This is a genomic window from Vreelandella sp. DA03-1M (assembly GCF_055725665.1).
The window spans coordinates 3,550,321-3,665,663 of the sequence record NZ_CM146798.1; the positions used below are offsets into that span (position 1 = coordinate 3,550,321).

The 115,343-nt window shown below is 55.7% G+C and carries 103 protein-coding genes and 2 tRNA genes (2 of these 105 only partly in view); 50 read left to right on the top strand and 55 right to left on the bottom strand.

All coding sequences use genetic code 11. The features are described from left to right. From ccoS to fnr, 4 genes are all read left to right on the top strand, one after another. On the top strand, nt 1-213 hold the 3' portion of the coding sequence (gene ccoS, locus ACXUPB_RS16600) for a cbb3-type cytochrome oxidase assembly protein CcoS (protein WP_101147529.1). It extends 33 nt beyond the left edge of the window; only the last 213 of its 246 coding nucleotides appear in the window; its start codon lies beyond the left edge, outside the window; its stop codon occupies nt 211-213. Next, nucleotides 210-905 carry a sulfite exporter TauE/SafE family protein gene (locus tag ACXUPB_RS16605; RefSeq protein WP_472953509.1) on the top strand — a complete coding sequence of 232 codons (696 nt, stop codon included), beginning with the start codon at nt 210-212 and terminating at the stop codon, nt 903-905. Before ccoS ends, ACXUPB_RS16605 begins: the two co-directional genes overlap by 4 nt. 88 nt (nt 906-993) lie before the next feature. Then, nucleotides 994-2,433, top strand: coding sequence for an oxygen-independent coproporphyrinogen III oxidase (hemN, locus tag ACXUPB_RS16610; protein WP_101147531.1), 1,440 nt, complete (start codon nt 994-996; stop codon nt 2,431-2,433). A gap of 103 nt (nt 2,434-2,536) precedes the next feature. After that, on the top strand, nt 2,537-3,280 hold the full coding sequence (gene fnr, locus ACXUPB_RS16615) for a fumarate/nitrate reduction transcriptional regulator Fnr (protein ID WP_281662210.1): 744 nt from the start codon (nt 2,537-2,539) through the stop codon (nt 3,278-3,280). Here fnr and ttcA read toward each other — a convergent pair. From ttcA to ACXUPB_RS16630, 3 genes are all read right to left on the bottom strand, one after another. Next, nucleotides 3,273-4,184 (bottom strand): tRNA 2-thiocytidine(32) synthetase TtcA, encoded by a 912-nt coding sequence (gene ttcA / locus ACXUPB_RS16620; protein WP_472953511.1) that lies wholly within the window; start codon nt 4,182-4,184, stop codon nt 3,273-3,275. The two genes, fnr and ttcA, sit on opposite strands and share 8 nt — an antisense overlap. 101 nt (nt 4,185-4,285) lie before the next feature. Continuing rightward, nucleotides 4,286-4,939 carry a 3'-5' exonuclease family protein gene (locus ACXUPB_RS16625; RefSeq protein WP_281662222.1) on the bottom strand — a complete coding sequence of 218 codons (654 nt, stop codon included), beginning with the start codon at nt 4,937-4,939 and terminating at the stop codon, nt 4,286-4,288. A 5-nt stretch (nt 4,940-4,944) separates the two neighbouring features. Next, nucleotides 4,945-6,774: a DUF294 nucleotidyltransferase-like domain-containing protein gene (locus ACXUPB_RS16630; RefSeq protein WP_472953513.1), complete on the bottom strand. Its 1,830-nt coding sequence runs from the start codon at nt 6,772-6,774 to the stop codon at nt 4,945-4,947. 675 nt (nt 6,775-7,449) lie between these two features. On the opposite strand from ACXUPB_RS16630, the gene ACXUPB_RS16635 reads away from it, so the two are divergent. The 4 genes from ACXUPB_RS16635 (at nt 7,450) to ACXUPB_RS16650 (ending at nt 14,231) form a co-directional block, all read left to right on the top strand. Next, nucleotides 7,450-7,710, top strand: a complete 261-nt coding sequence (locus ACXUPB_RS16635) for a DUF4212 domain-containing protein (RefSeq protein WP_007113808.1) — start codon at nt 7,450-7,452, stop codon at nt 7,708-7,710. Nucleotides 7,711-7,716: 6 nt separating this feature from the next. Further along, nucleotides 7,717-9,498, top strand: a complete 1,782-nt coding sequence (locus ACXUPB_RS16640; protein ID WP_472953515.1) for a sodium:solute symporter family protein — start codon at nt 7,717-7,719, stop codon at nt 9,496-9,498. Between the two features lie 135 nt (nt 9,499-9,633). Beyond that, the gene (locus ACXUPB_RS16645; RefSeq protein WP_472953516.1) at nt 9,634-10,143 is read left to right on the top strand and encodes a hypothetical protein; all 510 of its coding nucleotides are present in this window, start codon (nt 9,634-9,636) and stop codon (nt 10,141-10,143) included. Nucleotides 10,144-10,289: 146 nt separating this feature from the next. Next, on the top strand, nt 10,290-14,231 hold the full coding sequence (locus tag ACXUPB_RS16650) for a hybrid sensor histidine kinase/response regulator (RefSeq protein WP_339884055.1): 3,942 nt from the start codon (nt 10,290-10,292) through the stop codon (nt 14,229-14,231). A gap of 55 nt (nt 14,232-14,286) precedes the next feature. Here ACXUPB_RS16650 and ACXUPB_RS16655 read toward each other — a convergent pair whose 3' ends face one another. Continuing rightward, on the bottom strand, nt 14,287-14,949 hold the full coding sequence (locus tag ACXUPB_RS16655) for a response regulator (RefSeq protein WP_007113812.1): 663 nt from the start codon (nt 14,947-14,949) through the stop codon (nt 14,287-14,289). Between ACXUPB_RS16655 and ACXUPB_RS16660 the strand changes: the two genes are divergently transcribed. Next, nucleotides 14,948-15,073 (top strand): hypothetical protein, encoded by a 126-nt coding sequence (locus tag ACXUPB_RS16660; RefSeq protein WP_472953520.1) that lies wholly within the window; start codon nt 14,948-14,950, stop codon nt 15,071-15,073. The genes ACXUPB_RS16655 and ACXUPB_RS16660 overlap by 2 nt on opposite strands. A gap of 107 nt (nt 15,074-15,180) precedes the next feature. Here ACXUPB_RS16660 and acs read toward each other — a convergent pair whose 3' ends face one another. Continuing rightward, a complete protein-coding gene (gene acs / locus ACXUPB_RS16665; RefSeq protein WP_472953521.1) occupies nt 15,181-17,130 on the bottom strand; it encodes an acetate--CoA ligase in 1,950 nt (649 codons plus the stop codon). Nucleotides 17,131-17,375: 245 nt separating this feature from the next. Continuing rightward, the gene (locus ACXUPB_RS16670) at nt 17,376-17,924 is read right to left on the bottom strand and encodes a SprT family zinc-dependent metalloprotease (RefSeq protein ID WP_472953524.1); all 549 of its coding nucleotides are present in this window, start codon (nt 17,922-17,924) and stop codon (nt 17,376-17,378) included. Between the two features lie 71 nt (nt 17,925-17,995). Between ACXUPB_RS16670 and ACXUPB_RS16675 the strand changes: the two genes are divergently transcribed. After that, on the top strand, nt 17,996-18,655 hold the full coding sequence (locus ACXUPB_RS16675) for a YecA/YgfB family protein (RefSeq protein WP_472953525.1): 660 nt from the start codon (nt 17,996-17,998) through the stop codon (nt 18,653-18,655). Between the two features lie 15 nt (nt 18,656-18,670). Here ACXUPB_RS16675 and ACXUPB_RS16680 read toward each other — a convergent pair whose 3' ends face one another. From ACXUPB_RS16680 to ampD, 7 genes are all read right to left on the bottom strand, one after another. Next, nucleotides 18,671-19,792, bottom strand: coding sequence for a phospholipase D-like domain-containing protein (locus ACXUPB_RS16680; RefSeq protein ID WP_472953527.1), 1,122 nt, complete (start codon nt 19,790-19,792; stop codon nt 18,671-18,673). A gap of 36 nt (nt 19,793-19,828) precedes the next feature. Further along, a complete protein-coding gene (locus ACXUPB_RS16685) occupies nt 19,829-20,572 on the bottom strand; it encodes a class I SAM-dependent methyltransferase (protein ID WP_472953528.1) in 744 nt (247 codons plus the stop codon). Further along, nucleotides 20,569-21,267 (bottom strand): tRNA (adenosine(37)-N6)-threonylcarbamoyltransferase complex dimerization subunit type 1 TsaB, encoded by a 699-nt coding sequence (tsaB, locus tag ACXUPB_RS16690; RefSeq protein WP_101147548.1) that lies wholly within the window; start codon nt 21,265-21,267, stop codon nt 20,569-20,571. The genes ACXUPB_RS16685 and tsaB overlap by 4 nt, the downstream gene beginning before the upstream one ends. Nucleotides 21,268-21,390: 123 nt before the next feature. Beyond that, on the bottom strand, nt 21,391-22,044 hold the full coding sequence (adk, locus tag ACXUPB_RS16695; RefSeq protein ID WP_035562174.1) for an adenylate kinase: 654 nt from the start codon (nt 22,042-22,044) through the stop codon (nt 21,391-21,393). 254 nt (nt 22,045-22,298) lie between these two features. Continuing rightward, on the bottom strand, nt 22,299-24,335 hold the full coding sequence (gene aceF / locus ACXUPB_RS16700) for a pyruvate dehydrogenase complex dihydrolipoyllysine-residue acetyltransferase (protein WP_101147549.1): 2,037 nt from the start codon (nt 24,333-24,335) through the stop codon (nt 22,299-22,301). Between the two features lie 57 nt (nt 24,336-24,392). Next, nucleotides 24,393-27,065, bottom strand: coding sequence for a pyruvate dehydrogenase (acetyl-transferring), homodimeric type (gene aceE, locus ACXUPB_RS16705; RefSeq protein WP_472953530.1), 2,673 nt, complete (start codon nt 27,063-27,065; stop codon nt 24,393-24,395). Nucleotides 27,066-27,469: 404 nt separating this feature from the next. Then, complete coding sequence (gene ampD / locus ACXUPB_RS16710; RefSeq protein ID WP_179916830.1) at nt 27,470-28,051, bottom strand: 1,6-anhydro-N-acetylmuramyl-L-alanine amidase AmpD; 582 nt, start codon at nt 28,049-28,051, stop codon at nt 27,470-27,472. Between the two features lie 105 nt (nt 28,052-28,156). Here ampD and nadC point away from each other — a divergent pair, with 105 nt between their 5' ends. Then, entirely contained in the window at nt 28,157-29,011 is an 855-nt protein-coding gene (nadC, locus tag ACXUPB_RS16715; protein WP_179916829.1) for a carboxylating nicotinate-nucleotide diphosphorylase, read from the top strand. 6 nt (nt 29,012-29,017) lie between these two features. Here the strand turns inward: nadC and ACXUPB_RS16720 are convergent, their stop codons facing one another. Then, nucleotides 29,018-29,542, bottom strand: a complete 525-nt coding sequence (locus tag ACXUPB_RS16720; protein ID WP_179916828.1) for a GNAT family N-acetyltransferase — start codon at nt 29,540-29,542, stop codon at nt 29,018-29,020. A 164-nt stretch (nt 29,543-29,706) separates the two neighbouring features. Here ACXUPB_RS16720 and tsaA point away from each other — a divergent pair, with 164 nt between their 5' ends. Continuing rightward, complete coding sequence (gene tsaA / locus ACXUPB_RS16725; protein WP_472953532.1) at nt 29,707-30,444, top strand: tRNA (N6-threonylcarbamoyladenosine(37)-N6)-methyltransferase TrmO; 738 nt, start codon at nt 29,707-29,709, stop codon at nt 30,442-30,444. A 15-nt stretch (nt 30,445-30,459) separates the two neighbouring features. Here tsaA and purC read toward each other — a convergent pair whose 3' ends face one another. From purC to dapA, 3 genes are all read right to left on the bottom strand, one after another. Then, a complete protein-coding gene (purC, locus tag ACXUPB_RS16730) occupies nt 30,460-31,176 on the bottom strand; it encodes a phosphoribosylaminoimidazolesuccinocarboxamide synthase (protein ID WP_472953533.1) in 717 nt (238 codons plus the stop codon). A 32-nt stretch (nt 31,177-31,208) separates the two neighbouring features. Beyond that, nucleotides 31,209-32,192: an outer membrane protein assembly factor BamC gene (locus tag ACXUPB_RS16735; RefSeq protein ID WP_179916825.1), complete on the bottom strand. Its 984-nt coding sequence runs from the start codon at nt 32,190-32,192 to the stop codon at nt 31,209-31,211. 78 nt (nt 32,193-32,270) lie between these two features. Further along, nucleotides 32,271-33,155 carry a 4-hydroxy-tetrahydrodipicolinate synthase gene (gene dapA, locus ACXUPB_RS16740; RefSeq protein ID WP_179916824.1) on the bottom strand — a complete coding sequence of 295 codons (885 nt, stop codon included), beginning with the start codon at nt 33,153-33,155 and terminating at the stop codon, nt 32,271-32,273. A gap of 284 nt (nt 33,156-33,439) precedes the next feature. Here dapA and ACXUPB_RS16745 point away from each other — a divergent pair, with 284 nt between their 5' ends. Continuing rightward, entirely contained in the window at nt 33,440-33,916 is a 477-nt protein-coding gene (locus tag ACXUPB_RS16745) for a peroxiredoxin (RefSeq protein ID WP_179916823.1), read from the top strand. Nucleotides 33,917-33,968: 52 nt separating this feature from the next. Here ACXUPB_RS16745 and ACXUPB_RS16750 read toward each other — a convergent pair whose 3' ends face one another. After that, entirely contained in the window at nt 33,969-35,069 is a 1,101-nt protein-coding gene (locus ACXUPB_RS16750) for an AI-2E family transporter (protein WP_179916822.1), read from the bottom strand. Then, on the bottom strand, nt 35,066-35,329 hold the full coding sequence (locus tag ACXUPB_RS16755; RefSeq protein WP_179916821.1) for a sulfurtransferase TusA family protein: 264 nt from the start codon (nt 35,327-35,329) through the stop codon (nt 35,066-35,068). Before ACXUPB_RS16755 ends, ACXUPB_RS16750 begins: the two co-directional genes overlap by 4 nt. 218 nt (nt 35,330-35,547) lie before the next feature. Here ACXUPB_RS16755 and ACXUPB_RS16760 point away from each other — a divergent pair, with 218 nt between their 5' ends. Both ACXUPB_RS16760 and ACXUPB_RS16765 read left to right on the top strand, forming a co-directional pair. After that, nucleotides 35,548-37,011 carry a M48 family metalloprotease gene (locus ACXUPB_RS16760; RefSeq protein WP_472953535.1) on the top strand — a complete coding sequence of 488 codons (1,464 nt, stop codon included), beginning with the start codon at nt 35,548-35,550 and terminating at the stop codon, nt 37,009-37,011. A 228-nt stretch (nt 37,012-37,239) separates the two neighbouring features. Next, a complete protein-coding gene (locus tag ACXUPB_RS16765) occupies nt 37,240-38,289 on the top strand; it encodes an IS110 family RNA-guided transposase (protein WP_472952743.1) in 1,050 nt (349 codons plus the stop codon). Nucleotides 38,290-38,578: 289 nt separating this feature from the next. Here ACXUPB_RS16765 and nadA read toward each other — a convergent pair whose 3' ends face one another. The 8 genes from nadA to purL all read right to left on the bottom strand — a co-directional run bounded on the left by nadA (nt 38,579) and on the right by purL (nt 48,910). Then, complete coding sequence (gene nadA, locus ACXUPB_RS16770) at nt 38,579-39,607, bottom strand: quinolinate synthase NadA (protein ID WP_179916575.1); 1,029 nt, start codon at nt 39,605-39,607, stop codon at nt 38,579-38,581. 270 nt (nt 39,608-39,877) lie between these two features. Further along, nucleotides 39,878-39,953: transfer RNA gene (locus ACXUPB_RS16775), tRNA-Lys, on the bottom strand. Between the two features lie 146 nt (nt 39,954-40,099). Continuing rightward, nucleotides 40,100-40,175 (bottom strand) — tRNA-Lys (locus ACXUPB_RS16780). A gap of 146 nt (nt 40,176-40,321) precedes the next feature. Continuing rightward, a complete protein-coding gene (gene rluB / locus ACXUPB_RS16785) occupies nt 40,322-41,197 on the bottom strand; it encodes a 23S rRNA pseudouridine(2605) synthase RluB (protein WP_035562125.1) in 876 nt (291 codons plus the stop codon). Then, nucleotides 41,184-42,023 carry an SMC-Scp complex subunit ScpB gene (gene scpB / locus ACXUPB_RS16790; protein WP_035562123.1) on the bottom strand — a complete coding sequence of 280 codons (840 nt, stop codon included), beginning with the start codon at nt 42,021-42,023 and terminating at the stop codon, nt 41,184-41,186. The genes rluB and scpB overlap by 14 nt, the downstream gene beginning before the upstream one ends. Further along, on the bottom strand, nt 42,020-42,970 hold the full coding sequence (locus ACXUPB_RS16795; protein WP_472953538.1) for a segregation and condensation protein A: 951 nt from the start codon (nt 42,968-42,970) through the stop codon (nt 42,020-42,022). The genes scpB and ACXUPB_RS16795 overlap by 4 nt, the downstream gene beginning before the upstream one ends. A gap of 99 nt (nt 42,971-43,069) precedes the next feature. Further along, nucleotides 43,070-44,926, bottom strand: a complete 1,857-nt coding sequence (radD, locus tag ACXUPB_RS16800) for a DNA repair helicase RadD (RefSeq protein WP_472953540.1) — start codon at nt 44,924-44,926, stop codon at nt 43,070-43,072. Between the two features lie 21 nt (nt 44,927-44,947). Further along, entirely contained in the window at nt 44,948-48,910 is a 3,963-nt protein-coding gene (purL, locus tag ACXUPB_RS16805) for a phosphoribosylformylglycinamidine synthase (protein ID WP_472953542.1), read from the bottom strand. A 184-nt stretch (nt 48,911-49,094) separates the two neighbouring features. Here purL and mltF point away from each other — a divergent pair, with 184 nt between their 5' ends. Further along, entirely contained in the window at nt 49,095-50,558 is a 1,464-nt protein-coding gene (mltF, locus tag ACXUPB_RS16810) for a membrane-bound lytic murein transglycosylase MltF (protein WP_472953544.1), read from the top strand. Nucleotides 50,559-50,585: 27 nt separating this feature from the next. Here the strand turns inward: mltF and tadA are convergent, their stop codons facing one another. Then, complete coding sequence (tadA, locus tag ACXUPB_RS16815) at nt 50,586-51,044, bottom strand: tRNA adenosine(34) deaminase TadA (protein ID WP_472953545.1); 459 nt, start codon at nt 51,042-51,044, stop codon at nt 50,586-50,588. A gap of 133 nt (nt 51,045-51,177) precedes the next feature. Between tadA and ACXUPB_RS16820 the strand changes: the two genes are divergently transcribed. Further along, the gene (locus ACXUPB_RS16820) at nt 51,178-51,996 is read left to right on the top strand and encodes an acyl-CoA thioesterase (protein ID WP_472953547.1); all 819 of its coding nucleotides are present in this window, start codon (nt 51,178-51,180) and stop codon (nt 51,994-51,996) included. A gap of 71 nt (nt 51,997-52,067) precedes the next feature. Here ACXUPB_RS16820 and ACXUPB_RS16825 read toward each other — a convergent pair whose 3' ends face one another. Together ACXUPB_RS16825 and rpmE are read right to left on the bottom strand one after the other, a co-directional pair. Continuing rightward, a complete protein-coding gene (locus tag ACXUPB_RS16825) occupies nt 52,068-53,339 on the bottom strand; it encodes a malic enzyme-like NAD(P)-binding protein (RefSeq protein WP_472953548.1) in 1,272 nt (423 codons plus the stop codon). A 339-nt stretch (nt 53,340-53,678) separates the two neighbouring features. Continuing rightward, the gene (gene rpmE / locus ACXUPB_RS16830; RefSeq protein WP_035562478.1) at nt 53,679-53,894 is read right to left on the bottom strand and encodes a 50S ribosomal protein L31; all 216 of its coding nucleotides are present in this window, start codon (nt 53,892-53,894) and stop codon (nt 53,679-53,681) included. Nucleotides 53,895-54,052: 158 nt separating this feature from the next. Between rpmE and ACXUPB_RS16835 the strand changes: the two genes are divergently transcribed. The 13 genes from ACXUPB_RS16835 to tatC all read left to right on the top strand — a co-directional run bounded on the left by ACXUPB_RS16835 (nt 54,053) and on the right by tatC (nt 66,703). Continuing rightward, nucleotides 54,053-56,299, top strand: a complete 2,247-nt coding sequence (locus tag ACXUPB_RS16835) for a primosomal protein N' (protein ID WP_472953552.1) — start codon at nt 54,053-54,055, stop codon at nt 56,297-56,299. Between the two features lie 134 nt (nt 56,300-56,433). Next, on the top strand, nt 56,434-58,119 hold the full coding sequence (gene argS / locus ACXUPB_RS16840; protein WP_472953554.1) for an arginine--tRNA ligase: 1,686 nt from the start codon (nt 56,434-56,436) through the stop codon (nt 58,117-58,119). Between the two features lie 3 nt (nt 58,120-58,122). Next, nucleotides 58,123-58,857, top strand: a complete 735-nt coding sequence (locus ACXUPB_RS16845) for an SPOR domain-containing protein (RefSeq protein WP_472953556.1) — start codon at nt 58,123-58,125, stop codon at nt 58,855-58,857. 159 nt (nt 58,858-59,016) lie between these two features. Beyond that, a complete protein-coding gene (gene hslV / locus ACXUPB_RS16850) occupies nt 59,017-59,550 on the top strand; it encodes an ATP-dependent protease subunit HslV (RefSeq protein WP_008957546.1) in 534 nt (177 codons plus the stop codon). 51 nt (nt 59,551-59,601) lie between these two features. Continuing rightward, nucleotides 59,602-60,924, top strand: coding sequence for an ATP-dependent protease ATPase subunit HslU (gene hslU / locus ACXUPB_RS16855; protein WP_179916566.1), 1,323 nt, complete (start codon nt 59,602-59,604; stop codon nt 60,922-60,924). 112 nt (nt 60,925-61,036) lie between these two features. After that, a complete protein-coding gene (locus ACXUPB_RS16860) occupies nt 61,037-61,420 on the top strand; it encodes a gamma-butyrobetaine hydroxylase family protein (protein ID WP_179916565.1) in 384 nt (127 codons plus the stop codon). Nucleotides 61,421-61,581: 161 nt separating this feature from the next. Then, entirely contained in the window at nt 61,582-62,337 is a 756-nt protein-coding gene (gene ubiE, locus ACXUPB_RS16865) for a bifunctional demethylmenaquinone methyltransferase/2-methoxy-6-polyprenyl-1,4-benzoquinol methylase UbiE (protein ID WP_472953557.1), read from the top strand. Nucleotides 62,338-62,368: 31 nt separating this feature from the next. Next, complete coding sequence (locus tag ACXUPB_RS16870; RefSeq protein WP_472953558.1) at nt 62,369-63,028, top strand: ubiquinone biosynthesis accessory factor UbiJ; 660 nt, start codon at nt 62,369-62,371, stop codon at nt 63,026-63,028. Then, nucleotides 63,025-64,647: a ubiquinone biosynthesis regulatory protein kinase UbiB gene (ubiB, locus tag ACXUPB_RS16875; RefSeq protein WP_472953561.1), complete on the top strand. Its 1,623-nt coding sequence runs from the start codon at nt 63,025-63,027 to the stop codon at nt 64,645-64,647. Before ACXUPB_RS16870 ends, ubiB begins: the two co-directional genes overlap by 4 nt. A 31-nt stretch (nt 64,648-64,678) precedes the next feature. Continuing rightward, nucleotides 64,679-65,071 carry a phosphoribosyl-ATP diphosphatase gene (locus tag ACXUPB_RS16880; protein ID WP_472953563.1) on the top strand — a complete coding sequence of 131 codons (393 nt, stop codon included), beginning with the start codon at nt 64,679-64,681 and terminating at the stop codon, nt 65,069-65,071. 76 nt (nt 65,072-65,147) lie between these two features. Then, nucleotides 65,148-65,426: a Sec-independent protein translocase subunit TatA gene (tatA, locus tag ACXUPB_RS16885; RefSeq protein ID WP_035562075.1), complete on the top strand. Its 279-nt coding sequence runs from the start codon at nt 65,148-65,150 to the stop codon at nt 65,424-65,426. Nucleotides 65,427-65,429: 3 nt separating this feature from the next. Then, nucleotides 65,430-65,915 (top strand): Sec-independent protein translocase protein TatB, encoded by a 486-nt coding sequence (gene tatB / locus ACXUPB_RS16890; RefSeq protein WP_176302320.1) that lies wholly within the window; start codon nt 65,430-65,432, stop codon nt 65,913-65,915. After that, nucleotides 65,912-66,703: a twin-arginine translocase subunit TatC gene (gene tatC, locus ACXUPB_RS16895; RefSeq protein WP_472953565.1), complete on the top strand. Its 792-nt coding sequence runs from the start codon at nt 65,912-65,914 to the stop codon at nt 66,701-66,703. Before tatB ends, tatC begins: the two co-directional genes overlap by 4 nt. Nucleotides 66,704-66,804: 101 nt before the next feature. On the opposite strand, the gene elbB is transcribed toward tatC, so the two are convergent. Beyond that, nucleotides 66,805-67,464, bottom strand: a complete 660-nt coding sequence (gene elbB / locus ACXUPB_RS16900) for an isoprenoid biosynthesis glyoxalase ElbB (protein ID WP_035562066.1) — start codon at nt 67,462-67,464, stop codon at nt 66,805-66,807. Between the two features lie 168 nt (nt 67,465-67,632). Between elbB and hemB the strand changes: the two genes are divergently transcribed. Beyond that, complete coding sequence (hemB, locus tag ACXUPB_RS16905; RefSeq protein ID WP_472953567.1) at nt 67,633-68,643, top strand: porphobilinogen synthase; 1,011 nt, start codon at nt 67,633-67,635, stop codon at nt 68,641-68,643. 121 nt (nt 68,644-68,764) lie between these two features. Beyond that, the gene (ppk1, locus tag ACXUPB_RS16910) at nt 68,765-70,954 is read left to right on the top strand and encodes a polyphosphate kinase 1 (protein ID WP_472953568.1); all 2,190 of its coding nucleotides are present in this window, start codon (nt 68,765-68,767) and stop codon (nt 70,952-70,954) included. Nucleotides 70,955-71,044: 90 nt separating this feature from the next. Here the strand turns inward: ppk1 and metE are convergent, their stop codons facing one another. Beyond that, nucleotides 71,045-73,342: a 5-methyltetrahydropteroyltriglutamate--homocysteine S-methyltransferase gene (gene metE, locus ACXUPB_RS16915; RefSeq protein ID WP_472953569.1), complete on the bottom strand. Its 2,298-nt coding sequence runs from the start codon at nt 73,340-73,342 to the stop codon at nt 71,045-71,047. A gap of 99 nt (nt 73,343-73,441) precedes the next feature. On the opposite strand from metE, the gene ACXUPB_RS16920 reads away from it, so the two are divergent. After that, nucleotides 73,442-74,380 (top strand): LysR family transcriptional regulator, encoded by a 939-nt coding sequence (locus ACXUPB_RS16920; RefSeq protein WP_472953571.1) that lies wholly within the window; start codon nt 73,442-73,444, stop codon nt 74,378-74,380. Here ACXUPB_RS16920 and ACXUPB_RS16925 read toward each other — a convergent pair. From ACXUPB_RS16925 to ACXUPB_RS16955, 7 genes are all read right to left on the bottom strand, one after another. Beyond that, nucleotides 74,343-75,938, bottom strand: coding sequence for an ATP-binding protein (locus tag ACXUPB_RS16925; protein ID WP_472953572.1), 1,596 nt, complete (start codon nt 75,936-75,938; stop codon nt 74,343-74,345). The genes ACXUPB_RS16920 and ACXUPB_RS16925 overlap by 38 nt on opposite strands. Nucleotides 75,939-75,958: 20 nt before the next feature. After that, nucleotides 75,959-76,717 (bottom strand): winged helix-turn-helix domain-containing protein, encoded by a 759-nt coding sequence (locus ACXUPB_RS16930; RefSeq protein ID WP_281372600.1) that lies wholly within the window; start codon nt 76,715-76,717, stop codon nt 75,959-75,961. A gap of 474 nt (nt 76,718-77,191) precedes the next feature. Next, nucleotides 77,192-77,371, bottom strand: a complete 180-nt coding sequence (locus tag ACXUPB_RS16935) for a PLDc N-terminal domain-containing protein (protein ID WP_101147575.1) — start codon at nt 77,369-77,371, stop codon at nt 77,192-77,194. A gap of 72 nt (nt 77,372-77,443) precedes the next feature. Then, on the bottom strand, nt 77,444-77,971 hold the full coding sequence (locus ACXUPB_RS16940) for a retropepsin-like aspartic protease family protein (protein WP_472953575.1): 528 nt from the start codon (nt 77,969-77,971) through the stop codon (nt 77,444-77,446). A 36-nt stretch (nt 77,972-78,007) separates the two neighbouring features. Continuing rightward, the gene (locus ACXUPB_RS16945; RefSeq protein ID WP_472953577.1) at nt 78,008-79,357 is read right to left on the bottom strand and encodes an MFS transporter; all 1,350 of its coding nucleotides are present in this window, start codon (nt 79,355-79,357) and stop codon (nt 78,008-78,010) included. A 218-nt stretch (nt 79,358-79,575) separates the two neighbouring features. Continuing rightward, nucleotides 79,576-79,722 carry a hypothetical protein gene (locus ACXUPB_RS16950; protein WP_472953578.1) on the bottom strand — a complete coding sequence of 49 codons (147 nt, stop codon included), beginning with the start codon at nt 79,720-79,722 and terminating at the stop codon, nt 79,576-79,578. Between the two features lie 78 nt (nt 79,723-79,800). Then, entirely contained in the window at nt 79,801-81,426 is a 1,626-nt protein-coding gene (locus tag ACXUPB_RS16955; RefSeq protein WP_008957567.1) for a BCCT family transporter, read from the bottom strand. A 225-nt stretch (nt 81,427-81,651) separates the two neighbouring features. On the opposite strand from ACXUPB_RS16955, the gene ACXUPB_RS16960 reads away from it, so the two are divergent. Then, nucleotides 81,652-82,026 (top strand): hypothetical protein, encoded by a 375-nt coding sequence (locus tag ACXUPB_RS16960; protein ID WP_472953579.1) that lies wholly within the window; start codon nt 81,652-81,654, stop codon nt 82,024-82,026. Between the two features lie 27 nt (nt 82,027-82,053). On the opposite strand, the gene ACXUPB_RS16965 is transcribed toward ACXUPB_RS16960, so the two are convergent. The 6 genes from ACXUPB_RS16965 to trmB form a co-directional block, all read right to left on the bottom strand. After that, the gene (locus ACXUPB_RS16965) at nt 82,054-82,947 is read right to left on the bottom strand and encodes an AEC family transporter (RefSeq protein WP_179916549.1); all 894 of its coding nucleotides are present in this window, start codon (nt 82,945-82,947) and stop codon (nt 82,054-82,056) included. Between the two features lie 67 nt (nt 82,948-83,014). Next, nucleotides 83,015-85,987 carry a bifunctional [glutamate--ammonia ligase]-adenylyl-L-tyrosine phosphorylase/[glutamate--ammonia-ligase] adenylyltransferase gene (gene glnE / locus ACXUPB_RS16970; protein ID WP_472953582.1) on the bottom strand — a complete coding sequence of 991 codons (2,973 nt, stop codon included), beginning with the start codon at nt 85,985-85,987 and terminating at the stop codon, nt 83,015-83,017. A 49-nt stretch (nt 85,988-86,036) separates the two neighbouring features. Further along, nucleotides 86,037-86,408, bottom strand: coding sequence for a diacylglycerol kinase (locus ACXUPB_RS16975; RefSeq protein ID WP_008957571.1), 372 nt, complete (start codon nt 86,406-86,408; stop codon nt 86,037-86,039). A gap of 34 nt (nt 86,409-86,442) precedes the next feature. Further along, a complete protein-coding gene (gene dacB / locus ACXUPB_RS16980; RefSeq protein ID WP_035562035.1) occupies nt 86,443-87,930 on the bottom strand; it encodes a D-alanyl-D-alanine carboxypeptidase/D-alanyl-D-alanine endopeptidase in 1,488 nt (495 codons plus the stop codon). Between the two features lie 9 nt (nt 87,931-87,939). Further along, nucleotides 87,940-88,269: a DMT family transporter gene (locus tag ACXUPB_RS16985; protein ID WP_008957573.1), complete on the bottom strand. Its 330-nt coding sequence runs from the start codon at nt 88,267-88,269 to the stop codon at nt 87,940-87,942. Next, on the bottom strand, nt 88,266-88,931 hold the full coding sequence (trmB, locus tag ACXUPB_RS16990) for a tRNA (guanine(46)-N(7))-methyltransferase TrmB (protein WP_179916547.1): 666 nt from the start codon (nt 88,929-88,931) through the stop codon (nt 88,266-88,268). Before trmB ends, ACXUPB_RS16985 begins: the two co-directional genes overlap by 4 nt. Nucleotides 88,932-89,184: 253 nt before the next feature. On the opposite strand from trmB, the gene ACXUPB_RS16995 reads away from it, so the two are divergent. The 7 genes from ACXUPB_RS16995 (at nt 89,185) to ACXUPB_RS17025 (ending at nt 96,294) form a co-directional block, all read left to right on the top strand. After that, nucleotides 89,185-91,065, top strand: a complete 1,881-nt coding sequence (locus tag ACXUPB_RS16995; RefSeq protein ID WP_179916576.1) for a beta-ketoacyl synthase — start codon at nt 89,185-89,187, stop codon at nt 91,063-91,065. Next, nucleotides 91,065-91,559, top strand: a complete 495-nt coding sequence (gene coaD, locus ACXUPB_RS17000; protein ID WP_035562027.1) for a pantetheine-phosphate adenylyltransferase — start codon at nt 91,065-91,067, stop codon at nt 91,557-91,559. The genes ACXUPB_RS16995 and coaD overlap by 1 nt, the downstream gene beginning before the upstream one ends. A gap of 78 nt (nt 91,560-91,637) precedes the next feature. Next, a complete protein-coding gene (locus ACXUPB_RS17005) occupies nt 91,638-91,886 on the top strand; it encodes a YfhL family 4Fe-4S dicluster ferredoxin (protein WP_008957577.1) in 249 nt (82 codons plus the stop codon). Nucleotides 91,887-91,891: 5 nt separating this feature from the next. Next, nucleotides 91,892-93,181: an MATE family efflux transporter gene (locus ACXUPB_RS17010; RefSeq protein ID WP_179916546.1), complete on the top strand. Its 1,290-nt coding sequence runs from the start codon at nt 91,892-91,894 to the stop codon at nt 93,179-93,181. Nucleotides 93,182-93,327: 146 nt separating this feature from the next. Next, nucleotides 93,328-94,638: a short-chain fatty acid transporter gene (locus ACXUPB_RS17015; RefSeq protein WP_179916545.1), complete on the top strand. Its 1,311-nt coding sequence runs from the start codon at nt 93,328-93,330 to the stop codon at nt 94,636-94,638. A gap of 77 nt (nt 94,639-94,715) precedes the next feature. Continuing rightward, nucleotides 94,716-95,255 carry an acyl-CoA thioesterase gene (locus ACXUPB_RS17020; RefSeq protein ID WP_035562020.1) on the top strand — a complete coding sequence of 180 codons (540 nt, stop codon included), beginning with the start codon at nt 94,716-94,718 and terminating at the stop codon, nt 95,253-95,255. A 34-nt stretch (nt 95,256-95,289) separates the two neighbouring features. Next, nucleotides 95,290-96,294: an ion transporter gene (locus ACXUPB_RS17025; RefSeq protein ID WP_179916544.1), complete on the top strand. Its 1,005-nt coding sequence runs from the start codon at nt 95,290-95,292 to the stop codon at nt 96,292-96,294. Nucleotide 96,295: 1 nt separating this feature from the next. Here ACXUPB_RS17025 and ACXUPB_RS17030 read toward each other — a convergent pair whose 3' ends face one another. Continuing rightward, nucleotides 96,296-97,690 (bottom strand): aminotransferase-like domain-containing protein, encoded by a 1,395-nt coding sequence (locus ACXUPB_RS17030; protein WP_179916543.1) that lies wholly within the window; start codon nt 97,688-97,690, stop codon nt 96,296-96,298. A gap of 98 nt (nt 97,691-97,788) precedes the next feature. On the opposite strand from ACXUPB_RS17030, the gene ACXUPB_RS17035 reads away from it, so the two are divergent. Beyond that, complete coding sequence (locus ACXUPB_RS17035) at nt 97,789-98,394, top strand: LysE family translocator (protein ID WP_179916542.1); 606 nt, start codon at nt 97,789-97,791, stop codon at nt 98,392-98,394. Here ACXUPB_RS17035 and ACXUPB_RS17040 read toward each other — a convergent pair. Beyond that, complete coding sequence (locus ACXUPB_RS17040) at nt 98,391-98,762, bottom strand: I78 family peptidase inhibitor (protein WP_035562007.1); 372 nt, start codon at nt 98,760-98,762, stop codon at nt 98,391-98,393. The two genes, ACXUPB_RS17035 and ACXUPB_RS17040, sit on opposite strands and share 4 nt — an antisense overlap. 103 nt (nt 98,763-98,865) lie before the next feature. Beyond that, entirely contained in the window at nt 98,866-98,997 is a 132-nt protein-coding gene (locus ACXUPB_RS17045) for an entericidin A/B family lipoprotein (protein ID WP_027958626.1), read from the bottom strand. A 174-nt stretch (nt 98,998-99,171) separates the two neighbouring features. On the opposite strand from ACXUPB_RS17045, the gene ACXUPB_RS17050 reads away from it, so the two are divergent. Then, on the top strand, nt 99,172-99,591 hold the full coding sequence (locus ACXUPB_RS17050) for an HIT domain-containing protein (RefSeq protein WP_035562004.1): 420 nt from the start codon (nt 99,172-99,174) through the stop codon (nt 99,589-99,591). 8 nt (nt 99,592-99,599) lie between these two features. On the opposite strand, the gene ACXUPB_RS17055 is transcribed toward ACXUPB_RS17050, so the two are convergent. The 4 genes from ACXUPB_RS17055 to ACXUPB_RS17070 form a co-directional block, all read right to left on the bottom strand. Beyond that, nucleotides 99,600-100,649 (bottom strand): nickel/cobalt transporter, encoded by a 1,050-nt coding sequence (locus ACXUPB_RS17055; RefSeq protein WP_179916541.1) that lies wholly within the window; start codon nt 100,647-100,649, stop codon nt 99,600-99,602. Between the two features lie 79 nt (nt 100,650-100,728). Next, entirely contained in the window at nt 100,729-101,388 is a 660-nt protein-coding gene (locus ACXUPB_RS17060; protein ID WP_179916540.1) for a DUF1007 family protein, read from the bottom strand. After that, the gene (locus ACXUPB_RS17065; RefSeq protein WP_179916539.1) at nt 101,385-101,744 is read right to left on the bottom strand and encodes a hypothetical protein; all 360 of its coding nucleotides are present in this window, start codon (nt 101,742-101,744) and stop codon (nt 101,385-101,387) included. The genes ACXUPB_RS17060 and ACXUPB_RS17065 overlap by 4 nt, the downstream gene beginning before the upstream one ends. Next, a complete protein-coding gene (locus tag ACXUPB_RS17070) occupies nt 101,741-102,295 on the bottom strand; it encodes a hypothetical protein (RefSeq protein WP_179916538.1) in 555 nt (184 codons plus the stop codon). The genes ACXUPB_RS17065 and ACXUPB_RS17070 overlap by 4 nt, the downstream gene beginning before the upstream one ends. A gap of 106 nt (nt 102,296-102,401) precedes the next feature. Between ACXUPB_RS17070 and ACXUPB_RS17075 the strand changes: the two genes are divergently transcribed. Then, nucleotides 102,402-103,535: a glycerate kinase gene (locus tag ACXUPB_RS17075; protein ID WP_179916537.1), complete on the top strand. Its 1,134-nt coding sequence runs from the start codon at nt 102,402-102,404 to the stop codon at nt 103,533-103,535. A 231-nt stretch (nt 103,536-103,766) separates the two neighbouring features. Then, nucleotides 103,767-104,243 carry a Dps family protein gene (locus tag ACXUPB_RS17080; protein WP_035561994.1) on the top strand — a complete coding sequence of 159 codons (477 nt, stop codon included), beginning with the start codon at nt 103,767-103,769 and terminating at the stop codon, nt 104,241-104,243. A 91-nt stretch (nt 104,244-104,334) separates the two neighbouring features. Here the strand turns inward: ACXUPB_RS17080 and ACXUPB_RS17085 are convergent, their stop codons facing one another. Both ACXUPB_RS17085 and ACXUPB_RS17090 read right to left on the bottom strand, forming a co-directional pair. After that, nucleotides 104,335-105,801: an aminoacyl-histidine dipeptidase gene (locus ACXUPB_RS17085; RefSeq protein ID WP_179916536.1), complete on the bottom strand. Its 1,467-nt coding sequence runs from the start codon at nt 105,799-105,801 to the stop codon at nt 104,335-104,337. Between the two features lie 28 nt (nt 105,802-105,829). Beyond that, on the bottom strand, nt 105,830-108,028 hold the full coding sequence (locus tag ACXUPB_RS17090) for a tRNA(Met) cytidine acetyltransferase TmcA (protein ID WP_472953592.1): 2,199 nt from the start codon (nt 108,026-108,028) through the stop codon (nt 105,830-105,832). A gap of 352 nt (nt 108,029-108,380) precedes the next feature. Between ACXUPB_RS17090 and dctP the strand changes: the two genes are divergently transcribed. The 4 genes from dctP (at nt 108,381) to ACXUPB_RS17110 (ending at nt 113,265) form a co-directional block, all read left to right on the top strand. Further along, on the top strand, nt 108,381-109,484 hold the full coding sequence (dctP, locus tag ACXUPB_RS17095) for a TRAP transporter substrate-binding protein DctP (protein ID WP_179916534.1): 1,104 nt from the start codon (nt 108,381-108,383) through the stop codon (nt 109,482-109,484). A 64-nt stretch (nt 109,485-109,548) separates the two neighbouring features. Further along, nucleotides 109,549-110,052 carry a TRAP transporter small permease subunit gene (locus ACXUPB_RS17100; RefSeq protein ID WP_008957595.1) on the top strand — a complete coding sequence of 168 codons (504 nt, stop codon included), beginning with the start codon at nt 109,549-109,551 and terminating at the stop codon, nt 110,050-110,052. Beyond that, nucleotides 110,049-111,383, top strand: a complete 1,335-nt coding sequence (locus tag ACXUPB_RS17105) for a TRAP transporter large permease (RefSeq protein WP_035561976.1) — start codon at nt 110,049-110,051, stop codon at nt 111,381-111,383. The genes ACXUPB_RS17100 and ACXUPB_RS17105 overlap by 4 nt, the downstream gene beginning before the upstream one ends. Before the next feature lie 196 nt (nt 111,384-111,579). Continuing rightward, a complete protein-coding gene (locus ACXUPB_RS17110) occupies nt 111,580-113,265 on the top strand; it encodes an ABC transporter permease (protein WP_035561973.1) in 1,686 nt (561 codons plus the stop codon). Nucleotides 113,266-113,272: 7 nt separating this feature from the next. Here the strand turns inward: ACXUPB_RS17110 and ACXUPB_RS17115 are convergent, their stop codons facing one another. Continuing rightward, nucleotides 113,273-114,376: an ABC transporter ATP-binding protein gene (locus ACXUPB_RS17115; RefSeq protein WP_339934212.1), complete on the bottom strand. Its 1,104-nt coding sequence runs from the start codon at nt 114,374-114,376 to the stop codon at nt 113,273-113,275. Between the two features lie 229 nt (nt 114,377-114,605). On the opposite strand from ACXUPB_RS17115, the gene ACXUPB_RS17120 reads away from it, so the two are divergent. Beyond that, a protein-coding gene (locus ACXUPB_RS17120; RefSeq protein WP_179916531.1) for a Fe(3+) ABC transporter substrate-binding protein crosses the window boundary here: on the top strand, nt 114,606-115,343 show its 5' portion. The gene runs 288 nt beyond the window's last position; only the first 738 of its 1,026 coding nucleotides appear in the window; it begins with the start codon at nt 114,606-114,608; the stop codon falls past the right edge of the window.

Consider the following 115,343-nt stretch of genomic DNA (forward strand, 5'->3'; position numbering starts at 1 on the left):
CTGATTCTGCTGGGCCTCGCCGTCTGGGCATTTTTCTGGGCGGTGAAAAATGATCAGTTCGACGACTTGGAAGGCCCGGCGCACCGCATTTTGTTTGATGAAGATGAGAATGACCTCAACCCCGAACAGCGACGCCAGCGGCAGCAGACCAAGCACCGCCCTGCTGCCCCCTCCGACACACACTCACCCGACGACCAAGAGCCCCGGCCATGAATCCAACCGGCCTTGACCTGCCGCCACTGCTGGCGGCGTTCGTGTTTGGTTTGATGGGCGGCGCCCATTGCATTGGCATGTGTGGTGGCATTATGAGCGCGCTCACTTTTGCAGTGCCCCCCAGCATGCGTCATCCGGCGCGTATGGGTGGCTTGCTGCTCAGCTATAACGCAGGTCGCATCATTAGCTACATGAGCGCAGGCGCGCTGGTAGCCCTACTAGGCACGCTATTTTCCCTCTCTGCCACGGCGCGAATGCTGCTACAAGTGTTTGCGGCGCTGATGCTGATCCTGATGGCGCTGTATATCGCCAATTGGTGGAAAGGGCTGCTTAAAGTTGAAGCGATAGGCCGCCGCCTATGGCGCTTTATCGAGCCGGTAGGGCGACGTTTAATGCCCGTAGTTCATTTACCCCAAGCCTTTGCGCTGGGGGCGATATGGGGTTGGCTGCCCTGTGGGCTGGTCTACTCCATGCTGGCCTGGAGCTTAGCGATTGCCGACCCGCTCCAGGGCGCACTATTGATGGGCGCCTTTGGACTGGGCACGCTGCCTGCGCTGCTGGCCACCGGGCTTGCCGCGCGCCAGTTAAGCCACCTGATTCGTCACCCGGCAACGCGCAGCGTGGCCGCGCTGACGATCATTGCTTTTGCGCTGTGGCAGCTGTGGACACTCACAGCACACAATCTTCATTAACATGACATGGCTCAATATTTATATCGGCGCCGCGCGTTAGGCTGGCATCAAAGCTTTAACGCCACTTTTAACGCCGGAGCGTCACTTCATGCCCGTTCATGCCCTCGCGGCTTCTTCTACGATGACTTCAACCATGGCCGGGGCAGCACCGGAGCAGAAAAAATGGGATGAAGCCTTACTGCGCCGTTACGACACCAGCGGCCCGCGCTATACGTCCTACCCCACGGCGTTGTCGTTTCACGACCAATTTACCCCGAGCGATTTGACTCAGGCGTTAGAGCGCAGCAATGCCAGCCAACGTCCTCTTTCGCTGTATGTGCATATCCCCTTCTGCCGCAAAATTTGCTTTTACTGCGCGTGTAATAAAATCGCCACCAAGAACACCGCCCTGGCCGAGCCGTACCTATCCCGGCTTGACCGTGAAATGGTGCTGACCGCTCGCCACCTGGATACCACACGACCGGTGAAGCAGTTGCACTGGGGTGGCGGAACACCGACGTTTCTTAACTTGAACCAGATGGGCGACTTGATTGATCGCCTGGACGCGCGCTTTGGTCTCTCGTCCGCGTCTGATCGCGATTACGCGATTGAAATCGACCCACGCGAAGCGGACGTATTTACGCTGCGCCACCTGCAGTCGCTCGGTTTCAATCGCATCAGTTTAGGCGTGCAGGACTTAAGCCCGCTGGTGCAGAAAGCCATTAACCGTATTCAGCCACGGGTACTCACCGAGACGCTGATGGATGAAGCACACCGGCTGGGCTTTCGTTCGCTCAATCTCGATTTAATATACGGCTTGCCCTTTCAGACTGAAAAAAGCTTTGCAGACACCCTGCGCCAAGTGATCGAGTTAAATCCCGCACGGCTTTCTGTGTTTAACTACGCCCACATGCCCGAGCGCTTTGCCCCCCAGCGGCGGATTAACATCGATGACCTGCCGGGCAGCGAAGAGAAGCTGGCGATTCTGCGCACCACGATTGAGATGCTCACCGCGGCCGGTTATGTGCACATCGGCATGGATCACTTTGCTCGTCCTGATGACAGCTTGGCGATCGCCCAGCGCGAAGGCTCGCTCCAGCGCAACTTTCAAGGCTACTCCAGTCACGCCCAGTGCGACTTAATCGGGCTTGGCGTGTCGGCGATTTCTCGCGTCGATGACGTCTATGCACAGAACCCTAGCGATCTGGCCCGCTATGAAGCAGCGCTGGATCAAGGCCAATTGGCAACCGTACGTGGGCTGCGCTTAAGTGACGATGACCTGATCCGCCGGGACGTTATTGAGCGACTAATGTGTGATATGCGCATTGATCTGGCCGCCATCGGTCAACGCTGGAACATTGATGCCCCGCGTTACTTTGCGCAAGCGCTTGAGCACTTACAGGGCGCCGAGCGAGATGGCCTGCTGACGCGCAGCGGCGACCAGCTTAGCGCGACGCCCATGGGACGGCTGCTGATTCGTCACTTAGCCATGGCGTTTGATGCTCACCTGCCGCAGCAATCAGGCAAGCACTACTCAAAGATTGTGTAAACAAGCTATCGCTAACGAAATGAAGCTTCCATACTAAGAGAAGCCTACCTCAGCACGGCGTAATGATTACCTGCCACTCACGACGCTACTCAAGGAGTTATGCATGTTGGAACCCATGAGCCGCCGACGCTCGCTACTCCATGAAGCTCGCTGCCAAACCTGCAGCTTGAGCTCACTATGCTTGCCACTTGCCCTTGAGATAGACGATATGGGCCAGTTCGATGCCATTATTCGTCGTCGCGCACCGCTGAAAAAAGGCGAGCCACTATTTCGCCAAGGCGATACTTTTACCAGCGTTTATGCGGTACGTTCGGGCAGTTTGAAACAAGTCACATCAGAGGGAAACGGCAGCGAACAACTGACCAATTTCTACCTCCCCAGCGAACTAGTGGGGTTGGACGGGATCGATGAAGAGCACTACCCAGGGAGTGTAATTGCCTTGGAAACGACCACCGTTTGCGAGATTCCCTTTGATCGCTTGGACTCACTCTCTGAGGAGTTGCCCGAACTGCGTGGCCAGCTGTATCGCAGCATGAGCAAAGAGTTGCGCGACGACCGGCGCATGATGCGCCTGCTGTCACGTAAAACCGCCGACCAGCGGCTGGCGAGCTTTTTAATCACGCTTTCAGATCGTTTTCGTCGCCGTGGCTACTCGCCCTACAGTTTCCGCCTTTCCATGCCCAGGGCCGATATCGGCAACTATTTGGGTTTAGCGGTGGAAACCGTCAGCCGGATTTTAAGCCGCTTCCAGCAGCAGAGCGTAGTGGCGGTATCCGGGCGAGAGGTCAATATTCTTGATATGCAGCGCTTAATCACCCTCGCCGAAGAGGAGCAAAACGCTAGCTGACGTTAAATGCCTGGATACGCCCGGCCAGTAGTTCTGCCTGTTTGGCTTCTAGCCCTTCAAAATCAAAGAGATTGCGATCCGCTAGCTGGGAAGGCGCAATATTGGTAACGGCTTTAAACATGCTTTCCAGGCGACCGGGGAATTTTTTGTCCCACTCGGCGAGCATCTCTTTGACGACCTGACGCTGCATATTGGGCTGCGAACCGCATAGATTGCAGGGAATAATCGGGAATTCCATCAGCCGTGAAAACTCGGCAATATCTGCCTCTTTACAGTAAGCCAACGGCCGAATGACGATATTTTTACCATCATCAGAAAGTAGCTTAGGCGGCATCGCTTTTAAGTTGCCGCCAAAGAACATATTGAGAAACAGGGTTTCAAGGATGTCTTCACGGTGGTGGCCCAGGGCAATTTTATTGGCGCCAATCTCTTCGGCAAAGCCATACAGCGAACCGCGGCGCAGGCGTGAACAGAGCGCGCAAGTCGTTTTACCTTCTGGCGTTTTTTCTTTCACCACCGAATAAGTATCACGCTCGACAATGTGATATTCCACGCCCTGCTTATCCAGATACGCAGGCAGCACATGCTCGGGAAAACCGGGCTGTTTTTGATCCAGATTGACCGCTACCAGTGAGAAATTGACCGGCGCGTTGCGCTGCAAGTTGCGCAAAATCTCCAGCATTGTATAGCTGTCTTTGCCGCCGGAAAGGCAGACCATCACACGGTCGCCTTCATTGATCATCTGGTAATCAATAATCGCATTGCCCACTTCTCGGCGCAGGCGCTTTTGCAGCTTGTTAAATTCACGTTTCTGCTTAGCATCAGCCAGCTCTGACTGGCCATGATCAACATCAGTGAGGTCGGCTCCAAGGGAAGCAGGGTCAAAATGATCAAGAGGTTGCATGGTATAAGCACTGCCGAGGGTGGAAGGCATTCAAGAAAAAGTGGCTACTATTCTAACAACACTCACCGCCCTGACCCAACTACTCGTATACAGACCTATTACTAAGCAGCCTCTGCCATAATGCGCTGCAGGCGCATATAGAGCAGCGCGCTGGAAGTGGCCTCACCTAACACACCCTGCATTCCCATCGCGGGTACTTGCCAGCACGCCAGCGCTTGGGCAAAGCTACTGGGTGCCTCTATCTCCGGATGCAAGCGCCGCAGCTGGCGCTGATGCAGCTTTTCTACGTCGACCTGGGCATTGGGCAGTGCGAAATCCAACCGCTTTCTCAGCAACGCATTTAACGCCCCAATCCGCTGGTCTAACTGCCAGCCGACAATAGGGCGATTGCCAATAAACTCTACTAACGCATTTAAATTGTCGCGGTTTGGCGCTGCCACCTCCCCTGCCTGACACAGCAGGTGATGGCGACGCAGCGATGCATGGTCAGCCTGCCCCGGTGCGCCTAACGTCAGCACAAAAGCACGGCTGGTACGCACCTGCTGTTGGCTAAGCACCACGGCGGCCAAACTGATCACAGGTGACGTCGGCATAGGCGTTGATGTGCAGGCAAGCGCTACCAGTTCTTCGCCCATATAGGGCTGAAAAAGCCAGGCATAGGGAGAATCAGCACAACGTCGCCGGTCGCTTTCGCGACGCAGCAAGGTACGTAAGGAACCGCTAAAGAGTGCCACGTGTCGATCTAACAGCCGCATTCCGCTCACGAATACTCCAGATGATAACGATGGGAAAGCCGCTGCTTAAAGTCTTTCACAATATGCAGTGCTTCACGCAATAGGTCGCGTTCTAGCGAAGAGAGGCTTTGCACCACGACACGATTAGTGCGGTTCGCCTCTTGCGATGTGCTACTTGCCTCTAGGGCAGTGAGCTGCTGTTTGAGACGCAACTCGGAAAACAGCGCCAGTGCTTCGCCCAGATCGTCGGCGAACCGGCGATCCAAGCGGCCATCGGCGGCCAGCGCGTCTAAACGATCCAGTGTTGAGGTCGCTTTGATTCGTCGCTCCAGCGCCATGGTGCGCACGCCGTGAACAATGGGGAAAATGCCGCCTTTCTTGATATCGATACCGTGCTGAGGCTTTTTCAGCGAGCCAAACAGCGTCAGCGGTGTGGAAAAGCGTAGCGCCGTGCGAGCAAAGTACGAAAGCAGCAGCTCGTCACGAGAACAGCATTCAAATAGCTCTTCTCGTACGCTCTCAAGCAGACTGGGGTTACCGGCCACGGCATGAGCATCAAGCATAATCGCCAGTTTCATCAGGCTGTCGCCATCCCGCTCGCTGGCCCATTTGGCAATATTGCTCTTCCACTGCGACACTGTGGCCACCCACTCAGGGTTTGAAACCATAATATTGCCGGGGCACGGCGGGTAGCCAAGCTGGATTAAGGTATCAGTGAGCGTTTGCATGTGGCTCATAAGATCTGGCCACTGCGCATCGTCGGCTAAAATCAAGCCATTATCTTGATCGGTTTTTAGTATTTGTTCGCCGCGCCCTTCGCTACCCATCACCATCATGCAGCTCTGTTCGCGGTACTTCTCAGCAATAGTGAATTCCCACGCCTTGCTCATGATACGGCCATTCAGCGCGGCGAGTAGATCCATCGCAAAGCGTAGCTTTACGCCTTGAGCCATCAGCGCCTTCACCAGCTCCGGTGTGCGCTGGCTAGCCGCCGACAGTGCTTCCAAACTGCCCGCCTGTTCGACTTGTAGACTCACCACGTAGCTGCGACTGGAGAAATAGCTAAGTACGTCGGTGAGTTCGACGACGCCTTTGAGAACGTTTTGCTCCAGCACCACTACCCGCGTCACTTTATGCCGCGTCATCAGTACCAGCACTTCAAACAAGTATTGATCCGGCGCGACGGTGACCAGATTAAAATGGGCGATCTCATCAAGCGGCGATGACACTTCGCTACCACCCAATACCAACCCATTGAGCAGGTCGGTTTTCGTCACCATGCCTAGCTTGCCTTGAGTCTCTACTAGCAGGCTGTCGGCGTGGCTGTCGTTGAGCTGCTTCACCGCGCTGGCAATATCAGTAGCCGCCGCCATTAACAGCGGCGCACGCATACATTCGCTTACCTTGGCCAACATAAAACCCGCCATGGTGACGCCACCTTCGGCACGCTTTTCAGTCAGTAAGCGTGCTTTATGCGTCAGCGATTGGCGAAAGAAATTACTGAAATCCGGGTAATGACGGCACAGCTGCTGAAACAACGCTTTGGGCAGTAGGTAACACAAGCACTCCTGCTCGGCCTTAAAACGATAGCGGCTTTTACCATTGAGAATGCTGATCGCGCCAAATAGGTCCCCGGCCGTGTAATGGCCAATACGCGAGGTAGACGAGGGCAGCGTGGGGTCGATTTCTGCCACTTCACCTTTATGTATCAGGTAAACAAACTCGCCCGCCTGCCCGGTCTCTAGAATTATTTCGTCGCGGTCAAAATACGCAAGGTCAATGCCGCGACGAATATGGTCACGACCTTCATCGTCAAGAAGCGTGAACGGCAGCTGGGATAGATCCACATCGACCATTGTGCATGACCTCATTCAACTAAAGGCGAACTAGAAAATAAAGTAAATAAGCACTCCGCCCGACATTGATCCACATCAAAGGAGTCTTTCCAACGCTTCAAAAGCTGTAATCGATTATTATGTGAAGGTGGAGGTACGGGTATAAAGGATTCACTTCCCAACTAGCAAGTATAACGTCGTTATACCTTTAGCTATCACGCTAAGGTCGAAGCGACTTTTGATCCGCGACCAAAGTCTCAATACCTACTAATCACGATTAGCCTTAAAATGCTCTCCATGTATTTAAAGTAGCCAATAACCACTTATATTTGCTCACTAGACTATCGTCCTATAGCTCTGCAAACGCCTGCAAACTTCGCTTAAAAAGCAGCTAAAAACTCGTATTTTCAATCACATGCAAAACCAAAAGAGCACTTTAGCTGTTTATTGATACCAAAGTCTGGGATTTATTTTTTTGTGTTTATTGCCCAGTATTAACAATGAGTCATGCAGGGTAATCGCACGTCACTTACTAACTCGAAAGTCTATATCGAATAATAAGGTGACGTGCTGACGAAAGCTGGCTCACCACTCCTTACGATTGAGTGGCTTTCGACGTGCGATTGCCCTGATGGGTCACACGCTATTCCTCGTGAACTTTCCCAACCTTAAAAATCACAAGTGGAGAGCAACACAATGGCAGACGACAAAACTAATGCTGCTGAATACTGGAAAGCTAACGTCCGCTTAATTTTCGGATGCCTAGCTGTTTGGGCATTTGTTTCTTACGGATGCGCTATCCTGTTTCGCCCACTGCTCGCCGGTATTCCGGTCGGCGGCACCGATCTTGGCTTCTGGTTTGCACAACAGGGCTCCATTTTAACGTTTATCGTGCTGATCTTCTTCTATGCCTGGAAGATGAATAAGCTCGATCAAAAATTTGGACTTGGGGAGTAAGCCGGTATGAGCCAGTTTGCAATTAACCTACTGTTCGTAGGCTCCTCCTTTGCCCTCTATATCGGCATTGCGATTTGGGCACGAGCAGGCTCGACGAAAGACTTCTACGTCGCGGGCGGCGGCGTTCACCCAATCACCAACGGGATGGCAACCGCGGCTGACTGGATGTCAGCGGCGTCGTTTATCTCAATGGCGGGCCTGCTGGCCTCCGGTGGCTACGCTAACTCCACCTTCCTAATGGGCTGGACCGGTGGCTACGTTATCCTTGCGATGCTGTTAGCTCCTTACCTGCGTAAGTTTGGTAAGTTCACCGTGCCTGACTTCATTGGTGACCGCTTCTACAGCAACACCGCTCGCCTCGTGGCGATTGTGTGTTTGATTGTAGCGTCAGTCACTTACGTTATCGGTCAGATGACCGGTGCGGGCGTGGCGTTCTCACGCTTCCTCGAAGTCAGCAACACTTGGGGTATCTGGCTAGCTGCGTTGATTGTATTCCTCTATGCCGTATTCGGCGGCATGAAAGGCATCACTTATACCCAGGTAGCGCAGTACATTGTTCTGATCATCGCTTACACCATTCCTGCGGTGTTTATTGCCTTCCAACTGACCGGCAACCCGATCCCGATGTTCGGCATGTTCAGCACGCACACTGAATCCGGTATACCGCTGCTGGAAAAACTGGATGATGTGGTCAGTGCGCTTGGTTTCCAGGACTACACCGCCGATGTAGACAACAAACTCAACATGGTGCTGTTCACGCTGTCGTTGATGGTCGGTACCGCCGGTCTGCCACACGTTATCATTCGCTTTTTCACCGTACCGAAAGTGGCTGACGCACGCTGGTCTGCCGGTTGGGCGCTGGTGTTCATCGCACTGCTTTACCTCACCGCACCAGCGGTAGGCTCCATGGCACGCTTGAACCTGATGACCACGGTCTACCCAGAAATGGCTGGCCAAACCGAAAACTACGAAGAAGCAGCAAGCAATCCGATCCTGTACGAAGAGCGTCCTGACTGGTTCCGCACCTGGGAAGAGACAGGCCTGATCAACTTTACAGATACCAACGAAGACGGCCGTATTCAGTTCTACAATGATGCAACTGACTACACCGACCGTGGCTGGGAAGGCAACGAGCTAACCGTTAATAACGACATCCTGGTACTCGCCAACCCGGAAATTGCCAACTTGCCCGGCTGGGTCATTGGCCTGATCGCAGCAGGCGGTATCGCGGCAGCACTCTCTACCGCAGCAGGTTTGCTCCTAGCGATCTCGTCGGCGATCAGTCACGATTTGATCAAGACCATGATCAATCCGAAGATTTCCGAGAAAGGCGAAATGTTAGCGGCTCGAATCTCCATGGGCGGCGCGATTCTACTGGCTACCTATTTGGGGCTTAACCCCCCCGGATTTGCGGCACAAACGGTAGCGTTGGCCTTTGGTATCGCCGGTGCATCGCTATTCCCTGCGCTGATGATGGGTATCTTCTCCAAGCGGATGAACAGCCCAGGCGCCGTTGCTGGCATGCTGGCGGGCTTGATTTGCACCCTGCTGTACATCTTCACCTATCTAGGCTGGTTCTTTGTGCCGGGCACCAACATGCTGGCCAACACGCCGGATAACTGGATCTTGGGCATCTCGCCGCTCTCCTTCGGTGCGGTGGGCGCGATGATCAACTTCGCAGTTGCCTTTGCAGTTTCCAGAGTGACCGCGGCACCGCCGCAGGAAATTCAGGATCTGGTGGAAAGCGTTCGCTATCCGAAAGGTGCTGGTATGGCGGTAGATCACTAAGTCATACTCCTTCCTAACGCGTTATCGCAATACAGCGATAACGCTTTGGAATCGACCTCACCATCGGGCTTCCTAACGGAGGCCCGATGGCTTTTATAGATAGCTCTTATAGACGGCTTTTTGAAAGGATATTTTATGATATGGCATTTGATCGCCGCCGTTTTTGCAGGCCTTGCGGCCGCCGGTATTGGCCTGATACTACGCAAGCTGAGCGGCAAACGTCTGCCCAAGTGGATCGTACCGGTGTTTGGCGCGCTGGGTATGCTGGGCTACCAAGTTCAGGTGGAGTACAGCTGGTTTGAACACAAGCAGGCGCAGCTTCCCGAGACTGCGACGGTTATTTCAACCGAAAGCACCACCGCCGTATGGCGTCCCTGGACCTTTGCCTTCCCGATGACCACCAAGTTCAGCATGGTGGATAGTGAAAGTATTCGTTTCAGTGAGCAGGATGGCACCCGCTTAGCAGAATTTATTCTTTATCAGTTTGAGCGTCACCACACCGACATATTGATTACCCAGCCTTATCTACTCAATTGTGAGAGCCGTGAGCTAGTGCCCTTAGATCAAGACTCCCGCGACCCTATCCTTGAAGAGATACGCACGCTACGCGAAACATCCCCGCTACTCAGCAACGTATGTGCATAGGTAAAGGAAGCCGAAGCAGCCACATGCCTAAAGATAACAACGAGCCTAAGTAGTGGTCGTACATGGGACCCCATTTCGCCTAGAATGAAGCCTTTTTTTATTAGCGCACATATAAGTGGGTCGCACACTCTGGTGGGGAGAAAGGCATGTTTCACGGCGGGCTACTGGTCGCGGTATCGCTACTCTATATTGCCGTTCTATTCGGCATTGCTTGGTACGGTGACCGCCGTGCGCGTACCCACGGAGCCACCCGACGGCGTCCGATCATCTATAGTCTGGCGCTGGCCATTTACTGCACCTCGTGGACGTTTTACGGCGCGGTTGGCCAAGCGGCGACGGCGGGCTGGTCGTTTGCAAGTATCTTCGTCGGCCCGATACTGACGTTTTTACTGTTCTGGCCGGTGTTGGCCAAAATGATCCGTGTCGCTAAACACCAAAACGTTACTTCGATTGCCGATTTTATTGCCTCCCGTTACGGCAAAACCCAGTCGCTGGCCGCCTTTGCCAGCCTGGTCGCCCTTGTCGGCACCCTGCCTTACATCGCGCTACAGCTAAAAGCAGTTTCTACAACCTTCAGTGTGCTCACCGACGCCTCCGATGTGACCCATACGCCGCTGTTTGGCGATACGGCCTTCTACGTAGCCATTGTAATGGCCATCTTCGCGATTCTATTCGGCACCCGGCATACCGATGCCACCGAACACCACGAAGGCTTGATCCACGCCGTGGCGTTTGAATCGCTGGTCAAACTGTTGGCCTTTGTGGTGCTTGGTGTCTTTGTTACCTGGGGAATGTTCGATGGCCTGGGTGAGCTGATGGGCCACGCCGAAAGCCAGCTTGAACTCCAGCGCCAGCTCGCCAATCAGGATTTTGGCCAGAGCTTCTGGGCGCAAACCTTGCTCGCCATGCTGGCGATCCTGTGCCTTCCGCGCCAGTTTCATGTGGCGGTGGTCGAGAACATTCACCCTGATGACGCCAGCAAAGCCCGCTGGCTGTTCCCGCTCTACCTGTTGGCGATTGCGTTCTTTGTGGTGCCCCTGGCCGCCGCCGGGCTGCTGCTGTTTTCCGAAAGCGGCGTGGAACCCGATACCTACGTGCTGGCGCTATCCATGGCCTCGGGCCAACAGTGGCTGACGCTGCTTACCTTTATCGGCGGTTTCTCGGCAGCCACCGGCATGGTTATTGTGGCCGCCGTGGCGGTGTCGATCATGATCTCCAACGAGATTGTTATTCCAGCACTGTTCCGGCTGCGCTGGTTTGATACCAAAGCGCGGGATTATGGCCGCCTGGTACTGCGTGCGCGGCGATTGACCATTGTGGCCGTACTGGCCATGGCCTACGGCTTCTACCAACTGATTGCTGAATTTACCTCGCTGGCCTCGATCGGCATGCTGTCGTTTGCCGCCGCTGCGCAGTTTGCCCCCGCGGTGATTGGTGGGCTTTACTGGAAGCGCGGCAATCGCCTCGGGGTTATTGTCGGCATGAACGCTGGCTTTGCCATCTGGGTATATAGCCTGTTAATGCCCGCCATGATCAATGCCGGTGTGCTTCCGACAATATGGCTAGAGGGCGGCCCGCTGGGGCTTAACTGGTTATCACCCACGGCGCTGTTTGGGCTCAACTTGGGCGACAGCTTTACCCACGGCGTCATGCTCTCACTCGGGGTCAACCTGTTCTGCTATATCTTTGTTTCCCAGGTCACTTCGCAGCGGGTGGTTGAGCGTATTCAGGCCTCGCTGTTCGTGGATAGCGTGGAAACACGCCAGACATCGGTCAACCGCCCCTGGACGGGCGCGACGACCGTGGGCGATTTAAAAGTGCTTTGCGAGCGCTTCCTCGGTGCCGGCCAAGTGGATCGCGCCTTTGAAGATTACGCCCGTCGTGCGGGCAAGCCCCTGGACAACGGCACCCGCGCCTCAATCGATATTATCCAGTTTACTGAACGCTTTCTGGCCTCGGTGCTGGGCGCTTCATCGGCACGTATCGTAGTTAACTCGGCGCTGCAGGGGCGCGGCATCGGCATCTCGGATGTGATATCGATTGTCGATGAAGCTTCCCAAGTGCTGGAGTTCAACCGGGCGCTGCTCCAAGCCACCATCGAGAACATCAACCAGGGCATCAGCGTGGTCGACCAGAACCTGCGCTTGGTGGTGTGGAACCAGCGTTACCTGGAGCTCTTCCGCTTCCCTGACCACTTGATTCGTGTTGGCGCGCCCATCGACCGCATCTTCCGCTACAACGCCCACAACGGCGAATATGGCCCGGGCGACCCGGAAGAGCACGTGCAACTACTGCTCGATAATATCCGCGAGGGCCAGCCCCACCGCTACGTGCGCTACCGCCAGGATGGTAGCGTGCTGGAAGTACAGGGCAACCCCATGCCCGGCGGCGGGTTTGTTTATACTTATCAGGATATTACCCAGCAAAAGCGGATCGAAGAGGCACTGATCCGCTCGGAAAACAATATCCGTATCTATACCGATAATGTGCCAGCGCTGATTGCCTACTTCGACAAAGAGTGCCGCTATTTATTTACCAACCGCGCCTATGAGCAAGCGTTCAACATTGACCGCAACGCCGTCATCGGCCGTCGTTTTGAAGACGTGCTGCCGGTCAAGCAAGCGGAAGAGCGCACACCATGGGTCGCCCGTGCGCTGAATGGCGAGCGGGTCAGCTTTGAAGTCTCGCTGCGGGTGAATGAGGCCATGCGCTATATGCTGGTCACGTATACGCCGCACTTTGGCGATAGCCAGGCGATTCTGGGATTTTTCGCGCTCTATCAGGATATTACCGAGCGCCGCCAGGCTGAAATTGCCCTGAAAGAGACCAACGAAACCCTTGAGGAGCGCGTGCGTGAACGTACTCAGGCGCTTTCTGAAGCCAACTCGGCGCTACGCCAGGAGAACCGGGTCCGCGCCGAGGCCGAGTTGGCGCTGCGTCAGGCCAAGCAGTTGGCGGAAGACGCCAACGCCTCCAAGACACGCTTTTTGGCCGCGGCCAGCCACGACTTGCTGCAGCCGCTTAACGCGGCACGGCTGTTTACCTCCGCACTGATGCAAAACGTTACCACCACCGATACCCAACGTATCGTCGGCCACATCGATAACTCGCTGCAAGCCGCTGAGGAGTTGCTCAGCACCCTGCTAGACATCTCCAAGCTGGACGCAGGCGCCCTGACGCCACGCCGCAGTCACTTTGCCCTGGCGGATATCGTTCGCCCGTTACGCGCCGAGTTTGAGGTGATGGCGGATGATCGCGGATTGGACTTAGAAGTGGTTCCGACCCAGCTGTGGGTCGACTCAGACCCGCAGATGCTGCGCCGAATCGTACAAAACTTCTTATCCAATGCGATTCGCTACACCCAAGAGGGACGCGTACTGCTGGGCTGCCGCCGTCATAATGGCTGGCTCTCGATTGAAGTGTGGGACAGCGGCCCCGGCATTCCCGAATCTAAGCTCACCGAAATTTTTCAGGAGTTTCGCCGTCTGGATCAGGTGTCACGCCATAAAGAGAGCGAGAAAGGCCTGGGGTTGGGGCTGTCGATTGCCGACCGCATGAGCCGTGTGCTGGATCACCCCATCAAAGTACGCTCGACAGTGGGCAAAGGCGCCGTTTTCTCGGTCAGCGTGCCGATCGTTACCGCTCGCGAGCCAAGCAATAGCGAGCTTGAACCTCAGGCACGGCGCGGCAGCCACAAGCTGAGCGGCACACGGATTGTGTGTATCGATAATGAAACGCTGATTTTGGAAGGCATGACCGCCATGCTAAGCGGCTGGGGCTGCGAAGTGTTTACGGCTACCAGTATCGGTGGGGCTAAATCGATTCTACGCAATATGGATGGCGACCCGGACGCTATTTTGGCGGACTATCACCTGGATAACGAAGTCACCGGTCTAATGGCGCTAGAAGCGCTCAGCGAGCGTTTTGAGGGGGCGGTACCGGGCATTGTCATCACCGCTGATCGTACCGAAGCGGTGGCTGAAGAGATCAAGCGGGCGGGCTATCAACTACTGCTGAAGCCCGTTAAACCCGCGGCGCTGCGGGCGCTATTGACGCGCACATTGCAGGCCAATCGCGCGGCGCGTTAAGCGCCGCGGTTCAGATGCTAATTACTTAGATGCTAAGTATTAAGAAGACAGGTAGTTAGGAAACGACTTTCGGCGGTTCGACTTCCAGTTTCTGAGCCGCAATAACGGCCTGGGTACGTGAGTGCACGCCCAGTTTACGTAGAATCGCGGTCACATGGGCTTTGATCGTCGCTTCAGAAACGCTCAGTTCATAAGCGATCTGCTTATTCAGCAGGCCTTCGGTCAACATGTTCAACACGCGAAATTGCTGGGGCGTCAGCGACGCAATTGCCTCAGCAAAGCGCGATTCTTCTTCGCTGGTCTCTTCCAGCACGTTGGCCAATGCCTCTGGCAACCACACTTCGCCCTGCAGAATTTCACCGACGGCTTCAGCAATGAGTTGTAGAGACGATGATTTAGGGATAAAACCCGACGCGCCGTAGTCAATAGCACGACGCACCACGTAGGGCTCATCACTACCTGATACCACCGCCACGGGGATATCGGGCATCTGGCCACGCAATTGAATCAAGCCGGAAAAGCCGTGGGCTCCCGGCATGTGCAGATCCAGCAGAATCAAATCGGCGTCTGGGTGGCGATTAACCACGTCAGTGGTGGCTTCCATGGTATCCGCTTCGACAATTTCCGCCTGGGGGGCCAACTGGCGTAACGCTTGGGTCAGCGCTGCACGAAACAGCGGGTGATCGTCAGCGACGATAAACTTATGAGCTACTGCCATGGATATTCCTCCGGTTCCTCGAGCAGCGGGGTTGCCTGCCGCCGCGACGCTAGGCTCTTACGGTTGTGAAGCATGGTACCCCATGGGCTTCATCATGCCCAAGCATCACATGCACAATTTGTAATAGATAGATCATACCAACAAAAACAACAGTGCCGACCTACACGGGTCGGCACTGTTTTCTAGGTAAACAGCCCTTATTAGGCTAACCAGCCTACTACGGTGTCGCCGTTATTGATTGGCGCGATGCTCAATCAGCTCATCGACCACCGACGGGTCCGCCAGCGTGCTGGTATCACCCAAACCATCGCACTCGTTAGCGGCAATCTTGCGCAGGATACGGCGCATGATTTTACCCGAGCGGGTTTTCGGCAAGCCGGGCGCCCATTGAATAACATCTGGCGAGGCAATCGGGCCAATATCCTTGCGTACCCACTGGGTCAGCTCTTTTTTGAGCTCGTCAGACTCCTCAATACCGTCATTCAGGGTGACATAAATATAGATGCCTTGTCCCTTAATATCGTGCGGGAAGCCGACAACGGCTGCTTCAGCAACGGCGCTGTGCGCGACGAGAGACGATTCGATCTCGGCGGTACCCATCCGGTGGCCCGAAACGTTCAGAACGTCATCCACACGACCAGTGATCCAGTAGTAACCATCTTCATCGCGGCGGCAGCCGTCACCGGTAAAGTACATACCGTCATAGGTTGAGAAGTAGGTCTGGATATAGCGCTCGTGGTCACCCCAAATAGAGCGCGCCTGCCCCGGCCAGGAATCGAGAATCACCAGATTGCCTTCAGTAGCGCCTTCCAGTTTGTTCCCTTCGTTATCCACCAGCGCGGGCTTGACGCCAAAGAACGGTACAGTCGCAGAACCGGGCTTGAGCGGCGTAGCGCCCGGTAAAGGAGCAATCATGATGCCGCCAGTTTCAGTCTGCCACCAGGTATCTACAATCGGACACTTTTCGTTGCCGATCACACGATAGAACCACTCCCACGCTTCCGGGTTGATCGGCTCACCCACAGAGCCCAACAGACGCAGGCTATCGCGTTTGCTGGAGTCCATGACGTTGTCGCCATGGGCCATCAGGGCACGCACTGCGGTGGGCGCAGTATAGAGAATATTGACGTTGTGCTTATCAACGATATCGCCCAGACGGCCATGAGTGGGATAGCTGGGAACACCTTCAAACATGACGGTAGTCGCACCGTTCGCCAAAGGTCCGTAAACGATATAACTATGACCTGTCACCCAGCCCACATCGGCAGTACACCAGTAAACCTCACCCTCTTGGTAGTCGAACACGTACTGATGCGTCATCGCAGCGTAGGTGAGGTAACCGCCGGTGGTGTGTTTCAGACCCTTAGGAGCACCGGTAGAGCCGGAGGTATACAGAATAAACAGCGGGTCTTCGGCACCCATGGCTTCGGCTTCGCACTCTTTCGACTGCTTGTCCACCAGCTCGTCAAACCACACATCGCGGCCATCTTTCCACTCAATTTCACCGCCGGTACGCTTCACTACCAAGACGTTTTTGCACACGTCGGTGCCTTCGCGGGTTAGCGCGGCGTCCACGTTCTCTTTTAAGGGTACGTGCTTACCACCACGCACCGATTCATCGGCGGTAATCACCAATTTGGAGTCGGCGCCAATCACACGCTGGGCAACAGCGTCTGGTGAGAAGCCACCAAAGACGACTGAATGCACGGCGCCGATGCGCGCACAGGCCAGCATCGCCATGGCCGCTTCGGGAATCATCGGCATATACAGCGTAACGGTATCGCCTTTACCGATACCCAGCTCTTTCAGCGCGTTGGCTAGCTGATTGGTACGTGCGTAGAGCTCACGATAGGTAATGTGCTTGGAGTCATCGGGGTTATCGCCTTCCCAGATAATCGCCGTTTGGTCACCACGCTTTTCTAGGTGGCGGTCCAGACAGTTGGCGCTGACGTTAAGCAGCCCATCCTCAAACCAGCGAATATCGACATTATCACGCGCAAAAGAGGTGTTTTTGATTTTAGTGGGCGCTTTAATCCAGTCAAGGCGCTTGGCCTGCTCGGCCCAGAAGCCTTCCGGATCGTCCATCGACTGCTGATACATGGCCTCGTACTTAGCTTTATCGGCCCAGGCATTGGCGGCGAAATCGTCGCGCACCGGATAGACGTTGTGTTGATCGCTCATAAAATTGCCTCTGTCCGTGAAAATGCACTCTTCTATAAAGTGCCATCTAAAGAAACTGTAGTCGATACACTAATTGAAGGCATTGCTCGAAGACGCTGCTTAAAGACATTGCTGGGTGTTATTGACCATTATCAGGGGTATCGACTGCCATGAATGTCCCCCTAGCATAAACCTCCTCGCCCAGGCTTCCCTTTAGACATTGGTATTATCATTTTTTATTTAAAAAACAAACATTTATAACTAAATCAAAGCTTATCTTCTGGCCTGTAGACCAAGGTCTTAGCGCAGTGACGGCAACGGTAATGACGGCCGTTTGCCACTAAAGCATGACGCCTAGGGGTAAATTGATGAATCCGGCAATCGCACTGGTAGCGATAAGGGGCTGGTTGCGCCTGCTTAATATCAAACCGATGGGTCACGCTGGGCACTAAGCCGAAAAGATCGCGCATCACCGTTTTCCACTCGCGCCCGTGGGGTTTTAAGCGCGGGCCGTTGTCCAAATGAAACACCAGCCAATGAGCCATTTCGTGGGGTATCACCTCATCAAAATACGCCGTGCGGTTCTCACTCAGCAGCACTGGGTTAAAGCGTAACCCGCCGTGGCCAAGATGCGCCTGCCCCGCCGACGCACCGCGCAGGTTAAACCACACTTTTGGTGCTGGCAGCTCAGGGCACACTTCACAGCAGCGCTGCCACGCCTGTTCCACGCGAACCCGCGCGGCGTAATGTAACTCTGTTTTCGTCATGGCGGCCAGTTCAGCAGCTGGCCAAGGGGGCAGTGGAGACGTCTTCATTAGTGATAAACTAGCCGTTATGGTTTCCTAGTGACCGATAATTACCGATTCGCATTGATGAGGCTTTACTCATGGCAGAGCGCAGCGACACGCCCGACACGAACACGCCCCCGCAGCCACTGCTCGAGGATGAGCAACTGGACAGACTGGATGACTTCCTCGACTCTGATCAAGTGGATGAGGACGCCCTCGACCTGATCTCCGCCCATGGCTTTTTAGTGGCGCTAGCCGTGGCCCCCAGCGAAGTGCCGCCTGCCCAGTGGTTGGCAGAGCTTTTTCAGGGCGAGCCACGCTATGCCGACGATGCCGAGCGTGATGAGATTATCTCACTGCTCACACTGCTGCGTGACAACGCGGTGGCAGTGCTTGAACAAGGCGGCTTACCGGAACTTCCCTTTGAGCTAACGCTCGGCGGCGAACCCGCTGAAGAAACACCGATTGGCGACTGGTGCGCGGGCTTTATGGAAGGCGTCTTCAGCGATGAAAGCGCTTGGTTTCAAGACGATGAAGAGGCCGCCGCCACGCTGCTGCTGCCGTTTATGCTGCTATCCGGCTTGTTCGATGATGAGCCCGACATGGCCGAGCTCGCTAAGGATCAAGCGCGCCAGGAGTCGCTGGTGGTGCAGCTGCCGGAACTCGTTTTGGACCTTTACCTGCACTACCGCGTACCCCCGGAAACTGCCAAACCCAAACCGCGCAAGAAAACGCCTGCCAAGGGTAAAAAGCGCTGACGCTACCCGCGGCTCTTATTTAAGCCGCATGATGATCCCATCCAACACTCCATAGATCCACTCACGAGCGCGCTGCCCCCAGGGGCGCGCCGCCCAGGCAGCGGCGTCAACTTCCTGACTTGCGGCAAAGTTACGTACAAAAAGTTCACGCACATCCTCCGCCAATTGAGGGTCTAGCGCCTCTTGGTTGGCCTCCAGGTTCCAGTGCAGATTCCAGTGGTCAAAGTTACAAGAGCCAATGCTTACCCACTCATCGGCAAGCACAAATTTGGCATGGATAAAGGTCGGCTGAAACTCAAAGATGCGCACCCCCGCTTTCAGTAGCGAATGATAAAAGCGCTGGCCAGCAAAACGCACGCTGGGATGGTCATGCTTTGCCCCAGGCAGCAACAGGCGCACATCAATCCCCCGCCGTGCGGCCCGCACCAAGCGACGCCGCAACGCAAAGGTTGGCACGAAATAGGGCGTACATAGCCATAGCCGGGTTTCTGCATGATTCACGCGCTCATGCAGGGAATGGCGTATTGCTTGGTATCGATAGCCGCGTGCCGACATCGCCCTCCCCGGCTGGCCATCGGCATGCACCTGTGGCTCACGCCGTTCAGGCAGTGCACCCGCGCTATTATCGCCCTTCTCAGCGCGAGTTAGCCGCGAGTTCCACAGTCGTCTAAATAGCTGCTCCCAGTCCGCCACCACCGGTCCATCGATACGTAGCGCAATTTCATACCAAGCATTCAGGAACTCATCTACCGCGCCAAAGCCACCGGTAAACGCCAGTTCGCCGTCAATAACGACAATTTTGCGATGGTCGCGGCTTAAGTTAAGCGCTAAGGAGTGAAAGCCGATGGGATTAAAAAAGCGCAGCTTTACGCCGCCTTGCTTCAATCGCTGGCGGTCTTCGCTAGACAACCCCATCGAGCCATATCCATCCAGTAGTAAACATACACGCACCCCACGCTGGGCAGCGTCAATCAGCGCAGTGCTCACTTGATCGGCAAGCTCTCCTGACTCCATCAAATAGAGCTCGACCAACACATAGTGACGAGCGCTATGTACTGCTTCAAACATGGCTGGCAGAAAGCGCGAGGCCTCTGGCAGCAGCGTAAATCGATTACCTTCTCGCCACGCATTCTGCATGGGTGCTCCTTGCGGTACTGTCGATAAGCGAGCCGATTAGCGCACTAATGAGCGATGGACATATAAATCATAGCGGCTGGTTTTGCCTTCAAGCGTGTGCTGCGGTGCCGGGCCCTCAATAGGGGGTGCCTTGCGGGGCCGCTTGACTACCACTCGGTGGGTGGCTACCTCCAGCGCCGCTTCAAGCAAGCGCGGGGCATCGTCATCATCCCCGGCCAACTCACGAAACAGACGCATCTCTTTTTTCACCAGCGCTGATTTTTCGCGGTGGGGAAACATCGGATCCAGGTGTATCACCTGCGGCGCAAAATGAGCACTGGCAACAAGCGCCGCCAGAGATTGAGCCGCATCGCCATGACGCAGTGTCATTCGGGCGGCTATATCTGCCGTATCGCTATGTCTGGACGCACGTTTTAAACCGTCTTCCAGCAGGGCTGCTATCGCGGCCACACGTTCAATCAACAGCACCTGGGCGCCGAGACTGGCCAACACAAACGCATCGCGGCCTAGCCCTGCCGTTGCATCAACAATGCTGGGCGACACGCCCTTGGCTAGCCCACAAGCCTTTGCAACCAGCTGCCCCCGCCCACCGCCAAAACGTCGTCGATGGGCCGCTTTGCCCGCCACAAAATCGACACTGAGCGGCTTTCCGTAGCGTTTTTCATCACCAACCAGCGCCAACCCGTCTTCCCCCTGAACCAAGCACAGGCCGTCAGGTAGAGCAATGTTCTCAACGTCGCTCTCGACATTGGTCTCAACTGGGCTCTTCACAAAGCTCATGCGGGCTTTTTCCAAGCGACGTCGTTACGCAGATACACCGGTTGAACCAAGTGGGCCGCCTGCCCCAACCCAGCGGCAAAATCACGTGCCGCCAGCCACGCCATCTCTTCAGCGCGGGGCTCTAAATCATCCAAATGCTGGGGCATGCTTAGCTGTAAATCGACAGTGAAGCGCTCCCACAACGTAAAGCCGCTGCCTACGCCGACCCAGTCGGTTTCGTCGCCGGGCAAGCGCAGTGCCTCTGGGGCCAGCACGGCCTCGGCGCTCATCGGCGTAATCGTGTCTTTCAGGCAGTGCCAGGTCGCGGCGTACACCTCGCCCATGCGGGCATCTAAAGCCGTCACCACGTGGCGAAGGTGATAGCGGCGGTGAGCCTGAAGCGCCAGTGCTTCCAACGTTGAGATACCCAATAGCGGGCAATCGAGGCCAAACGCCAACCCTTGAGCAGCGCCTGCGGCGATACGCAGCCCAGTAAACGAACCCGGGCCACGACCAAACGCGACGGCATCAAGCTGGGAAGGCGTCACCTGCGCTTCGGCAAGCACTTCATCCACCATTGGCAGCAACCGGCGAGTATGGGCGCGGGGCGTCATCTCAAAGCGCGCCAGACAAGTAGCCCCCGTCTCGTCTTGGCGCAATAGGGCTGCAGAACACGCGCTAGAGGAGGCGTCCAGGGCAAGCAGATGTAACGGCATAGCAAGTGGCCACTCGAAAGAAAGATGGCGGCATTATACCTTTGTCACGCCATTACGACGATGGCCCGCCGAAGCGGGCCATCATTGGCAGGTAATACCGATGCGATTAATCAATAGCGTTTATTAACTTAGCGCTTCTTTCACCTGACGGGTGATATCGGTCACGCTGCCTACGCCTTCAATGCGGTGATATTGAGGAGCGCTCTGCGGATCCTGCGCGGCCCACTGCTGATAATAATTAACCAGCGGGGCGGTTTGATCGTGATAAACCGATAGACGATTGCGCACCGTGGACTCCTGGTCATCCTCACGCTGAATCAGCGTTTCGCCAGTGACATCATCTTTGCCCGGCTCTTTGGGCGGGTTGTGATCAACGTGATAAACCCGGCCCGAGGCTTGGTGAACACGGCGGCCCGCCAAGCGGCTCACGATCTCTTCATCGGGAACGGCAATTTCCACCACGTGATCCAGTTTAACGCCGCCCTCTTTCATGGCGTCAGCCTGGGGGATCGTGCGTGGGAAACCGTCGAACAAAAAGCCATTTTCACAGTCTGGCTGGCTAATACGCTCTTTGACCAGATCGATGATGATGTCGTCAGACACCAAACCACCGCTGTTCATGATCTCTTTTACTTTCAAGCCCAGCTCAGTGCCATCTTTAATGGCCGTGCGCAGCATATCCCCGGTGGAAATCTGCGGAATCTTAAATTGCTCGCAAATAAACTGAGCTTGAGTCCCCTTGCCCGCGCCGGGGGCACCCAACAGGATTAAACGCATGGCTCTGCTCCTTGAAATTCTTAGTATGAAGAATGAGTACGAAAATGAGTATGGAAAATCTGTTAACTGACAATAACCGCGCCTCTCAGGCGACACAACTCCCCAAAAGCCTGAGAGACCCGCTTTTATTTCAATTTTTTTAAATTAAAACAGCCAAGTGCCGTAAAACTACCACTTTGGTAGCGCTGCTAGCCATTTAGCAAACACAAGCGGCGCCCCGAGGGGCGCCGCTTTTAAGACTCTATCGCTACCAATTACAGCAGTAAACGACGGATATCGGTCAACACATCTGCCAGGAAGGCGGTGAAGCGGGCTGCGTCAGCGCCATTGATGGCACGGTGATCATAAGAGAGTGACAGCGGCATCATTAAGCGCGGTTGGAAGGCACTGCCGTCCCATACCGGCTTCATCTGCGCTTTAGACACACCCAAAATAGCCACTTCCGGCGCGTTAACGATTGGCGTGAACGCCGTGCCACCGATCGAGCCGAGGCTCGAAATAGTGAAGCAGCCACCGGTCATCTCGTCACGCTTGAGCTTTTTGGTTTGTGCTTTCTTACCCAGATCCGCCATCTCCTTGGCAATCTCCACCAAGGACTTTTTATCTGCGTCGCGCACCACCGGCACCATCAGGCCATCGGGGGTATCAACCGCGATACCGATATGGACGTAGTTCTTCCATACCAGCGTTTCGCCATCGCCCTTCAGGCTGACGTTGAACTGCGGGAACTTACGCAGCGCAAACGCACAGGCTTTGACCATAAACGGCAGCGGCGTCAGCTTGGCGCCTTGGGCTTCCACTTCGGCCTTCATCGCCTTGCGGAACGCTTCCAGCTCGGTAATGTCCGCTTCGTCGAATTGCGTGACGTGGGGAACATTGAGCCAGCTACGATGCAGGTTAGTCGCGCCCATTTTGAGCAGGCGACCCATCGGCTTCTCTTCCACTTCACCAAACTGGCTGAAGTCGACTTCCGGAATAGGCGGAATACCCGCACCACCGGAGGCCGCAGCTGTGCCGGGCTGCGCTTTGCCTTGATTGGCAATGGCTTGCTTCACGTAGGACTGTACGTCCTCTTTAAGCACACGATCTTTCGGGCCGCTCGGCTTTACCAGTTCCAGGTCGACGCCCAGCTCACGGGCCAGCATACGTACGGCGGGGCCAGCGTGAACCAATTTGCCGTCACGCGGCTTGTGGGCCGCCATCTGCGCTTCTGGGCTGGGGGTGCCCGCTGGCGACTCAGAAGGCTTGGCGCTAGCCTTGCTCTGCTGGGCCTTTTCGGGCGCTGCTTTCTCAGGGGCAGCTTTTTTCGGCGCAGCTTTCTTACCACCGCCGCTGCCAGCCACTTCGATATAGCCAATGACATCGCCTTCCGAGACGGTGTCGCCCTCTTTGACGGTTAGCTCAAGGAGCTTACCTTTGTAGGGGCTGGGCACATCCATAGAGGCCTTGTCGGACTCTAAGGTAATCAGCGGGTCTTCTTCGTTGATCTCGTCACCGACCGCTACGCCGATTTCGATAATCGGTACGTCAGAGGCGCCAGAAATATCCGGTACGCGAATTTCTTTACGCTCCGGTTCGCCACTAGCGGCTTCTTCCTGATCATCTTCTTCAGCGGGCTCTTCCGGTTCGCTGCGGGCTTGGCTAGCGGCTTGATCATCAGAAGCTTCTTCTGCGTCATCGCCGCCTTCGCCCGCAATCTCCATCTGGCCGATCACATCGCCTTCAGAAACCGTGTCGCCTTCTTTTACAGTGAAGCTGACGATTTTGCCGCTATGAGGGCTGGGCACGTCCATGGAGGCTTTATCAGACTCCAGGGTAATCAGCGTGTCTTCGGCTTCAACCTCATCGCCTTCACTCACCGCGACTTCGATGATTTCAACGTTATCCGAGCCACCCAAGTCGGGCACCTTGATATCAACGGTTTGCTTACCACCGGCTGATTTCTTGGCAGCAGGCTTCTCGGCCTGCGGCTTTTCTTCTTGGGGCTTTTGCTTTTCTTCTTTCGCTGGGGCTGCTTCTGGCTCAGCGTCTTCGCTACTGCTGTCGCCGCCGCCTTCAACTTCCAGCTCAACGATATCGTCACCTTCGGAGACGCTATCGCCTTCCTTGACCAGCACTTTAAGTACCTTGCCGCCTTTCGGGGCCGGTACATCCATGCTGGCTTTGTCAGATTCCAGAGTGATCAGGGTGTCTTCCGCTTCAATGACGTCGCCTTCTGACACCGCAATCTCGATGATTTCGACATCGGTATCGCCACCGATATCGGGAACTTTGATGATTTCGCTACTCAAGGTCGCGCTCCTTTAAAATCGGATCGAGCCGGTGGGCATCCGCCCACCGGGCAGCGTTTAGCTAGTCAGCGGGTTAGGCTTATTGGCATCAATGCCATACTTCTTAAGCGCTTCACCAACGTGCTTACGATCAATCTCACCGCGATCAGCTAGCGCACGCAGCGCGGCTACAGTGACGAAGTAGCGATCCACTTCGAAGAAGTAGCGCAACTTCTCGCGGGTATCTGAACGACCAAAGCCATCGGTACCCAATACAGTGTAGTCACCCGGCACCCAGGCGCGCACTTGATCCGCATACAGTTTCATGTAATCGGTTGACGCGATCACCGGGCCATCGCGCCCTTCCAAGCACTTAGTGACGTGGGGCTTATTAGCCTCCGCATCGGGGCTTAGGAAGGCTTCACGATCAAGCAGTAGCGCTTCACGACGCAGCTCGTTAAAGCTGGTCACGCTCCAGATGTCGGCGCCGATGCCCCAATCATTCTCAAGCAGGGTGGCAGCCTCTTCGACTTCGCGCAGAATCGTGCCAGAACCCAGCAGCTGAACGCGGCCTTTGTCTCCCTTGGTTTCGCGCAGCAGGTACATACCCTTGACGATATCGTCGGCCGGTACGTTCTCCAGTGCAGGATGCTCGTAGTTCTCGTTCATCACCGTCAGGTAGTAGAAGCAGTTCTCCTTATCGGTGAACATGCGCTTCAAGCCATCCTGCAGAATCACTGCCACTTCATGAGCGTAGGTGGGGTCATAGCTGCGGCAGTTGGGAATGGTGGAAGCCTGAATCAGGCTGTGACCATCCTGGTGCTGTAAACCTTCGCCGTTGAGCGTGGTGCGCCCCGCCGTGCCGCCGACCATAAAGCCGCGCGCCTGCAGATCACCTGCCGCCCAAGCCAAGTCACCGATGCGCTGGAAGCCGAACATCGAGTAGTAGATGTAGAACGGCAGCAGCGTGACGTTGTTGTTGCTGTAGGAAGTCGCGGCAGCGATCCAGGCAGACATTGCCCCGGCTTCCGTAATGCCCTCTTCGAGAATCTGACCTTTCTGATCCTCGCGGTAGAACATGATCTGGCCTTTATCGACCGGCTCGTACTTCTGGCCTTCCGAGGTGTAGATACCCAGCTGACGGAACATGCCTTCCATACCGAAGGTGCGTGCCTCGTCAGGGATAATCGGCACCACTTTTTTGCCAAGCGTCTTATCTTTCACCAGACCATTCAGTACGCGCACGAACGCCATGGTGGTGGAGACTTCACGACCTTTCGAACCACCCATTTGCGAGGCAAAGGTTTTATCTTCGAGGCTGGGAATCTCCAGCGCCTCAAAGTCGCTCTGACGGCTGGGCAAGTAACCACCCAGGCGCTCGCGCTGCAGGTGCATGTACTTAAGCTCAGGAGAATCATCTTCCGGCTTGTAGTAGGGAACGTCTTTGAGCTGCTCATCGGTGATCGGAATACCAAAGCGATCGCGGAAGGTCTTGAGCGCTTCGTACTCCATGCTCTTAACCTGGTGCGCTTCGTTGGCCGCTTCACCATCGCCGCTACCCATGCCGTAACCTTTAACGGTATGGGCCAGAATAACCGTTGGCTTGCCGTTAGAGGTGTTAACCGCCTCGTGGTAGGCCGCATAAACCTTGAACGGATCGTGGCCGCCGCGATTGAGCTTCCAGATATCTTCGTCAGAGAGGTCTTTGACCATCGCTTCGGTTTCTGGATATTTGCCAAAGAAGTGCTCGCGAGTGTACGCGCCACCATTGGCTTTGTAGTTCTGGTATTCGCCGTCGACCGCTTCGTCCATGCGCTTCTGAAGGATGCCTTTCTTGTCCTTCTCGAACAGCGGATCCCAGTGACGGCCCCATACGACCTTGATCACGTTCCAGCCAGCGCCACGGAAGACGCCTTCGAACTCATCCATCACCCGCGAGTTGCCGCGTACAGGGCCGTCAAGGCGCTGCAGATTACAGTTGATGACGAAGATCAGGTTGTCGAGGTTTTCGCGACCGGCCAGTGAAATGGCACCCAGGGATTCCGGCTCGTCACACTCGCCATCGCCCATGAAGCACCAGATCTTGCGGTCATACATATCCTTCAGCTCACGGTGATGCAGGTACTTCATCACGTGCGCTTGGTAGATCGCTTGAATTGGGCCAAGCCCCATGGAGACCGTGGGGAACTGCCAGTAGTCCGGCATCAGCCAAGGGTGCGGGTAGGAAGAGAGACCATCACCATCGACTTCCTGACGGAACTTGTCCATCTGCGCTTCGCTCAGGCGACCTTCCAAATAGGAACGGGCGTAAATGCCTGGTGCCACATGTCCTTGGATATACACCAAGTCACCAGCAAAATCCCCTTGGGGCGCGCGGAAGAAGTGGTTAAAGCCTACGTCGTACAACGTGGCAGATGACATGAAGCTGGCGATGTGCCCGCCCAGGCCCGGCTTGGCACGGTTATTACGAATCACCTGAGCAATGGCGTTGTAACGGATCAAGGAGCGGATACGACGCTCCATGAACAGGTCGCCAGGCATCGGGGCTTCGCGGTGAACCGGGATCGTATTACGGTGCGGGGTTGTCACCGAGAAGGGCACCTTCATGCCGTCCCGGCGCAGGCGATCCGCCAGGCGGGTCATCAGGTAGCGGGCACGATCTTCGCCCTCACGATCCAATACCGACTCTAGGGAATCAATCCATTCCGTAGTTTCGATCGGATCGAGATCTTCTCTTGTCTCCAGACTCATAGAGGTCTCTCCGAATGACGATAAATGACAATTAACCCCGCTACCCTCAAGGGCCTGGGGCGGCGGTGTGGAACTCCACCACGCGCCAACATTTCGCCGGCGATTAACCGCCGGATAGGGGTTTTAGCTCTACATTCAACAAGCTACATGCTTGTTGAATGTAGTAAAGCTACACAATTCTGTTAAAGGTTAGCCTTTTGTATAGGCGAAGATACCTCAAAGTCGCCACGCTGCCAATTCTGTCGCAGCGGAAAAGCCTATCGAAAACAAACTATTGCACTGCAACATAAGTAATTCATAGAGCATTTGCCATTGCGACCAAATAGTCATTCGATGTAATTAAACTACCGTTTTATTGTGTTATTAGTGAAATACTTAGCACAGAAAAAAGCGTAATCGAACCGCTAACGCTTAACGCGAGATGTCAGCAGTTGCTGGAAATACGCCCAATCAAACGCCGGGCCAGGATCCGTTTTACGCAGCGGCGCCACATGGGCATGACTGGTAATACGGCTGCTATCTAGTTGAGAGTTACGCGCCATTAGCCACACCACTGCTTCCACCAGAGCGTCATACTGTGCTTTGCGATAGGGGGTAACGCCATCCCCTTCCAGCTCAATCCCCACCGAGAAATCGTTGAGTGCCCTTCGCCAGCTTAGCTCACGGGCATCCCACCAGTTGGAACGTCCGGCATGCCAAGCACGCTGATCTGTATCAACAAACTGCACGCACTCACCATCGCGACGGATAAGCAGGTGTGCGGAGACTCTTAAGTGGGCAATTGCAGCGAAAAATGGATGCTCATCTTCCGCCAACTGATTGGTAAATAGCGCCTCAATAGCATTACCACTAAACTGACCAGGCGGAAGACTGATCGCATGAATCACTAGCAACGACACCTCACCAGTGGGCCGAGGGTCACAGTTCGGTGAAACGACTTTACGCGCGCTTTCCCACCACCCGTCGAAGGGTTGTTTGTTTTCCACTGGCAAGGGCTCCTTTACGTTAGCGCTCTCTTTCTCTTTCACCTTCACCGCTGTTTTTCACTACAATGCCCGTCATCGAAGACGACGTTCAGGGAATCCACGATCATGCATTATCAATCCGCTCTTGCTGAAGAAATCCGCGCCAGCGCCGCTCGCTTGCTGGCAGAAGACGTTGGCCCAGGTGATATTACCGCGCAATTGATCCCTGAACACCAGTGGGCCAGCGCCGATGTGATTACCCGTGAAGCCGCAGTGCTGTGTGGCGCCCCCTGGGTAGATGAGCTGTTTCGCCGCCTGGATAACCGAGTAAGCCTGAACTGGCACGCCGCTGATGGCGATAAACTTGAGGCTGGCCAGTGTTTTTTAACCCTGGAAGGCCCTGCCCGCATCCTGCTCACCGGCGAGCGTGCAGCGCTTAACGTGCTGCAAACGCTGTCTGCCACTGCGACTGCCACCCGCGCTTATGTCGACCTGATTGAAGGCACTGGCGTACGCCTCCTCGATACCCGCAAAACGCTACCCGGCATGCGCTTGGCGCAAAAATATGCCGTCACCTGCGGTGGCGGCCATAACCATCGCATTGGTCTATGGGACGCGTTTTTGATCAAAGAGAACCACATTGCCGCCTGTGGGGGCATTCAAGCAGCCATTGCACAAGCGCGCAAGCTAGCCAGCGACCTGCCGGTGGAAGTGGAAGTAGAAACCTTTGAAGAGCTGGATCAGGCGTTGGCAGCAGGTGCCGACATTATTATGCTCGACAATTTCGCCATTGAAGACCTGCACGTTGCGGTAGAAATTAACGGCGGCAGAGCCACCCTGGAAGCATCAGGCAATGTGGACGACGTTACGTTACGGGCAATCGCCGATACCGGCGTTGATTGTATCTCTAGCGGTGCGCTAACCAAGGATATCGCCTCAATCGACCTATCGATGCGCATTACCCGCAGCTATAGCGTGTAGGTAGACTTACGTTTCCACTGCGTTAAGTGCCTTGGAAAGCCGATATCGCTTGAGCGATTCACCACTGCGTTCAACCCACTGCTCGCCAAGGTTTTCCCAGCCGCGGCGCATTAGACGCTCGTAAAGCATCGAACTGGCCTCAATCTCCACCTTGCCTTTGCCCTGTTCGAGCAGCATACGCTCAGCGTGAACCAGTAACGTGGTGCCAATGCCGCGCCCAGCAAGAGAAGGCCAGACATAGAGCGTTTCAATCCGCCCGGCATCTAAATCTACCTCCAAAAACCCCACGCAACGTCCATCACAGGTGGCAATTAACGTGGTATACAGCGCTTGCCGCACTGCCCAGGCGCTGCCTTCACGGGGTAACGCTTGCGCCCACGCCCGCCGCTCATCCAGCGTATAGTGGGTAGCAGCCCCTTGCATGACGGCGTGGTAAAACACTTCTGCCTGATCGGCGGCATCGCGTGCCAGTGCCGCGCGATATATAACCCGCGCGCTCGTTGGCGCTTGCTGCTCATCGCTATTACTCATGCGTCACCTCTGCACTGTTCAGCTAACATTTGATCAATGCCTATTCAAGCAAGACCTCTTCGATCACGCCGCTTTAGATCACACCCTATTGGGTCACGCTGAAGCCATCGGCTGCTTTATACTGTTTTATACTACGCCAATGAATCCTAACAAAAGGCAGTGTGATGGACGATGTCCCTAACAGCGAGCACTTTACGCTATCGCCCATTGGCCACATGGTCAGCGACTACCCTGACAAATTCGGCATTCCGCGCCAGCCAGGGCTCGCACCCGCGGCTAATGCCAAGCTTGTGCTCACCGCCCCCTACAATGACCCTCTCGCCGTGCGTGGTCTAGAAGACTTCAGCCACCTGTGGCTAAGCTTTATATTTCATCAAAGCCCGCAACGCTGGTCGCCGCTGGTGAGGCCACCACGCTTGGGCGGTAATAAAAAAGTGGGCGTTTTTGCCAGCCGTAGCACCCACCGCCCTAATCGCCTGGGGCTATCGCTGGTAAGGCTAGTCGGCATCGACACTCAGCAAGGCGTCGTTTTGGCATTACAGGGCTGCGACTTGGTGAGCGGCACGCCGGTGGTTGATATCAAACCCTACCTGCCCTGGGCTGAATCTCAGCCTGATGCACAGGCTGGTTTTGCGCTGCAGACACCGTCACTTTTGGCGGTTACGTTTCACCCAGCAGCGCTGGATACCCTCACCCAACGCTCAGACAGCGCCACGCTGCATGCATTAATTGAGCAAGTACTAAGCCAGGACCCACGGCCCGCCTATAAGCAAAAAGAGTTAGCGTCTGATCGACTTTACGGGGTACGCCTGCGCGATGTAGACGTTAAGTTTCGCCAGCGCCAACACGGCGAAGCCACCACCTTAGAGGTGGTGGCTATCGAACCTTACATCGAGCGGTAAAACAATGATGACGTTTTAAGCGGGAAAGGTAATACCCAGGCGGCGACCAACTTCTTCATACGCCTCAATCACGCCGCCCAGCCCCTGGCGAAAGCGATCCTTATCCAGTTTTTCACGGGTGTTAGCGTCCCAAAGGCGGCAACCATCGGGCGAGAACTCATCCCCCAACACCACCTCACCCTTGAAGACGCCAAACTCAAGCTTGTAATCCACCAGCAGCATATCGCCCTCGGCAAACAGCGCTTTGAGGATATGGTTAACCTTGAAGGTCAGCATTTTCATTTTGGCGAGCTGCTCGGGCGTTGCCCAACCGAAGGTCTCCGCCAATGACTCATTGATCATCGGGTCGCCCTTCTCGTCGTTCTTCAAGAACAGCTCGAAGGTAGGCGGTGTCAGTGCAATACCCTCTTCCACACCTAACCGTTTTACCAAACCACCGGCGGCGATATTGCGTACTACGCACTCCACCGGGATCATCTGCATCTTTCTGACCAGACTCTCCGTATTGGAGAGCTGCTTTTCAAAGTGGGTGGGAATGCCCGCTTCCTGCAGCCGCTCCATAATGAAGGCGTTAAAGATGTTATTGACCATTCCCTTACGGGCCAGCGACTCGACTTTTTTGCCATCGAAGGCGCTGGTGTCATCACGAAAGTTAAGCACCAACAAATCCGGATCGTCGGTGGTATACACAGATTTCGCCTTACCGGCGTAGAGTTCTTGGCGCTTTTCCATGGGGGCTCCGTAAGGGATCAAGGATCAATAAATTAACGTAAATAACCGGAGACACGCTCAAGCAGCTCGCGCTGATCATCGGCGCTGAATGCCCGCTCGCTGGCATTGATGGCGCGCAGAATCGTCTGGTCGCCGTCAGGCTGTAGAGCAAGACGGATCTCTTGAGACATCTTGCGCACGTCAGCGCTGAACACGATTTGCAGCGGGTTACGGTTGCGCTCGGTTTCGGTCATATATTCAACCAGAAACTCATGGCTACTGGGCTCAGAGGCAAGCAAGTCGCGCTGTCCTTCCTGAGCAAAATCCAGTTCAAGGTAGTGGTTCAGTTCAGCCCATACGCGGTCTACTGGCTGCGGGATAACCACTTCCCACTCTTCACCCTGCTGGCGAACTTGTAACGTTTGCTCATCGGTAAGGCGCTGAGCGGTCCAAGAAGATGATACGCTGACGGAGGCGCTGCGTGCACTTAGATGGCTTTCCAGTGCGTCCAGACAGCTAGCCATGGTTTGCCCACCGCTTTCACAGCGAACTTCGCTACTGCCTGCGCGCAGCGCACTTTGCAGGCGTATTTCCCCCTGGGACGTCACGATAACGCCCTGGGAAGCACTGCTCTGCAGCACGTTCAACTGTCGGCTGCGTACAAACTCTTCCAACTGCGGCCACACCGTACCGGTGTCGGCGGCCACCACTAGCCAGGTTTGATCACCGACTTCGCGGCGCTCAACGTATTCAGGCTCTAAGCCACTGCCAATAGCCAGTGATTGGGGCGGACGAATTTCTGCCGCTTCGTCAAGCCGTGTCCCTTGGGTGGCGGCTTGAGGAACCGGCAGCGCATCGCGGTAACGTTGGGTATTACGGGTCTCTGGTAACACCAGCGGAGGCGCCGGAGCAGCCTCGGTGTAGTCCAGGTTACGGTCGTGGTAAAAACCATCCCGCGCGCAACCAGAGAGCGCGACAGCCGCTGCGAGTGCCAGCGGGACCCATTTAAGCGCACGTATTTCAAGCACAGAGCTCATCAAGCCACCTTAAGTCAACAAATCAGGTACCCAGCTCAACTTATCGCTGAGCTGGGTAGCAAAGGGTATTGCGCCAGGTTACTCCTCTACGACGCCTGCCATCTGCAGCGCTTCGCTCACCGTGGCGTGGTACTTTTCAGACAGCCAAGTTAGCGGTAAACGAAGACCTGCGTCCGCATAACCCATGCGATTAAGCGCCCACTTCACGGGAATAGGATTCGACTCTATGCCCAAATTGGTGTGTAGCGGCATCAGACGGGTATTAATTTGGTGGGCTTTATCAGCATCACCGGCCACGGCAGCGGCGCACAGATCATGCATCGCCCGTGGGGCAACATTCGCCGTTACGGAGATATCGCCATGGCCACCCATCAACATAAAGTCACAGGCGGTCGCATCGTCGCCGGAGTAGAGCATAAAACCACTGCCCTTTAGGCGTGAGATTAGATCTTCCGCACGCTCCAGGTTCCCTGTCGCGTCTTTCAAACCAATAATATTATCGACATCGGCCAAGCGTAAAACGGTCTCGTTGTAGAGATCAGAGCAGGTACGGCCCGGCACGTTATACAGAATCACCGGCAGTTTGCTGCCTTCCGCGACCGCTTTAAAGTGCTGATACAGGCCTTCCTGGGTGGGCTTATTGTAGTAAGGGCACACTGATAAGCAGTAATCGGCCCCGACTTCACCGGCGTAACGCGCCAGCTCAACCGCCTCAGAAGTGGCGTTAGCCCCAGTCCCTGCGATAACCGGAATACGACCATTGACCTCTTCGACAACGCTGCGAATCACATCAAAGTGCTCCGCGAAGGACATGGTAGTCGGTTCGCCCGTCGTGCCAGCAGCCACAATGCCATCGGTGCCATTTTCGAGATGGAAGTTCACCAGACGACGAAGCGCCTCCCAGTCGATGTCACCATTGACCTTCATAGGCGTCGCCAGGGCGACAATGCTGCCTGTGATCATCCGTTTATTCCTCACCAGCCAAAGTGTGATATCAACTATCTGTGTTTTAAGTACTATGTATTTTACGTGCTATGTGTTTAACAAAACTAGCCGCCATCGCGATACTTTGTATCAGGCGCTGGCGTTCCACAGTGAGCAAATGGTACTCAGGCGATTCGAGCCTGTACAGCGTAAAGCGGTGCGAGTTTATCACTGACCTGATTTGAGCTTTGACAACTGCCCCCGGCTTACGTGTAATCGCGCATAACTACTAATCTTAACACCCACCCTCAAAAGGACGCCTTATGTCTGTTGAAATTGATCAACCCGTTGCTGACTTTTCCGCCACCGCAACTGGTGATTCCACCGTGACGCTATCGGAACTGCGCGGCAAACAAGTGGTTATTTACTTCTACCCCAAAGCCAGCACCCCAGGCTGCACCACCGAAGGGGGAGACTTCCGTGACCGTAAACCCGCCTTCGATGCCGCTAATACAGTCATTCTCGGCGTCTCTCGCGATGGCCTACGTGCTCAGGAGAACTTTAAAGCCAAACAGGATTTTAATTTTGAGCTGATCTCTGACAAGGACGAAAACGTCTGCACGCTGTTTGACGTTATCAAGCTCAAGAAAATGTACGGCAAGGAGCATCTTGGCATAGAGCGCAGCACCTTCTTGATCGATAAAGAGGGCAAGCTCGCCAACGAGTGGCGTGGTGTTAAGGTGCCTGGTCATGTTGATGAGGTACTCGCCGCGGCTGAACAACTTAACGCTGCCAGCTAACCCCTATGCCCGCGCTGAGGATACCCAGCGCGGGCCTGTTTCAGCGCTACGCTTACTCTTTTGCTGGGGCTTGCAAGCTACGACGCTCCTCTCGCTCATGCATACTACGCGGCCAAGCGTAGATCAGCGCTTTCAGCAGTGTTGCTAACGGAATAGCAAAGAAAATACCCCAAAAGCCCCAAATTCCGCCGAAGAACAACACCGCCACAATGATAGAAACCGGATGGATATTGTTGGTTTCAGAAAATAATACCGGGGCCAGTACGTTGCCATCCAGCGCCTGGATCACCCCATAGGCGACGAGCACATACACAAACTCCTCGCTGAGCCCGAAGTGAAACCCAGCGACCGCAGCCACCGGTAGCGTTGCCACCGCCGCCCCGATATACGGCACCAGTACAGAAAACCCCACCAGAACGGCCAACAGCGCCGTATAGGGCAATCCAAAGAAAGCAAAGGTAAAGAAGGTCACCGTGCCCACGATAATAATTTCAATAAACTTACCGCGAATATAATTGGCAATTTGATCATCCATCTCACGCCAAATACGCGACAACAGGGTGCGTTTTTGGGGCAGCAGCGAAAGCATGAAGCCAACCAATACGTCGCGATCCTTGAGCATGAAGAAGACCAGAATCGGCACCAGCACCAGATAAATAATCAGCGACATAATATTGCCTAGCGATGCCAGCGAAAGCGTTAAGGCGCGCTGCCCTAGCTGACTGATTTCGCGGCTCGCCACGCCTATCCAGCTCTGCATCTGATCCGGCGTAATAATGTTGGGATAGCGCGCTTGCAGCTCGTCCAGCCAGCCTTGACCACTGGCGAACATCCTCGGTGTTTCTTGCACCAACCCCACTAACTGGTTCCAAATCAGCGGCATTAAAATAAACGCCAGGGTTAGCAAGACACTAATAAACGCCAGGAATACCATAATCACCGCCAGCAAATGCGGCAGCCCACGGCGGGTAAGTGCGCTCACCACGCCTTGCAGTAGAAACGCAATTACCAGTGCAGTGAAAAACGGCGCCAGCATACGGCCAAACCAGATGATCGCCGCAAAACCCGCCACCAATACTACCAGCAGAATCAGCGCTTCTTCGTCGGAGAAGTAGCGCTCAACCCAGCTTTTTAAAATCGTACGCAGGGTCATGAGTGACCATCCCCGACTTTACGAATCCAGTACACATAAACATCGTCACGCTGTTCACGGCCTTCCAGGGTATGCGCGCTTTGATCGGTAAACGACGCCATATCTCGCCACGAACCGGCGTCCGTTGAACGCACCTCCAGCAACTGACCTGCTGCCAAGGCAGCTAAGGCTTGCTTAGTTTTCAGCAGTGGCAATGGGCAATGCAGCCCACAAGCGTCAAGCACCGTATCGGGTTGAAAGCCCCCGGTTTGCTCAGACATACACTCTCCCTCAAAATGACCTGCCTATTCACGGCATAGATTTGTAAATGTTGCTGCATATACATTGTGTAATAGACGCTGCCGCATAAACTGTCTTGTTAGCGATTGATTTCACTAGGTCGTCGATTTAACGGCACTTCCCCGTCTTTATCAATGTCATAGTATTAATCAATGTCATACCCTGACGGTAGCGTTTAACCATCACCCATGAGGATGCCATGCCGACCTTTCGTAGCGCTTACCCAGGCTGGATATGTGCGTTCGCTTGCGCCTGCGGCAGTTTACTTTTTAGTCCCCAAAGCGTTGCTATCAACGATTACGGCCTGCCAAGCCTGGGGGCGGCGTCTACCTCGGTCAGCAATGAGGAGTATCGCCTGGGCCGTGCGTGGTTACGACAGTTTCGTGCCCAAGCCCCCCAGTGGCAAGATCCTATTACCAACGACTATCTGGAAAGCCTGATTGCCCGGCTCGCCCCCCATAGCCAGATTAACGGTCTTCGCACTATTACCGTGATGGTGGATAACGAATCGCTTAACGCCTTTGCCGTGCCTGGCGGGGTGATAGGCATCAACTCAGGACTGTTCGCATTTGCTGAAGATGAAGGCGCCTTCGTTTCGGTGCTGGCCCATGAGCTGGGCCACCTCTCTCAACGCCACTATGCGAGGGGAAACGCACGGGCAGCACAAACCCAACTGCCCGCCATGGCGGCCATGCTAGCAGGCATGCTAATTGCTGCGAGTGGCGGCGGTGATGCGGGCATGGCCGCCGCCATGGGCTCCCAGGCAGCGCTAATACAGGATCAGCTCAGCTATTCACGTTTATTTGAACAGGAAGCCGACAACCTAGGCCTCCAGGCGATGGCCGACGCGGGCTACGACCCAGAGGCAATGGTGCGCATGTTCGCCGCTATGCAGCGCATGGCCCGCCTACAGGGCGAGACACCGCCGGAGTTCCTGCTTAGCCACCCGGTCACCGATAGCCGCTTAACCGCTGCACAGGATCGCGCTGCCCAACTCAATGTCGCCGATGCCTATACCAGCGACACCCTTTACGACATGATGCGCGCCCGCGCCCTGTTGAGCATTTATGCCAACACACCTCAGCAAGCGGCTGCGCGCCTTGCCCAAGAAGGCGCCGACGAGACTGCCCAGGGCTACCTGGACGCCTTGATCGCTGCCCGTAACGGCCAGACTGATAATGCCTTACAACGCCTTGATCAACTTGCCAGTCAGCAGCCTGACTTTGCCATGCTCCCCGCCTCTGCCGCGAGCGTCGCTTTAGAGGCCGGTCAGTACGATGAGGCCATCCAGCGCGGCCAGCGATTGCTGCGCTTTATGCCTAACTACCTGCCTGCTCAACTGATATTGGCCGAAGCACAGCTACAGCGTGACCCTCAATCAGCTTATAACGTGTTACGGGACATGGCCGATCAGCATCCAGAAAACCCTCAGGTCTTCAATCTATTAGCTGAAGCCGCCGGACGCAGTGGCCATGATGGCTGGGGGCATTTAGCTCGCGCTGAGCACCTGCAATTGACGGGCCGGGTAGACCGCGGCATTCGCCAGCTCTCCATCGCTCGGGATGCAGCGGAACGTGAAAATGATCAACAGGTAGTAGCCAGGATTGAACAGCGCCGGGAAGCTTTCATTGAGTATCGCGAAGCGCTGGAAGATTTCAACTAAACCTATGTCAACTAAACCTAGGTCAATTAAATCTAGGTCAACTAAACCTATGTCATTGCGATGAGCGCAGCAACGCGGCAATCTTCACCAGAGGTGGCAGTAACACCGAGGTTGCTTCACTTCTTTCGCAATGAAGCTTCTACGCTCAATGAAAGGGACTCCTCCCCTCTCGAAGCTTCAGCGAGCTACATTGATAGTTGAACCACATCAATGCGGAGGGGAAGAGCCATGAACAAGCATAAGACAATAGGTATTGATCTGGCAAAGCGTGTTTTCCAAGTGTGTGTTGTCGACACTCGCCGCCCGCGTGTTCAGGTCAACAAAGAGCTTAAACGGCATCAGGTCTTGGATTTTATGCGCCGCCAACCGGCCTGTCGGGTGTTCATGGAGGCGTGCGGTGGATCGCATTATTGGGCGCGACAGCTGCAGGCCCTCGGCCATACCGTTGCCCTCATATCGCCCCAGTTTGTAACGCCCTTTCGCAAGGGGCATAAGACAGATGCCAATGACGCGCTCGCCATTGTAGAGGCCGGGTTGCGCCCTGATATGCGCTTTGTACCGCTCAAAAGCGTCGAGCAACAGGATATTCAGAGCCTGCACCGCATTCGGGAAAGGTATATTCATCAACGCACCCAGTTGATCAATCAGGTTCATGGGTTATTGCAGGAATATGGAGTGATCAGCGGTCGGGGACAGAAAGCGTTAAAGCAACGTGTCTGGCTCGCCCTGGAAGATGCCGATAACGAGCTTTCGATGCTGATGCGTGACTTGATTGCCGAGCAAATGGCGGAGCTGGATCGACTCAACGAGCGCATTCAGTCACTGGATAAGCGCGTGGAGCAGATGAGCCGTGCGGTGATGCCTTGTCGCCAACTGTTGGCGATTGAGGGAGTGGGGCCGGTGGTCGCCACCCAGCTCTATAGCGCCCTCGGTAACGGCGACGCGTTCAAGAAAGGTCGCCAAGCGTCAGCCTATCTGGGGTTAACGCCGACACAACACAGCAGTGGTGGCATCGCGAAGATCAAGGGCATTGGCCGAACGGGGCAAATCTCGCTGAAAGCCGCCCTGATACGTGGCGCACACTCGGTCATCAACACCGTGGGTGACAAACAGGATGCTAAAAGTCGTTGGCTACGATCCCTGGTCGCTCGCGTTGGCAAGAACAAAGCGGCTGTCGCGTTAGCGAACAAGACAGTGCGAACCGCCTGGGCGGTTCTGCACAGCGGACAGTCCTATTGTAGAGAGTTTAACGACGGTTCCGCGCTGATGGTGAGCTAAGCGGTAACATCATCAGCGGCTAAGCGCCGACAGGCGGCTACCTTGTTGCCGGGCAACGATCGATGAAAAACAGGTCAGACCGACCTTCTCAAAACCTGCTCATTGCGATGGCTGAAAAAGCCTACGCCTCGTTGAGGAGAGAAGGTGCGCGACGTTCATCAGGGTCAGGGGATAGCGTCCCCATTAAGAGACCGACTATACGCACGCATCGGCTTATGTTGTTCATCATCGGAGCTTGCAACCGGGGAGGAGTCCCTATACGCAATGACATTCGGTTAATCTTTTCTCGCTATGCGTTGAAATTAAGCATGCGCTCAAGAGGTTTTAAGGCCTGCAGGCGCAATGCTTCATCGACCTGGATCTCTCCACTTCCCTCGCGCAACGCACCCGCCAGGTTATCCAGCGCGTTCATGGCCATCCAGGGGCAATGCGCGCAGCTGCGACAGGTAGCACCGTTACCGGCGGTGGGCGCTTCAAACAAGGTTTTATGGGGCACCGCCTGCTGCATCTTGAAGAAGATACCTCGGTCCGTCGCCACAATCAGCTTATCGTTAGGTAGCTCTTTAGCGGCCTTGATCAACTGCGAAGTGGAACCAGCGACGTCGGCCAGCTTCACCACCGGCTCAGGCGACTCGGGGTGCACCAAAACGGCGGCATCAGGGTAAATGCGCTTAAGGTCTTCAACGCCTTTAGCTTTGAACTCTTCATGGACGATACAGGCGCCGTCCCACATCAACATATCGGCGCCGGTTTTCTTCTGAATATAGCCGCCCAAATGCTTATCAGGCGCCCAGAGAATTTTCTCGCCTTTGGCCTGCAGGTGCTCAATCACCTCTACCGCAATCGATGAAGTCACCACCCAATCCGCACGCGCCTTAACCGCCGCGGAGGTATTGGCATACACCACCACAGTGCGATCAGGGTGCGCATCGCAAAAAGCGCTGAATTCATCAGCAGGACAGCCAATATCCAGGGAACAGGTTGCTTCAAGGGTAGGCATGAGCACGCGCTTTTCCGGCGACAGTATCTTGGCGGTTTCGCCCATAAAGCGAACCCCGGCAACCACCAGCGTGGTCGCGTCGTGGCGAGCACCAAAGCGTGCCATTTCTAGCGAATCGGCGACGCAGCCGCCGGTCTCTTCGGCGAGCTGCTGAATAGCATCATCGGTGTAGTAATGCGCGACCAAAACAGCGTTATGCGTTTTCAATAGCTGCTTGATTTCTTCGACCCTTGCCAAATCTTCCGCCGGAATCCGGGTCGGACAGTATGCAACGGGCAACGGAGCACTCAGCTCTGCTTGAGTAGTCATAATAGTCATCGTGTCTACCACTGTGACGAACAGGGAATCCCCCTGCTAAACACTGGGTCACGGCACAGGCGCGTTTCGCTCTATTCCCGCACCGCTCGCGTGCGATCGGCCGCTACGTCTCTCGTGGTGGCCTATCGTCTGAATATCTATTCTAGCCCATTCTGATCGGAAATAGCTGCCCGCTGCAAACAGATTGTCACGTAGAGGCATTACCCAAAAGTACCTCTCACCCGCATAGCAAAACGCCCCTGGCAGCTATGCTGCCAGGGGCGTTGAATTTGGTGGGTCGTGCAGGATTCGAACCTGCGACCAATTGATTAAAAGTCAACTGCTCTACCAACTGAGCTAACGACCCAAATTTGCCTTGCTATTGAACTTCAATTTTTCAAGCTTCAGTTTTTTTGAAACTTTAATGTTCACACTTACCGTGTCCAGTTTCCGTCTCGAAAGAATGACTGCCAAGCTGGTGGATAAAAACTTCCTGCCAAAACAGCGGCTAAATGGTGGGTCGTGCAGGATTCGAACCTGCGACCAATTGATTAAAAGTCAACTGCTCTACCAACTGAGCTAACGACCCGCCTGAACGGATGCATATCCTACGCTTACACCCTTTTGATAGCAAGTGTTTTTAGCGTGAGATAACAGAAATGGACCATAAAACGCGCCTGACTGGTCAATACAAACCGGTTCAGGCACGTTCGCTCACCTACTTAACGGGCTTTGTTAACGGGCTTTGCTTTTCGGCTTACGCATCACTTGAACCGGCTTACGCTTGTGCTTATCGCGGTTCCAGCGGTTCTTTTCATCGGGCGTCAGCGCAGGCACTTTACGGGTTTCTAAGTTAGCCAATGTCGCTAAGTCATCCACCTCATCCTGGTTAAGTTCAACCCATTCACCGGCTTTAGCGCGCTTATCGAGGAAGATGTTGCCGTAACGCACTCGTTTTAGGCGACTCACCGTTAGGGCTTGCGACTCCCAAAGGCGCCGCACTTCGCGGTTACGACCTTCCAAAATCACCACATGGAACCAGGTATTAATGCCTTCGCCGCCAAACTCCTGTACATCCGTGAAGCGCGCCGGGCCATCTTCCAGCATCACGCCATCGACCATCGCCAGGATATGTTCGCGCTTCACTTCACCCATGACCCGAACGGCGTATTCACGCTCCACCTGGGTAGAGGGATGCATCAAACGGTTGGCCAGCTCGCCATCCGTGGTAAACAGCAGCAAACCGCTGGTGTTGATATCCAGGCGACCAATCGCAATCCAGCGCTCGCCTTTCAAGCGCGGCAAGCGTTCAAATACGGTGCGCCGACCTTCCGGGTCTTTGCGTGTGCACAGCTCGCCTTCCGGCTTGTTGTACATGATCACCCGGCGCGGCACTTCTTCTTCCGGACGCAGCAATACCGGGCGGTCGTCAAAGCTGACTTTATCCCGCGCTTCAACACGGTCACCCAGCTTGGCCACCTGGCTATTCACCTTTACACGGCCATCGGAAATTGCCGTTTCCATCTCACGCCGTGAGCCAAGGCCTGCGCGGGCCAGGACTTTTTGCAGCTTTTCACTGATAGGGGGCGTGGTGCTATTACTCTGACTCATGGTCGTCTGACCTCACATCGGTAGTCTGCGTGCGCTCGCGCTCTTCTTCGTTCGCGCGCTGCGCACGTGCCGCCAGCCGTGCCTGTAAATCGGCAAAGCTCAGCGGCTGGGTTAACGCCGTCTCGGCGTGCGTATCGGCTGTTTCAGCCGACGTTATGTCTTCTTTCTGGGGTGGCGCATCCTGCACCGTTTTGATCGTTTCGTCTAGTGCTTCGTGGTCTGAACCGGTGTCTTGTTCTTCCTGAATGGCAGCATCATTGGTCATCCCTGTGTCTTCAGGTAGTTCGCTCTCGTCCCAGTTCGCCAGGGTGTGCATCGGCGGCAGCGCATCAAGCGTTTTTAATCCAAAGTCATCTAAAAAACTCCGCGTGGTGGCATATACTGCCGGGCGCCCCGGCACATCCCGGTGGCCCACTACGCGAATCCAACCGCGCTCCGCCAGGGTGCGCATGATTGAACTGCTTACACTGACCCCACGCACCTCTTCGATATCGCCACGAGTAACCGGCTGGCGGTAGGCGATCAGCGCCAGCGTTTCCAGCAAGGCCCGTGAGTAGCGCTGGGGGCGCTCGTCCCATAACCGCGACACCCATTGCGACAGACGCGGGCGAATGCGTAGCTGATAGCCTGAGACCGTTTCCAACAACTCTAGCGCCCCAGCTGAATGGCGCAGCTGCAAGCGCTCAAGGACATCGCGAAACTCCTTGCGAGTCGGGCATTCGCCTTCAAGAAAAAGCGTTTCTAGGCGTTCAAGGGGTAACGGTTCACCAGCGGCCAGGAGCGCTGCTTCAATAATGTCATCTAACGCGTTGGCGGCGTTACTCATGGCGTCTCTTCTCCAGTTTCAAAGGCGGACTCACCATAGGCATCGTCTTCTATCTCGTTCTCCTCAAAAGCGCCCTCTTCGTCGTCGGCCAGGGCGGCACGCCGAGCACGTACGTGAATCGGGGAAAGCGGTGCATTCTGAACAATTTCAATCATGGCTTCTTTGGCCAGCTCTAGAATTGCCATAAAGGTCACGACCACGCCAGCCCGCCCTTCCTCTAAGATGAACAGCGCTTCAAAGGGGGTATAACGTTGATGCGCATCATCGTGGCTGAGTAACTCCATAATCTTGAGCATGCGCTCGCGGGTAGATAGCACCTCGCGACTGATCTGGTGGGCCTGCACCAGCTCGGCGCGTTTGAGAATATCGGAGAGCGCGCTGAGCAATTCATCCAATTCCACCTCAGGGTGAATCACACGAGATTCCAGCGGAGGTAAGCCCGCCTGCACGCTGAACCAGTCACGCCCCATGCGCGGTAGCGTATCCAGTGTCTCGGCTGCCTCCTTGAGGCGTTCGTACTCCTGGAGGCGTCGGATAAGCTCTGCGCGAGGATCCTCCTCATCGTCGCCCTCGGCCTTCGGCGGGCGGGGTAACAAGGTCCGCGACTTGATCTCAGCGAGCATAGCAGCCATCAGCAGGTATTCACCCGCCAACTCAATCTCCATGGCCTTCATCAGTTCCACGTACTCGATGTACTGGTGGGTGATAGTGGCCACATTGATGGTCAGGATATCCAGGTTCTGACGCCGAATCAGGTAGAGCAGTAAATCCAGCGGGCCTTCAAAGGTCTCCAGAAAGACGCGTAGTGCCTCGGGAGGAATATACAAATCCTCCGGCATTTCCGTAATCTGCTCATTGAACAGACGCCCAAACGAAACCGCCACTGGGTCAGTGGTCGCAGCGTCAGGATTTTCTAACTCTGTCGTATCGCTTGGCGTCTCGCTCACGCGGGTCGGCTCTCCTGGTAAAAGGGGATCAATACAATCGCACAGTTTAGCAAAGTCGGCACCCTTGGCGACGCCCAAGTCGCGGGTAATGAAAGCGCATCATCCGGCCTCCACCGCTTTACGATAGCGTCCTTCGTAATCAAACAGCTTGTCGCGGATTTGGAAATGCCGGCCCACTTTACGGCCTACGACAAAATCAGGATGGCGCAGGCGGCGCTGCTCGGCGACTACCTCATCAGCGCTCAACGGCTGCCATTTGCCGCCAGGTGCGCGCAGGTGATAACGCAGAAACGCGGCATAGAAGGCGCGCCGTTGAGCAGGCGTCTCTAGCGCGAACCACTCGGATAGATGCGTGCCATCTTCATCGTGATAAGTGACTTTTAAGCGCGGTAGGCCACGACCATTGGTCGTCGCTTCCAGTTGCATACCACTTACTCGCAATACCTTGGCATCTTTAAGCTTTAGGGCATCTTTTAGCTTGTCATCCGCGTCCACCAATAGCTTGTCGCAGCCGTGGCAGCGCCGGGCAGCGATATCATTTTCGGCACCGCACTCATCGCAAACTTTAAAGCGAAACCGGAAGTCGCATTGCTTTTTACAGGCGCCCGAAACCGCGCCACGCTGGCCGCTTGCTACTTTAGAATTTCTATCAGGGTCATCGACTAACCCCTGGCAGCGGCGGCCAAAGTGTTCAATGACGATGTCACCATCTCGCTTGCCCCAGTATAGATTGGCATGGCCACAGGCGGGACACTCGACTTGAACCGGCTCGCTGTCGCTATCTGGTTTCGGCTCGCCCACTTCCGGCGCGAAGATATCCCAGGGGTTACCGGCATAGTCCAAAATCAGGCAGTCGCTTTTGCCCGGCGACAAACGCAGTCCTCTACCCACCATCTGTTGATAAAGGCTAATCGACTCTGTGGGGCGTAAAATAGCGATCAAATCCACGTGAGGCGCATCGAAACCGGTGGTCAGCACCGCGACGTTAACCAGGTACTTCAGTTCGCGCGCTTTGAAGGCATCAATTAGCGCCGTACGCTCTCGGGAGGGGGTCACACCGGTGATGAGCGCCGCTTCGGCTCGCGGCAAATAGCCGATAATTTCTTCAGCGTGGGCCACGGTGGCGGCAAAGATCATTATCCCTTGGCGATCAGCCGCGCGTTCGACGATTTGTCCGATAATACCCGGCGTTGCCCGGTTACCCGCCACTACGCGATTGAGCTCCTCCTCCTGAAAAAAACCGCTTGAAGAGGGCTTGAGGGCAGAAAAATCATAGCCCTCAATGGCCATATCCAGGCGTTTGGGTGCCGCCAGATAGCCCTGTTTCACCATCAACCTCAGCGGCTGTTCAAAGACACAGTCGCGAAAAAAGCTCTCCTCGCTGCCCCTGACCATGCCGTGGTGATGGCGATAATAGATAAACCCCTGCCCCAAACGGTAAGGCGTAGCGGTGAGTCCGAGTATTTTAAGCTGAGCATTATGCTGTCGCAGGTGTTCAATCACCTGGCGGTAGCTGGCGTCCTCGTTAAGCGATACGCGGTGACTCTCATCGATGACCAGCAAGGTAAAGTTTGCGTCATTAAAGCGATCTAAATTGCGCACCACCGACTGCACCGAGCCAAACACCACTTGTCGGTTCGCCTCTTTACGCTTTAGTCCCGCGCTAAAAATATCGGCCTCAAGCCCATAAGCCTGATACTTGGCATGGTTCTGCTCCACTAGCTCGCGTACGTGGGCCAGCACTAACACTCGCCCCCGCGCCAGGCGCGCTAACTCAGCAATGACCAAGGATTTACCGCTGCCGGTAGGCAGCACCACCAACGCCGGCTCACTGGAAGCACGAAAATGCACGACCACCCGTTTTACCGCCTCCTGTTGATAGGGGCGCAATTGGGGCGTCTGGGCTATGGATGAGAAAGGCGGCCCAGAGGCCGCCTTGTCATGTTGCGTCATCATTCACCTATGAGGGTGTCTCCGTTAACCCAACCAAACGCGAGCATTGCGGAATAAGCGCAGCCAAGCACCGTCTTCAGTCCACTCCGCCGGACGCCAAGAGTTGGTGACCGCCCGAGCGACACGTTCAGGGTGCGGCATCATGATAGTCACACGGCCATCAGGCGTGGTTAGCCCCGTAATACCCGACGGTGAGCCGTTAGGGTTCGCCGGGTAACGGGTGGTCGCTTGGCCGTAGTTGTCGATGTAGCGAAGCGCAATCTGGCTGCTCGACTGCATGCTACGCAGATGAGCGCTGTCACGGAACGCCGCCTGCCCTTCGCCATGGGCAACCGCAATGGGCAGTTTAGAGCCTTCCATGCCAGCGAGCAGAATCGAAGGGCTCTTTTCGACCCGCACCATAGAGACCCGCGCTTCAAACTGCTCGGACTCATTGCGCACAAACGTCGGCCAATTTTCCGCGCCGGGAATCAGCGACTTCAGCTGCGAGAGCATCTGACAGCCATTGCAGACGCCCAACGAGAAGCTATCGTCACGGGCAAAGAATGCCGCGAACTGTTCACGGGCGCGTTCGTTGAACAACACCGATTTAGCCCAACCGCCGCCAGCGCCAAGCACGTCGCCATAAGAGAAGCCGCCACAGGCGACAAGGCCCTTGAACTCATCCAGCGAAACACGCCCTTCGAGGATGTCGCTCATATGAACATCCACCGCCTCAAAGCCAGCCTTATCGAAGGCCCAGGCCATTTCTACCTGACCATTAACCCCTTGTTCGCGCAACACGGCCATGGCCGGTTTAGCGGTATTAACAAATGGCGCGCTGATGTCGTCATTGATATCAAAGGTCGGCGTGGCGGAAAGTCCTGGATCACGGCTATCGAGCAGGTTGTCGAATTCGTTCTTGGCGCACTCAGGGTTATCGCGCAGCGCCTGCATACGGTAGCTGGTTTCCGCCCAGGTACGCTGGGTCAGCTGACGCGTGGTTTCCAGCAAGGGCTCTTCAAATAGCGTGACGCGCACTTGGTCATCGTAACGGGGACGAGCAATCACGCCACAGGTTTCAATACCGGCCACGGCAAACTGCGCCAGCACTTCTTCAGTGTGTTGGCGATTGACTTGAATGACCGCGCCAAGCTCTTCGGAGAACAGTGCATTCAGCGCCTCTACCGGTTCATCGATCATCCAATCGAGCTTGATCTCAAGCCCCGCATGGGCAGCAAAGGCCATTTCTAACAGAGTGACCAACAGGCCGCCATCGCTGCGATCGTGGTAGGCCAATAGCTTACCGTCGCGGTTAAGGCCCTGAATGACCTCGAAGAAGGCTTTAATATCCTCCGGATCGTCTACATCAGGGCAGTCGTTACCCACCTGGCCGTATACCTGCGCCAAGGCAGAACCACCCAAGCGGTTCTGACCGCTGCCCAGGTCGATCAAAATCAGATCAGACTCATCTTGATCCAGATTGATCTGCGGCGTAAGCGTTGCCATTGCATTGGTGACCGGCGCGAAGCCCGTGACGACCAGCGAAAGCGGCGACGTTACGCTCTTGTCTTCACTTTCACCTTGGTCATCCTCATCGACCCAGGCGGTGCGCATTGACATCGAATCCTTGCCCACCGGAATCGCAATGCCCAATGCCGGGCACATTTCCATGCCCACGGCGTAAACAGCATCATAAAGCGCCTGATTTTCACCGGGGTGATCAGCCGCGCTCATCCAGTTAGCGGAGAGCTTTATATCGCTCAACTTAGCAATCGGTGCCGCCGCCAGGTTGGTAATCGCTTCAGCAACGGCCAAGCGGGCGCTAGCGGCGGGGTTGATCAACGCCACCGGCGGACGCTCGCCCAGCGCCATGGCTTCACCGGCGTGGGTGTCATAGCTTGCCGTGGTAACCGCCACATCGGCCACCGGCACCTGCCAGGGGCCGACCATTTGATCACGGGCCACTTGGCCGGTAATCGAGCGATCACCAATGGTGATCAGGAAGCTTTTGGAGGCGACTGTCGGCAAACGCAGTACCCGATCCAGCGCTTCGCGAAGGTCAAGATTATCCAGCATCATGCCGGAAAGCTCGGGATCGTGGCGCTCAAACTCACGCTGCATTTTAGGTGCTTTGCCGAACAGCACACTCATCGGCAAATCGACCGGCTTGCTGCTGAAATGACCATCGCGCACTTCCAAATGGTGCGCTTCCAGCGCTTCACCGACCACTGCATAAGGGCAACGTTCGCGTTTACACAGTGCGTCAAAGGTATCCAAGTCTCCTGGCGCTACGGCGAGCACGTAGCGCTCTTGCGCTTCATTGCACCAAATTTCCAGCGGGCTCATGCCAGGCTCGGCATTCGGCACCGCGCGCAAGTCAAAACGGCCGCCACGGTTGCCGTCTTTGACCAGCTCCGGCAACGCGTTGGAAAGCCCGCCTGCGCCTACATCGTGAATAAAGCGAATGGGGTTGTGATCGCCCAGGGCCCAGCAACGGTCAATAACTTCCTGGGCACGACGCTCTATTTCCGGGTTTTCACGCTGCACCGAGGCAAAATCCAAATCGGCGCTGGAGGTGCCGGACGCCATACTGGATGCAGCGCCACCGCCCAAGCCAATCAGCATCGCCGGGCCGCCCATTACGATCAGTTTGCCGCCGACAGGGATATCGCCCTTTTGGACGTGGTGAGCACGAATATTGCCGTAACCACCGGCAAGCATGATCGGCTTGTGGAAACCACGCCGCTCTATACCACCTTCGTTCAGGGACTCCTGCTCGTAAGTGCGGAAATAGCCGGTTAGATTGGGGCGACCAAACTCATTGTTAAATGCCGCGCCGCCAATCGGGCCTTCGAGCATAATGTTGAGCGCCGACTCCATGCGCCCCGGCTTGCCGTAATCAAAGGCTTCCCAGGGCTGTACGAACTCAGGAATACGCAGATTAGAGACGGTATAGCCAGAAAGACCCGCTTTGGGTTTGCCACCGATACCCGTCGCACCCTCATCGCGAATTTCGCCCCCGGAACCTGTGGCTGCACCTGGGAAAGGGGCAATCGCGGTGGGATGATTGTGGGTCTCCACCTTCATCAGAATATGAATGGGCTCCTGATGGGTGCCATAAAGCGCCCGCTCGTCTTCCGCCCCGGTAAGTGGTGTCGCAAAGAAGCGGCCGCCCTGGCTGCCCTTGATGACAGCGGCATTATCACTGTAAGCGGACAGCACGTTGTCCGGCGACGACGCAAAGGTGTTCTTGATCATCTTAAACAGCGAGTGGCTTTGCGGCTCGCCGTCGATCACCCAGTCGGCATTAAATATCTTGTGACGGCAGTGCTCGGAGTTGGCCTGGGCAAACATCATCAATTCAACATCGCTGGGGTTACGCCCCAGTTCGTTGAAGGCGTCTACCAAGTAATCAATTTCATCTTCTGCCAGCGCCAGCCCCAGCGCTTGGTTGGCTGTCGCTAAGGCTTCCCGGCCCCCTTCTAGAATATCCACACTACCCAACGGCGCCGGGTCGTGCTGGGCAAACAGCTTGGCAGCGTCTGAAGCATCGGATAGCACGGTTTCAGTCATACGGTCATGCAGCAGTGCCGCTAGTGCGTTCAGGCTCTCTTCATCCGGCATGTCGGTAAAGCTGACCCGATAATCGATGCCGCGCTCAATACGGCTAATCTGGTTCAATCCGCAATTATGGGCGATATCCGTCGCTTTAGACGACCAGGGCGACTGGGTACCCAAACGCGGCACCACTAAAAACCGCTGGGCGCTTTTCGGAACCTCTACGCTCGAGTGAGTGCCATCGCCCGGCACATAGTCAAGTAACTGCACCAAACGCTCGTGGGCGGTATCGTCCAGCGTCTTGCTGTGGTTATGAGCGTTAAGGTCGATGAAATGAACATAGTGGGCAGACAGCGCTTCCACCTCGGGAACACGTTCACGCAGCACCGTTAACAGCCGAGCATAACGGAAGGCAGAAAGGGCGGGCGCGCCTCGCAGTTCGAGCATATCCTGAAGCCTCTAGAGCAGGGAAATTCGAGCAGGGAAATCACCGGGCCGCTAAGCGGCCGTGCTTTTATGATAGCGAAAAACGCCTATGATACTGGAAACCAGCCACCACACGAAATCAACAAGGTGACAGCGTAACCCGGGCTGGGTATCGTGGCAGCTTGTTTCATGCCAACAAGACGCCATGCTGACGTTGATTTGCCGACATTTTATAGCCCGTGCCAGCGCTTATTATGCGTTAATCACTATTACGCTTTTGACCATGGTACCCACTCTCTCTCTTGCTCCCCCAGGCGAGCATTTAACGCATATCAGCACAAAAGACTTTATTACCGTTCATACCCGCAACACCCCCACGACCTATTACGAAGGCCGCCAAGGCCCTACCGGCTTTGAATACGAACTGATGCACCGTTTTGCCGATTACTTGGGAGTGAGTCTTAACCTTGACGCCAGCCACCACCCAGAAAGCGTCCTGCCGGCGGTGCGTGAAAAAGGCGACCTGGGCGCGGCAGCGCTGCCATTACTGCCTGACAGCCCTGGCGTCCACTACACTCGGCCGATTATTCAAATGCAGCCGCTGGTGGTTTACCGCCGCGGCCTGAATGGCATTAAAGAGCCGAGTGACCTTGTCGGCTTAGAACTTGGCACGCTAAGCGAAGCCGGTACTGATGAAGCGCTGCGCGACCTTCAGCGGCGTCATCCTACCTTGAGCTGGAAAGAGTCTCACGAGCTTGAAGTCGCCGAACTGCTGGCACGCGTTGAAGACGGCACCCTGGACGCCGCGGTCATTTTCGAGCATCAGTTTCGTTTAAATCGGCTGTTTTTCCCCAATGTGGAACGTGGCTTTATACTCGGCGACCCGCTCTCCATGGCATGGGCGGTGCCTAGCGGTCGCGGCTTAGGGTTGCTTGAAGCCGCCAATCGGTTCCTACAAGACCTTCAAGAAAGCGGCACGCTTGATCGGCTGGTAAGCCGCTACTTCGGCCACGACGACTATTTAGAGTATGTCGGCACGCGCACCTTTCTTGATCACCTTGATGCACGCTTGCCCCGTTACACGGCACTGTTCCAGCAGGCTGCCCGCGAAACAGAGTTTGACTGGAAGTTATTGGCGGCAGTGGGGTATCAGGAATCCCACTGGGATCCAGACGCCGTCTCGCCAACGGGCGTGCGCGGCTTGATGATGCTGACCAACCCCACGGCGGGTGAAATGGGCGTGACGGATCGCACAAACCCCGCCCAGAGCATTGACGGCGGTGCCCGCTATTTACGCAGTATCAAAGACCGCTTGCCGGAAGGCATAACCGGCGATGATCGCCTGTTTATGGCCATGGCGGCCTACAACGTGGGCCTTGGCCACCTCTATGACGCACGTAAAATTGCGGAAATGCGCGGCGGCGACCCCGACAGCTGGCAAGATGTGCGCGCGGCGCTACCGCTATTACAGCAGCGTGAATGGCATAGCCAAACGCGTCACGGCTACGCCCGTGGCGGCGAGCCGGTAATATACGTACGCAATATCCGTCGTTATTACGAAATGATTCAATATGTAGAGCGTAGTCGTCAGCAATTTTTTCAACTAGAACAAATGCCTGTCAATGATGATCCACTGCTATTGTTCGAGCTTGTGCCACCGCTTAACTAACAGCGCCGTAGCATTTCCAATTCAGTATTACTGCTCGCGCCGAGCGGCGAAAAACCCCTTCAGCAGTTTTTGCGAGGCTGCGGCTAACACGCCACCGGTTACCGCGATCTGATGGTTGAACCACGGCTGTGACAGCAGGTTCGCTTTTGACTCCACCATGCCCGCACGAGGCTCAGCAGCGCCATACACCAGGCGGGCCACGCGTGCATGAATCATCGTGCCCGCACACATCATGCAGGGTTCCAGGGTGACAAACAGCGTACAGCCTTCAAGGCGGTAGTTGCCCAGGTGCTTACCCGCCTCACGTAGGGCACGCACTTCCGCGTGGCCGCTGGGGTCGCAGCTGGCCATTGGCGCGTTGCACCCGACGCCAATAATGTTCCCCTGCACATCAACTACCACCGCTCCTACGGGCACCTCGCCCGCCGCCGCGGCCAGGTGGGCTTGGTCGAGCGCCCGGTGCATGTAAAATTCATCGCTGCGCATAAACGTAAACTCCGCTAAGGTAGCTAAACGACCGTATGAAAGAGGTGCCCGGCACCGTGGCAGCTTATTACTTTTAGCGATAGCATTCTTTCACCGACCGCATTCGATAGAGACAGCCGCAAGGATACCGAGAATGACAGACGCGCTGAACAAACTGGTAGCATTACTAGAGCTGGAAACACTGGAAGAGACGCTATTTCGTGGCCAGAGCCAGGATCTAGGTTTTCCTCAGCTCTACGGTGGTCAGGTTCTTGGCCAAGCGCTGGCGGCCGCCGCGCGCACCGTGCCAGACGAGCGTCGCCCGCACTCTCAACATGGCTACTTCCTGCGCCCCGGCGACCCCCATCGCCCCGTTGTCTATCAAGTGGATACCATTCGCGACGGCGGCAGCTTTACCACCCGCCGCGTCACCGCCATTCAAAAAGGCCGGCCGATCTTTTTCTGCAGCGCCTCTTTTCAGAGCGAGGAAGCGAGCTTTAGCCATCAGCGCGCCATGCCGAATGTCGCCACCCCCGAAGCGCTGCTAGAGAACGGCGATGCCAAACATGACCGCTTTCCCGGCCACCCCATTGAGTTTTTGCATCTCATGGGCAACCCCGACAACGGCACGCCTACAGGCCAGTGTTTGTGGTTTCGACTTTCAGGCACTCTGCCTGACGACCCGGCCCTGCACCGCCACCTGCTCTCGTACGCCTCTGACTTCAACCTGCTGACCACCAGCCTGATTCCCCACGCCATCGAGTACCGCGACCCCAAGCTGCGCATCGCCAGCCTAGACCACGCCTTATGGCTACACCAGGACACACGCCTGGACGATTGGCTGCTGTATGTTATCGATTCACCCTGGGCAGGCGGCGCTCGCGGGCTGGCGCGGGGGCATATTTACAGCCGTGATGGCCGCTTAGTGGCCTCTACCGCTCAAGAAGGGCTAACGCGTTATTCACAAGACTAAATAGACACTCTCTCAAACATTTACGCCCGCTTATTAGCGGGCGTAAATGTTTGAGAGAGTGCTGCGGTTTATTAGCCGCCGTAAACGTCGTTGATAGACGTAAGCGGATAGTGCGCAGGAAACGGTTTGCGCGCTACACCAGAATCAACCGCGGCTTGAGCAACCGCCGAGGTAACTCTCGCCAACAGGCGAATATCGACAGGCGTGGGAATGATGTACTCGCGGCCAAAACTCATCTCGGCACGCTCATAGGCATCCAGCACTTCCTGAGGAACCGGCTCTCGGGCCAGATCTTTCAGCGCATGTACGGCGGCCAGCTTCATCTCTTCGTTAATGCGTGTAGCACGAACATCCAGCGCACCACGGAAGATAAACGGGAAGCCCAGCACGTTGTTAACCTGGTTCGGGAAATCCGAACGGCCAGTGGCCATGATCACATCCGGGCGCGCTTCGCGAGCAACGTCAGGATGAATTTCCGGATCCGGATTAGTGCAGGCAAAAATCACTGGATCTGGCGCCATTTTCTTCACCTGTTCAGCGGAGAGCAGGCCCGGGCCCGAAAGGCCGATAAATACGTCAGCGTTGTCGATGGCATCATCCAAGGTGCGCATCTCGGTATCGCGGGCGAATTCAGCCTTGTATTCGTTGATGCCTTCGCGGTCCGTGTGAATGACACCACGGCGGTCAAGCATCACAAGATTGTCTTTACTTGCGCCACAGGAGACCAGCAGGCGCATGCAGGCAATCGCCGCCGCACCAGCGCCCATGCAAACAATTTTAACGTCTTCGATTTTTTTGCCAGCAATATCCAAAGCGTTCAGCATGCCTGCCGCCGTGACAATCGCGGTGCCATGCTGGTCATCGTGGAAGACCGGAATACTGCAGCGCTCAATCAGGGTTTTTTCAATTTCAAAGCACTCCGGCGCCTTGATATCTTCTAAATTGATGCCACCCCAGGTATCGGCAATGCGCGCGACGGTATCGATAAATGCCTGAGGGCTTTCTGCATCGACTTCGATATCCACCGAGTTGATGCCAGCAAAGCACTTAAACAGCACGCCTTTGCCTTCCATGACTGGCTTACTCGCCAGTGGGCCCAGATTACCTAAGCCAAGAATAGCGCTGCCGTCGGTGATAACGGCAACCAGATTACCCTTGCCGGTATAGCGGTAGGCATTTTCCGCATCCCTGGCGATTTCAAGCACTGGCTCAGCCACGCCTGGGCTATACGCCAGCGCCAAATCCCGTGCCGTCGCGGTGGGTTTGGTCAACTCCACCGACAGCTTACCGGGAATCGGTTTTGCGTGATAATCCAAAGCAGCCTGCTTATTTGCATCCGTCATGGTCAGAGTCCAGTTAACATAAAGTAGATAAGTCGTTTCAGAATATAGAAAAAACCTATGCGCCTCAAGCGCGCCGTCAACTCATATCAAAACGCCCGTTTAACTGAATTTTACCTTCATATTCGCCACATTTCGCAGATATTTGCTGAAACTTATGTAAAACAGCGTTAGTCATAACGCTTTGCTTATTGCTGTACCGCAACATTAGCGCAGCATTTGTGAAAATTTTTTCCACAAAAAATATAGCTGGTTTTTTAGCGAGACAACAAAAAACCCACGCCGCGGCGTGGGTTTTGCGCAAGTACGACCTGTACTTGCGATATGGCTATCCGAGTTGGATTAGCCGCGCTTAACAGCAGCGCCGAAACGCTTGTTGAAGCGCTCTACGCGGCCACCAGTGGTCGCTTGCTTCTGCTTACCAGTATAGAACGGGTGGCAGTTGGAGCACACATCCAGAGAGAAGTCCTGACCTGAAGTAGAACCTACCTGGAAATTAGCACCGCAAGAACAGTTGGCGGTGACCGTGTTGTAATTCGGGTGGATACCTTGTCTCATCTCGAACCTCACGAAGCTATATGCCGCCACCTGATCTCGTGCCAGGCACCGCATACGGGTTTGGAAAAACTACTAACCGGTTGGCCGCTCTTTCGTTACGATAAGATCGCTAAGAGTGAGCGGTCGCATATTCTAGCAAAACTAACGCCGGAGGCCAATTGCCTGATTCTGTTTCTTCGCGGGTACCGTCTCAAGTGCTTAACCAAATACTTAAAATAGCGCTGCCCTCACCGCTGCGACGCCTGTTCGACTACTTACCGTCTAACGTGACGCCCGCCTGCGGTTGGCAGCCGGGGCTGAGGGTGCGGGTGCCTTTCGGGCGCCGCGAAGTCGTCGGTGTGGTCGTGGAACTTGCCGACCACAGCGACCTACCGCGCAGCCAATTGCGCGCAGTCAGCGAGACGCTGGACGACGCGCCGCTGCCAGCAGATTGGCTCTGGTTATGCCGTTTTGCCGCCCGCTACTATCAGCACAGCCTGGGCGACACCCTTCACCACGCCATGCCCGCGCGGCTACGCCAGGGGCACGCGATGGCCGGTCGCACACAAACACTCTGGATGGCCCAAGGTGACGGCGCGCAGGAAACCCTCAGCCGAGCGCCTAAGCAAGCAGAGCTGCATGCGCTTTTACGCCAGCATCCCCATGGCCTACCCGGTCGTGCGGTTAGCGCCCATGGCTTTGCTCGCGACCAGCTATTAGCGTTAGAGAAGAAAGGCTTGGCCACTAGCCAGGAACATATTCTCACCGCGCCTACTCCCCCCAGCGGAAACTTACTCGCGACTCCCGCGTTACCCCTAAACCGTGAACAGGCCACGGCGCTGGCCGCGCTGCATGAAAAGCTAGAGGGCTATCACCCCTGTTTGCTCGAAGGCGTCACCGGCAGTGGGAAAACGGAAGTCTATCTTCAGCTGATTGAAGCAGTGGCCGCCAAAGGTAAGCAGTCGCTGGTGCTGGTGCCGGAAATTGGCTTAACGCCGCAAACGCTCGCCCGCTTTAGAAGCCGTTTTCGCGTGCCCGTGGTGGCGCTGCATTCGGGCCTTACCGACCCTGAGCGCTTAGACGTGTGGGAAGCCGCCGCCAGCGGCCGGGCGCTGATTATTATCGGCACCCGCTCGGCCATTTTCACGCCATTGGCTAACCCCGGTGCGATTATTGTCGATGAGGAGCATGATGGCTCCTACAAGCAGCACGACGGCTTACGCTATCACGCTCGCGATCTTGCGGTTGCACGCGCGCACTACCATAAAATTCCGCTGCTAATGGGCAGCGCCACGCCGTCCTTAGAGAGCCTGCACCAAGCGCTTAGCGGCACCTACCGCCACCTACGCCTGACCCAGCGCCCCAGCCAGCACCCCCCAGCCAAGCTGGAGCTGATTGACCTGCGCCACCAGCGCCGCCAGGGCGGCCTGCTACCCGGTGCCATCAAAGCGATTAAAAGCACCTTGAGCGCTGGCAAGCAGGTGCTAATTTTTATCAACCGGCGCGGCTTTGCACCGACCCTTGCCTGCCACGCCTGCGGCTGGATGGCCGAGTGTGGCCAGTGTGATGCACGCATGACGCTACACCGTCAGCCCGCCATGCTGGCCTGTCACCACTGCGATAGCCGCCGCGCCCTGCCGGATGCCTGCCCCGAATGTGGTAGCGGCGACCTGCGCGCATTGGGTAGCGGCACTGAACGCACGGAAGAGACATTACAGACCCTGTTTCCCAAGACCACCATCCACCGCATTGACCGCGATAGCACACGGCGCAAGGATAGCTTCGAGCAAGTGCTAAAAGAGATCCATCGCGGTGAGCCGTGCGTATTAGTCGGCACTCAAATGCTCGCCAAAGGGCACCACCTGCCCCACGTTACCTTGGTGGTAGTCGTTAATGCCGACGGCGGACTGTACGCCGCTGATTTTCGCGCGCTGGAACATAGCGCCCAGCTGCTTGAGCAGGTGGCGGGCCGAGCGGGGCGGGCCGCCCACCCAGGCCGAGTACTGGTGCAAACACTGCACCCCGACGACCCTCACTTGGGCCAGTTGGCTGAACACGGCTACGGGGCGCTCGCGCGCAATATGCTGGAAGAACGACGCATCTCGCAGCTGCCGCCGTTCTGTTTTATGGCGCTGCTACGCATCGAAAGCCCCAAGGAGGAGGCTGCTTTGGCGCTGGCGCAACAGGCAGCCCAAGCCCTACGCCAGTGGCTAAAAGAGTCCGGCGTAGCTACCCGCTGCCTGGGGCCGGTGCCTGCACCGATGGAAAGACGCCAGAACCGCTACCATTTACACGTTATGCTGGCAGCCGATAAACGCAGCCAACTACACCCGGCCGTTAGCTGGCTGGTGCAGTGGCTGGAAGCCAATCGCGAGGCCCGCAAGGTGCGCTGGTCGATTGATATCGACCCACAAACTCTCGCGTAGCGCTTATCTCTTGGCACTTGTTTAGCAACACGCCTTTGAAACTGCGGCTCAATTGCCGATAATAGCCGCTTTGCCGACGCACCTTTACTGCTGCGCGTTAGCACACGCCGCCACAGACGTAACCGGATACCTACATGAAAGATACGATAGTTTCTCTGCTCGAAGGCGCGGTCACCGCGCTCAAGCACCAAGGCGTGCTGCCAAACGACCTTCAGCCCACTATCAAAGTGGATCCTACCAAAGACAAGGCCCACGGCGATTACGCCACCAACTTGGCGCTGATGTTGGCCAAACCGGCAGGCAAAAATCCGCGTGAACTAGCCAACGCGCTAGTAGCAGCGCTACCCGAAAGCGACGCTATTCAAAAAACCGAAATTGCCGGCCCCGGCTTTATCAACTTTTTCGCCGCCGCCGATGCCGCAGCGCAAATCGTTGCCCAGGTGCTCGACTGCGGCGACACCTTTGGCCGCAGCATGGTAGGCAAAGGCGAGAAGGTTCAGGTCGAATTCGTTTCCGCCAACCCCACCGGCCCGCTACACGTAGGTCACGGTCGAGGCGCGGCCATAGGCGACTGCCTATGCCGCCTGCTCGAAGCCACCGGTTACGACGTGACCCGCGAGTTCTACTACAACGACGCAGGCGCCCAGATAGCCAACCTCGCCCGCTCGGTACAAGCGCGGGTAAAAGGCCTGGGCCCTGACGATGCCAGCTGGCCCGAAGACGGCTATCGCGGTGAGTACATTGTCGATGTTGCCAACGACTACCTGGCGGGTAAAACGGTTAGCGCCGATGACCGCGAAGTCACCGCCAAAAAGGATCCTGACGATTTAGACGCCATTCAAGAATTTGCCGTCGCGTGGCTGCGGCGCGAACAGGATCTTGACCTAAAAGCCTTTGGCGTAGAGTTCGATGTCTATTTTCTGGAGTCGTCGCTCTACGAAGATGGCAAGGTAGATGCCACCGTTGAGAAGCTGGTAAACGCTGGCCACACCTATGAAGAAGATGGCGCGATGTGGCTGCGCACCACTGATTTTGGTGATGACAAAGATCGCGTAATGCGCAAACAGGACGGCGGTTACACCTACTTTCTGCCCGATGTGGCCTACCACCTGGACAAGTGGCAGCGCGGCTTCAAAACCGTGATTAACGAGCAGGGCGCCGACCACCACTCCACCGTCACCCGCGTGCGCGCTGGTTTACAGGCGCTGGAAGTGGGCATTCCCAAGGGCTGGCCCGACTACGTGCTCCACCAGATGGTCATGGTCACCCGCTCAGGCGTCGAGGTAAAACTCTCCAAGCGCGCCGGTAGCTATGTCACTGTGCGCGACCTGATCGACGAAGTGGGCCGCGATGCCACTCGCTTCTTCCTCGCCGCCCGCCGCGCCGACTCCCAGCTCACCTTTGATATCGACCTGGCGCGCTCGCAGTCGAACGACAACCCGGTGTATTACATCCAATACGCGCATGCTCGGGTCTGTAGCATGCTGCGCAAAGCACAGGATGCCGACCAGCCGTTTGATCATGCATTAGCCATAGCCAATCTAGCCCTGCTGGACAGCGACCAGGAAAAAGCCGTTCTTAACCGCTTGGCACGCTTCCCTGAAGTGGTGGAGACCGCTGCTAGAAACCGCGAACCACAGCAGGTTGCCCAGTATTTGCTCGATCTTTCCGGCGATTTCCACACCTGCTATAACGCCGTCAAGGTAATGGTTGAGGACGACACCCTACGCAACACGCGCTTGGCGCTCGGCCTCGCCACCCGTCAAGTGCTACGCAATGGGCTTGATTTAATGGGGGTTAGCGCCCCAGAGGAGATGTAAGCAATGGCTAGCCCGCGCAAAAAGCCCGCCCCCCGCCGCGGTGCCACCTCGCAGCGCAAGTCCAACCGTAATTCAGGCGGCGGCTTTCGCCTACCCGGTTGGGTGTGGGGCCTGGCTGGCATGGCGGCAGGTTTTTTCTTGGCTCAGCACCAGCACGGCACCGCGCCTTGGCAAGAGCAGAGCGAAGCGCCTCAGGCCACGGTACTGCCCAAGCCCGCTGGAAGTGAGGAGCGCGCCGCTGCTCGGGAAACCAAAGAGGCCGCTGAGCCGTCAATGCCGACGTTTGAGTTTTATACGCTGCTGCCGGAAACCGAGGTCATTGCCCCTGGCGTCACGCTGCCGTCAAGCGTTGTGCGTCCGGAGGTTCCCGAGCAAGCGGCCGAGAGCGATACTTCCTCTGGCGCGGCCAGCGACGACCCCATCGCCCAGGTCATTGCCGCTAACACCCGGCCTGAAGATCAGGTCTCGGCGGCCCGCGAGAATGAAGCAGCCACCAATACCCCAGGGCGCTATATGCTTCAGGCGGCTTCATTTCGAGAGGCAAGTGATGCCGAACAGCTGCGCGGCCGACTGCGCAACTTAAGCCTGTTGGCGGAAGTTAGCGAAGTCCAGGCGGATGGCAATACCTGGCACCGTGTTCAAGTAGGGCCTTACGAGGATACCCGGGAGCTAAACCGCGCTCAGGATTTAATGAACACCCAGGGTATCGAACCACTACTTATCCAGCTACAGAACTAATAATCCCATCTTGAATAACCTGCGGGCGGTTGATTTTTTATCAGCCGCCCGCATTTTGTTGTGAACGCTTACACAATGGTCGCTTCCATGAGCAATTGCTAAAGAGCATGTGACCATGCCAGTCATCGGGAGCGCGCCTCCCACCAAGGAGTTATCTCCATGACCACTATTGTCTCCGTTCGTCGTGGTAACCAGGTCGCCCTCGCCGGCGACGGCCAAGTGTCGCTGGGCAATACCGTAATGAAGGGTAACGCCAGCAAAGTACGCCGCCTCTACCGCGGCAAAGTACTGGCCGGATTTGCCGGTGGCACCGCGGATGCGTTCACTCTGTTTGAACGCTTTGAAGCACAGTTGGAAAAATACCAAGGCCATCTCACCAAAGCAGCGGTTGAGCTCGCCAAAGATTGGCGCACCGACCGGGCGCTACGCCGTTTAGAAGCACTGCTGGCCGTGGCTGACCATAGCGCCTCATTAATCATTACCGGTAATGGTGATGTAGTCGAGCCTGAGCGCGGCATTATTGCGATTGGCTCTGGTGGCAACTTCGCCCAAGCCAGCGCCCGAGCGCTGTTAGAAAATACCGAGCTTTCGGCGCGTGAAATTACTGAGAAATCGCTGGCGATCGCTGGTGATATCTGTGTGTTTACCAATCATCACGTGACGCTCGAAGAGCTGTCGATTGACGGTCGCTAATCACTTTACGCGACTCGCAAACGCCGCTCATTGCCCACAAAGGTTACTTATATGACTCAGATGACACCCCGCGAAATTGTTCACGCTCTAGACCAGTACATTATTGGCCAGCAAGATGCTAAACGCGCCGTTGCAATCGCCCTGCGTAACCGCTGGCGCCGCATGCAGCTCGATGACGACTTGCGCCCAGAAGTCACGCCTAAGAACATTCTGATGATTGGCCCCACCGGTGTGGGTAAAACCGAGATTGCCCGCCGTTTGGCCAAGCTGGCCAAAGCACCGTTTATTAAAGTTGAAGCGACCAAGTTCACCGAAGTCGGCTATGTTGGCCGTGACGTTGAGTCGATTATTCGCGACTTGATGGAAGCCGCGATTAAGATGGTTCGCGAACAGGCCAAAGAAGAAGTTGGCAACCGTGCCGCGGATGCCGCCGAAGATCGAGTGCTGGATGCCCTTCTTCCGCCACCCCGTGGCCAGGAAGACAAACCACGTGAAGAAGGCAGCACTCGCCAGTCCTTCCGTAAGAAGCTACGTGAAGGCCAACTGGACGATAAAGAGATCGATATTGAAATATCCTCTCACGGCCAAGGCATCGATATCATGACCCCACCGGGCATGGAAGAGATGACCAACCAGCTGCAGAGCATGTTCTCCAACATGGGTCAGCAGAAGCGTGAGAATCGCCGCGTAACGGTCAAAGAAGCGCTAGTTCTGCTGCGTGATGAAGAAGCTGGCAAGCTGGTCAACGAGGAGGAGATCAAGGCGCGCGCGGTCTACTCGGTAGAGCAACACGGTATCGTCTTCCTGGATGAGATCGACAAGGTAGCCAAGGGCAGTGGCCAGTCCAGCGGTGGCGAAGTCTCCCGTGAGGGCGTCCAGCGTGACCTGCTGCCACTGATTGAGGGTTCCACCGTCTCGACCAAGTACGGCATGGTTAAAACCGATCACATCCTGTTTATCGCCTCCGGTGCCTTCCACCTGTCGCGCCCATCAGACCTGATTCCAGAGCTACAGGGCCGCCTGCCGATCCGCGTGGAGCTTGATGCGCTCACGCCCAACGACTTTAAGCGCATTCTCACCGAGCCCTCTGCCTCGCTGACCAAGCAGTATCAGGCGCTCCTGGCGACAGAAGGTCTTGATGTGGAGTTTACTCCCGACGGTATCGAGCGCATCGCGCAGATCTCCTGGCAGGTCAACGAAGGCACTGAAAACATCGGTGCCCGCCGTCTGCACACGGTCATGGAGCGGTTGTTGGAAGAAGCCTCTTTCAAAGGCGGCGATATGGAGAGCCCGCTGATCATCGACGGAGATTACGTCAATGCCCAGCTTGGCGAACTCGCGGTCGACGAAGACCTGTCACGGTATATTTTGTAAGCTGCGCCTGTCGTTATTATCAGCGTTGGTATCGTCAGCAACAGCAAGCCCGCTCTTCGCGGGCTTGCTGCTATGGCATTTAGCCATGGACACTTAGCCATGAGGTCTCATCATGAACGCCCCTACCCCTACCCGGGTTCACTACCATAAGCAGGCCCGCGAGCTGGAACTTGGTTACGCCACGGGCGAACATTTTCGCCTGCCGGTGGAGTTGTTACGCGTCTACTCACCTTCCGCCGAAGTACGCGGCCACGGTGGTGACACGGCAGTACTGCAAGTGGGGAAAAAAGATGTCGGCCTGCAAAATATTACTCAGGCAGGCAACTACGCACTGAAACTGCACTTTGACGATGGTCATGACAGTGGCCTGTTTAGCTGGAACTACTTATACGATCTTGCCACGCATCAAGAAGCCTATTGGAACAATTACTTGCAGCGCTTAAAGGATGCAGGCGCCTCGCGCGAGCCGGCCAGCATTCAATTCAAGCAACTGTGATGGCATGACTCACGCCCCTGCAACAAACTAGGTAGAGACGCTAGGCAGACAAGCCAGGGCGGACAAGGCTACAATGACGCTAATTTTTTAATCGCGTCGGCCCTCAGTCAAAAGACCAAAGGTCGATCTGCCATCGCCTAAAATTCGGGAGCTACCGCCCCATGAGCCCCACAGAAAAACGCACGACTCATTTTGGTTACCAGGAAGTACCGGTTGATGAGAAAGCGTCACGAGTAGCTGACGTATTCCACTCGGTTGCCGCCCGCTACGACGTAATGAACGACTTGATGTCGATGGGTATCCACCGGGTTTGGAAACGCATGACTATTGAGCGCGCCGGTGTGCGCCCTGGTCACCACGTGCTTGATATCGCTGGCGGCACGGGCGACTTAACCCTCAAGTTTTCCCGCCTGGTTGGCCCGCGTGGCAAGGTGGTGCTGGCGGATATCAACGCCTTGATGCTCAAAGTCGGCCGCGACAAGCTGATGGATAATGGCGTCGGCGGCAACGTAGAGTATGTTCAAGCCAATGCCGAAAGCCTGCCGTTTCCCGATAACAGCTTCGACTGCATTACGATCGCTTTTGGGCTGCGCAATGTCACCGACAAAGACGCTGCGCTGCGCTCCATGGCGCGTGTTCTTAAACCCGGTGGGCGCCTGTTGGTTTTAGAGTTCTCCAAACCCAACAACCCCTTGCTGTCGAAGGCTTACGACGAGTACTCCTTCCGCCTGCTGCCCAAAATGGGCGAACTGGTGGCGGGGGACGGCGAAAGTTACCGCTATTTGGCGGAGTCAATTCGGATGCACCCCGACCAGGAAACGCTCAAAGCCATGATGGAAGCTGCCGGGCTAGAGCGGGTCGAGTACACCAATCTGACGGGCGGTATCGTTGCACTACACCGCGGCATTAAGCTATGAGATTTCAGACGCTACAGACCCAGAGGCCAGCATGCTGGTAACCCCGACCCTGCTGTTGGCCGGATGTGAACGCACACTCAATGTCCTACTCGCCCGCGACCCGGCAGCCCCCGCACGGCTGGCAGCGCTGGTGGGCAGCCGTTTGCTTATACGCCTGGAGCAGCCACATCTTGAGCTTGTGATCCACTACCACCACGCAGGCTTAGACCTGATGCGTGGCGAAGGTGTTGATGAAACCGAGGTAGATGCGGTCGTCGAGCTGAATCCGGAAACATTTTCAGAGTGGATCAGCGGCGCCTCGATTGAGCGGCTAATGTTCGATGGCAAACTGGCCGTACGTGGGCGCATCCATCTGCTTGAAGCGACCCGCGAGCTGCTTTTCGATTTAGACATTGATTGGGAAAGCGAGCTGGCCCACTGGCTTGGCGATATGCCCGCTCACTCGCTGGCCGAAGGGTTGCGTCGCGCCGCTCGTTGGGGGCTGCGTGCCAAAGATGAGCTGATGCAGGATGTTTCTGAATATGTCTTTGAAGAAGCCCGCCTGCTACCCGGACAGCAACAGCGCAACGTGCTACGCGATCACTTAACCGAACTGGAAATCGCCACCGATCGTCTGGAAGCGCGCTTTAACCGCTTGCAGCGCAAGCTGACGCAACCGCCGCAGAGCGCCTCTCAGGAGCCACGCCCATGAGCCTGCGCCTGCTACGGATTAGCTGGGTAATCACGCGCCACCGGCTAGACACATTACTGCCGCTGGAACGCTTGCCCTGGTGGCTGCGGACGCTACTGTGGTTTTCACCGTTACGCCTGGTGCCGATCGGCAAGCGATCGCGGGGTGAACGCCTGCGCTTGGCGCTAGAAGCGCTAGGGCCAATTTTCATTAAATTCGGACAGATGCTCTCGACCCGCCGCGACTTGCTACCGGCAGATATCGCCGATGAGCTAAAGCGCCTTCAGGATCAGGTGCCGCCTTTTCCCGGTTATCTTGCCGCTGCCCGCGTCGAGAAAGAGCTGGAAATGTCGCTGGCGGATGCCTTTGCTGAATTTGACCACGTACCGCTCGCCTCTGCATCGATTGCCCAGGTACACGCAGCAAGGCTGCACGGCGGTGAAGACGTAGTGGTAAAAATCATTCGTCCCGGCATTGATCGCGTCATGCGTCAGGACATGGCGCTGATGTACCAAGTCGCCAAGCTATTTTCCAAAATCCCCGAAGCGCGACGTTTGCGCCCGGTGGAAGTCATCCGCGACTACGAAGCCACGTTGTTTGATGAGCTGGATCTCTATAAAGAAGCCGCCAACACCTCGCAGCTTAAACGTAACTTTAAAGACTCACCGCTGCTATTTGTACCTACCATCTATTGGCCCTTCACCCGCCGCCACGTGATGGTTCAAGAGCGCATTCGCGGCATACCGGTCGCCGATTTAGACACGCTAATTGCTCGTGGCACGAACCTTAAAAAGCTCGCAGAGCGCGGCGTTGAGCTTTTCTTTACCCAGGTATTTCGTGACAACTTCTTCCACGCGGATATGCACCCCGGCAATATCTTTGTTAACTGTGACAACCCCGAAGACCCGCAGTACATCGCCATCGACTGCGGCATCGTGGGCAGCCTGACCCGAGAGGATCAGGACTATTTGGCGCGCAACTTATTGGCATTTTTTCACCAAGACTATTACGAAGTCGCCGCACTGCATATTGAGTCCGGCTGGGTGGGTGAAAATACTCGCGCCAATGAGTTCGCGGCAGCCATCCGCACCGTCTGCGAGCCTATTTTAGAGAAGCCGCTGAAAGACATCTCCTTTGGCCAAGTGCTCCTGGGTCTGTTTCAAACCGCGCGACGTTTTAATATGGAAGTGCAGCCGCAATTGGTTTTATTGCAGAAAACGCTGCTCAATATTGAAGGCTTAGGGCGTCAGCTCTATCCTGACTTGGACCTTTGGAGCACCGCCAAGCCGTATTTAGAGCAGTGGATGAAAGAGCGTGCGGGTGTCAGCGGTTTATGGGAATCACTCAAGCGACAGGCACCGGAGCTTTCACACCAGCTACCTGAATTGCCTGTACTGGCGCACCAAGCGCTCAGCCGCATGGAGCATGAGCATCGTCAACGTCATCAGCAGGTGGACTCCATCAACGCCATGCGCGTACAGATGGTGCGGCAGGGCAAGCGGCTTTACCGCCTGCGCCTGGGTTTGATTCTGCTGGCACTGGCACTGGCTTGGCAGCCATTAAGCGGTTGGATTGAGCTCCAGGAGTGGCCAATACTGGCTGCCGCTGCGATTGGCCTCTTACTGCTGGTATGGCAATAGCGCAGTGCATTAAACGTTTATAAGGATTCCCATGGACAGCAACTCATTATCGCCTGACAATTTACCAACCAACACTTTTTCGACAAATACTGCGTCTGTGCTGGATACTCTCAATGAGGTACTAAAGCAGCGGCGACACGCCGCAGCAGAAGATTCTTATGTTGCCTCCTTGCATCATAAGGGTTTGAACAAGATACTCGAAAAAATTGGCGAAGAAGCGACTGAAACAGTGCTTGCGGCAAAAGATGCGGAGCACGGTGGTGAGGCTGAGCGCCAAGCGTTGATTTCTGAAACTGCCGACCTGTGGTTTCATAGTATGGTGATGCTGTCGCACCTGGGGATGGATCATCAGGCTGTTTTAGACGAACTGGCGCGACGCGTTGGCATTTCCGGGCACGAAGAAAAAGCGTCTCGTCAGCCATAGCGGTCACAGAAACTGTCGTATAGTGATAACCAAGCTGGAAAAAAGATAGTCAACCTGCTCCCATGAGGAAACGCATATGTTAGGTGGTATTAGTATTTGGCAGTTGCTGATTGTCCTGGGCATCATCATCCTGGTTTTCGGCACCAAAAAACTGCGTAATGTGGGCACCGACCTAGGCGGGGCGGTCAAGGGCTTCAAGAAAGCCATGCACGATGAAGAGAAAAATAAAGAGACGGATAAAGAAGACGCTGACCAACCGCATGCCAAAGTGAGCCATGAAGAACCTGGCAACACTTATGACGTTCAAGCCGAAGAGAAACAGGCCGCCAACGAACGTAACGAAGAGCGCAAATAAACCATGCTGGATATCGGCTTTCTTGAACTAATGCTCATTGGCATCGTCGGGCTGTTGGTGCTTGGCCCGGAGCGGCTGCCTAGGGCCGCCCGCACGACGGGTATGTGGATTGGCAAAATCAAGCGCACGGTATCCGGCATGCAGCGTGAAATTAGCGCTCAGCTTGAAGCAGAAGAGTTACGCCAAAAGCTTAACGAACAGCAGAAGAAGCTCGACGATAGCTTGAAAAAAGCCAAGCTGGATGTAGAGAGTATTGCCGATACCCCTTCTACTCCTCGGTCAGCGCCAGCAACCAAAGCGACGCAGAGCGAGACAGAGCAGCGCGTCGCCAAGGCGAGCTCCCGATTGGATGATGCCCTGCAAACGGTACGTGAAGAAACGCCTCCTTCATCCTCATCGCCTTCCTCGGCAGTGCCCGAAGACGCGGCAGAACCTGAGCCGACTGAATCTCAAAAGGCTGCATCAAATAAGGACCGTAACCACCAATGAGTATGTCTGGCGATTCAAAGGAGCCGCGTGAAGACCAAAGCCAAGCCCCTCTTATTGAGCACCTGATTGAACTACGTTCACGGTTGATGCGCGCCGTGATCGTGATTCTGGTGGTCTTTTTGGGCCTTTATTCGTTTGCCAATGATATTTATACCTTCGTCGCCGAGCCGTTAATGGATCTGCTGCCCGCAGGCTCGCAAATGATCGCCACAGAAGTGGCTTCGCCATTCTTAGCGCCATTTAAGCTTACCTTGGTCGTCGCGGTGTTTATCGCCATTCCCTTTGTGTTGCATCAGGCCTGGGCGTTTATCGCGCCGGGGCTTTACGACAATGAAAAAGCACTGGCGATCCCGATACTGGTCTCAAGCATTGCGCTGTTCTATGGCGGTGCGGCGTTTGCCTATTACGTGGTTTTTCCGCTGCTGTTTGAGTTTTTCACCCAAACCGGGCCGGACAACATCGCGATAATGACCGACATTAACCAGTATTTGAACTTCGTTCTTAAGCTGTTTTTTGCTTTCGGGGTGGCGTTTGAAATTCCTATTGCGACCTTCTTGCTTATCCTCTCTGGCGCTACGACGGTGGAAAGCCTTTCTAAAAAACGCCCCTATATCCTTTTAGGCTGCTTTGTCGTCGGTATGCTGCTAACCCCGCCTGATGTGATTTCCCAAAGCCTGCTAGCAATCCCCATGTACCTGCTTTACGAAGTGGGGCTACTGTTTGGCCGTTTGGTGCGCAAACGCAAAGAAGAGAAAGAGGCTGCTGAAGAGCACGAAGCCGATCTCTAAGCGGATCAGCGCAGCACGCAGATACTGAAAAAGCCGTCGCCATTAACCATGGCGACGGCTTTCTTATCTGCAATACGATGTTCTAAAATGCAACGGCGTACTTAATCCATCATTTCAGCAATACGATCTACCAATTTAAAGATACCAGTGGCCGCTTCACTAATGCGCTTTGCCAGCATATAAGCAGGAGTGGTCACCACGCGGTGCTCAAGGTCGACGACAATATCTTCTACTGCACAGCTGCGGTGCAACCCGCCCATGGCACTAATCGCCCCGGAAACCGCCGGATCATTACCCACGGTCACTGCAATACCGTCACCCAATAGACGGGGCACCAGTACGGGGGAAATACACATCAAGCCAATGGGTTTGGCCTCTTGACGAAAACCAAACAGCGACTCTTTTAGTGCTTCCAGCACCTGCATATTGTCGCTGGCACTGGCGAAATCCGACAGATTTTTGGCGACACCGAAACCACCGGGCACAATCACTGCATCGAAGTTATCAGCGTCTAGCTCACTCAATGGGCGGATGTTTCCACGCGCCAAGCGGGCAGACTCCTGCAGCACATTACGCTGTTCACCTTCCGCCACCTCTTGCGTGAGGTGATTGATAACGTGATGCTGTTCTATATCCGGGGCAAAACAGTGGTAACCAATACCCAACTGATCCAAGCGCAACAGCGTTAACGTCGTCTCATATATCTCTGAACCATCATAAACGCCGCAGCCAGCTAAAATCACCGCCACCTGTTTGGTCATGCCTATCTCCTTATCCCAGGGTCTGCCGATTGCAATACAGCAAAGCAATTGCTCACTTTAGTCAGTCTACCTTGTTGCCACAAGACGGCTTTCGCCGCAGGGTATGGCTGATATACTCCATTCAGGCCTTCGGGCACCCTCATTTGCGATCCTAAATGGAGAGAACTTTTGAGCACACCCACTCCCCGCCACTTCCCGGCCACCCGTATGCGCCGTATGCGTCGCGATGATTTTTCACGCCGTTTGATGCAGGAGAACAGCCTAAGCCCTTCAGATCTCATCCTGCCGGTGTTCGTATTGGAAGGCGACAACCAGCGTGAAGCGGTGGCCTCAATGCCCGGTGTGGAGCGGCTCTCGATCGACCTACTGATTGAGCAAGCCCGCGAAGCTTATCAACTGGGCATCCCTGCGTTGGCGCTTTTTCCAGTTGTCGGCTCTGAGCACAAAACTGAGTTAGCCGAAGAGGCCTATAGCGCCAGCGGCTTAGTACAGCGTAGCGTACGCGCCCTTAAAGCAGCCCTGCCCGAACTCGGCATTATCACCGACGTGGCGCTCGACCCGTATACCAGCCACGGCCAGGACGGCATTCTCGATGAGCACGGCTACGTGCAGAACGACCGCACGGTGGATACGCTGCTTAAACAGGCACTCTCCCATGCCGAAGCGGGCGCTGACGTGGTGGCGCCTTCCGATATGATGGATGGTCGTATCGGCGCGATCCGCCAAGTGCTGGAACAGGAACACCTCCACAACGTGCGGATTATGGCCTACAGCGCCAAGTATGCCTCCCACTACTATGGGCCCTTCCGCGATGCCGTTGGTTCAGCGACCAACTTGGGCAAAGCCGACAAGCGCACCTATCAAATGGACCCTGCCAACAGCGATGAAGCATTGCACGAAGTAGCCATGGACATCGCCGAAGGTGCCGACATGGTGATGGTCAAGCCGGGCATGCCTTACCTGGATGTCGTTCGCCGCGTCAAAGCTGAGCTCAAAGTCCCCACTTTCGCCTATCAAGTCAGCGGTGAGTACGCCATGCATCGCGCCGCTTTCGACAATGGCTGGCTGGAAGCGGAACCGGTGATTTTGGAATCATTGATGTGCTTCAAACGAGCAGGTGCCGATGGGATTTTGACCTATTTCGCTCTCGAAGCAGCACGTTTATTACAGCGCCACTAAACTACTGCGACAAAGATGACAACAAGGTGACACTTGTTTGTCATCTTCTCCCCGCATACTGCCTTCCTATACAAGTATCAGGCTATGATACCTTCGAGCCATCAACGCGGGGAGATCCACCATGGACGAGCAAGCGTCAGATTCTTTACCATCATCGTCTACTGATCAAACCAGCAGCGACGGCGATATGCCGCTACGAATTAACCGCACACCCACCGGGGTTCAAGCGCGTGACACGTTGCCTGAAACCGACCTTGACGACACTCAGCTTTACTTCAATCGCGAGCTGTCGCATCTACAGTTCAATATCCGCGTGCTGGAACAAGCGTTAGACGATGCCCACCCATTGCTCAACCGGTTGATGTTCTTGCTGATTTTCTCATCTAATATGGATGAGTTTTTCGAAATTCGCGTAGCGGGATTAAAGCACCAGATCGCCCTTGGCGACGACACCACCGCGGCTGATGGCCGACTGCCTAAAGCCGTATTGGCCGAGATTTCCCAGATCGCCCATACGCAAATTGATCGCCAGTATCAAATACTCAACGATACCTTGTTGCCCGCCCTGGAGACTCATGGGTTACGCTTTCGTCGTCGCGATCAGTGGACTGATCAACAAAAGGCCTGGACGCGGGCGTTTTTCGATAACGAAATTATGCCGGTTATTAGCCCCATCGGTCTTGACCCTTCGCATCCCTTCCCGCGTCTGGTCAATAAAAGTCTCAACTTTATTGTTGAGCTGGAAGGCAAAGATGCCTTTGGCCGCGCCGGAGGCATGGCTATTCTCCCCGCGCCACGCTCGCTGCCTCGCTTAATGGCGCTACCGAAGGAATTATGCGAAGAAGGTTTCTCCGAGTATGTGTTCCTGTCCTCGATGATTCATGCCCATGCCGATGAGCTATTTCCCGGCATGCGCGTGCGCGGCTGTTACCAATTCCGGCTAACCCGCAATGCGGACATGAGCGTTGACCCAGAGGAGGTTTCGGATCTCGCCTCAGCGCTGCGCGGTGAGCTGCTGGCGCGCCGCTACGGCAGCGGCGTGCGCCTGGAAGTCGCCGACAGCTGTCCTGATGACTTAATTGACTTTTTGTTGCGCCAGTTTGAACTGGAAAGCGGCGACTTATACCGCGTTAAAGGGCCGGTTAATTTGACTCGTATGATGTCAGTTCTGGGTGATGTGGATCGCCCGGAACTGCTCTATCGCCCGTTTACTCCCAGCATTCCGAAAGCGCTCAAAGCGGGCAGCTTGTTCGATGCTATCGCTAAGAGTGACATTCTGCTCCATCACCCTTTTCAATCATTTACACCGATTGAAGATCTGTTGCGCGAAGCCGCCCGCGACCCGCATGTATTGGCTATAAAGCAGACGCTATACCGTACGGGCTCAGACTCGCCTATCGTTAGCGCGCTGGTAGAAGCGGCTAGCCAGGGCAAAGAAGTCACCGTGGTCATTGAGCTACGTGCGCGTTTTGATGAAGCCGATAATCTACAGCTGGCTTCTCGTTTGCAGGAAGCGGGGGCAATCGTTGTCTACGGCATTATGGCCTACAAGACTCACGCCAAGATGCTGCATATAGTACGTCGCGAAAAAGGCGAGCTGTGCTACTACGCGCACCTCGGCACCGGTAATTACCACTCTAAAACCGCCAAACTGTATACCGATTACAGCCTACTGACTGCCAATAAAGCGCTGTGCGCCGATGTGCATAAAGTGTTTCAGCAACTGTCGGGGATGGGCCGCGCACGCAAAATTGACACGCTGTTGCATGCGCCGTTCACGCTGCACGAGCGGCTAGTGGAAATGATTGACCGTGAAGCGCAAATAGCGCGCAAGGGTAAACGCGCCCATATCATCATCAAGTGCAACTCGCTTACCGAACCCAAGCTAATTAAAGCACTTTACCGTGCTTCCCAGGCGGGGGTTGAGTGCGATTTAATTATTCGCGGTATGTGCTGTTTGAAGCCGGGCGTGCCGGGGGTTTCCGAGAATATTCGTGTGCGCTCAATTATTGGCCGTCTGCTTGAACACACCCGTGTATTCCACTTTCACAATGATGGTAAGTCGGAGACTTGGTGCTCAAGCGCCGACTTTATGTCGCGCAACATGTTTCACCGTGTTGAAACGTGCTTCCCGCTGCTGGATAAGAAGCTCGCCACCCGTGTGCGCAAGGATCTCGAAACCTACATGGTGGATAACTGCCAGAGCTGGCTGCTACAGACCGACGGCAGCTACCAGCTTCAGGATCCAGGTAAAAGCGATGCCATCAGCGCCCAGGAAACCCTGCTCTACGCCTATGCTTCGAAAAGCTAAGCGTCGACAAGCTAGTTTTCAAGCCAAAACCCCGCTTTTTAGCGGGGTTGATTCTGACTAGAAAAGCTTAATCAAAGTATTTACAACCATTTACGCATAGCGTTGGCGCAAGACTTTGGCAGCTTCGACCATATTAGCCAGCGCTGGCTCTACTTCCGCCCAGCCGCGCGTTTTCAGGCCACAGTCCGGGTTTATCCATAACCGTTCTGCCGGGATCTTTTCCAAGGCTTTTTCCATCAAATCGACCATCCAGCTCACCTCGGGAATATTCGGGGTATGGATATCGTAAACGCCTGGGCCGATTTCGTTGGGATAAGCAAAGTCCTGGAAGGCGTCCAGCAAGTGCATATCCGAGCGCGATGTTTCGATGGTGATCACATCGGCATCCAGGGCGGCGATCGCCCCGATGATGTCGTTGAACTCCGAGTAACACATATGGGTGTGAATCTGAGTGGTATTGGCAACGCCTGCGGCACTTAGCTGAAAGCTCTCGACTGCCCAATCCAGGTATGCCTGCCACTCATGCTGGCGTAGCGGCAGCCCTTCGCGCAGCGCAGGCTCATCGATTTGAATGACATTAATCCCGGCTTTTTCCAGATCCAATACCTCATCGCGCAACGCTAAGGCAATCTGGCGGCAGGTGGTTTCCCGCGGTTGGTCATCGCGGACAAACGACCACTGCAGAATCGTCACCGGCCCCGTCAACATCCCCTTCATGGGTTTGCTGGTCAGGGTTTGCGCATACTGGCTCCAGCGAACGGTCATGGGTGCAGGGCGTGAAACGTCGCCGAAAATAACCGGCGGCTTAACACAGCGTGAACCGTAGCTCTGCACCCAGCCAAAGCGGGTAAAGGCAAACCCTTCAAGCTGTTCGCCAAAGTACTCCACCATGTCGTTACGCTCGGCTTCGCCGTGCACTGGCACATCGATATCCAGCGCTTCCTGACGCTCAACCGCGTAAGCAATTTCATCCTGCATGCGGGCTTCGTAGTCAGCTGATGACAACTCGCCGGCTTTAAACGCGCGCCGTGCAGCACGAATCTCATCGGTTTGCGGGAAAGAGCCAATCGTCGTCGTCGGGAACAACGGTAGCTTAAGCGCTCGCCGTTGTGCGTCAGCACGCACGCTGTAGGGCGCCTGTCGTTGGCTATCAGCAGGGCTAATCGCGGCCAGCCGCTCACTAACCACTGTCTGGTGGATACGCGTTGATTCACGCCGGGCATCCAACGCCCGAGTTGCTTCATCCAAATGCTGCTCATCATCAGGCGTGGTTCGGTTATCAATCAACCGCGCTAGGGTGACCACTTCCACCAGCTTTTGCTGCGCGAAAGCCAGCCAACTCACGAGCTCCTCACCGAGCTCTGTTTCCTGCGCCAAATCTACCGGCACATGCAGCAACGAGCAGCTCGGCGCCAACCAAAGCCGCTGCCCAAGACGCACTTTTAACGGCAGCAAGCGTTCACGCAATGCCGCTAAGTCGGCCCGCCAGATATTGCGGCCGTCAACAAAACCTATCGACAGCACCTGATGCGGGCCAAGTCGGTCAATCACGCTCTCGACTTGTTGCGGCGCGCGCACGGCATCAATGTGCAACCCAGCGACGGGCAAACGGGTGGCTAATGAAAGATTGTCGCCCAGGCCGCCGAAGTAAGTGGCTAACAGCAGCTTTAGCGGTGCTGACTGAAGACGGTGATAGGCACGCTCATAGGCCTGCTGCCAATTAAGCGGTAGATCCTGCACCAGCGCTGGCTCGTCCAGTTGCACCCACTCAATGCCTTGGGTAGCGAGCCGCGCTAATATTTCGCCATACACGTTGAGTACGCTGTCCAGCAGCGTTAGGCGATCGAAATCACCGCCCTTGGTTTTGCCCAGCCATAGCCACGTTAGCGGCCCGGTCAGCGTTACTTTCGGGGTAAAACCGGCGCGTAACGCTTCATCCACCTCGTCGAACAGGCGGTTCGATGCCAGGGTAAAGGTTTGCCCTTCGTGCAGTTCAGGGACGAGGTAGTGGTAGTTGGTATCAAAGTATTTGGTCATTTCACAGGCGGCGGCGGGTTCACCGCTAGGCGCGCGACCGCGGGCCATGCGAAAGGTGGTGTCGAGATCGATATCGCCACCAGCCACTTCATGCTGGGCATTAAAGCGGGTAGGTACGGCACCCAGCGCAACTGAAACGTTAAGCACTTGATCGTAAAAAGCAAAATCACCAACACTAACAAAATCTAGGCCAGCATCCTGCTGCGCCTGCCAATGGCGCAAGCGAAGCTCGCGACCAGTCCTTTCCAGTTCGCTACGCGTTGACTCCCCTTTCCAATACGCTTCAGTGGCTTTTTTAAGTTCGCGCTGGGCACCAATACGCGGATAGCCGAGAATATGAGAAACTGTCATGATAAAACCTGCCAACGTGAATGATGTTGAACAGTCTGGCCACGCCCAAGCAATGAATCAAACTAAAGTTTTTAATAGCAAAGATGAAAAATACTCACGATGATTGAACTACGCCATCTACGCACATTACTCGCCCTGCGCGAAACTGGCTCACTAGTTGATGCCGCTGAACGCGTGCATTTGACTCAATCGGCGCTCTCGCATCAGTTGAAAGATTTGGAGAGCCGCGTGGATAGCCCTCTATTCGTGCGCAAAACCCGCCCGGTAGAATTTACCCGCGCAGGCTTACGGCTGCTCGCCTTAGCCGATCAAGTATTGCCTGAGGTACGCAAAGCGGAGCGGGATTTGGCGCGCTTGGCAGGCACCGAGCAAGGACGTTTGCATATGGCTATCGAGTGCCATAGTTGCTTTCAGTGGCTAATGCCGACGGTGGATTACTTTCGCGATCACTGGTCGGAGGTGGAAATCGATATTCCCAGTGGCCATCACTTCGACCCGCTTCCAGCGCTTGCCCGCGAGCAGTTGGATCTAGTGATCACCGCCGACCCCCAACCTCTTGACGGCATTCACTACGCCCCGCTGTTTCGCTATGAGGGATTATTAGCCGTCGCCCGCCAGCACGCTTTTGCAGGCCAGGGCTTTATAGAGCCCCAGGCGCTGGCGGATGAAACCTTGATCACGTATCCCGTTGAGCAATCACGATTGGATATTTTCACTCAGTTTTTGCAACCGGCGAATGTACGCCCTCGGGAGATTCGTACCGCCGAATTGACGATTATGATGATGCAGCTAGTAGCCAGTGGGCGCGGCGTATGTGCGCTGCCCAACTGGGCGCTCACCGAGTATTTAGAGCGCGATTACGTCAGCGCGGTAAAACTGGGCGAGCATGGGGTATGGAGCACGCTGTATGCAGCGATTCGCGAAGAGACCCGAGAAGCGCCGTGGATGCAGGATTTTTTGCGCACCGCGCGGGAAACCTCCTTTGCGGTGCTAACGGGGGTTAAGCCAGCGGATCGCGACGGGGAACCAGCAGCGTAAAGCGCGCACCGCACAGGGTGGGGCTGGTATCGATGGTCACACTGCCGCCGTGCCCAGCCATGATTTTCTGCACAATCGAAAGCCCTAACCCGTAGCCGCCGGAACTGCGGGCGCGGCTGTCATCCAGCCGGGCGAACGGTTTAAAGATATCTGCCCGCGCTTCGGGCGGAATACCTGGGCCGTCATCTTCGACATCAATACGCACCAAGTTGGGCTCGTCCCACAGCTGAATCACCACCTGAGACTTGGCATGCCGACAGGCATTACCGACTAAATTCTGCAGCGCTCGCTGAAGATAGCGTGGTTCCGCCAACAGCTCAATTTCAGGGCCGGGTGCCAGCGTTAACGTTAACTCTTTATGCAGCGGTGAAAGAGTATCAATCACGCGTTCCGCCATGGCACGGCACTCCACCAGTGACGTTTCAAGTTCAGCGCCATTGACTGTTTCACCGCCTAAGCGTGCATAGGTGAGTATTTCATCGACTAATTCATCGAGTTCGGCAATATCCGCATCAATGCCCTGCAACTGACGGCGAATAGCGGGCTGGTCGGTCATATCTTCGACCATCTGTACGGCAAAACGAATACGGGCGACCGGGGTACGCAGCTCATGAGAAACCGCGCGAATCATCTCTTGCTGACCACGCAGCAGGCTCTGCACTTGATTGGCCATGCCGTTAAACGCCATGCCTAACCGCCCTAAAAAGTCACCGCTTTCAACTTTTACCCGCGTTTCCAAACGGCCGCTGGCGATCCTTGTCGCGGCCAGCTCTAGTCGCGCCATACGGGCCTCAATACTGCGCATAATTAAATAGATGATCAGGCTGAGCACGATCATCAGCCCCACCAGAAGCGGCAAGTGCAAATTAGATGGCAGTGTATCGCCACGAGAGATAGGCCCAGCTTGCAGCCATAGGGATTCGCCTGGTAGTTGATAAAGCAGTGTGATGGAGAGCTTATCAGAGACTAACTGAGTGATGACGCCGCCACTCGCCAGCTGGGCCTGCTGCTGGGGCGATAGCCCGGCTGGCAAAGTAGACGATAGCTGAAGCGGCCAGCTGCCGGGGCGCAGCTGGGCAATGCGGTTTTTTCGCTCATTTTCGGGCGCAGCCGCAAGCCAGTCGCCCAATAGAGCAATGCTGCCGTGCCACTGATGCTCACTCCACTCTTCAAGCCTGGCTTGCAGCAACCATGTATCGCCTGGTAAGCGTTGCTGTAACAACCACGGCCTCTCGGCGACCAGTATCTTGCCCTGCTCTAGGCGTAATCGCTCAAAATAGCCAAGATCAGCTTCGTTGATAGGCTGCAGGGTCAACTGCAGCTCAAGTTGCTCGGAAAAACGCGCAAGCAAAGCGTTTCGCTGGCCTGTAGGCAGATCGGCTAATTGTTGCGTCATCAGCGACATAGGTAACGCAGCTAGCTGCTCGCGGTAATCTTCGCGGCGCACCTGCTCGATAAATGAACGCCCTACTAACGCAATCACAAACACCACCAACAACGCTACACCCAGCAACAAATAGAAGCGTAAAAACGAGCCGTTACTGAGCACCCGCCGCATGATGCCTTTCCTCTGCATGATCAACCGTCTTTAACGAAGAGATAACCTTTACTGCGCACGGTTTTAATCCGGTGAGGCTGATTAGGATCATCGCCAATTTTAGGCCGGATACGAGACACACGAACATCAATAGAGCGGTCCTGGCCGTCGTACTTAATTCCCCGTAGATTACTGAATATCTCCTCACGGGTAAGCACCCGACCGGCATTACGGCCCAACAGCCACAGCAGATCAAACTCAGCGCTGGTTAGGTCGATACGCTCCCCAGAGAGCCAGGCTTCACGGGTCGCGTTATCGATCTCTAGGTTTTCAAAGCGTAACCGCATTTCACCATCCGGTGCAGGCCCGTCGGCACGGCGTAGCAGTGCTCGCATACGCGCCAGCAGTACCCGCGGTTGAACGGGTTTCGGCACATAGTCATCAGCGCCCATCTCAAGCCCCAAGACTTGATCCAGATCGTCGGTGCGCGCAGTCAGCATCATGATCGGGCCAGCAAAGTTAGGTCTAACGCGACGACAAATAGCCAAGCCATCTTCACCTGGCAGCATTAGATCTAAAATGACTAAATCGGGCTGCAGGGTTAAAATACGGTCAACCCCTTTAGCCCCATCAGCTTCCAGCGTTACTCGAAAGCCATTCGCTTCCAAGTACTCGCGGGTAAGTTCGGCCAAGCGCTGATCATCTTCAATGATCAGGATATGATCTTGATCGGGATAGTCAGGCATGACAGGCTCTTGCGACTCAAGCGCCTGAAATTGCTGTTCCAAATGATCTACCATCCTCTTTTTGCACTCCGCTTAGGCTGTTTATTTTTTCACCTGCTCACCCAGTAACAACGCAGGTGACCTATTGTTGGCTTTCAGGATAACTCAAAACCATCGAAACACCCGCTTCTGTCGTTACCATTGCGCTTATTGATGGACACGGAAGGCCTGACACTTGATTCTCACAGCAACGGGAGCTAATGTAGAGACGCTAACTGTCGACAATTTGACAGAGGAACCTGCCATGGGAAGTAGCAAAACGAAAAGTGTTATTAAACGTGTTTACATTCCAACCCAAGTGCGTGACCTGCCCAACGGGGAAAAGTTAAAAATACCCGGGCATTATAAAGCACCACCCGGTGAAGGAAACGACACAATTGAGTAATGCTCTATTGAGTAGCCCTTTATTCAGTGAGTAAGCCTCAAATTAACAAAAAGGCAGGCCATCACAGGCCTGCCTTTTTCATTTGATCGCACTCAGCTAGGCCGCTATCCCTTCGGGCCAAACAAGAACCACGCAATCAAACCGATCAATGGGAAGAACAGCAATACTAGAATCCAGATCAGTTTAGCAAAACCACCTGCGTCGCTTTTGGCCACTTTGACGATGGCCCAAATAACGATAATAAGCCAAATTAGTCCTAACAAACCACCTACTTCAATGCCCATAGCAACTCCTTAGCGTGTTGGCACTCATTTCTATTTAACTCTTGCTATCAACTCCACCTTCACCAGATGAACTCACTTCTCGGGAAGGCTCAACACCATCTCGCCTGCCTGTATTTCAATCGACAAGAGATTTAAAAAACTCATGCCGAGCAGGACAGTGTCGCGTTCCATGCCAGGGCTAATAGACCCCTGTACATTTTGCACTTTTAAACCGCCCAGGGAAACCTCATCCAGTTCGGTTAAGGTACCTTCTACTCGGCCATTGGCGGTATTAAACCAAGCGCTGCGCCCTGGCGCCAAGCCCAGCTCATCGGCCAAATCGGCCGATACCGCCACATAGGTGGCGCCCGTGTCGAGCAAAAAGTTGACTGGCTCACCATTAATACGGCCGGGCGCCTCGAAATGCCCAGCACGATTACGCTTTAGGGTAATCGGTTCACCCGCAGGCAAGGTATGCACGATATTGGCATTAGGGCGCATCATTTCTTCCAGGCCACCGTGTATCCACCACGTCCCAACGGCCATTAACAGCACCCAAAACAACAGCATCATGACGATGCCACCACGCTGTGCTATTGGCGTTGCTGTCTGCGTCACCATCGTTCACCTCGCTGAGGTAAGGGCACCCAGCTATCCCTATTGTGTGTTTTCCCAGGCAAGCGCAGCCTCCCGGCCGCGGCGCTCGTTGACCTTAGCGCAAATCAGCATCGCGATAACGAACAAGGCCACACATAATAGAATAGACGCCTGCAAGCCAATGAGCGTTTGCAACACGCCCAGCATGACGATACCAAACACCCCCGCCAACTTATTGGCCAACCCCCAGAAACCGAAAAACTCAGCTGATTTTTCCAGCGGTGAAAATAGACCAACCAGTGCCCGGCTGGCAGATTGGCTAGAACCAAGGCTCAGACCCGCCAAGCAACCCACTACCAGGAATACGTACTGGGCCTGCCACTGCACCTCAAACTGTTCGTTGATCCACTGGGTCAGCTCCGGGGTTGCCCAGATGGCAATAATCGCCAGCACCCAGAGCGCCAGCGTCATCTGGTAAGTGTGCTTGGCACCTAGCCGATCCTGTAACCAGCCAAACCCTAACGCCCCTGCCGCCGCGGTGACTTGAACAATAATAAACATGATATTGCGTACACTCTCGTCCCAGCCAATCACTTGGGCACCATAGATGAATGCAAACGCGATAATGATGTAAACACCGGCCATTGAGAACAACAGCGATACTAAAAAGACGGTCAGGTCTTTGAAATAACGCAATTCGTGCAGCGTGGATGTCACCCGCTTCAAGGCAATATGACGATACGAGACGCCACGAGGCTGAGGCGTGCCACGCTCTTTTAACCATAAAAAAGTGGGAATAGCCGTAATCAGAAAAAAACCAGCGGCAAAAGGGCCAACCCAGCGGATACGTTCAAAGTTGTCAGCGCTTGCTTCACCTAGTACCACCAGGGTGAATCCAGCGGCAAATAACCCCCCGATATAGCCTAACGCCCAGCCAAAACCGGAAATTTTGCCCAGCGACTGCGGTGGCCCAAGCTCGGGTAAAAAGGCAGCAATAAATGACTCCCCCATGGAATAGGCGTAGTTAGACAGCACAATCAACAACAAACCAATAATGACGTAGCCAGGTTCAACAAAGTAGAGCATCGCCGTGGTGACCACGGTGGCAAGATAGCTGATGAGCAGAAAGCGCTTTTTCTCCGCACGGTAGTCCATCACCGCGCCACACAAGGGTGCCGTGATCACTACCATCAGATAGCTGATGGCCAGACCAAGGCTCCATAAGAAGTTGGCAAGTCGGAAGTTATCACCCCGATCCCCGACGATGACCGTGGTAAATAGCTCGCCAAAGACCACGGTAATGATCAGAAGCGTGTAAGCCTGGTTGGCAAAATCAAACATCGCCCAGCCGAAAATCTCTCGACGCGATGCGTAGCCATTCATCGCCTTAGCAGTAGTAGCAGGCAGCATTAGTTTACTCTCACAGAGGAAGTCGTAAGCCTAGCAGGTGGAGCCAGCAATATGCCACGGCTTGCGTTGGCAGATTAGAGAAGGTGAAGATTAGCCTAGTTAGCTTACCAAACGTCGGGGCCGGAACCGGGTAGAGACACGCAAATGCCCGGCTTAAAAAAGCCGGGCATTGTGATAAGACCATTGCGAAGAGCTAACTTTGCAAAGAGCTAGCAGCGTTAGAGCAACCAGTGGGCAGCCACCGCGGTCAAGCCAATGACCATGGCCGTCAGTACGGCTACGGTCACCACCCGGTCGAGCCAACGATCAAAGGCAACCCCTTTGGGCTTCCTTCGCGTTGCGCCATGGCGTCCTTGCCGAGCCATTAGCCTGTTCGCTCCATGTATCGTGCTCCTGAAATAGCAAGCTCCCGCAACAAAAAAGCTTGCCTGTCCCTAGCGATGCTAGCTATTAATGCGCCGGTTGACCACATTGGGGGCACGACGAAGACGCTCTTCTTCCCCTAATAGCTCGGCTTCAAAGGCGTCAGCCCCCACTGGTGTTTCCCCATGGCGACGATAAAGCTGCGTCAGCATCGCCTTGCGGTCTGCGCGCAGTTCCTGCACTAAAACAAACACCATCATATACAGAATAAAGGTGAAAGGTAGTGCCGACAGCACCGATGCGGATTGCAGCCCCGTTAAACCACCGGATGCAATCAGTGTCAGGCAGATGGCGGCGATCAGCACACCCCAAATGACGCGCTTATAGAGCGGCGGATTGATCGAACCATTATCGGTCATTTGCGCCACGATATAGGAGGCCGAGTCAGCGGACGTGACCAAGAAAATAAAGATCAACATCATCGCAACAACCGACAGCGCGCCCGTAAAGGGCATCAGTTCAAACATCTCAAACAGGGCGACCGTTATATTATCCTGAGTCGCGGCAGCTAGGCCGATATCGGTACCATTCAACTCCATATGTAATGCCGCGCCACCAAACACGCCAATCCACAAACAGGCGAGCAGCGGCGGTACGAACAGCACCCCAAACACATACTCTTGAATGGTACGTCCGCGGGATACGCGGGCAATAAATGTACCCACAAACGGCGACCAGGCAATTACCCAGGCCCAGTAAAAAATCGTCCAGCTGCTTGCCCACTCGTTATCGCTATAGGGGGAAATACGCAGGCTCATACCGATAAAGTTCTGCAGGTAATCGCCAATGCCCACCGTAATGGTTTCTAATATCGCCACGGTAGGGCCAGTGAACAATACATACAGCATCAACCCAATACACAAAATCATATTGAGGTTAGAAAGACGTTTAATGCCTTTATCCAAGCCCGACCAGGTCGATGCCATATAAGCGCAGAACATGACGAACAGAATCACAAACTGCCAAAAACCATTTTCTGGCAGGCCAAACACGGCGTTTAAGCCGCCATTCATCTGCAGCACTCCCAATCCAAGCGACGTAGCGACCCCCATAACCGTGGCAACCACCGCAAAGACATCCAACCAGGAAGCATAAGGGCGAATTTTAGGGTTTTTAGCCGTTATCGACGACAACACCGAAGATACCAGCCCGGCCTGCCCTTTGCGGAACTGAAAATAGGCAATGATCAACCCCACAATCGAGAAGGCTGCCCACTGATGAATGCCCCAGTTAAAGTAGCTGTATTGAATCGCGTAACGGGCGGCTGCTTCCGTTTCAGCGGTTCTGTCGCCATAGGGGGGCTCTATAAAGTGAAACATGGGTTCAGCCATGCCATAGAACACCAGTCCGACACCAAAACCAGCGGCCAGTAGCATGCTGATCCATGAGAAAAACGTATAGTTGGGGCGGCTGTCCTGGGGGCCTAAACGCACTTTGCCGTATTTACTCAGTGCCAAACCAAAAAGAAAAATCACAAAGCCAAAGACAGAAAAAAGATAAAACCACCCAAATAGCTCGGTAACGGTCGTCAGCGCTCCCTCTGCCGCGTTGGCAAATCCTTCAGGAAATGACGCCCCGACAACTACCAAGCCAAAAATAATCACCACTGATGCGATGAATACCGACTTGCCTCCATGATTAGCCATATAACCGTCCTGTTAGATGAGCTCTGTTTAGATAAGCACTGCGTACTAAGAGCATGCTTGTACAGCCAAACTTGTTTTGTACAGCTTAATGGTAACAGTTGGAAAACCTAATCGCACTGCCAGTGGAGCATGCCCCGCCGACGACGCATTTCGTCCTATCGCCATGCAGTGAACTTGCTAGACCAACTGTGTTCCAATGGGTGCGAATAACCGATGGAGGCTCTCATGCCACAGATGAATCGCGACCAACGCAACGCAGCATGGCAAGCGGCAAACCAATGGCGTGCCCGTGCAGCGCAAACCCAACCCACCGGCCTAGCAGGTAGCTTAAAGCTGCTGTTTACGTGGTTGGCCTTTGGCGCGTTGATGATAGTAGGTGTGGTACTCGGCCTATTTTTCTTATTGATTGGCTGGGCAATGATGCCGTTTATGCGTCATAAAATGAAAAAACGTATGGAGCAAATGCGTGCTCAGCAGGCGCAGGATATCGGCGGTGGTTATTCTCGTGGAAATACCTCTGCGAACAGCCATCCAGGTCATCAGGACGCATTAGAAGGTCACTATAAAGTTAAAGACAGTGAAATTAAAAATGGTCGTTAAATAGGTAGTCACTGATCGCGCCGCCTGTTAAAGCGGTGCATGTATCCATGTGAATGTTGCCGCTAGCGTTAGCGGCATTACCACCAAACTCCCCAGGTTGCCAATCAGTACCAGCGACGCCACTTTTTGTGGCGCCAGCTGGTACTGCTCTGCCACCAAATAATTCAATACCGCGGGAGGTAGGGCTGCAAACACCAGCAGTACGGCCATTTGCATGTCATTAAGTGGCAGTAGCCACATTAATGGCAACGCAATCACTAACCCCGACAGCGGACAGAGCACCGCCCCCAGCATCCCCGTGCGCCAATCGCTAAAGTCAATTTCCAGCAGCCGCACGCCTAGCGCAAACAGCATTAAGGGGATACATACTTCGCCCAGCATACGCATAGCCTCCAGCAGCCAGCTTGGTAGCGGCAGTCCACTGGTGTTCACCCCCAGCCCTGCCAAGCTCGCCAACACGATAGGCATGCGCAGCATCCGCCATAGCGAAGTACGCGGGTTTAGCATATAAAGCCCTACCGAGAAGTGCAGCAGCATCTCAACAATAAACACCACTACAGCGGCAGGCAGCGCGTCAGGGCCGAATGCAAGTACCAGTAACGGCACCCCCATATTGCCTGAATTGTTGAACATCATAGGGGGAAGAAAGGTTTTAATATCCAGCTTAAGCCACTTAGCCACCGGCCACAGCACAACCCCCGACCCTAGCACCACCGCAACAGCCGCCGTAGCAAGCCAGGCGTATTCAGCAAGTGGCGCCTGGCGGTCGGCCAGCACGGCGAATACCAATAGGGGAACGAACAGCTCCATATTGAGCGTATTCAGGCTACGAATGTCGGGTCTCCGATAGCGTCCATAGGCAGCGCCACAACCGGTGATTAAAAAAACGGGCAATAGTGTGGCCAGAATATGTCCAATCATGCGGGCCACCCCGCCTGACTCCATGGCTTCATTGTTTCTTCCTAGTCAGAGTGACCCGTTTGCCGGGCTAGTTATTTTCAGTGGCTGGTGACTCAAGAAAGTGCTGCCAGAGCGCGGTGACTACATCGCGATGTTGCCTAAACTCTTCACCATCGGTGAGCGCTTTTTCACCGGTGAGCGCCGCTCGATGGGTAGCGCTGCGATAGGCCAGGTAAGCTTCTCTCAGTCGCTCCGCTTCTTCATAAGGTAAGTGCCCACTCTCTGTCAGGCTCTCTAAAATACGGATATTGTCGCTATACTTCAGTAGCGCGGGGGTTTGGTGAGCGAGCGCTAACACCGCGTATTGGCAAAGAAACTCAATATCCACCATACCACCCGCATCTTGCTTAATATTAAACGTATCACTGGTCGCTTTGCTGCCCAGATGGTCGCGCATTTTCTGACGCATCTTGACCACTTCTTCGCGCAGTGCGGCTTTATCGCGTTCATTGCCTAAAATATCACCGCGCAGTTGGGCGAATTTTTCGGCCAACACATCGCTCCCCGCCACGACACGGGCGCGCACCAACGCTTGGTGTTCCCACGTCCAGGCGTTCTGCCGCTGATAGTCTGCAAAGGCTTTAAGCGATGTTACCAATAGCCCTGAATTCCCCGAAGGCCGTAGGCGCATATCCACTTCATAAAGCGTGCCGGTGGGGGTTACCGCGGTAAGTAGGTGGATAATACGCTGGCCCAAGCGGGTGAAAAATACGGGTGTATCAATGGGGCGTGGGCCATCCGTCGCGCCTTGTCCATCACTATCATGCAGGAAAACAAGATCTAAATCGGAGCTGTAGCCCAGCTCGATGCCGCCCAGCTTGCCGTAGCCGACAATCAGAAAGGCTGCCTCGCGGGTATTCAGGCCCTCAGGAACGCCATGTTTGCGGGTAATATGTTTCCACGCCATGGCCAGTACGGCATCAAGGATGACTTCAGCGATAAACGTTAAGTAATCACTTACTTTCATCAGGTGCCGAGTGCCCATGATATCTGACGCCGCGACATGAAGCGTTTGCGCGTGCTTAAAGACACGCAGCGCCTCCAGTTGCGCCTCTTCGTCATCCTCTGGCAAGCGGTTCAGCGTTTGGCGCAGCTCATCGGCCAGGCGCGCTTTATCGGCCGGGGTGTAGAGCGTTTCCGGCGTCAGCAGCTCGTCGAGTAGGATGGGGTAACGCGCCAGCTGTTCGGCAATCCATGGGCTGGAAGCACACAAACGCATCAGGTGTTCAAGCGCCTGAGGGTTTTCGCGCAGCAGGGCAAGGTAAGCGGTACGCCGTAAGACGGACTCAATCAGTGGCTGCACCCGCGCCAGCGCGGTATCCGGCGCCTCGTTGTCGGCCACGGCATCCAGCAGTAGCGGCATCAACGCATCCAATCTTTCAAAGCCAATCCGCTGCATGCTTTGCACTTGCCGGGAGTGGTAAAGACTCTGCAGACGCTTTAAGGCTTTTTCCGGCGCACCGAAGCCCGCCTCGGCAAGGTGCGCAGTGGCCTCCTCCGCCTCTAGCTCGCCGCGCCAAATCAGTCGCCACTGGGCCAAGCCAAGCTGGCTGTCATCGTTGGCCTCATCTACGTCCTCTTCAGGGTCCGCGATCACTGCATCAAAGTGCTGGCGCACGCGCTCGCGCACTTCATCAAGCTGGGCAATTAGCCCCGGCCAGTCTTCATGGCCCATGGCGAAGGCTACCCGCTCACGGTCGCTATCATCGCTGGGTAAGGTTTGCGTCTGGCGGTCTTCCAGCGCTTGAAGGGCGTGTTCGACGTCACGTAAAAAAGCGTAATCGGGCAGTAGCTCATCAACCACTTCTTGCGGCAACAGGCCTAGCTCGGGCAAGCGATTGAGCGCGGTTTTCAGCGATGTCACCTGCAGTTCGGTATCACGGCCGCCGCGAATCAGTTGGAACGCCTGCACCACAAATTCAACCTCGCGAATGCCGCCGGGGCCGAGCTTGATATTGCTCTGCATTCCTTTGCGCTTCACTTCGCGGTTAATCATCGCTTTCAACTCACGCAGCGACTCAATCGCGCCGAAATCAAGATATTTGCGATACACAAAGGGGCGCAGCCCGGCCAGCAACTCATCACCTGCGTCTAAATCACCCGCCACAGGCCGCGCTTTCAGCATTGCGTAACGCTCCCACTCGCGGCCTTGATCCTGGTAGTAGCTGGAGAGCATGGAAAAACTGCCCACCAGCGGCCCGCCGTCACCTAAAGGCCGCAAGCGCATATCAACGCGGAAGGCGAAACCATCCGCCGTGATAGCATCTAGAGCACCGATTAGCTTTTGACCAAGCTTGGTAAAGTACTCCTGGTGCGCTAATGGCTTGCGCCCGCCCTGGGTTTCACCTTTTTCGGGGAAGGCAAAGATCAGATCAATATCGGAGGAAAGATTCAGCTCACCCGCACCCAGTTTGCCCATACCCAGCACAACCAAGCGCTGGGGCGAGCCGTCTTTGCGTGGCGCGGGCTCACCCCAGCGCGGCGCATAAAATTGCTCAAGCCAACTCAACGCGGCTTCCAGGCAGATTTCGGCAAGCTCAGACACCGCCTTGGCGGTATCCCACATAACGTAGCCGGGGGTACGGTTAAGGTCACGCCAGATAATGCCGACCATCCGCTTGCGGCGAAAACGGCGAATCACCCGCTGCATGGCCTCTTCGTCATCGGCGCTCTCAAGCGACTCGTTCAACCAGCTAGCCAGTTCATCCCGCCCAGGATTTGCGTCCAATTCACCGGCAATATCCAACTCAGCCAACCACTGGGGGTAGCGGGCCAGGGTATCCAGCGCGAAGGTTGAAATGGCCAACACTTTAGCAAGCGCCTCACGGCGCTGCTCAGAAAGCCCCTGCCAACTGCTTGAAGGCAGCTCTTGCTGGGTCATCTCAGCAATATTATCGGCTTGGGTCAGCGCCTCAATTAAGCGCTGCCAAGCGGCCTGGGTAGCTTTTTGTAACGACGCTGGCAGCGTCGACAACGGTAAAAAATCGTCGTTCACTTGCATAACTACCTCGCTGTCCAGCGTGTTAAAAATATTCAGCTCTTAAACCAGCTTAGCTATAAAACTTTTCCCAACCCAATAGCCCCCAGGTAAGGCCAGCCATCATCAGTGACAGCATAACAGCGGCGGAGCCAATATCCTTGGCCCGGCCAGAAAGCTCGTGGTGCTCAGTGCCAATGCGATCAACCACGTTTTCAATCGCACTGTTCAAGAGCTCGACGATCAATACGAAAAACAGGCTACTCACCAGCAGTAGCCAACTGATGATGCTGTCCCCTATCCACCAGGCGAAGGGGAGTAACAACGCAGTAATCACGACTTCTTGGCGAAAGGCTGCCTCGTTTCTAAACGCGGCCTTAAGCCCCTTCCACGAATAGCGCGTGGAGTGGACCAAATGGGTTAAACCGGTATGCCCTGGTTTCATGCAGGTCGCCTCACCTTGTGAGCGTAAAGGAAAATCAGTTCGCTAAAATCATGGCGTCCAAATCCAGTGATAATGGATCCAGCACCTCAGTCCAGCTTAAATACGGCGTACTGCCGCTACCATTGACCATGACACTAAATACTCCCCAGCGTCCTTGCGCGGTGCGAAAATAGCCCGCCGCGGCGCGCACAGCAAAGGGTTGATTCAGCGTACCGGTTTTTAACATGACATTGTTTTGAAACGTGGTTGAGCCACGCCGAATAAAGCGCATAACGCCGTTGGCTGGCGATTGGAAAGCGGCCACAAAGCTTGGAAACAGCGCGCTCTGCCGAAACATGTCTTCCAGCATCACGTTAATCCCCTGAGCCGATGTGCGGTTTTCCGTCGTCAGCCCGCTGCCGCTATACAACGTTAATGGCCCATGCCCAGGAAGACGCTGCACATAAGACTCAATGGCTTGGCCTGCCTGGCGTAACTGCGCCTGGGGCGTTTCGACCAGATCAAGCGCCAGTACATCGGCCATGTAGTTATTGGAGTAGTTCATGATGCGCAGCAATATTTCTTGCAGAGGCTGGCTATCGACGGCGGCCAAGCGCTGTGCCGTGCTGGGCGGCTGGGTCGAACTGACGCGCCATGAGTCGCTTACCTGAATCCCTGCCTGATTCAGCATACCCATCAGCACTTGTGCAGTTTTCTCGGCCGCATCGCCCGCGCCACGATAAACATCCCGGGCAGTGGCATTGGTCGAAATCTGTCCCGTCAGGCGCATCACGTCACCACGTTCATCGGTGATACGTTCAGCACTAATCTCGGTGCCGCTATTGGCTGGGCGAGTGACGACTTGATTATCAATGGTGATCAGCGAGGTCTGGCTATCGCACAGCCCCACCCGGGCTGGCTCACCTGCGCTAGCAGCGGGGGCGACATTGACACACCAACTGCCGAAATTAACGCCAGCTGACGAAAGCGGCGCGCTGTAGGCGTTGGTGACCCGAGTGAGGGCATCGCAGCGGTCGGTAGTAATACAGTCAACCGGCCCAAACCGCCACTGGCTGACCACCAAGGCGCCATCAATTTCACGCACCCCGGCTAAGTGCAAACGCTGCACCAAGCGCCATAGGTTTTCCGTGGTCAGGCCGGGGTCGCCACCGCCCTCAAACACTAAATCGCCACGCAGTACACCGCCTTCAGCTCTGTCTTCAACCCTGCCCGAGCTAACTAGCTGGCTGGTAAAACGATGCTGAGGACCAAAACGGATCAGCGCCGCCGCCGCCAGGTATGCCTTGGTAACAGACGCGGGCGATAACTGGCGCTCTGGATTAATGCTGCCCAGCAGCGCATTAGCGCCTGTGTCGGCGTCAAGCAGGCGCGCTTCAGCACTGATCGAGAAACCTTTGTTCTGCAGTTGGCTCAGGCGGTTGAAATCAGCGAACAGGCTGGCACTGGTGCACAGGGCCAGCGAGGCAATCCCGAACACCAGCGACCAGCGCCGCAGACGCTTAACAGTAAAAAAAGAACCCATTAAATTACCTCAATGCACGTTCATTTTGGAAAACACTTGCAGCAGAACCACACCCGCCACAATCAGGCTAATCCCCAGTACCGCCGGCAAGTCGGGCTTTTCACCAAACACCACAATGCCGACCAAGGTGACCAACACAATGCCCAGACCCGCCCAAATCGCATAGGCGACCCCCACCGGCAGCGTGCGCAGCACCAGGCTAAGCAGATAAAAGGCGAGCCCGTAGCCAACCACCACCACAACGCTCGGCAATGGACGTGTGAAGCCCATAGAAGCCTTTAATGCACTCGTAGCAATGACTTCGGCCACAATTGCCAATACCAAATAAACAAACGTCATATCCGCTCCAAATCAACCCATAACCACCACAGCGCTTGGCCACTTTGAGCATACTTCGCCTCAAACGGTGTTAAATAGTCACCTTCAGGTACAAATTCAGCCACTGCAGCCTGCTTGCCGGTTACCTGCGCCACCGCCAAGGCAAACTCTTCAACGTAAAGCGACCAATTTGAGCGCAGCTCAAGGTGCCCACCAAGCGCCAACAGTGTGGGTAAAACCGCATGGCCATGCCAGCGCATTTTGAGATGCCCTGCTTTGGGGTAAGGATTGGGGTAAAGCAAATAGTGATACTCGGGCGCCCAGCCTGCCTGATAGGCCAAACGCCAGAAATCGACCAGATCCGCGCGCACTAGCAGTGCATTATGTGGCAGTTCGCCGTGATCACGCCCCAAACGATCCTCACTGCGATCAATGCCAATCACGGCATGGCCGGGGAACTGCGCCGCTAGTTGGCGTGTCGATACCCCGACGCCACAGCCGGAATCAAGTATCAGCGGTGCCTGGCGGCTCGCCAGCCATTCGGCCGCCTGCGCAAAGTTGCGCTGCGTGTGCTCGGCGATCGGTTTACGTAATGGATGCGTGAGCGCTCGGTTGACCCGGCGCGCTAAATCCTGATGCGGGCCTGGCTGATTAGAGGTCACTGGTCGAGAATTATGCTGCATGCCATCTCTCGGCTGAAAAGCGTGATTCTAACAGTCTCGAGCGCTTGCGGCATGACGCCGTTGCGTGGCCGGTGCTATGATCACGCATTAGGTACTTATTAAGCGCATCGCTTTGGTCATAATAGAGCTAGTTATAATTGACTTAGCTATAATTTAATTAGCTATGACTGGCTTAGAGCGTTGTCAATAATTGTTATTACCACCACCGCATCACGAGGAACCCGGCTTGTCACACTTACCGGTGATTGTCGGCATGGGCGGCATCAACCCCGCTGGCAGAACCTCTGGCCATCAGGCCTTCCGCCGCACTGTGCTTGATGCCCTCCCTGCTGACCAGCAACGCCAGACACTGGAAGGCTTGGCGGCGCTTATGCGCCTAGTAGAGCACTCCGAAAAAGGGTGGCACGACAGTCAAGGCCACCCCATAGAGGCCCCGGCTCAGTCGCTGCGTGATCAGGTATTGAACCACACCCTGATCCGCCGCAATGAAGACCCGCGCTTTCTAGATCCCGGCATGCCGTCTAATCGGCACGCCAGCATGCAGTTGGCCGAGCCGCTACGTTTTACCCTGCGCCGCCGCCAACTGCCTGAAAATCTGCCCGCTGATTGGCAGGTACGCGATATTGATGCCCGCGAGGTAGAAGTCAGGGTGCCCGCCGGAGTGCTTGAAGTACTGCTGCCTGACGCCCAGCTACCCAAGGTTCGCGCGGCGGCTCAGCTACCCAGCGGCTTTGACCCGGCGAGCCTCTACCGCAGTGTGCACCACCCCCGCGGCCTATCGCTGGCGGTATTTGGCGCAAGCGACTGCCTGGGCGCCAGCGGCCTCTCATGGGAGACACTGCGTCAGCAGTTAAACCCGGATCATATTGCCGTGTACGCAGGTAACTCCATTGGCCAGTTAGACGATCAGGGCTGGGGCGGCTTACTGAAAAGCCTGGTGAGCGGCCAGCGTGCCACCTCCAAGCAGATGCCGCTGGGCTATGGTCAGATGCCCGCCGACTTTTTGAATGCCTATGTACTCGGCAGCGTGGGCGGCACCGGGGCGGCTCTTGGCGCTTGCGCTAGTTTTCTCTACAACCTGCGGCTGGGCATTGACGACATTCGGGCCGGACGCCGCCGTGTGGTGATGGTAGGCACCGCGGACGCCCCCATTACGCCGGAGATTATAGAGGGCTTCAGGGCCATGGGCGCGCTGGCCGACGACGCGGGCCTGAAAGCCCTGGATGCGCTGGAGCTGCTCACCGACAGCGATTACCAGCGCGCCTGCCGCCCCTTTGCGCGCAACTGCGGCTTTACCATGGCGGAAGCCAGCCAGTTTGTGCTGCTGATGGACGATGCGCTGGCAATGGAAGTCGGCGCGGATATTCTCGGCGCGGTGCCTGACGTATTCGTCAATGCTGACGGTTACAAGCGCTCGATTTCGGCGCCGGGGATTGGTAATTACATCACCCTGGGTAAAGCGACTGCGCTGGTGCGCGATATGCTGGGTGAAAAAGCCCTTAAAGAGCGCAGCTTTTTGCATGCGCACGGTACCAGCACCCCCAAAAACCGCATTACCGAATCCCATGTATTCGACGAAATCGCCCGCGCCAACGGCATTAACGACTGGCCGGTCGTGGCCATCAAAGCCTTTATCGGTCACTCCCAAGGCTCCGCGGCGGGAGACCAGTTGGCAAGCGCCCTGGGCAGCTTTGCCCACGACTTGCTGCCCGGCATCCCAACCCTGGATGCGGTGGCTGACGACGTCTATGCCGAGCGGTTACGTTTTTCAAAAACGGCGCAAACGTTTCGCGCGGACGCTGCCTTTATTAACGCCAAAGGCTTCGGCGGCAATAATGCCACCGGTGTTGTACTCTCACCTGCGGTGACCGAGCGCCTGCTGGCTCAGCGCCATGGAGCCGCCGCCGTAAGTGCCTGGAAAGAGCGTCGCGAGACTACCCGTGAAGCGGCAGCGGCCTACCTTGCTCAGGCAGACCATGGTCACTACGCACCGCGCTACCAGTTCGGTGAAGCAGTGCTGGAAGGCCCAGAGTTGGATATTCATGCCGACAGGATTCATATTCCCGGTTACGACCACGCGGTTTCGCTCACCAGTGACAATCCCTTTGGCCGTTTGGACGAGGAGACATCGTGATGAGCAGCGGCAAAATCAATATCGCCGTCTATCCAGGCACTTTCGACCCGATCACCAATGGCCACTTCGACCTCATTGAACGCGGCGCGCGCATGTTCGACAAAGTCGTTATCGCAGTGGCGGCAAGCCCCGGCAAAAGCCCCAATCTCGGCCTGGAAACGCGCATGGAACTGGTCAAAAAGGTCTGTGTGTCGTTACCCAACGTGGAAGTCATCGGCTTTTCCAACCTGCTCACCACCATGATGCATGAGCAGGAAGCGACGATTATTCTGCGTGGCCTACGCGCGGTCTCCGATTTTGAGTATGAGCTGCAGCTTGCCAACATGAATCGGGCGCAAAATCCAGAACTGGAAAGCGTCTTTTTAACCCCGGCGGTTGAAAATTCATATATTTCTTCGACCATCGTGCGCGAGATTGCCAAGCTGGGTGGCGATGTTTCTCGCTTGGTGCATCCACAGGTCGCCGAAGCGCTACGTAAGCACTACACTAGCTAGCCAACGCCATTGTTGAGTAAAACACTCGGGTATTGCGGTACAATCGCCCGAGTGTGAACGTATACGCGAGGTATGCCCATGGCCCTGATGATTACCGACGAGTGCATTAACTGCGACGTCTGCGAGCCCGAATGCCCTAATGATGCGATCTCTCCAGGCGAGGAGATTTATGTTATCGACCCCAACCTATGCACCGAATGCGTAGGTCACTATGACGAGCCTCAGTGTCAGCAGGTTTGTCCGGTGGACTGTATCCCCCTTGACCCAGAACGCCACGAAAGCCAAGAGCAGCTGATGAAGAAGTACCGCATCATCACGGCCGCTTAAGCCTAATGCGGATTTGGGCCCTCGCCTGGCCAATCATTCTTTCTAATATCACCGTTCCGCTACTTGGGTTGGTCGATACCGCCGTGGTTGGGCATCTGCCCGACTCTCGCTATCTGGCGGGCGTTACCCTGGGTGCGACTCTCTTCAGCTTTCTCTATTGGGGCTTTGGTTTCTTGCGCATGGGCACCACGGGATTAGTCGCACAAGCCATGGGCCGTGAGAGCGACACGGATGTGCGCAACCTGCTGGGACAGTCGCTGATCATGGCACTGGTGATCGGTACCCTGCTGATTGTGTTTGCCTCTCCGCTGATTACGTTAGGCTTGTGGCTATTGGATGGTAGTGAAGTAGCCACCGATTTAGCGCGTGAGTACGCCCACATCCGTCTCTGGTCAGCGCCAGCGGTACTTGCCAACTACGCCATTTTGGGCTGGTTTTTGGGGCAACAGAACTCACGCGTCACGCTGATGATTCTGCTGCTCACCAATAGCGTCAATATCGTGCTGGATTTATGGTTTGTGGTAGGCCTGGGGATGACCAGTAATGGCGTAGCGTGGGCCAGCGTGATCGCCGACTATAGTGCGCTAGCGTTTGGCAGCTATTTAGTACTGCGCCAATTAACGAGGCTAGAAGGACATTTTTTGCGCGAGCGTTTGCTTGCCCTAGCGGCTTATACAGCCCTATTCAACGTTAACGCTAACCTGTTTGTGCGCACGCTTGGCCTGCTGTTTGCCATGGCGTTCTTTACCGCCCAGGGCGCCCGCCAAGGCGACACGGTGCTCGCCGCCAATGCCGTGCTACTGCAATTTATCATGCTCACCAGCTATGCCCTGGATGGCTTTGCCCATGCGGCTGAATCCCTGATTGGGCGCGCCTATGGGCGCAAAGATTGGCGTGAGTTTGCCGCTACCGTGCGCGCCGCTGCGGTTTTTTCTTTCTGGACGGCTGGCGCTGCCGCTTTACTGTTCGCACTAGGCGGCAATGCGCTAATTGCGCTTCTCACTGGTCTTGAAGAGGTACGTACGACGGCAGCACACTACCTACCATGGATGGTGATCATGCCGCTGTTCGCCGTATGGAGCTATCTACTCGATGGCGTATTTATTGGCACCACCGCCGTTAGTGAAATGCGCAACAGTATCTTTATCGGTCTTGCCGCTTATCTACCCACTTGGTGGATCACTCAGGGACTGGGTAACCACGGTCTATGGCTTGCATTCATGCTCTTTACGCTGGTTCGCTCGGCAGTACTCATTCATTATTATCGACGCTACCGGCGCACACACTGGTGCTAAGATGGCCGCCATTAATGGCAGTTGCGTTAACGTGAGATGTAGCGGGCAGCTTCAACGTGAAAAACAGCGCGCTCGCCCGTATATTAGCTATGCACCTCCTAGACACTGACTAGGCACTTTCTAATAATGAATAAAGAGAGCATCCCATGCTTAAAATGATCTCAAAACCGGCCGTAAAGCTGGTGGAGCGCTATCTACCCGACCCGTACATTTTCGTTCTGCTGCTGACGTTAATTGCCGCGGTCGCCGCGATCGCCATTGAGCGCCAAACACCGCTAGCGGTTCTGCGCTTCTGGGGCGATGGCTTCTGGGGTTTACTGACATTCTCTATGCAGATGCTGCTGGTGTTGGTTACCGGTTTTATGCTGGCTAGCTCCCCGCCGGTAAAACGTATTCTGCAAAAAATCGCTGGTACGGCTAAAACACCCGGTGGCGCCATCATTCTGGTGACGCTGGTTTCCTTGGCGGCCAGCTGGATTAACTGGGGGTTTGGTCTTGTGGTCGGCGCGCTGTTTGCTAAAGAGCTGGCCCGGCTGATTCGCGTTGACTATCGGCTCCTCGTTGCCAGTGCCTACTCGGGTTTTGTGGTGTGGCACGGCGGCTTGGCAGGTTCGATCCCCTTGACCATCGCCACCGAAGGCCATTTTACCGCTGACCAGATTGGCGTCATTAGCACCGGCTCAACGATTTTCGCCTTCTTCAACCTCGCCATTGTGGTCTGCCTGTTTATCGCCATACCACTGGTGAACCGTATGATGCTGCCGGATGAGAAGGATAGCGTCTACGTCGACCCCAGCGTACTGAACGACAAGCCAGAGCCGGTAGGACGCATTACTCGTCCGGCAGAACGTCTTGAAAACAGCTTGACCCTTTCCCTACTTGTAGGGGTGCCTGGCGTGCTGTTCTTGCTTGATCACTTTTTGCTGCGCGGCGGCGGCTTGAACCTTAACGTCGTTAACTTCCTGTTTCTGTTCCTTGCTATTGTTCTGCATCGCACGCCACGCAACCTTCTCAACAGTTTGAATGAAGCGATCAAAGGCGGTGCGGGTATTGTTATTCAATTCCCCTTCTACGCTGGCATCATGGCCATCATGGTTCAATCAGGGCTGGCTGAAAGCATGTCTGAGTGGCTGATCTCATTTGCCACCGCCAGCTCACTCCCCTTCTGGTCATTTATCAGCGCTGGGATTGTGAACCTGTTTGTCCCTTCTGGCGGCGGCCAATGGGCCGTACAAGCACCAGTGATGCTCCCTGCGGCTCAAGCGTTAGGTGCCGACATTTCACGGGTGGCCATGGCAGTCGCTTGGGGTGATGCCTGGACCAACCTGCTGCAACCCTTCTGGGCGCTACCGGTACTCGCTATTGCCGGGCTGAAGGCAAAAGACATTATGGGCTTCTGCCTGATTCAGCTGTTTATTACCGGCATTATCATTTCAGTTGGCCTAATGTGGTTTTAAAAAACAGCCAATGACTGCCCGCCGCTCAGTTTGCCCGGCATTTGGGCGGCGGGCAGTGATAACAGAAGGAACACCGCATGTCCGAGACGGAAACCAGCGCGAGTACCGCTATCAATACTGCCCTGCCTGGGCAGCACGAACTCTCCATGACGGTATTAATGACACCTGACATGGCGAATTTCAGCGGCAAAGTGCATGGTGGCGCTATTCTTAAAAAGCTCGATGAAGTCGCGTTTGCTTGTGCTAGCCGTTATTCAGGTCACTATGTGGTGACACTGTCGGTAGACCAAGTCCTGTTTAAACAGCCGATCCATGTCGGTGAACTGGTCACGTTCTTAGCCTGCGTCAATCATGTGGGCCGCTCATCAATGGAAATTGGTATTAAGGTCGTGGCCGAAGATATTCGCAATAAGCTAATCCGCCATACCAACAGCTGCTACCTCACCATGGTCGCGATTGATGCTGAGGGCAAACCCGCCAGCGTACCGCCACTCACGTTGGCAACACCGCTGCAGAAACTACGCTTTGAAAAAGCAGCGCTGCGCAAAAAGTTACGCAAACAGGCGGAGCAAGAAGAGCTGTTGACCCAACAACAGCATCAGTCGCAGGCTCAGTAACAACCGTTGTAACGCCCCACCATAAGGAGTTCGCATGCCTGCCAGGGAACGCTACCCGCACCTGCCTAAAGCGGTCGAATATGCCCATATCGGTTGGGATTTTTTCATTCTGACGCTGGTGGTGATTAACCTCGCGCTACTGCTGTTTGATTCACTGTTTCTGCTCGGCCCTATTAACCAAGGCATCGCCAATCTCGCGCCCGGTTTTCATACTTTCTACGATGAGGTGATTCATAGCCGCTTCATCACCATCGACTTGGTATTTGTCAGCTTTTTTATCGCCGATGTACTGTTGGGCTGGTCAATTGCCATTGCCGAGCGGCGCTACCACCGCTGGTTTTTCTACCCCTTCGTGCACTGGTATGACGTGCTGGGCTGCATTCCCCTCGCAGGCTTCCGCCTGCTGCGTATTCTACGCGTGGTATCGTTAATCAATCGGCTGCATCGCCTCGGCCTTATTGATGTTACCCACTGGTATGTCTATCAATTTGTTGCCAAGTATTACGATATTCTGCTGGAGGAGCTTTCTGACCGTATCGCGCTACGGCTATTGGGCAATGTACAGCAGCAGATACGCGCCAGCGATTCGCTGACCGAGCGCGTGATTGAGCGTGTGATCATGCCCCGCAAGTCGCAGCTGATTCATGAGATTGCGCAGCGGTTGGAGAGCACTATCGGCAAAGCCTATCAGCACAACCGTCAGTCCATTATGGCGGCGATCAGCGATTTGGTTAGCCGTACGCTCCGGGAAAGCCCCGAGATTCAGCGCCTTAACCGCCTGCCCATGGGGCAGCAGGCCACCAGCGCTATGGAGGCATCACTCAGTGGCGTCGCCCAGCGACTAGTCGATGAGCTGCTGCTAGGTATTCATTCCGATGAGTTTAGGCAGTTAGTTGAGCGCACCGCCGACAGCGGCTTCGACACTTGGCTAACGGTTGACGAAGGCAGCAATCGCGTTACCGAGCAGGTGATGTATGACATTCTCGAAATGCTTAAAGACCAGATAAGCCATCAAGGCTGGAAAGACCGCTATGAATAATTCATAAGGTGGCGGGGGCTAACGGCCGCTCGCCCAAACAGGCGGCAACAATGCCCAATGCCTGAATGAGTTCGCTGCGATCCGCCGCGGCCCCAACACATAGACGAATGGCTTGGGGTGCGGGGGTGCTGCCCACACAAAAGGGCTCAGCGCTGCTTACCTTAACGCCCCGCTGCAGTAGCCGATCACACAGCTCTACGGCCCGGCTTCCCTCTGGCAGCGTCAACCATACATTACTGCTGTGGGAGCGCCCGCTTAGGGTAAACCCTTGCAGCCATTGGGCGGCCAACTGTTGACGCTCCGCTAACTCTTGAGTCTGCCAGGTAAGTAGTTTTTCCGCCGCGGCTTGGTTAATCCAGTGGCAGACCACGTCGACCATTAGCGGCGGCACCATCCAACTCTGGGCGCGCAGGCCAGTCGCTAACCGCTCGTGCAAACTTTTAGGCGCCCGCAGCACGCCAATTCGCAGCCCCCCCGCCAACACTTTAGCGGTGCTAAACACAAACAGTGTGCGTTCTGGCGCAAGCTTGTAAAGAGGCGTACCACGCTGCTCAGCGGGTAGATATTGCACGCCGTCTTCAATCAGCCAGATATCATGGCGCCTCGCCAGCGCCACCAGCTGTTCGCGACGCGGCGCGCTTAAACACGCGCCGGTGGGGTTGTTCTGCTCCGGCGTAAGATAAATCGCTCTCGGCGGCTGCCGGGCACACTGCGCCTCCAGCAGATCCATGCGCATCCCTTCGCTGTCTTGACCAATCCCTACCAACTTGAGATGACCTTGCTGCGCTGCGCTGATGGCACCGGGGTAGGTCAAGGCATCGGCAGCCAGCAGCTCGCCCGGCCGTAGCAAGGTGCTGAGCGCCAGACTAATGCCGTGCTGGCCACCTTGGGTGATCAGCAGTTCATCAGCCATCAGAGACATGCCTAAGGTATTTAACCAGCGAGCCAGCACCTCACGATGCTCGCGACGCCCCTGGGACTCTTGGTAGGTCACACCCCGCGCTAATGCTGCACCGGATTGGCTTAAGGCGAGCAGCGCTTCGCTCAACAGCGACTGTCGCAACGGGTGGGGCGGAGGCAGGCTAAGACTTAAATCGATCACACCGGCCGTTTCATCAGCGGGAAACGTCAGGCTAACAGCGTTGTCTTGCGTTTTGCTCCTCACATAGGTGCCGCTACCCACCCGTGCCGATACCCAACCGCTGCGCTCAGCTTCAGCGTAACCCCGGGTTACCGTGCCGATGGTCACCCCTAGCGCATCTGCCAAACGGCGCTGGGGCGGCAAGCGCTCCCCAGGCAGTAGTTCACCTGCCTGGATAGCGGCTTCAATGGCGCTGGCAATAGCGCGATAGCGTGAACCAGAAAACTCAGCGAGCGAAGGCACCCACATTGTCATGGTGACAATAAAACCTTTGACGTTAATTTAATCCCCATTATGCTAACAATAGGCGCTCTAAAGCAATCCTCAACCACAAATTGTATGGATACAATAAAATGAACAGCGAATGGGTAATCCTCGGTCCGGCCGCGCTCTATATGATGTCGATGACGCTTACCCCTGGGCCAAATAACGTTATGCTTACCGCTTCTGGCGCCAACTTCGGCTTTAAGCGCACATTGCCGCATATGTGGGGAATTTTAGGTGGCTGCTTTTTACTCTTTGCGGGCATAGCGCTGGGCTTGGGCGTGCTGTTTGAACGCTACCCTGCAATTCAAACCGCGTTGCGCTGGGTAGGCAGCGCGTATTTGCTCTATTTGGCTTGGAAAATTGCCAGCGCCCCGCCGCCCAATCTTAAGGCACAGGCTCATAGCGTACCGTTTACGTTTTGGCAGGCTGCGGCGTTTCAGTTCGCCAACCCTAAAGCATGGGTAATGGGACTGGCGCTGATGGCGGGTTTTCTACCCGAAAGCGGCCAACCGGTATTTAATGCATTGTTACTTGCTGGCTTTGCTGAGATGGTGGCGCTGCCCTGTATTGCGCTATGGGCTGGCTTTGGTAGTGCAATTGGGCAGTGGATCAAAACAGATGCCGCGTGGCGGGCGTTCAACATCACCATGGGCGTGTTGACCGCCGCCTGCGTCGTACTGATCTTAGGTTAGCCGCAGCGAAGTTCCTCGATGACATCTTGATCATCAAGATGAATATTCAAACGATCCGGGCGGTGGTCCATGGTGGCGGCCTCACCAGGGCGCAATACGCGCGCTTGACGAGTGCTGCTCTCACTTTGTAACTGCGACCCCATTGCTTCATCGAACGGTTCGCCGATGGCGTATTGGATAGCCTCAAGATCGCAGGCAGCTGCCTGCTCTTGATTAGATCCGTTGGGCGTTACCGTTGGCGGCGGTGGCGCAGCGTCTACGTCGTCGTTGGCTGGAGAAATCGGCATTTGCGAGCTAGCACAGGCCGTTAGCAGCATTGCACAAGCGCCAACAGCAGCGAGCTTAGCCAGAATAATACGGGGTTTCATCCTTGAATCTCCAAAAGTAGATTATGAGGGTAGGCTATAAATCCAACGGGCCAGGCGTTAGCCTAGCCCGTTGGATACCACTTGCTTTAAAACGCAGTCTTACTTATTCAGCTGCATCTTGGACGGCTTTACCGCCCTCTTGCACATCTTGGCCAGCGCCAGAGATGGTATTACAACCCGTTAGCACACCCGCTGTCATCAGCAGCATAAAGCTCATGGCCAATAATTTTTTCATTTTTCCGTTCTCCTTAACGAGTTATTCAACATCGGGAAACTCCGCTGGCAACTTAATTTGCCACTTGGGAGTTTTTTCAGGGTAACAGCGTTTTGGCAATCGCGCTCGTTTTCCCTACGTCACTGCGCGGCTGCTATGCTAACAATCATCTAACCGCTGTGTGGAGCCTATCATTTGATCAATTTCGAGCTAGATGAACGCCTTGCCGCCGACACCTTACCTATCGCCGACCTCCCATTAAGCCGCGTGCTGTTAATGAACGACGCGCGTTATCCCTGGGTGATCCTAGTACCGCGCCACGCTTCTATCAGTGAAGTGTTTGAGCTTTCTGCCAATGACCAGCAGCAGCTTTGGCGCGAGGCCACCCAGCTAGGCGATGCAATGAAAGAAGCGCTGGGTGGGGACAAAGTTAATATTGCCGCGCTCGGCAATGTGGTTAGCCAGCTGCATGTGCACGTTGTTATTCGTCGGCACAGCGATGCAACCTGGCCTGCCCCTGTTTGGGGCAACGGCTCACCTAAACCTTACGATCTGGATGAGCAAGCGCAGTTACGCGACCAACTGCTGGCGCTTATCAATGGACTGGATGTGTAGCCTACCCGTTACCCCGTTAATGGATGGCCTTGCCGCGCAGGTGGCTCGTTGAGAAGTGGCCCACTCGCAGGCTGGGCGATACCCGCAACGCTAAGTGAAATACCCAGTACGACAATCAGCGCTCCACCGGCCAGGGCCACCCAGCCGGTGGCTTTTTGCACGCTGCGCTGGCTGTGCTGCTGTTTAGACAATCGCCGCTGCGCCCAGCCACGGGCTAAAATACTGGCCAGTGCGAGTGCTGACACCGTGAGCCCCGTGCCCAGCGACATCGCCACAACAGACGCCACGCCGACTGCGAACTGGCCGAGCAGGCTAGCCGCCCCCAACATTAACACTGCCCCACTACATGGGCGCATCCCTATGGCACCGACCGTCATTATCGCCGTGCGCCAATCTAACGCCTGCTGCGGCTCAATATGGTGAGCACCGCCGCAACAGTGGCTATGATCATGGCTGTGGCTGTGGCTGTGGCCATGGCTATGTTCATGGTCTTGATGATGCTCGTGGCCTGGGCTGTGCGCATGAGCCCCTCGCTCAGGCTGATAGGCTCGCCGCAGTTGCTTGACGGCTCGCCAGCATAGCCACGCCCCTAGCGCCGCCACCAGCAGAAAGCTGGCCTGCTCCACCCAGGCAACGCTACCCATGGCCTGGCGAGTGATCCAGCCTAGGCCGTAAACCAGCACCACAACCAGCGCAATGGCGGTCACCCCTTGCAGCAAAGAGGCGGCAAACGACAGCCCCAGGGCGCGCTTTATCGCACCACCGTGGGTGGCTAAGTAGGTCGCCAGGACGGCTTTACCGTGCCCCGGACCGGCGGCATGAAAGACGCCATAGGCGAAGCTAACACTCAGCAAGCTCACCCACGTTGCCATACTGGGGGTGCGTGACAGTTCGGTAATCGCCAGCGTTAGCGAGCGGTGCAGATCACGCTGCCAGCCAAGTAGCTGATAGCTAACGCTCTGAAAACCGCCTTGCCAAACAATGATAAGCACTGCTGCGACTAGCAACAGGCCCAGCCTTAACCCTAAGTGACGTGTAAAGGGCCTTGTTAAGGGCATCTTAACGCTCCAACGCAAAAAATGTTACAAGATAACATAGCTATAAAGCAGCACGCCACTGCCTGTTTTCGAACAGCGCCTAGCGACAATCAACTTGGCCGGTTTCGGCAAAATAGCGCCCCAGGCCTGGCTCACCACTCTCATCCTTGTCGAGCAGCGCCGCTTGCATCACCAGTTCAGGATCCGGGTCCGCGGGGAGAATAGCCAACTCACAGGCAGGCTCGCCGTGCAGTATCAACGCATCATCCCGAGGCTGACCGCCCTCCTCCTCGTGCACCACTTCGATGTAGTAGGTGGGATCAAACACCTGGTAGCTAAGCAGGGCGTCTGTCAGCGGCTGCGGCGTTTCCAGCGGCAGGATAAACATAAAGGTCAGCCGCCCATCGCGCTCCATGGCGGTATACTCGCTTACCTCGCCCAATGCCTGGCGTTCACCGTTAATACGCACTTCAGTTAAGTAGTGCTGCGCGGCAAGGTTATCGCGAATCTCTTTGCCTAGCTGGTCGAGCCCCTGTTCGAGGCTGGCACCCTCTACCTGTTGGAGCTCTTCAAAAACCACCAGGCTATAAAAAGGATCCATACGCCAGGTTTGATGCAGGCCACTCACCACGCCCTGATCATCGGTGATGACCCGCACACTCAGATCGATCCAACCGTGAGGGTGGGCATGGGCATCGGGGCTGACCAGAACACTACTCATGCCAAAGCAAACGGCGACTACGCTACCTGCCCACTTCATGGCGCGACACCCAGTTTATGCTGCAAGGCGACCAGCCAAGGGTCGAGCAAATAGGGCGGCAGCGGCTGGTTGCCCCTCAACGCCGATACCCGCACACGGCTGCCACTGCCCTCTTCGCTCACCTGCAACTGCAGCCGATACTCCGGCCAGCGAGCAAGCGATGCCTCAGCCCGCCCCAGCGATAGATCCGCATGGCGAACCACATAGCCCTGCTCCACCATCAACTCGACGGCTTCGCGGAAGGTTTCTTCTGATGAAGTGCTATAAGCCAACTCACGGGGCTCCAAGGGCGTGGTCGTTGCACAGCCGACCAATCCACCCAATAGCCCAACTAACAACCAGTGGCGAAGCGTCATAACGGCCTCCCGGTGGCGGGGACGGTTTGCGTAAAGCGGGTTTGAAAACGCTGACAGAAATCGTCGTTGCTGGCACTGTAGGATTCGCGCAGATCACCCCAGTGATCAAAGCGGCGGATATCGCGGGATATGCGTATATGCGTATCGTCGACCAGTAGTGACACACGCTCAACCTCTAACGGCTGCTGGCCTACACCACCGCCAAAACTGCTCCCTATACCGAACCCGACACCGGAACCTCGTCCGATACCCAAGCCACCAAAGACCCGCATTCCGCGCCCATAGCCGTAGGCATCATCGTAAGGATCATAATAGCCGTGTAGCGCACGTTCCCGACTGGCGCTAATCAAACCCAAGGCGGTATCAGTAGAGTTCAGGATAAAGCCCCATTCGGTGAGCACCTCAACACTGGTTTCTAACGCCCGCTCATGATTGGCGGGAAAATAGCACGCAGCCGCAGGCGCTGGCTCCGCTTGCGGCAGGCGATCAGGAATCACTTGGCAGCCAGCCAGTGCTAGCAGACAGGTTAAGCTTATGGGTATCGACTTCATGTTAGATCCTCTAACGGACGAGGCCGCTGGTTTAGCTCGCCGAAGCTAGTCATGCTTAAATGAAATGACATTGTAGTGAAGACACTGTTTTGTGGAGAACGTGCTGATGAATGTTTTACTTTGCCCCGACAGCTTTAAAGATGCGCTGAGCGCCCAAGACGCCGCCGCGGCCATGGCGCGGGGCGTCAAGCGCGCCCTGCCAAGTGCCCAAGTGCAGGCCTGCCCGTTGGCTGACGGTGGCGAAGGAAGCCTAGATGCACTGATCGCCGCAACAGGTGCTGAGCGCCGCCAGCTGGATGTTCAGGATGCCCTGGGGCGCCCAAGAAAAGCCACCTGGGGCTGGCTTAGCGCCCAGCGTACCGCGTTTATTGAGCTGGCAGAAGCCAGCGGTTTACAGCACCTTACCGGCGATGAGCGCAACGCGCTGCATACCTCTACTTTCGGCGTGGGTGAACTGCTACTGGCAGCGTTGGATCAAGGCGCTGAAAAAGCGCTGCTACTACTCGGAGGCAGCGCTACCAATGACGGCGGTGCCGGTATGCTGCAGGCCTTGGGCACTCGCTTTTTGGATCAAAACGACGAACCATTACCTCCTGGCGGTGCGGCGCTTAGCCAACTGACCCGTTTAACACTGGATGGGCTAGACCCGCGGCTGGCTAGCCTCACCCTTGAGGCGGCCGTGGATGTTGATAACCCGTTGTTGGGGGTACGCGGTGCCAGCGCAGTATTTGGTCCTCAGAAAGGCGCCTCACCTGAGGAAGTCGAACAGCTAGACCGCGCGCTGGGCCACTTTGCTGACATTAGCGCTCAGATACTCGGCGAGGACTACCGGACGCTACCGGGCGCCGGGGCGGCAGGCGGCATAGGGTTTGCAGCCAAGGCCTTTTTAAACGCCACGTTAAAACCCGGTATCGAAATGATTATGCAACAGGCTGACATGGCAACGCTTTTGGCTAACGCGGATCTAGTGATTACCGGTGAAGGCCGCCTGGATGGCCAGAGCCTGGCGGGTAAAACGCCTATCGGCGTTTCCCGTGCCGCCAAGCGCCTTAACAAACCCGTTATCGTGCTGGCGGGCAGCCTCGGCGATGGCTGGCAAGCCTGTTTTGATGAAGGCGTCACGGCCGCCTTCGCGTTAGCCGATGGCCCCACGACGTTAGCTGATGCACTACCACGCACCGCCGAGCTACTCGAAGCGCACTGTGAAAATCTGCTGCGGCTGTGGGTGCATAAACTTTGAAATGCATAAACTTTGAAAAGCGTGCAGGCCTTGAAAAGAGCTCTCAGCGCCAGCATTTAAACTGTAGTAAAAGGGTAACGGCAGGCATCTAATGTCGTAGCGCTATGGCGGCGATGCAAAAAACCTGCTTTGCACTGAACCAAAGACGCCCTATTCTGAACAGATATTCTCAAGATTTGTGCTGAAAACGCATTAACCGCCGCACGTTGCGGCATAAAGAGGGAGCAGGATATGACTGACACTAATAGCATTGGCCTACACGAAGGTAGCGCTAGTCAACTCGCCGAAAAGCTCAACCACCTGCTAGCCAACTACCAAATTTTCTACATGAACGTGCGTGGCTACCACTGGAATGTACGCGGTAGCGACTTTTTCGAGCTGCACGCCAAGTTTGAAGAGTTCTACACCGACCTGTTAGCCAAAGTGGACGAAGTGGCCGAGCGTATCCTAACCCTGGGGCACAAACCGGTACACGCTTACAGCGACTACGTCACGCTATCGCGCATTCAGGAAGATAAAGACGTTCACGACGGCATCACCTGCGTTAAAGGCGTGCTGAAAGGCTATCAAACGATCATTGAGCTACAGCGCGAACTACTGGCGCTCGCCTCTGACGCTGATGATGAAGGCACCGCGGCACAAGCCGGTGACTACATCCGCGAGCAGGAAAAAACCGTTTGGATGCTTAATGCCTACTTGAGCAAGTAAGTGTTAAGCAGATAAAGGCGTTCGCTTAGCGTAAAAACGGCACCACTTGTTGGGTGCCGTTTTTTATGCGCGGCCATTCAAACGAGGAGGACTAGCGCTGATCGGCAAGATCCTTGATCAACGCCCGCAGCATCGCCCAAAACTCTTCAACCGATGCAAGCTCCACCCGCTCATCCGGGGAGTGAGCACCGCGAATTAGCGGGCCAAACGAGATCATGTCCAGGTGCGGATACTTGCTGCCCAGAATACCGCACTCCAGCCCGGCATGAACCACCTTCACCTCTGGCTCACGGCCCAACAGTGCCGCGTGGCGCGCTTTAAAGGTCGCCAATAACTCGCCATTGGGATTGGGCGCCCAACCTGGGTAGCTGTTTTCCACTTTTACCCGCGCGCCAATCAAGCCAAACAGCGCTTGAAAGCGATCCGCCATAGCGACCACGGCACTGTCGTGCAGCGAGCGAACCAATGCGCAGAGGTGCAGCCGCCCATTTTCCAGGCTTAATACGCCTAGATTATTGGACGTTTCCACCACGCCCGGCACATCGGCACTCATCCGTTCGACCCCACAAGGGGCCGCGTGAAGCGCGGCCAACAGCATGACACTGGCATCCAGCGTTAGCGGTTCTGCTTCGGGCACCTCAGTCAGTTGTTGGGCGTTGATTTTAAGGCCGCTATCGCCACTGCCCAGCTCTCTTAAAAGAATGGTTTCCAGCCCGGCGATGGCCACCAGCGCGGCGTCTACTTCATCGGCAGGTAGCGCCACCTGAGCAAAGGCTTCACGGGGGATTGCATTACGCAACGTGCCGCCGTGGTAGCTGATCAAGCGCGCATCAAAGGCTTCTAACGTCCTTAACACTCTAACCAGTAGCCGGTTGGCATTGCCCAGCGGCTTGTGGATATCGACACCCGAGTGACCGCCTTTCAGGCCAGTCAAGGCAATCTCAATGACCTGTTCGTGATCGCCAGCAGCGGCGCTCGGCAGTTGGGCATCAACTTCTACATCAGCCCCGCCCGCGCAGCCAATATAGACTTGCCCACGGTCTTCACTGTCCAGATTGAGCAGCAACGAGCCTTCCAGCCAATTCTCAGCCAGGTTCAGCGCGCCACCCATGGAGGTCTCTTCTTCCAGGGTAAACAGCGCTTCCAGCGGCCCATGGCGCAGCTCTGGGTCTTCCAACACGGCGAGAATAGCCGCCACACCCAAACCATTATCAGCGCCTAAGGTGGTGCCTTCGGCGTGCAGCCAGCCGTCGGCAACATAGGTGCTGATCGGGTCGCGAGTAAAATCGTGCGCATGATCGCTATTGGCCTGGGCTACCATGTCCAGGTGGCCCTGAAGCACCACGCCTGGGGCTTGTTCACAGCCCGCGGAAGCCGGTTTACGCAGCCGTAAATTGCCAAAAGCATCGCGGTCGTGCGTCAAGCCTTGGGCATCGGCCCACGCTTCGAGGATGGCGACGAGCGCCGCTTCATGCCCAGAGGGGCGTGGCGTATTACAAAGGGTTCGAAAGTGGCGCCAAACCAAGGAAGGCGCCAGCGCTTCAAGATGTGCGTTCATTAAAGACTCTTCGTTATCGGCAATCGGCCTACTTTACCTCAATGAGGTTATTCACGGCGAGGCGCAGGGCCTTCAACGCGTCATTGTGGGCCGTCGCCAGGGGTATATTTTGAAACGCCCACGCCGCAACTTGTCGATGTGACTGCTGTTGCGCTTCCGTTAAGGGGCAGTGGCTGGCTTGCCGGGCCAAGGCTTGCAAGGCCGGGCGAGCAAGAACAGGATCACGATGGGCGGTCGCCACATCTTCAATATCCTGCCAGTCGCGCGCACTAAGCGAAACCCTCGGCATCTGACCGAGCAACAGTACGACGACCGAGGCAGGCAACGCCTTCACTTCAAACGCCAACAGGCCCGCTAATGCCGCCTGAAAGCGCTCATTCAGGTCGGCAAGCACCACTTCACCCTGTGTGTTTAACGCTTTCGCCACCATCACAGCAAACTCACCGGTGGAGGCCTCACGGGTAATACCTAAACGTACTGGCGTAAACCCCAGTGCCAACCAAAACCGTAACAGCGACGCCTCCGCACCAAAGGTGGCGCCATAAAGCGCGATACCCTGCTGCTTGGCGGCGGCCATATCATCATGCAGCAGCGCTTCCCCCAAGCCTTCGCGGCGCCGCTCTGGGTGCGTCGCGATCCTCACCACCCGCCGCCAGCGGGCGGTCAACGCCTCACGGCTGCCGGCGTGAGTGGCCAGCGACTGCGCCAACAAATGCCCCTGAGGCCGACGTTCACCGCGGGCGACTTGATGGGCAAGGGTGGCCTCAAAACCGCCCTCTTCCCGTGTCACCAGCACCGCCTGAGGCTCACTCGCCTGCTCGATCACGCGCAATGCCGTGCCGGGGCCGTCAAGCAATTGGCGCAGGTCGTTAGGGGAAGTACGGTAGTGCGACTGCACCAGCAGTCCAAACAGCTTTTCCAGTGCCGCGTCTTGCTCGGCAAGCCAGGCACGATCAACCACTTTTGTTATCACGGCCCTGTCATTCGGTTGAGCAGTAGGCAGCACTGCTTTTAACAGCAGCAGTTGATTGACCAGCGCTTCCAGCGGGTCGCCACCATGCCAGCGAATGGGCGACTCAAGCGCCAGCGCTTTCCAATGGGGCGTCAGCCGGTCAAGTGTGTCGCGAAAGCGCAGCGCGAATCCACGCCCGGAGCCCTCATAACCATGCACCGTCGTGGCAAAGGCAATGCGCGGAAAAGCCACCAGCCATTGCCCCAAAAGCGCAGCGGGAATTGCCGCCGCCTCATCCACCAATAAATAACTGCCATCGCCGCCCTGCGCCTGCGCATTGACCTGTTCGGTCAAGTCATCCGGGGATAAAAAAATCAGCTCGCGGCCCTCGGCCAGCACAAAGTGATCCTGGGCGACCCGACGACCTGCCGGACAAAGCGCAGACAGCCGTTCAAAAACGCTCTCCACCGCACTTAGGTGCGGCGCGGTCAGCACCACGCGCTGGGCTTTGTCCATTAACAGCCGGGCGCAAGCGATACCCAAGGCGGCGCTTTTGCCGCGCCCACGGTCGGCGGTTATTACCAGCGGGCGACGCCGCTTTAGGCCCACCAATCGCTTTACGGCGACTGCTTGATCTGAGGTTAGGCAGTCGCTATCACCACCGCTGGGATCGCCTGCTTCACGCGAAGCTAATTGAGACAATTGAGGCAACTGCAACGCCTGACCTGCACGCCAGCGCACTACCTGAGTTGACTCTTGCAGTTGACGCGCCAAGCGCGCCAGGTAATGGCAGCTCAGTTGCGACCAATGCCAGGGGTGATCAGCAAAACGCGCGTAGTCCGGATCAGGTGCTTCACCCCACGGCTGCGGTGTGAGCAATATCAGTAAACCACCCGCCGTGATCGTTCCCGCCAGCGCCCCTAACGCTTCAGGATCAAAGCCTGTGCTGTGTGTATCGATCACGACCAGTTGATGCTCAGCCCCCAGGCGTGCCCGTGCCTTGCGCGGTGAGAGAATAGGCGCGGAAAACAGCAGTGCAGTGTTCTCATTGGCCACCCACAAAGGCGCCTGCCAGGAGAAGGCTTGCCATACGTCCTGGGCGATTGAGCGACACTGCTCTGCCTCACCGCTTAACCATACCAACTGGCGCCAGCCGCGGCGATTGAGACGCTGCGCGTGATGAACTAACGCTGCCACCCTTCGCGGTGGGTGTTGGCTTTCTGACAGCTGATTATTTAGCAAATAATTGCCTACTCCGGCGCGCCTGTTTCCCATCACGTTACCCTATAAAGTGTTCCGCTGAGCCTCTTATGGCGTGCCTTCTGCTTACAACTTTGGTTGAATAATTTAACTACTTTCAACGTTTCTGCACTACATTAACACCTCATTTCGACATTAAAAAAACTATAACTCTCTGTTTTATTTAAATATATAGAATTTACTTAAAAAACGATGGAAGAGCTTTCTTACATTACTGATATTGCGCTGCAGCGGGGTTGGTGTGCTAGTTTAGCTCTGTAGCGCTTAAATTCCCTTGTTTACGTAAACGTAACCCTGTAGCGCTGCACTTTCCTGACTCCAGGTATCCAACACTAACAACGTCACACGCCAAACCAGGAAACACACCATGAAAAAAACGACCAAATTTTCCCTCACCGGCCTTGCCGCTGGTATTGCTTTCACAGCCTTCACGACCACCGCTCAAGCACAAGAAGAATGGACGATGACCTCTACCTGGCCAGAGAATCTTGATCTTATCAAGATCGACCAGCACTGGGTGGAGCTGGTCAATAAGCTGGCGGGCGAAGAACTACAAATTAATTTCCGCGCGGGCGGCACGCTAATGCCCGGCACTGAAGTCTTTGACGCCACAGAAACGGGCAGCATCGAAGCCGCAGGCGACTGGCCGGGCTACTGGGCCGGCTTGAACCCCGCCTTTTCACCGCTAGCCACCACAACGAGCCTGTTTAATGGTGTTGACTACCTCAACTGGATTCAACAGTGGGGCGGCCGCGAGCTGTACGAAGAGATCTATGGCCAGTTCAACATGGTCTATCTCCCCTACGGCATTACCAACAATGAATCGGGCTTTATGGGCCGCACCCCTATTGAGAGCATTGCCGATTTAGAAGGCAAACGTCTGCGCCTTTCGGGCCGTGACCAGGGCCGCGTGCTTGAAGAGCTGGGCGGCTCCCAGGTCACGCTAGCGGGCGGTGAAGTCTACCAAGCCATAGAGCGCGGTGTTATCGACGCGGGTGAGTTTTCGACCCCTGGCGTTGATTTTAACGCCGGTTTTGCCGAAGTGGCTGACTACTGGGCCACGCCGGGCTGGCATCAATCGGCCAGTGTCTTTGGGGTAATGATCAATAAAGATGCTTGGGATGCGCTCTCAGAAGAGACTCAAGAAACCCTACGTATCGCGGCGGACGCCACCATGGCATGGTCGCTAGCCTGGTCTGAACGCCAGTCTACCGAAGCTACGCAGAAGTTTATTGACGCAGGGGTCACGATCAACCAATTCTCTGAAGAGGACTTGGCGCGCATTCAGGAAGTTACCAACGAGGTGATTCTGCGCGGTGCTTGCGAAGATACTGACCACGCCAAGGTCTACCAGTCTATGATTGCCTACCTTGAGCACTACGCGACGTGGCGTGATGTTTCCGCACCTTACAACATGAGCCGCGTGATGGATAATCTGCCCTCACTGGAAGAGATCGAAGCCTGCCTGTAAGGCGCTTCTGTGCCGCCTCGGTTTTACCGGGGCGGTTTTTTTGTGCTGACCGCGGAGATCTTCCATGAATGCGATTGCCAAGGCGATCGATGCTATCAATGAAGCTTTTGGGCGCGTCATCGCGCCATTGATTGCCATCATTACCCTGATTGTTCTATACGACATTGCGTCACGCTTTCTGTTTGGGCGCCCTAGCGACTGGGCGTTTGACGTTACCAAGATGCTGTTTGGCGCCCATTTTATGCTGATGGCGGCTTACGGACTCCGCCACCATGCCCACGTGGAAGTCGACGTATTGAAACGGCTGCTATCACGTAGGAAGCAAGCCGTGCTTGAAGTGCTCGGTTACCTAATTTTCTTTGTCCCCTTTATCTGGATGCTGATCACCCTGGGCTGGAGCTTCTTTGAACGCGCGTGGAGCCGCGGTGAAACCACTTATGGCATGGTCTCAATCCCGGTCTACCCGATTAAAGGGGTGATTGTGGTCGCCGCCATCCTGATTCTGCTGCAGGCAATTGCTATTGTGCTGCGTGCCATCATGCAGCTTCGCGAGGAGACATCAGCATGAACCTAAGTCCTGAAATGCTCACGCTGGTGATGTTTGGTGGCCTGATGGTGGGCCTGTTTATGGGCCATCCGCTGGCATTTGTGCTGGGTGGTGTCGCGGTTATCGGCGCTTTTCTCGGCCCTGGCGAGCGTATCCTCGGCACCCTGATTAATAATATTTTCGGTAACGCCATGGACAACTATGTGCTGGTGGCGATACCGCTGTTCATTTTGATGGCGAGGTTCCTGAACGACTCCGGCGTCACCGAGAAGATGTTTGATGCCATGCGGCTGTTGCTGGCTAACCTGCGCGGTGGCCTAGCCCTTACCGTGGTTATCGTGTCGGTGCTGCTGGCCGCCACCACTGGTATTGTCGGTGCCTCGATTGCCGTCATGGGCATGATCGCCCTGGTGCCGATGCTCAAGTATGGCTACAACAAAGAACTGAGCGCGGGCGTCATTATGGCCAGCGGTTGTCTGGGCATTTTGATACCGCCCAGCATCATGTTAATTCTGATGGCCAGCTACTCACCGGTTTCCGTGGGCGCACTGTTTGCTGGCGCACTGATTCCGGGCCTGCTGCTCGGCGTTATGTACGCCCTTTACGTGTTGATCATCTGCTATATCAAACCCAGCTACGGCCCCAAGGTACCGGTAGAAGAACGGGCCGAAGTCAGCACCAAACAACTGCTGATCATGCTGGCCAAGTATGTGGTTCCCCCCATGTCGTTGATTCTGGGTGTGCTGGGTGCGCTGTTTACCGGTATCGCTACGGCGACCGAGGCCTCGGCCATCGGCGTGTTTATCGCGTTCATTCTGTTTTTGATTTTTGGTGATCGCAAAATAAGCACCTGCTTCTGGACGATGATAGAAGCGGGTAAGACCACCACCATGGTCATGCTGGTATTAGTCGGCGCCACTGCCTTTACCGGCGTGTTCTCCCGCGGCGGCGGCATGACCGTGATCAGCGAGTTAGTGCTGGCAATGCCTGGTGGCACGGTGGGCGCGCTGATCCTAATGCTGTTCCTGGTGTTCGTGCTGGGTATGTTCCTGGATTGGACCGGCATCGTGCTGCTGAGCTTTCCGATCATGCTGCCCATCGTCGAAACCATGGGCGTCGATATGCTCTGGTTCGTCGTGATGGTGGCGGTAGTGCTACAAACCTCGTTCCTGACCCCGCCCTTTGGCTATGCGCTGTTCTACTTAAAAGGCGTGGCACCGCCAGGGGTAGAAATCGTCGATCTGTATAAAGCAGTAGTGCCTTTCGTCGCCTTGATTCTGCTGGCGTGTACGTTGATGGCGTTCTTCCCATGGCTGATCACCGGTCTGCCAAGCATGATGCTGGATTACTAGGCCTTTCCCAAAGCTTATCGTCCAACCATTATGGCCCGCTCCGGCGGGCTTTTTTTTGTATTAACGAAGAGTCTGCAAAGCTGCAGTAGAACAGCGCCAATGCTACTATTCACGCCCGTCACTATTTCGCATTCAGTGCGCTGCGCCACTTTCCGGCTTTCCTCGACTGTTTTCCGTCAATCCAAGGAGTGTTCGCTTGTTCAGATCCAGCTATCGCGGGCTATCCGCCGCCACCTCTGCGCTTGGCCGTCGTGCCAGCCCCTGGTCGATAGCCTTGATCGCGGTGGCGTTCGTGGTTGCTCTGCCAGTGCTGGTGGTGTTTGCCCATATCGCGATGCCCACCGATGGCGTATGGCAGCATTTGGCTAGCACGGTCCTGGGTCGCTACTTGAATAATACGTTCTGGCTGGTGGTGATCGTGGGCCTCGGCACGTTGGTCATCGGCACCGGCACCGCCTGGCTGGTGGTGATGTGTCGCTTCCCCGGTAAACGGATATTCGAGTGGGGGCTGCTGCTTCCACTGGCGGTGCCTACCTATGTCATCGCCTACGCCTATACCGACTTCCTCCAATTCGCTGGCCCGTTACAGAGTCTGCTACGCGAGACGTTTGGCTGGGAGTATGGCGACTACTACTTTCCCAATGTGCGCTCGCTGGGCGGCGCGGCAACGGTGATTACCCTGGTGCTTTACCCTTACGTCTACCTGCTGGCTCGCGCCTCATTCCTGGAGCAGTCGGTGTGTGTGCTGGATGTGGGCCGCACGCTTGGGCGCGGCCCTTGGCGGCTGTTCGCCAGCGTCGCCGTACCGCTGGCTCGTCCGGCGCTGGTGGGCGGGGTATCACTGGTATTGATGGAGACGCTAAACGAGTTCGGCGCTGTGCAGTTCTTTGGTGTCGATACCTTTACTACCGGCATTTACCGCACCTGGTTCGGCATGGGCGAACAAGTCGCGGCGGCGCAGTTGGCAGCGTGCCTGCTTACCTTCGTGATTGTTTTAGTGCTGCTGGAGCGCTGGTCGCGGGGCAAGCGCCGCTATTTCCATACCACCAACCGCTATCAGCAACTGCCTGAATACGCGCTGCACGGCTGGCGTGCCACCGCAGCGATGCTGGCCTGCCTTTTCCCCGTGCTGGTGGGTTTTCTACTCCCCAGCGGCATCCTGCTTAATTTAGCGCTGCAGGGGGGCGATTCGCTGTGGGGCTCGCGCTTTATCGGCTATGCCTGGAACAGCCTGGGATTGGCAACCGTCGCGGCGCTAATCGCCGTGGGCCTGGCGGTAGTGCTGAGCTATGGCGTGCGCATGCACGACACGACGTTTGCGCGGGTGGCTGCCAGGGTCGCTTCCATGGGCTACGCGATTCCCGGCTCGGTCGTCGCAGTGGGTATTCTAATTCCGTTTACCTGGCTGGATAACGCACTGAATACCTGGCTGAATAATCATTATGGCTACATTATCGGCCTGGTGTTCAGTGGCTCGGCGTTTATTCTGCTGTACGCCTATGTGGTGCGCTTTTTGGCTGTCTCGTTCAATGCGGTAGAAGCCAGCTTAGGCAAGGTGACGCCCAGTATGGATGCCGCCTCGCGCACCCTGGGCCAAACCGCAGGCGGCACGCTACGCCATATTCATACGCCGATGATGCGTAGCAGTTTGTTAGCGGCGGGGATTTTAGTCTTCGTTGATGTGATGAAGGAGCTACCGGCGACGATTATTCTGCGCCCCTTCAACTTCGACACGCTGGCGGTGCGGGCGCACAACTTGGCCTCTGACGAGCGGCTGGCCGAGGCCTCGACGTCATCACTGGCAATTGTAGTCGTTGGCATTCTGCCGGTGATTCTGCTCAGCATGGCCATGCGCCGCTCGCGTCCCGGCGCTAAGTCGTGAGGAAATCCTAGGACGAGAGCGGAAAAACAAACACCTGGGAAAGGTCGAGATGGATATCCACCGGCTGCCCCTCCGCGGGTAGAAACACCCCCGGTACGCGCGCGTGTAGGTGAGCCTCAAGGCCGTTTTCGCTATGGGCACACAGGTGTAGCAGGCTGGTGCGTCCGAGTAGCTTCGCCATTACCACATGGCTATGGCGATGGGCATCAGCAGGCAGATCTCGCTCAACAATACGCAGCGCCTCGGGGCGTATCATGATTTGCGCGTCGCTACCCTCCGCTAATCCGGGGGCAGGCACCCGCCCAACAGGCGTGCTCACAGCGCCATTATGCACTTTGCCCTTTAGCTCATTGACGTCGCCGAAAAAGGTCACCACAAAGGGGTCTTGCGGCGCGCAGTAAAGCTCTCGCGGCGTTCCCGTCTGCACAATTCGCCCATCGCGCATGAGCGCGATGCGATCGGCCATAAACATGGCTTCTTCAGGGTCATGGGTCACCAGTAGGGTCGCCGCCCCGACCTTTTTCAATACGTGCAGCGTATCGTCGCGGATACGGTCGCGCAGGCGCGCATCCAGGCTTGAGAAGGGTTCATCCAACAGCATCAGACGCGGTGACGGCGCCAACGCCCGTGCCAGAGCTACCCGCTGCTGTTGTCCGCCCGAGAGCATGTGGGGGTAGACATCGACATAATCAGCCATGCCCAGTTGTTCGAGCAGCTGTTTGGCCCGCTCGCGGCGCTGACCGGAGGCCAAGTGCTTGAGCCCAAAGGTGACATTTTCCAGCACGGTGAGATGGGGGAACAGCGCCGAGTCTTGAAACGCTAGCCCTACATTGCGCTTTTCCGGCGGCAGGTGGCGCTGGCCCGGCGCAGCAATCGTAATATCGTCCAGCGCTACGCTGCCCTCTTGCAGTACTTCCAGCCCCGCTGCAATGCGCAGCAGCGTGGTCTTGCCGCACCCGGAGGGGCCCAGCAGGCAAACCACTTCACCCGGTGCAACGCTTAAATCCACCCCTTTGACAACCGCATGGCCGTCATAGGCATGGCACACATTGTGAAGGGACAACGCCGTTGTACTGGGCGCCAACGGGGCGACCTTGAGGGTTGCTGTCATATATCACCACTGTTAATTAACACGGTTCAGGTACGCAAACCGCGACTGTCAAAACCTAAACGCGGATTCAATACGTTTGAAAGTTGTTTGCATTCTATTTTTTATTCACTGGTTATGCACGTAACACCTTTTACGTAGACGCTAAGCCTTGACGTCAGGCAGTCAAAACGCTTCAATAAAGATGTTAATAATGCAACTTATTATCATTCAATAAATAAGGATGTGCTCGATGAAAACTGTACGCTTTGTTGCTCCAATGGCAGCGATGATGGTGGGCGCTACGTTTGCTGGTCAGGTCGCTGCAGATGAACTCAACCTCTACTCTGCTCGCCACTATGACTCTGACGAACGCCTCTACGATGCGTTCACCGAAGAGACCGGCATCGAAGTCAACATCCTTGAAGGCGACTCCGACCAGTTGATCGAGCGCATTCAGCGCGAAGGCGTGGCAAGCCCCGCAGACGTGATGCTTACCGTCGATGCAGGCCGTCTGTGGCGCGCGGAAGACGAAGGCATCTTCCAAAGCGTTGAATCGGATGTCCTCAACGAGCGGCTACCTGAATCCATGCGCCACCCTGACGGCCTGTGGTTTGGTTTTAGTCAGCGCGCCCGGGCGATTTACTATAACCGTGAAAACTTCGACCCGAGCCAGATCACTAGCTACGAAGATCTTGCCGACCCGCAGTTCGAAGGCAAAGTATGCATCCGCTCTTCCAACAATATTTATAACCAGTCGCTGCTGGCCTCAATGATTGAGCACCACGGCGAAGAGGGTGCCGAAGAGTGGGCCCAGGGCGTTGTGAATAACATGGCGCGGGATCCGGAAGGTGGCGATACCGACCAGATTCTCGGCGTTGCCAGCGGCGAGTGCGATATTGCCGTGGCCAACCACTACTACTATGTTCGCCTGCTGAAATCTGACGACGATGCCGAGCGTGAAGCGGCGCGTAAAGTGGGTATTATTTTC

Bases quoted from the DNA above. Each gene is read 5' to 3' on its own strand.
- adk (WP_035562174.1), bottom strand. From the start codon at position 22,044: ATGCGTTTAATCCTGTTGGGTGCCCCCGGCGCGGGCAAGGGGACTCAA.
- acs (WP_472953521.1), bottom strand. From the start codon at position 17,130: ATGAGCGATCAACACAACGTCTATCCGGTGCGCGACGATTTCGCCGCC.
- ACXUPB_RS16995 (WP_179916576.1), top strand. From the start codon at position 89,185: ATGGGCGGCATCAACCCCGCTGGCAGAACCTCTGGCCATCAGGCCTTC.
- ACXUPB_RS17080 (WP_035561994.1), top strand. From the start codon at position 103,767: ATGACTGACACTAATAGCATTGGCCTACACGAAGGTAGCGCTAGTCAA.
- nadA (WP_179916575.1), bottom strand. From the start codon at position 39,607: ATGACTATTATGACTACTCAAGCAGAGCTGAGTGCTCCGTTGCCCGTT.
- ACXUPB_RS16760 (WP_472953535.1), top strand. From the start codon at position 35,548: ATGCCGACCTTTCGTAGCGCTTACCCAGGCTGGATATGTGCGTTCGCT.
- ACXUPB_RS16935 (WP_101147575.1), bottom strand. From the start codon at position 77,371: ATGGGCATTGAAGTAGGTGGTTTGTTAGGACTAATTTGGCTTATTATC.
- ACXUPB_RS16825 (WP_472953548.1), bottom strand. From the start codon at position 53,339: ATGACGGATGCAAATAAGCAGGCTGCTTTGGATTATCACGCAAAACCG.
- mltF (WP_472953544.1), top strand. From the start codon at position 49,095: ATGCTGACGTTGATTTGCCGACATTTTATAGCCCGTGCCAGCGCTTAT.
- ubiE (WP_472953557.1), top strand. From the start codon at position 61,582: ATGAGCCCCACAGAAAAACGCACGACTCATTTTGGTTACCAGGAAGTA.
- ACXUPB_RS16720 (WP_179916828.1), bottom strand. From the start codon at position 29,542: ATGAGTAATAGCGATGAGCAGCAAGCGCCAACGAGCGCGCGGGTTATA.
- tsaB (WP_101147548.1), bottom strand. From the start codon at position 21,267: ATGCCGTTACATCTGCTTGCCCTGGACGCCTCCTCTAGCGCGTGTTCT.
- purC (WP_472953533.1), bottom strand. From the start codon at position 31,176: ATGGAAAAGCGCCAAGAACTCTACGCCGGTAAGGCGAAATCTGTGTAT.
- radD (WP_472953540.1), bottom strand. From the start codon at position 44,926: ATGATGACGCAACATGACAAGGCGGCCTCTGGGCCGCCTTTCTCATCC.
- ACXUPB_RS16920 (WP_472953571.1), top strand. From the start codon at position 73,442: ATGATTGAACTACGCCATCTACGCACATTACTCGCCCTGCGCGAAACT.
- ACXUPB_RS17030 (WP_179916543.1), bottom strand. From the start codon at position 97,690: ATGACAATGTGGGTGCCTTCGCTCGCTGAGTTTTCTGGTTCACGCTAT.
- ACXUPB_RS16660 (WP_472953520.1), top strand. From the start codon at position 14,948: ATGGATATTCCTCCGGTTCCTCGAGCAGCGGGGTTGCCTGCCGCCGCG.
- ACXUPB_RS17070 (WP_179916538.1), bottom strand. From the start codon at position 102,295: ATGAAGTCGATACCCATAAGCTTAACCTGTCTGCTAGCACTGGCTGGC.
- ACXUPB_RS16945 (WP_472953577.1), bottom strand. From the start codon at position 79,357: ATGCTGCCTGCTACTACTGCTAAGGCGATGAATGGCTACGCATCGCGT.
- ubiB (WP_472953561.1), top strand. From the start codon at position 63,025: ATGAGCCTGCGCCTGCTACGGATTAGCTGGGTAATCACGCGCCACCGG.
- ACXUPB_RS16880 (WP_472953563.1), top strand. From the start codon at position 64,679: ATGGACAGCAACTCATTATCGCCTGACAATTTACCAACCAACACTTTT.
- ACXUPB_RS16750 (WP_179916822.1), bottom strand. From the start codon at position 35,069: ATGACCCTGCGTACGATTTTAAAAAGCTGGGTTGAGCGCTACTTCTCC.
- ACXUPB_RS16870 (WP_472953558.1), top strand. From the start codon at position 62,369: ATGCTGGTAACCCCGACCCTGCTGTTGGCCGGATGTGAACGCACACTC.
- trmB (WP_179916547.1), bottom strand. From the start codon at position 88,931: ATGCAGCATAATTCTCGACCAGTGACCTCTAATCAGCCAGGCCCGCAT.
- ACXUPB_RS17005 (WP_008957577.1), top strand. From the start codon at position 91,638: ATGGCCCTGATGATTACCGACGAGTGCATTAACTGCGACGTCTGCGAG.
- ACXUPB_RS16635 (WP_007113808.1), top strand. From the start codon at position 7,450: ATGGCAGACGACAAAACTAATGCTGCTGAATACTGGAAAGCTAACGTC.
- glnE (WP_472953582.1), bottom strand. From the start codon at position 85,987: ATGCAAGTGAACGACGATTTTTTACCGTTGTCGACGCTGCCAGCGTCG.
- aceE (WP_472953530.1), bottom strand. From the start codon at position 27,065: ATGAGTCTGGAGACAAGAGAAGATCTCGATCCGATCGAAACTACGGAA.
- ACXUPB_RS17020 (WP_035562020.1), top strand. From the start codon at position 94,716: ATGTCCGAGACGGAAACCAGCGCGAGTACCGCTATCAATACTGCCCTG.
- ACXUPB_RS17085 (WP_179916536.1), bottom strand. From the start codon at position 105,801: ATGAACGCACATCTTGAAGCGCTGGCGCCTTCCTTGGTTTGGCGCCAC.
- purL (WP_472953542.1), bottom strand. From the start codon at position 48,910: ATGCTCGAACTGCGAGGCGCGCCCGCCCTTTCTGCCTTCCGTTATGCT.
- rluB (WP_035562125.1), bottom strand. From the start codon at position 41,197: ATGAGTCAGAGTAATAGCACCACGCCCCCTATCAGTGAAAAGCTGCAA.
- elbB (WP_035562066.1), bottom strand. From the start codon at position 67,464: ATGACCAAACAGGTGGCGGTGATTTTAGCTGGCTGCGGCGTTTATGAT.
- ACXUPB_RS16735 (WP_179916825.1), bottom strand. From the start codon at position 32,192: ATGAGCTCTGTGCTTGAAATACGTGCGCTTAAATGGGTCCCGCTGGCA.
- hslU (WP_179916566.1), top strand. From the start codon at position 59,602: ATGACTCAGATGACACCCCGCGAAATTGTTCACGCTCTAGACCAGTAC.
- ACXUPB_RS16960 (WP_472953579.1), top strand. From the start codon at position 81,652: ATGCCACAGATGAATCGCGACCAACGCAACGCAGCATGGCAAGCGGCA.
- ACXUPB_RS17105 (WP_035561976.1), top strand. From the start codon at position 110,049: ATGAACCTAAGTCCTGAAATGCTCACGCTGGTGATGTTTGGTGGCCTG.
- ppk1 (WP_472953568.1), top strand. From the start codon at position 68,765: ATGGACGAGCAAGCGTCAGATTCTTTACCATCATCGTCTACTGATCAA.
- ACXUPB_RS16860 (WP_179916565.1), top strand. From the start codon at position 61,037: ATGAACGCCCCTACCCCTACCCGGGTTCACTACCATAAGCAGGCCCGC.
- ACXUPB_RS16630 (WP_472953513.1), bottom strand. From the start codon at position 6,774: ATGGTCGATGTGGATCTATCCCAGCTGCCGTTCACGCTTCTTGACGAT.
- ACXUPB_RS16680 (WP_472953527.1), bottom strand. From the start codon at position 19,792: ATGCAGAATGCGTGGCGAGAAGGTAATCGATTTACGCTGCTGCCAGAG.
- ACXUPB_RS17045 (WP_027958626.1), bottom strand. From the start codon at position 98,997: ATGAAAAAATTATTGGCCATGAGCTTTATGCTGCTGATGACAGCGGGT.
- tsaA (WP_472953532.1), top strand. From the start codon at position 29,707: ATGGACGATGTCCCTAACAGCGAGCACTTTACGCTATCGCCCATTGGC.
- ACXUPB_RS16655 (WP_007113812.1), bottom strand. From the start codon at position 14,949: ATGGCAGTAGCTCATAAGTTTATCGTCGCTGACGATCACCCGCTGTTT.
- metE (WP_472953569.1), bottom strand. From the start codon at position 73,342: ATGACAGTTTCTCATATTCTCGGCTATCCGCGTATTGGTGCCCAGCGC.
- ACXUPB_RS16965 (WP_179916549.1), bottom strand. From the start codon at position 82,947: ATGATTGGACATATTCTGGCCACACTATTGCCCGTTTTTTTAATCACC.
- ACXUPB_RS16755 (WP_179916821.1), bottom strand. From the start codon at position 35,329: ATGTCTGAGCAAACCGGGGGCTTTCAACCCGATACGGTGCTTGACGCT.
- ACXUPB_RS17090 (WP_472953592.1), bottom strand. From the start codon at position 108,028: ATGGGAAACAGGCGCGCCGGAGTAGGCAATTATTTGCTAAATAATCAG.
- scpB (WP_035562123.1), bottom strand. From the start codon at position 42,023: ATGAGTAACGCCGCCAACGCGTTAGATGACATTATTGAAGCAGCGCTC.
- dacB (WP_035562035.1), bottom strand. From the start codon at position 87,930: ATGGGTTCTTTTTTTACTGTTAAGCGTCTGCGGCGCTGGTCGCTGGTG.
- ACXUPB_RS16940 (WP_472953575.1), bottom strand. From the start codon at position 77,971: ATGGTGACGCAGACAGCAACGCCAATAGCACAGCGTGGTGGCATCGTC.
- hemN (WP_101147531.1), top strand. From the start codon at position 994: ATGCCCGTTCATGCCCTCGCGGCTTCTTCTACGATGACTTCAACCATG.
- rpmE (WP_035562478.1), bottom strand. From the start codon at position 53,894: ATGAGACAAGGTATCCACCCGAATTACAACACGGTCACCGCCAACTGT.
- hslV (WP_008957546.1), top strand. From the start codon at position 59,017: ATGACCACTATTGTCTCCGTTCGTCGTGGTAACCAGGTCGCCCTCGCC.
- argS (WP_472953554.1), top strand. From the start codon at position 56,434: ATGAAAGATACGATAGTTTCTCTGCTCGAAGGCGCGGTCACCGCGCTC.
- coaD (WP_035562027.1), top strand. From the start codon at position 91,065: ATGAGCAGCGGCAAAATCAATATCGCCGTCTATCCAGGCACTTTCGAC.
- ttcA (WP_472953511.1), bottom strand. From the start codon at position 4,184: ATGCAACCTCTTGATCATTTTGACCCTGCTTCCCTTGGAGCCGACCTC.
- ACXUPB_RS17055 (WP_179916541.1), bottom strand. From the start codon at position 100,649: ATGCCCTTAACAAGGCCCTTTACACGTCACTTAGGGTTAAGGCTGGGC.
- dctP (WP_179916534.1), top strand. From the start codon at position 108,381: ATGAAAAAAACGACCAAATTTTCCCTCACCGGCCTTGCCGCTGGTATT.
- ACXUPB_RS16820 (WP_472953547.1), top strand. From the start codon at position 51,178: ATGACAGACGCGCTGAACAAACTGGTAGCATTACTAGAGCTGGAAACA.
- ACXUPB_RS16985 (WP_008957573.1), bottom strand. From the start codon at position 88,269: ATGACGTTTGTTTATTTGGTATTGGCAATTGTGGCCGAAGTCATTGCT.
- ACXUPB_RS16745 (WP_179916823.1), top strand. From the start codon at position 33,440: ATGTCTGTTGAAATTGATCAACCCGTTGCTGACTTTTCCGCCACCGCA.
- ACXUPB_RS17060 (WP_179916540.1), bottom strand. From the start codon at position 101,388: ATGAAGTGGGCAGGTAGCGTAGTCGCCGTTTGCTTTGGCATGAGTAGT.
- ACXUPB_RS17065 (WP_179916539.1), bottom strand. From the start codon at position 101,744: ATGACGCTTCGCCACTGGTTGTTAGTTGGGCTATTGGGTGGATTGGTC.
- nadC (WP_179916829.1), top strand. From the start codon at position 28,157: ATGCATTATCAATCCGCTCTTGCTGAAGAAATCCGCGCCAGCGCCGCT.
- ACXUPB_RS16925 (WP_472953572.1), bottom strand. From the start codon at position 75,938: ATGCGGCGGGTGCTCAGTAACGGCTCGTTTTTACGCTTCTATTTGTTG.
- ACXUPB_RS17100 (WP_008957595.1), top strand. From the start codon at position 109,549: ATGAATGCGATTGCCAAGGCGATCGATGCTATCAATGAAGCTTTTGGG.
- ACXUPB_RS16950 (WP_472953578.1), bottom strand. From the start codon at position 79,722: ATGGCTCGGCAAGGACGCCATGGCGCAACGCGAAGGAAGCCCAAAGGG.
- ACXUPB_RS17040 (WP_035562007.1), bottom strand. From the start codon at position 98,762: ATGAAACCCCGTATTATTCTGGCTAAGCTCGCTGCTGTTGGCGCTTGT.
- ACXUPB_RS17025 (WP_179916544.1), top strand. From the start codon at position 95,290: ATGCCTGCCAGGGAACGCTACCCGCACCTGCCTAAAGCGGTCGAATAT.
- ACXUPB_RS16645 (WP_472953516.1), top strand. From the start codon at position 9,634: ATGATATGGCATTTGATCGCCGCCGTTTTTGCAGGCCTTGCGGCCGCC.
- ACXUPB_RS16955 (WP_008957567.1), bottom strand. From the start codon at position 81,426: ATGGCTAATCATGGAGGCAAGTCGGTATTCATCGCATCAGTGGTGATT.
- tatA (WP_035562075.1), top strand. From the start codon at position 65,148: ATGTTAGGTGGTATTAGTATTTGGCAGTTGCTGATTGTCCTGGGCATC.
- ACXUPB_RS17115 (WP_339934212.1), bottom strand. From the start codon at position 114,376: ATGACAGCAACCCTCAAGGTCGCCCCGTTGGCGCCCAGTACAACGGCG.
- ACXUPB_RS16685 (WP_472953528.1), bottom strand. From the start codon at position 20,572: ATGAGCTTTGTGAAGAGCCCAGTTGAGACCAATGTCGAGAGCGACGTT.
- ACXUPB_RS17075 (WP_179916537.1), top strand. From the start codon at position 102,402: ATGAATGTTTTACTTTGCCCCGACAGCTTTAAAGATGCGCTGAGCGCC.
- fnr (WP_281662210.1), top strand. From the start codon at position 2,537: ATGTTGGAACCCATGAGCCGCCGACGCTCGCTACTCCATGAAGCTCGC.
- tadA (WP_472953545.1), bottom strand. From the start codon at position 51,044: ATGCGCAGCGATGAATTTTACATGCACCGGGCGCTCGACCAAGCCCAC.
- dapA (WP_179916824.1), bottom strand. From the start codon at position 33,155: ATGATCACAGGCAGCATTGTCGCCCTGGCGACGCCTATGAAGGTCAAT.
- ACXUPB_RS16605 (WP_472953509.1), top strand. From the start codon at position 210: ATGAATCCAACCGGCCTTGACCTGCCGCCACTGCTGGCGGCGTTCGTG.
- tatB (WP_176302320.1), top strand. From the start codon at position 65,430: ATGCTGGATATCGGCTTTCTTGAACTAATGCTCATTGGCATCGTCGGG.
- ACXUPB_RS16845 (WP_472953556.1), top strand. From the start codon at position 58,123: ATGGCTAGCCCGCGCAAAAAGCCCGCCCCCCGCCGCGGTGCCACCTCG.
- ACXUPB_RS17010 (WP_179916546.1), top strand. From the start codon at position 91,892: ATGCGGATTTGGGCCCTCGCCTGGCCAATCATTCTTTCTAATATCACC.
- ACXUPB_RS17015 (WP_179916545.1), top strand. From the start codon at position 93,328: ATGCTTAAAATGATCTCAAAACCGGCCGTAAAGCTGGTGGAGCGCTAT.
- ACXUPB_RS16625 (WP_281662222.1), bottom strand. From the start codon at position 4,939: ATGCGGCTGTTAGATCGACACGTGGCACTCTTTAGCGGTTCCTTACGT.
- ACXUPB_RS16675 (WP_472953525.1), top strand. From the start codon at position 17,996: ATGGCAGAGCGCAGCGACACGCCCGACACGAACACGCCCCCGCAGCCA.
- ACXUPB_RS16670 (WP_472953524.1), bottom strand. From the start codon at position 17,924: ATGAAGACGTCTCCACTGCCCCCTTGGCCAGCTGCTGAACTGGCCGCC.
- ACXUPB_RS16975 (WP_008957571.1), bottom strand. From the start codon at position 86,408: ATGAAACCAGGGCATACCGGTTTAACCCATTTGGTCCACTCCACGCGC.
- ACXUPB_RS17035 (WP_179916542.1), top strand. From the start codon at position 97,789: ATGAACAGCGAATGGGTAATCCTCGGTCCGGCCGCGCTCTATATGATG.
- ACXUPB_RS16930 (WP_281372600.1), bottom strand. From the start codon at position 76,717: ATGGTAGATCATTTGGAACAGCAATTTCAGGCGCTTGAGTCGCAAGAG.
- ACXUPB_RS16765 (WP_472952743.1), top strand. From the start codon at position 37,240: ATGAACAAGCATAAGACAATAGGTATTGATCTGGCAAAGCGTGTTTTC.
- ACXUPB_RS16640 (WP_472953515.1), top strand. From the start codon at position 7,717: ATGAGCCAGTTTGCAATTAACCTACTGTTCGTAGGCTCCTCCTTTGCC.
- tatC (WP_472953565.1), top strand. From the start codon at position 65,912: ATGAGTATGTCTGGCGATTCAAAGGAGCCGCGTGAAGACCAAAGCCAA.
- ACXUPB_RS16650 (WP_339884055.1), top strand. From the start codon at position 10,290: ATGTTTCACGGCGGGCTACTGGTCGCGGTATCGCTACTCTATATTGCC.